This window comes from Bacteroides acidifaciens (genome assembly GCF_024623065.1).
Taxonomy (GTDB): domain Bacteria; phylum Bacteroidota; class Bacteroidia; order Bacteroidales; family Bacteroidaceae; genus Bacteroides; species Bacteroides acidifaciens.
In genome coordinates this window covers 1-81,535 of the sequence record NZ_JANJZR010000012.1, presented here as the reverse complement: position 1 = coordinate 81,535, position 81,535 = coordinate 1, and the positions used below count along the sequence as shown (strand labels likewise).

The 81,535-nt window shown below is 42.2% G+C and carries 57 protein-coding genes and 2 pseudogenes; 41 read left to right on the top strand and 18 right to left on the bottom strand.

The window, feature by feature from the left end; all coding sequences use genetic code 11:
- Positions 1-208 precede the first annotated feature (208 nt).
- The 9 genes from NSB03_RS05725 (at position 209) to NSB03_RS05685 (ending at position 17,368) form a co-directional block, all read left to right on the top strand.
- The gene (locus NSB03_RS05725) at positions 209-868 is read left to right on the top strand and encodes a FecR family protein (protein ID WP_257466274.1); all 660 of its coding nucleotides are present in this window, start codon (positions 209-211) and stop codon (positions 866-868) included.
- Positions 869-915: 47 nt separating this feature from the next.
- Positions 916-4,260: a SusC/RagA family TonB-linked outer membrane protein gene (locus NSB03_RS05720; protein ID WP_257466273.1), complete on the top strand. Its 3,345-nt coding sequence runs from the start codon at positions 916-918 to the stop codon at positions 4,258-4,260.
- Positions 4,261-4,283: 23 nt separating this feature from the next.
- The gene (locus NSB03_RS05715) at positions 4,284-6,203 is read left to right on the top strand and encodes a RagB/SusD family nutrient uptake outer membrane protein (protein ID WP_257466272.1); all 1,920 of its coding nucleotides are present in this window, start codon (positions 4,284-4,286) and stop codon (positions 6,201-6,203) included.
- Positions 6,204-6,223: 20 nt separating this feature from the next.
- On the top strand, positions 6,224-7,531 hold the full coding sequence (locus NSB03_RS05710) for a BT_3987 domain-containing protein (protein ID WP_024986521.1): 1,308 nt from the start codon (positions 6,224-6,226) through the stop codon (positions 7,529-7,531).
- An 89-nt stretch (positions 7,532-7,620) separates the two neighbouring features.
- Entirely contained in the window at positions 7,621-10,197 is a 2,577-nt protein-coding gene (locus tag NSB03_RS05705; protein ID WP_257466271.1) for a M60 family metallopeptidase, read from the top strand.
- Between the two features lie 226 nt (positions 10,198-10,423).
- Positions 10,424-11,830: a Gfo/Idh/MocA family protein gene (locus tag NSB03_RS05700; protein ID WP_024986522.1), complete on the top strand. Its 1,407-nt coding sequence runs from the start codon at positions 10,424-10,426 to the stop codon at positions 11,828-11,830.
- Positions 11,831-11,946: 116 nt separating this feature from the next.
- A complete protein-coding gene (locus tag NSB03_RS05695) occupies positions 11,947-12,837 on the top strand; it encodes a YitT family protein (RefSeq protein ID WP_022140453.1) in 891 nt (296 codons plus the stop codon).
- A 71-nt stretch (positions 12,838-12,908) separates the two neighbouring features.
- Positions 12,909-16,250: a glycoside hydrolase family 2 TIM barrel-domain containing protein gene (locus NSB03_RS05690; RefSeq protein WP_024986523.1), complete on the top strand. Its 3,342-nt coding sequence runs from the start codon at positions 12,909-12,911 to the stop codon at positions 16,248-16,250.
- A 29-nt stretch (positions 16,251-16,279) separates the two neighbouring features.
- A complete protein-coding gene (locus tag NSB03_RS05685; RefSeq protein WP_024986524.1) occupies positions 16,280-17,368 on the top strand; it encodes a phosphotransferase enzyme family protein in 1,089 nt (362 codons plus the stop codon).
- 27 nt (positions 17,369-17,395) lie between these two features.
- Here the strand turns inward: NSB03_RS05685 and NSB03_RS05680 are convergent, their stop codons facing one another.
- From NSB03_RS05680 to truA, 3 genes are read right to left on the bottom strand one after another with little or no spacing between them, the layout of a single operon-like run.
- Positions 17,396-18,052 carry a DUF3256 family protein gene (locus NSB03_RS05680; protein WP_024986525.1) on the bottom strand — a complete coding sequence of 219 codons (657 nt, stop codon included), beginning with the start codon at positions 18,050-18,052 and terminating at the stop codon, positions 17,396-17,398.
- Positions 18,053-18,059: 7 nt separating this feature from the next.
- Positions 18,060-18,959 carry a DMT family transporter gene (locus tag NSB03_RS05675; protein ID WP_121765757.1) on the bottom strand — a complete coding sequence of 300 codons (900 nt, stop codon included), beginning with the start codon at positions 18,957-18,959 and terminating at the stop codon, positions 18,060-18,062.
- Positions 18,960-18,985: 26 nt separating this feature from the next.
- Positions 18,986-19,744, bottom strand: a complete 759-nt coding sequence (truA, locus tag NSB03_RS05670) for a tRNA pseudouridine(38-40) synthase TruA (protein ID WP_024986526.1) — start codon at positions 19,742-19,744, stop codon at positions 18,986-18,988.
- 126 nt (positions 19,745-19,870) lie between these two features.
- Here truA and NSB03_RS05665 point away from each other — a divergent pair, with 126 nt between their 5' ends.
- From NSB03_RS05665 to NSB03_RS05655, 3 genes are all read left to right on the top strand, one after another.
- Positions 19,871-20,368 carry a hypothetical protein gene (locus NSB03_RS05665; RefSeq protein WP_024986527.1) on the top strand — a complete coding sequence of 166 codons (498 nt, stop codon included), beginning with the start codon at positions 19,871-19,873 and terminating at the stop codon, positions 20,366-20,368.
- Positions 20,369-20,388: 20 nt separating this feature from the next.
- A complete protein-coding gene (locus NSB03_RS05660; protein ID WP_024986528.1) occupies positions 20,389-22,035 on the top strand; it encodes a flotillin family protein in 1,647 nt (548 codons plus the stop codon).
- A 166-nt stretch (positions 22,036-22,201) separates the two neighbouring features.
- Positions 22,202-23,332, top strand: coding sequence for an AAA family ATPase (locus NSB03_RS05655; RefSeq protein WP_024986529.1), 1,131 nt, complete (start codon positions 22,202-22,204; stop codon positions 23,330-23,332).
- 415 nt (positions 23,333-23,747) lie between these two features.
- Here NSB03_RS05655 and NSB03_RS05650 read toward each other — a convergent pair whose 3' ends face one another.
- On the bottom strand, positions 23,748-24,185 hold the full coding sequence (locus tag NSB03_RS05650) for a DUF6078 family protein (RefSeq protein ID WP_024986530.1): 438 nt from the start codon (positions 24,183-24,185) through the stop codon (positions 23,748-23,750).
- A gap of 92 nt (positions 24,186-24,277) precedes the next feature.
- Between NSB03_RS05650 and NSB03_RS05645 the strand changes: the two genes are divergently transcribed.
- From NSB03_RS05645 to miaA, 18 genes are all read left to right on the top strand, one after another.
- Entirely contained in the window at positions 24,278-24,955 is a 678-nt protein-coding gene (locus NSB03_RS05645) for a DUF5715 family protein (RefSeq protein ID WP_024986531.1), read from the top strand.
- A gap of 116 nt (positions 24,956-25,071) precedes the next feature.
- Entirely contained in the window at positions 25,072-26,628 is a 1,557-nt protein-coding gene (locus NSB03_RS05640) for a PD-(D/E)XK nuclease domain-containing ATP-binding protein (RefSeq protein WP_257419916.1), read from the top strand.
- A 74-nt stretch (positions 26,629-26,702) separates the two neighbouring features.
- Positions 26,703-27,719 (top strand): PhoH family protein, encoded by a 1,017-nt coding sequence (locus tag NSB03_RS05635; protein WP_024986533.1) that lies wholly within the window; start codon positions 26,703-26,705, stop codon positions 27,717-27,719.
- A gap of 71 nt (positions 27,720-27,790) precedes the next feature.
- On the top strand, positions 27,791-28,735 hold the full coding sequence (locus NSB03_RS05630; RefSeq protein ID WP_024986534.1) for a phosphoribosylaminoimidazolesuccinocarboxamide synthase: 945 nt from the start codon (positions 27,791-27,793) through the stop codon (positions 28,733-28,735).
- A 2-nt stretch (positions 28,736-28,737) separates the two neighbouring features.
- Positions 28,738-29,475, top strand: coding sequence for a bifunctional demethylmenaquinone methyltransferase/2-methoxy-6-polyprenyl-1,4-benzoquinol methylase UbiE (gene ubiE, locus NSB03_RS05625; RefSeq protein ID WP_024986535.1), 738 nt, complete (start codon positions 28,738-28,740; stop codon positions 29,473-29,475).
- Between the two features lie 38 nt (positions 29,476-29,513).
- Entirely contained in the window at positions 29,514-30,260 is a 747-nt protein-coding gene (locus NSB03_RS05620) for a shikimate dehydrogenase family protein (protein WP_135034860.1), read from the top strand.
- A gap of 57 nt (positions 30,261-30,317) precedes the next feature.
- Positions 30,318-31,268, top strand: a complete 951-nt coding sequence (locus NSB03_RS05615; protein ID WP_024986536.1) for an alpha/beta hydrolase — start codon at positions 30,318-30,320, stop codon at positions 31,266-31,268.
- A gap of 7 nt (positions 31,269-31,275) precedes the next feature.
- Positions 31,276-32,172 carry a TPM domain-containing protein gene (locus NSB03_RS05610; RefSeq protein ID WP_024986537.1) on the top strand — a complete coding sequence of 299 codons (897 nt, stop codon included), beginning with the start codon at positions 31,276-31,278 and terminating at the stop codon, positions 32,170-32,172.
- A gap of 48 nt (positions 32,173-32,220) precedes the next feature.
- The gene (locus NSB03_RS05605; RefSeq protein ID WP_024986538.1) at positions 32,221-32,802 is read left to right on the top strand and encodes a LemA family protein; all 582 of its coding nucleotides are present in this window, start codon (positions 32,221-32,223) and stop codon (positions 32,800-32,802) included.
- Positions 32,803-32,962: 160 nt separating this feature from the next.
- Positions 32,963-34,129 (top strand): AIR synthase-related protein, encoded by a 1,167-nt coding sequence (locus NSB03_RS05600; RefSeq protein WP_024986539.1) that lies wholly within the window; start codon positions 32,963-32,965, stop codon positions 34,127-34,129.
- Positions 34,130-34,132: 3 nt separating this feature from the next.
- The gene (gene prfA, locus NSB03_RS05595) at positions 34,133-35,245 is read left to right on the top strand and encodes a peptide chain release factor 1 (protein ID WP_121765219.1); all 1,113 of its coding nucleotides are present in this window, start codon (positions 34,133-34,135) and stop codon (positions 35,243-35,245) included.
- Positions 35,246-35,260: 15 nt separating this feature from the next.
- Positions 35,261-36,091 carry an orotidine-5'-phosphate decarboxylase gene (gene pyrF / locus NSB03_RS05590; protein ID WP_024986540.1) on the top strand — a complete coding sequence of 277 codons (831 nt, stop codon included), beginning with the start codon at positions 35,261-35,263 and terminating at the stop codon, positions 36,089-36,091.
- A 57-nt stretch (positions 36,092-36,148) separates the two neighbouring features.
- On the top strand, positions 36,149-37,378 hold the full coding sequence (locus NSB03_RS05585) for an HD domain-containing protein (protein WP_135034864.1): 1,230 nt from the start codon (positions 36,149-36,151) through the stop codon (positions 37,376-37,378).
- Between the two features lie 82 nt (positions 37,379-37,460).
- The gene (gene lpxD / locus NSB03_RS05580; RefSeq protein ID WP_135034866.1) at positions 37,461-38,501 is read left to right on the top strand and encodes a UDP-3-O-(3-hydroxymyristoyl)glucosamine N-acyltransferase; all 1,041 of its coding nucleotides are present in this window, start codon (positions 37,461-37,463) and stop codon (positions 38,499-38,501) included.
- Between the two features lie 3 nt (positions 38,502-38,504).
- Positions 38,505-39,890, top strand: coding sequence for a bifunctional UDP-3-O-[3-hydroxymyristoyl] N-acetylglucosamine deacetylase/3-hydroxyacyl-ACP dehydratase (locus NSB03_RS05575; RefSeq protein ID WP_135034868.1), 1,386 nt, complete (start codon positions 38,505-38,507; stop codon positions 39,888-39,890).
- Positions 39,891-39,909: 19 nt separating this feature from the next.
- Positions 39,910-40,677, top strand: coding sequence for an acyl-ACP--UDP-N-acetylglucosamine O-acyltransferase (lpxA, locus tag NSB03_RS05570; protein WP_024986541.1), 768 nt, complete (start codon positions 39,910-39,912; stop codon positions 40,675-40,677).
- Positions 40,678-40,698: 21 nt separating this feature from the next.
- Positions 40,699-41,253 carry an IS1096 element passenger TnpR family protein gene (locus NSB03_RS05565; RefSeq protein WP_024986542.1) on the top strand — a complete coding sequence of 185 codons (555 nt, stop codon included), beginning with the start codon at positions 40,699-40,701 and terminating at the stop codon, positions 41,251-41,253.
- 116 nt (positions 41,254-41,369) lie between these two features.
- Entirely contained in the window at positions 41,370-42,269 is a 900-nt protein-coding gene (gene miaA, locus NSB03_RS05560; protein WP_135034870.1) for a tRNA (adenosine(37)-N6)-dimethylallyltransferase MiaA, read from the top strand.
- A gap of 12 nt (positions 42,270-42,281) precedes the next feature.
- Here miaA and NSB03_RS05555 read toward each other — a convergent pair whose 3' ends face one another.
- Positions 42,282-44,597, bottom strand: coding sequence for a M56 family metallopeptidase (locus NSB03_RS05555; RefSeq protein ID WP_024986543.1), 2,316 nt, complete (start codon positions 44,595-44,597; stop codon positions 42,282-42,284).
- 32 nt (positions 44,598-44,629) lie between these two features.
- Positions 44,630-44,998: a BlaI/MecI/CopY family transcriptional regulator gene (locus NSB03_RS05550; RefSeq protein ID WP_024986544.1), complete on the bottom strand. Its 369-nt coding sequence runs from the start codon at positions 44,996-44,998 to the stop codon at positions 44,630-44,632.
- A 706-nt stretch (positions 44,999-45,704) separates the two neighbouring features.
- On the opposite strand from NSB03_RS05550, the gene NSB03_RS05545 reads away from it, so the two are divergent.
- From NSB03_RS05545 to NSB03_RS05535, 3 genes are all read left to right on the top strand, one after another.
- Positions 45,705-47,915, top strand: a complete 2,211-nt coding sequence (locus NSB03_RS05545; protein WP_024986545.1) for a S9 family peptidase — start codon at positions 45,705-45,707, stop codon at positions 47,913-47,915.
- A complete protein-coding gene (gene lipA / locus NSB03_RS05540; RefSeq protein ID WP_024986546.1) occupies positions 47,915-48,763 on the top strand; it encodes a lipoyl synthase in 849 nt (282 codons plus the stop codon). The genes NSB03_RS05545 and lipA overlap by 1 nt, the downstream gene beginning before the upstream one ends.
- Before the next feature lie 62 nt (positions 48,764-48,825).
- On the top strand, positions 48,826-49,944 hold the full coding sequence (locus NSB03_RS05535) for a hypothetical protein (RefSeq protein ID WP_024986547.1): 1,119 nt from the start codon (positions 48,826-48,828) through the stop codon (positions 49,942-49,944).
- On the opposite strand, the gene NSB03_RS05530 is transcribed toward NSB03_RS05535, so the two are convergent.
- From NSB03_RS05530 to NSB03_RS05520, 3 genes are read right to left on the bottom strand one after another with little or no spacing between them, the layout of a single operon-like run.
- On the bottom strand, positions 49,910-50,614 hold the full coding sequence (locus NSB03_RS05530) for an SAM-dependent methyltransferase (RefSeq protein WP_024986548.1): 705 nt from the start codon (positions 50,612-50,614) through the stop codon (positions 49,910-49,912). The two genes, NSB03_RS05535 and NSB03_RS05530, sit on opposite strands and share 35 nt — an antisense overlap.
- Positions 50,615-50,661: 47 nt before the next feature.
- Positions 50,662-51,669 carry a gliding motility protein GldB-related protein gene (locus NSB03_RS05525; protein ID WP_024986549.1) on the bottom strand — a complete coding sequence of 336 codons (1,008 nt, stop codon included), beginning with the start codon at positions 51,667-51,669 and terminating at the stop codon, positions 50,662-50,664.
- A 6-nt stretch (positions 51,670-51,675) separates the two neighbouring features.
- A complete protein-coding gene (locus NSB03_RS05520; RefSeq protein ID WP_121765208.1) occupies positions 51,676-52,533 on the bottom strand; it encodes an enoyl-ACP reductase FabI in 858 nt (285 codons plus the stop codon).
- A 219-nt stretch (positions 52,534-52,752) separates the two neighbouring features.
- Here NSB03_RS05520 and NSB03_RS05515 point away from each other — a divergent pair, with 219 nt between their 5' ends.
- From NSB03_RS05515 to NSB03_RS05505, 3 genes are all read left to right on the top strand, one after another.
- The gene (locus NSB03_RS05515) at positions 52,753-54,372 is read left to right on the top strand and encodes a glycoside hydrolase family 28 protein (RefSeq protein ID WP_257466270.1); all 1,620 of its coding nucleotides are present in this window, start codon (positions 52,753-52,755) and stop codon (positions 54,370-54,372) included.
- 162 nt (positions 54,373-54,534) lie between these two features.
- Positions 54,535-55,776 carry a DUF4861 domain-containing protein gene (locus NSB03_RS05510; protein ID WP_024986550.1) on the top strand — a complete coding sequence of 414 codons (1,242 nt, stop codon included), beginning with the start codon at positions 54,535-54,537 and terminating at the stop codon, positions 55,774-55,776.
- A 202-nt stretch (positions 55,777-55,978) separates the two neighbouring features.
- Positions 55,979-57,655, top strand: coding sequence for a glycoside hydrolase family 43 protein (locus NSB03_RS05505; protein WP_257466269.1), 1,677 nt, complete (start codon positions 55,979-55,981; stop codon positions 57,653-57,655).
- An 81-nt stretch (positions 57,656-57,736) separates the two neighbouring features.
- Here the strand turns inward: NSB03_RS05505 and NSB03_RS05500 are convergent.
- Positions 57,737-58,071, bottom strand: a pseudogene (locus tag NSB03_RS05500) (DUF6575 domain-containing protein).
- A gap of 192 nt (positions 58,072-58,263) precedes the next feature.
- Between NSB03_RS05500 and NSB03_RS05495 the strand changes: the two are divergent.
- The gene (locus NSB03_RS05495; protein WP_024986551.1) at positions 58,264-58,914 is read left to right on the top strand and encodes an HAD family hydrolase; all 651 of its coding nucleotides are present in this window, start codon (positions 58,264-58,266) and stop codon (positions 58,912-58,914) included.
- A 23-nt stretch (positions 58,915-58,937) separates the two neighbouring features.
- Here the strand turns inward: NSB03_RS05495 and NSB03_RS05490 are convergent, their stop codons facing one another.
- The 3 genes and pseudogenes from NSB03_RS05490 to NSB03_RS05480 all read right to left on the bottom strand — a co-directional run.
- Positions 58,938-59,339 (bottom strand): HEPN domain-containing protein, encoded by a 402-nt coding sequence (locus NSB03_RS05490; protein WP_024986552.1) that lies wholly within the window; start codon positions 59,337-59,339, stop codon positions 58,938-58,940.
- On the bottom strand, positions 59,336-59,659 hold the full coding sequence (locus NSB03_RS05485) for a nucleotidyltransferase domain-containing protein (RefSeq protein ID WP_024986553.1): 324 nt from the start codon (positions 59,657-59,659) through the stop codon (positions 59,336-59,338). Before NSB03_RS05485 ends, NSB03_RS05490 begins: the two co-directional genes overlap by 4 nt.
- Before the next feature lie 1,251 nt (positions 59,660-60,910).
- Positions 60,911-61,396: pseudogene (locus tag NSB03_RS05480) on the bottom strand (rhamnogalacturonan lyase domain-containing protein); the annotation flags it as partial.
- A gap of 349 nt (positions 61,397-61,745) precedes the next feature.
- Here NSB03_RS05480 and NSB03_RS05475 point away from each other — a divergent pair.
- Positions 61,746-63,716 carry a rhamnogalacturonan lyase family protein gene (locus NSB03_RS05475; protein ID WP_257466268.1) on the top strand — a complete coding sequence of 657 codons (1,971 nt, stop codon included), beginning with the start codon at positions 61,746-61,748 and terminating at the stop codon, positions 63,714-63,716.
- A 96-nt stretch (positions 63,717-63,812) separates the two neighbouring features.
- On the opposite strand, the gene NSB03_RS05470 is transcribed toward NSB03_RS05475, so the two are convergent.
- The 5 genes from NSB03_RS05470 to NSB03_RS05450 are packed head-to-tail and all read right to left on the bottom strand — an operon-like array spanning position 63,813 to position 74,510.
- The gene (locus tag NSB03_RS05470) at positions 63,813-65,402 is read right to left on the bottom strand and encodes a fimbrillin family protein (RefSeq protein ID WP_024986555.1); all 1,590 of its coding nucleotides are present in this window, start codon (positions 65,400-65,402) and stop codon (positions 63,813-63,815) included.
- Between the two features lie 44 nt (positions 65,403-65,446).
- The gene (locus tag NSB03_RS05465) at positions 65,447-66,415 is read right to left on the bottom strand and encodes a fimbrillin family protein (RefSeq protein WP_257466267.1); all 969 of its coding nucleotides are present in this window, start codon (positions 66,413-66,415) and stop codon (positions 65,447-65,449) included.
- A gap of 42 nt (positions 66,416-66,457) precedes the next feature.
- Positions 66,458-69,700: a DUF4450 domain-containing protein gene (locus NSB03_RS05460; RefSeq protein WP_371826226.1), complete on the bottom strand. Its 3,243-nt coding sequence runs from the start codon at positions 69,698-69,700 to the stop codon at positions 66,458-66,460.
- A 38-nt stretch (positions 69,701-69,738) separates the two neighbouring features.
- Positions 69,739-71,358 (bottom strand): RagB/SusD family nutrient uptake outer membrane protein, encoded by a 1,620-nt coding sequence (locus NSB03_RS05455; protein ID WP_024986556.1) that lies wholly within the window; start codon positions 71,356-71,358, stop codon positions 69,739-69,741.
- Positions 71,359-71,369: 11 nt separating this feature from the next.
- Positions 71,370-74,510, bottom strand: a complete 3,141-nt coding sequence (locus NSB03_RS05450) for a SusC/RagA family TonB-linked outer membrane protein (protein ID WP_257466266.1) — start codon at positions 74,508-74,510, stop codon at positions 71,370-71,372.
- Positions 74,511-74,812: 302 nt separating this feature from the next.
- On the opposite strand from NSB03_RS05450, the gene NSB03_RS05445 reads away from it, so the two are divergent.
- The 3 genes from NSB03_RS05445 (at position 74,813) to NSB03_RS05435 (ending at position 81,366) form a co-directional block, all read left to right on the top strand.
- Complete coding sequence (locus tag NSB03_RS05445) at positions 74,813-79,171, top strand: hybrid sensor histidine kinase/response regulator (protein ID WP_257466265.1); 4,359 nt, start codon at positions 74,813-74,815, stop codon at positions 79,169-79,171.
- A gap of 124 nt (positions 79,172-79,295) precedes the next feature.
- On the top strand, positions 79,296-80,075 hold the full coding sequence (locus NSB03_RS05440) for a hypothetical protein (RefSeq protein WP_024986557.1): 780 nt from the start codon (positions 79,296-79,298) through the stop codon (positions 80,073-80,075).
- Positions 80,076-80,289: 214 nt separating this feature from the next.
- Complete coding sequence (locus NSB03_RS05435) at positions 80,290-81,366, top strand: glycoside hydrolase family protein (protein ID WP_024986558.1); 1,077 nt, start codon at positions 80,290-80,292, stop codon at positions 81,364-81,366.
- The last annotated feature ends 169 nt before the right edge of the window (positions 81,367-81,535 follow it).

Below are 81,535 nucleotides of genomic sequence, written 5' to 3'. Positions count from 1 at the left end.
ACGGAGACTATGTGACGAATAAAAACTGGTCGGTAAAGCCTATCTAACATAATCTCAGGAAAATTTAAACAGGCTCTCAATTAGTCCGAAACAGAATAACAATGAATTAAACCTGTTCACGGGAAATAGATAAAATGACATAGTTCCTGTAGAACTTAGGTGGATTTACGTTGCCGCCTCTCTTGCCCTATTATTAGGTATAGCCGGATTGTGGAAACACTCATTAAACTACAAATTTTCAGAAAATGAATTAGTCAAGGTTACAACACAGTACAACACATTACATATACTTCCAGATAGCAGTAAAGTATGGATGGAACCCGGAAGCTCTATTGAATATTACAAAGATTTCAATAAAGACAGAAAAGTATGGTTAAGCGGTAACTCTTTATTTGAAGTTTTCAAACGCAAAGAAAGCCCCTTTCAAGTACATATCAATGATGCTTTTATTGAGGTAAAAGGAACCTGTTTTCTTGTAAAGCAAGAAAACACCGATCTCTGCGAAGTAACCTTATTTAAAGGAAAGGTTGAGTTCAACATACAATCGACCCAACAAACAAAGGAAATGTTTCCCTCACAAAAACTCATTTATAATTCAGCCAACTCACAAACTCAAATAGAAAGCATTACAAATATCAACTGGGAAAATGGCAAATATACCTTTAAAGATATTCCATTAAACCAACTCATCGAATTCATAAACCAGAAATATGATAGTGACATCGTTTTAAAAGCAACACATATACAACAATCTTCATTCAGTGGAAATATCCGGCATGATGAAAAAATTGATGAAGTGCTTTACAAAATATGCTACAGTCTGAACCTGAACAAGAAAGAAGAAGGTAGTAAAATAATCGTTTATTAATGAGAATATTATATTATTATTTTTTTTTAATTTTAAATTTAAAAAGCATGAGAAACTTTACCATTTTCGGTTGCAAGCGATATGTCAAATATATCGCATTAGCATTGCTTTTTTGTCCATTATCATCCCTTGCTTCACAGGGAAACATTACTGTTAATGGACAATCTCTAACAATCAAACAAATTATTCAGATTATTGAGAAAAGCAGTGACTATTCCTTTTTTTATAATGGATTAGATTTGGAAAATGTCCCTAAAAAAGACATCAGTTGCAACGGTTCTATCGAAAAAGTTCTGCACGAAGTTTTCAGCAGTAGCGGAATAAGCTATGTTGTCAAAGGAAAAGAAGTCATCCTTAAAGTAGAAAAAACAACAACTACACAACAGACTAAAAAGCGTACCATCAGCGGTACAGTTACAGATGCATCCGACGGCACGCCAATCATTGGCGCAAACATCGTTGTAAAAGGTGAAAATACAGGTGTCATTAGCGACATGGATGGTAACTTCAGCATTTCCGTACCAACCAAAAAAGGAATTACACTTGAAATTACTTACATCGGCTACAAAAAGCGCGAAATTCCAGTAGAAGACTTAGGAGTTATTAATATCAAACTGGAATCTGACAACGAAGTATTGGACGAAGTGGTAATCGTCGGTTCGGGAACGCAGAAAAAAGTCAGTGTAACAGGTTCAATCACAAGTGTAAAAGGTTTGGAGTTGAAAGCTCCGAGTTCTTCACTCACCAATTCGTTTGCCGGTAAACTGGCAGGTGTCATCGCAACAACCTCCAGTGGTGAACCGGGAGCAGCATCCGAATTCTATATTCGTGGTATCGCCACATTCGGCGGACGTGCAACGCCGCTTATCATGTTGGACGATGTGGAAATCTCTACAACAGACTTAAATAACATCCCTGCAGAAACCATCGAAAGTTTCTCTATCTTGAAAGATGCTTCGGCCACAGCTATTTATGGTGCACGTGGTGCAAATGGTGTAATGTTGATTACCACCAAAAGAGGACAGGAAAACTCGAAAGCAAAAATCAACATCACTGTAGAAAACTCATTCAACAGTCCGATGAGATTCCCCAAATTCGCAGACGGTGCCACATGGATGGAAATGTACAACGAAGCTCAGTTAACCCGTACTCCGGGAATCACTCCCAAATACTCACAAGAACAAATCGACGGCACACGTAGCCACATCAATCCATACGTGTACCCTGATGTTGACTGGGGAAGTTTAATTTTCAGAAATATGGCAATCAATCAACGTGCCAACGTCAACTTGTCGGGTGGTGGTTCAAAAGTAACCTATTATATGAGTTTGAATGTCAACCACGATACAGGATTGTTAGATTCACCCAAACTTTATTCATGGAACAACAATATCAATAACCTGAGATATAATTTCCAGAACAACATTTCCTACAAGGTGACATCAAGTACTAAAATCGACTTGAACATGAATGCACAAATCGGCAATCTCAAAGGACCGAATTTCAGCACTTCCGATTTGTTTGCAATGACATTGGCTGCCAATCCTATCAACTTCCCGGCTTATTATCCGCAACAAGAAGGCGACAGCCACATGAGATTCGGTAACAGTTACATCAGTGGTAATAACTACCGTAGCAATCCGTATGCTTATATGTCAACTTCGTTCAAACAGTCGGACGAAAACACATTGAACACAACCTTGAAAATCAACCAGAAATTCGATTTCATCACAAAAGGTTTAAGTGCCAATGCATTGGTAAACTTCAAAAATTACTCGGTAACCGCATATACACGTAGCATAGAACCTTACTACTACAGAGTGGCAAGCGGAAGTTACGACCCCCTCAATCCCACAACTTACGACTTGGAACGATTAGGCACTTCCGGAACAGATTATATCTCACAAGGTGACATAGCCAAGAACAGCGACCGTACCATCACGCTCCAGTTCCAATTAAACTATCAGCGTCAATTCGGTTTGCATAACGTAGGCGGAATGTTGATGTATATGCAACGTGATTATAAAGAGACCTATTACAACAACCCGCTTCCCAAGCGCAACCAGGGCTTCTCCGGACGCTTCACCTATGACTACGGACAACGGTATCTGTTTGAATTCAATTTCGGATACAACGGAACAGAACGTCTGGCAAAAGGTAATCGCTTTGAATTCTTCCCTGCTGCTTCTTTAGGATGGGTTATCAGCAATGAACCATTTTTCGAACCCCTCAAGAATACAGTCGACAACATGAAGATAAGAGCTTCTTTGGGTCTTGTAGGTAGTGATGAAACAGGTCTGATTGCCAACTCTCCTCACTTCTTGTATATCGACTCATTCAGTTTGGGAAGCGTAGGCTTCACTACCGGAGAAGATTGGAATACAACTAAAAAAGGACCTTTCGTCAATCAATACGGTGTTGTCAACGGCGGATGGGAACGTTCACGGAAATTTGACATCGGTCTTGATTTGAATTTATTCAGAAACTGGAACATTACTGCCGACTATTTCCACGAACGCCGCTACAACATCTTAATTCACCGTGAAGCATGGCCCGAATCACTGGGATATTACACAGCCAAACCGTGGAAAAACATGGGAGAAGTGAGCAACTGGGGATTTGAATTCAGCAGCAATTACCACCAGCAAATCACAAAAGATTTGTCAATGGATGTACGCACAAACTTCACATATACTCAAAACAGATATGAAAATCTGGATGAACCGATTTATCCGTACAAATGGCAAACCAGTACAGGACACTCCCTCGCTGCTTCCTACGGATACATAGCAGAAGGATTGTTCCAAAGCCAGGAAGAAATTGACAACAGCCCTGCACAAAACCTCGGTAGTACTCCTCAACCCGGAGATATCAAATACCGCGATTTGAACGGCGACGGTGTTATCGACTCCTACGATAAAGCATTGATTTCCGAATATGGAAAAACTCCACGTATCCAATATGGTTTCGGTCTTAACCTCACTTATAAAAAATTCGACTTTGGCGTATTCTTCAACGGTTCTGCCATGCGTAAAATATTTGTATCCGGTATCCATCCTTTCGGTGAAACAGACCGCAATATTTTCCAATTCATCGCCGATGACTATTGGACGGAAGCCAATCCGAACCCGAATGCCAAATATCCCCGTTTAGGATTAACCAACAGTAGCGTAGCAAACAACCAGCAAACCAGCACATACTGGATGCGCAATGGAAATTTCCTACGGTTCAAGACTTTGGAATTAGGTTACCGTTTCAAACACGGTCGTGTTTATCTCACAGGCGACAACCTGGCAGTATTCTCACCATTCAAAGATTGGGACCCGGAATTGGAATGGTACAAATATCCGTTACAAAGAACGTTTAATATTGGATTACAACTGAATTTTTAACCTGAAAAACATTTATTAGAATTATGAGACTACTTAAAAACATAAAATTATGGAGCAGCGCATTTGCTATGGCAATGTGCGGAATAGTCAGTTCATGCGATTTTCTGGATGTAGTTCCTGTTGAGCAACCCGGACTTTCGGATGCGACTCAAGATGCCGAATCTACTCTCGGTTTCCTCTATTCATGCTATGCAGGAGTGAGAAGTCCGATGTCTTATACTGACTCGGAAGCCAGTACAGACGAATATGCTTTGCCCGAATTATGGGGACACGCGGCTCATAAAGTAGCATACAATCTAAATACACCACAGAACTTGATAGACCATCGTTGGGGATCGTTCTATCGGTTTGTCGGACAAACGCACCTGTTCTTGCAAGAATTAGAAAACGCACGAGGTATTTCAGAACAGCAACGCACCGAATGGAGCGCCGAAGCTAAATTCCTGCTTGCTTATTATCATTTTGAAGTGCTCCGTTTCTATGGCCCTTGCCCAATCACCGACTCCTACATACCGCAAGACACACCAAATGCAAGTTACAACGGCCGTTCACACTACGACTATGTAACAGAGTGGATTGTAAATATGTTGGAGGATGCTATCCGAAGCGGACTTCCCGATACCCGTACAAAAGATGTCAGCGAATGGGGACGTGCTACAACTGTCATAGCAAAAGCCCTGAAAGCACGTGTATTAATGTATGCAGCCTCCCCGCTATGGAACGGTAGTTTCCCTTACCCCGAATGGCAAAATAAAAATTTTGAGACTCCCGGTTATGGAAAAGAATTAGTCAGCAAAACCTATAGCAGAGAAAAATGGGTACGTGCCCAAAAAGCCTGTGAAGAGGCAATAGATGCTGCTCTAAGCAACGGAAACGACCTTTATAGGAATGAAGAAAAATATGCCGAACAGAATGTACCTCTACCTTACATTCCCGGTATTAATACATCCACACCGGAAGGGGAAGCATTTGCCAAAAAAGTACTTCTGATGCGATATGTCACCCAAATGAGACCCAGCGAAGGAAATAAAGAAACAATATGGGGATTGAACGCCACCGACGATAATTATATAGCTTCCATTCCGACACGTGTATTGAAGTTGAACGGTGGTAACTGGTATAGCGGATATAGTGGAATTTCACCTTTCCTCTATACAATAGAACATTTCTATACGAAGAACGGAAAACTTCCCGAAAAAGACGAAACATTCTACGCAAAAGAAGACTGGTTAAAAAGTGCAGGTATTTCCGACCGTGAAGATATCATAAATATTAATATAGCACGCGAACCACGCTATTATGCATGGATTGCATTCAACGGCGGTGATTTTTCGTCTACACTATGTGCCGGCCAACCTTTAAAATTAGAGTTAAGAAATGGAGAAAAGCAAGGATACAATCCTGAATTATTCAACAGAGACCATTGCGTAACAGGTTTCTTGTGCCAAAAGTATATCCAACCGAACCTGAATCTGTCGGCAAACAACAGTTGGAACCTGCAACATAAACCCAAACCACTCATCAGAATGGCTGAATTATACCTTAACCTGGCCGAATGCCAAGCTGCACTGGGTAATGATGATGCATTAGACAACCTGAATATCATACGCGAACGTGCAGGAGTACCCGCACTGACCAAAGAGGACATCAGCAAAGATATGACATTGATGGATTGGGTACGCAATGAACGCTTCATCGAATTATGGGGAGAAGGTCATCGTTACTTCGATATCCGTCGTTGGGTAGAGGGTCCTAAATATCTTGCTGCCGGAAAACGCGAAGGTCTGAATGCAGAAGCAAAGGTGAACCCCACTTTTGAGGAATATAACCAACGCGTGAAGGTTCCGCAACCGTATGCATGGGAAAACAGAATGTACATTGCTCCTGTATTCTACAATGAAGTGTACAAAAATCCTCAAATGGTACAGTCACCCGGTTATTAATTCATAAAACGTCTACAAACATGAAAAAAATATATTTATCATCCTTATTATTGGGATTATTAGCCATCAACACCGCTTGCGAAGATATTGATGAAAGTGCTATCTTCCAAGCTGATTTTCAGAAAATACTTATGCTGAAAACAAATGGAATAGTAGATTTAACCATTTACAAAACGGGCGAAAACTCTACTTACGAACTTTCAATTATGAAAAACGGTACTTCACCGGAAAAAACTGCGGAAGCTGTCATTTGTCCAATGAATAAAGAAGAACTGAAGGTTTACAATGAAACACGCGGTCTATCGCTTGAAGCATTACCGGAAAATTGCTATGAATTAGCCGGACAGGATATGTTTTTCAATGCTAACGAAAGATATAAAAAAGTCAATCTGACATTACATACAAACAACATTGATGAATTGGCTGATACAGAAAAAGATTATGTGATTCCGTTAATTCTAAAAAGTGAGACAGATTCGGTAAGCAGTGCACAGAATATACTGATTGTCAGACCTAATGTGATTATACCGTCTGTTACCTTTACAAAAAAAGGATTACAAGCTCAATATTGCGGTAAAGGTACGACCACTCTGACCATTCCGTTAGAACTGCAAATAGAGAATAAGTGGGATTTCACTTGTACAGTCGAAGTTGATGAGACTAAGGCTGGAAATCATCCTTTATTACAAAATGGATATACATTGGAAAACAATGGTGTAGTAACTTTCAGCAAAGGTAACAAAACCGCTAATCTGACCGTCACTGTCAACAGAACGGAGACTACTGAATTAGATATGAATACTTACGTACTTCCTTTGGTTTTGCAAAGCATCAGCCTTGAAACATTCCAAAAAGACAACGATGCTTACCTGTTAGGAGTAAATTCAAAATTCCCGTTGGAAGCAAGTATGCTATCTACCAATGCTCAAGAGCCCTCCGAAGGTCCATTGGCCAATGTATTAGATGGAAAGATAGGAACATTCTTCCATAGTGCATGGAGTGTTGCGGTAGAAGGAAAACATTATGTACAAGTCAACTTACCGAACACCATATCGTCATTTATGTTCTCTTATACCAACAGAGATTCTAATGGAAACGCCGCATTAGCATGGTTTGATGTCGAAACAAGCAATGACGGACAAACATTCACTCCACTTAAGTCATATGCCTGGGATGCCGATTCACTTCCCGGCGGAGGTGCGGAAGTGTTCAACTCTACCAAACTGGAAAGTACGTCTCCGTTTAAGAGCATACGTTTTATCTGCAAACAAAACTTTACAGGTGGTGCATTTTTCGTATGGAGTGAATTCAGTTTATACGCTCTGTAAGTTCTTTCTAATCTTTAAATAAACATATGCGAAATGAATAGTTATTCTATACAGGAAATACTATTCATTTCCTTTTAAAATGAAACGGAATGAAACTAATACACATTATATCCAAAACCATATTCTGCCTGTCACTTGTCATCCTGATAGCTTGCAAAGACGATAATAAAGCCAATGCAACAAATATCTTTGAAATAGCCAGTGAAACATTAAACAAAGAATTAGACAAATCAGCTACAAGTTTCAGCATACCAGTCACCACCACGCTTTCCGTCAAAGAATGGGAAGTGGTATATACAGATAAGTGGCTGACTGCATTTCCATCTGCTGACCACATAAATGTATCAATACAAGAAAATACCGGAGATAAAAGAACAGCAACCATCAATGTGATTTCTCCCATTCGTAAATATACAATTACTATTACCCAATATGGCTCTAACGACGTAGTTGTAGATGCAGATATTCAAATAAAACCTTATGGCGGAAAAGCAAGCGAATACCAACCGGGATACGGTATCGAAAAATCCTATGACGGAAAATTCACGATTGACGGAACAGAGTCACACTATCACAGTCTATGGAACAATACCCAACTTCCCGTAACATTGGAATACTATTTCAGAGGTGATACGGAAATAGACTATTTCATCTATTACACACGCTCTGGAAATGGAAATTTCGGAGAGGTAGAAGTTTATACTTCTACAGATGAAGGAAGAAAAAACTATACCCTGCAAGGTAGCTACGACTTCAAAATGCAAAATAATCCATCCAAAGTTTCTTTCAAAAACAGCATAAAAGCTACCGGAATCAAATTTGTTGTAAAAAGCGGATTGGGCAACTTTGTGAGTTGCGACGAAATGCAGTTCTTTAAAACAAACACCGATAAAACCCTCGAAAATAAGCTATTGACCGTATTTACAGACATAACCTGTACAGAATTGAAAAACGGAATAACCAATGAAGATATACAAGCATTGCCCAATAGTTATTTTATCCGCATTGCCGAAGCCTTAAAGAATAATACCTACGATGAATGGGAAAAGGAATTCCGCATACGCAACTACGAAGCATACAGCGATGTCAATATATGGGCAAACAAATTAATGACCAAGCATTACAGTTGCCTGGACAATCTGACAGGAATCTCCGTTGAACAAAACGATGAAATCATCGTTCTTGTAGGCGACACACACGGACAAGACGTATCTCTTCAATGCGTAGGAGAAGAAAGAACCAATTTCCTGGAAGATGCTCCCTATGTACAGACCGCCGCATCAGGTGATATCTACTACCTGAAACAAGGTGTCAACAAAATCACCATACGCAACCGTGGACAACTGTTCGTTATGTACAACTGCGACCTGACTTCCAAGCCTGCTCCCATAAAGATACACATTCCGTTGGGTAGTGGGAAAGTATCGGGTTTCTTCGACTTGAAAACGCACAAAACGGACGCCAAATATGCGGAACTACTGTCGAAAGCCACTGACAAATATTTCGGAGTAAAAGGAAATAACATCATCTTCTACTTCCACCGGACAAAAATGCTGGAACACGTGCGCAACAACATCCTTTCCGCCATCGAATTGTGGGACAACATCATCGGATGGGAACAAGAACTTATGGGTATCGACGACGTACGTCCGAGCCAGTTCAACAACCATCTCTTTGCCATCTCGCCGGAAGGTAGTTATATGTGGGCCTCCGATTACCGAATCGCATTCGTCTACACTTACTTAGGCAATATCCTGCTATACGACAACGTAATGGCCGCCGAAGACAATGCATGGGGCCCCGCCCACGAAATCGGACACATTCATCAAAAAGCCATCGACTGGGCAGGATGCACGGAATCGTCCAACAATTTGTTCTCAAACTTCATCATCTACAAATTAGGCAAATACAAATCACGCGGTAACGGACTGGTAGAGGTTGCCAACGCCAGATATCGCGACAAACAACTGTGGTATAACATGGGCGACGCCACCCACCAGGGCGAAGATACCGAAGTACATATGCGCATGAATTGGCAATTGTGGAATTATTACCACCGCTGCGGATATAAAACCGACTTCTGGCAAACACTCTTCAAACTTATGCGCGAAGAGGTGGGAGCAAGTTATGAGAACGACCCCGGACGCAAACAACTGGAATTCGCCAAGATGGCAAGTAAAGCTGCCAACGAAAATCTGACAGACTTCTTCGAGATGTGGGGATTTTTCGGTACGGTCAGCACCACCATCTCCCAATATGGAGATTTCCAGTACACCGTTACCCAAACTATGATTGACGAAGCAAAAAGATTCATGGCGCAATACCCACAGCCGAAACACGCTTTCCAATACATTGAGGACAGAAAGAAAAGTGAGTTCCCCACCAACGATTACCGTTACAACGAAGTCGGAGATGTAGGGTACTACACACAATTCCAAAACAATGTAAAAATCACGAAAGCAATAAGCGCCACCATCTCCGGCAATGCGGTCAGCATTCAAAACGGAGAAGAAGCTGTTGCGTTTGAAGTACGCGAAAGAAGCGAGAACGGAAAAATCCTCTATTTCTCCAACTCCTTCACATTCGATGTTCCGGCATCCATCTCCATGACAAATGCGAAAGTATTTGCCGTGCAGGCAGACGGAAAACGAGTGCCCCTCAACTAAGAAATATAAACTTAACACTGCAAATTACTTGTTGTTGCCCCCCATATGCAACAACAAGTAATTTTGCAAACCTTGTTATATATGGATATTCGGCCTGCAACACGAATAAAAGTAAAATTATTGTCTACAGATACACGTTATTGTCTAATTAATTACTATTTTTGACCCATCAAATGAGAAACGACAAATAACCCCCTATTTCAAAATTTTAATTTTAAAAAACATGATGAAAAAGTTATTCACAGTCGCAGCACTTGGCCTTTTATTAACTTGCCACATTAGCTGCACCTCACAGCAAAAAACTCAGGAAGCTTTTGCACCGATCAAAGTTGAAACCCCTGCCCGCCCAGCCGGTCAAGAGGATGTAATCCAACTTGTTGCTCCCAAAATTGATACCGTACGTGTCGGTTTCATCGGACTGGGAATGCGTGGTCCCGGTGCCGTAGCACGCTGGACACACATCCCGGGAACTAAAATCATAGCTTTATGCGATCTTGCTCCCGAGCGTGTAGAGAAATCACAGGAAATTCTGAAAAATGCCGGACTGCCCGAAGCTGCATCTTACAGCGGTTCGGAAGATGCATGGAAACAACTTTGCGAACGTGAAGACATCGACCTCGTATATATCGCAACAGACTGGAAACACCATGCGGAAATGGGCGTGTATGCTATGGAACACGGCAAGCACGTGGCTATCGAAGTGCCTGCTGCAATGACACTGGACGAAATCTGGCAATTAATCAATACGTCTGAAAAGACCCGTAAGCACTGTATGCAGTTGGAAAACTGTGTATATGACTTCTTCGAACTGACTTCTCTGAACATGGCACAACAAGGTGTATTCGGTGAAGTGCTCCATGTAGAAGGTGCTTATATCCACAACCTGGAAGACTTCTGGGGTACATACTGGAACAATTGGCGTATGGACTACAACCACAAATTCCGTGGCGACGTTTACGCTACTCACGGTATGGGTCCGGCTTGCCAATTACTTGACATCCACCGTGGCGACCGCATGAAGACTTTAGTGGCAATGGATACAAAAGCTGTTAACGGTCCGGCTTATATCAAGAAACAGACAGGCGAAGAGGTGACCGATTTCCAGAACGGTGACCAGACTTCAACTTTGATCCGCACCGAAAACGGCAAGACCATGTTGATTCAACACAACGTAATGACTCCCCGCCCCTACAGCCGTATGTATCAGATAGTAGGTGCAGACGGTTACGCAAGCAAATATCCGACTCAGGAATACTGTCTGAGACCGTCACAAGTGAAATCGGACGATGTGCCCAACCACGAAAACCTGAACGCACACGGTTCCGTACCTGCCGATGTAAGAAAAGCCCTAATGGATAAATACAAACACCCCATCCACGTAGAACTGGAAGAGACTGCCAAGAAAGTAGGTGGTCACGGTGGTATGGACTTTATCATGGATTATCGCCTGGCATACTGCCTGCAGAATGGTCTGCCGTTGGATATGGACGTTTATGACCTTGCAGAATGGTGCTGTATGGCCGAACTTACCCGCCTTTCTATCGAAAACAATTCAGCTCCGGTTGAAGTTCCCGATTTCACCCGCGGCGGATGGAACAAGGTAAAAGGCTACCGTCACGCTTTTGCAAAATAATAGAATAGAATTTTCCTTTTTTACACGAACACTACGAACCAATCCGGCTTTCCCCCAAAGCCGGATTATTCATAGGTTCGTGTTCGAACATTTTATAGAACATCATAATCGCATTTATGAAAACAGCTATTCCAAGGCCTTCCAAGCAAAGCATTATCCGCGAAGCTAAAGATTATGTAATGATTGCCATCGGCATGATTTTATACGGCATCGGCTGGACAGTTTTCCTGCTTCCTAATGATATCACTACCGGGGGAGTACCGGGCATTGCTTCTATCGTATATTGGGCTACCGGCTTCCCTGTTCAATATACGTATTTTACTATCAATTTCTTCCTGCTGCTACTGGCACTCAAACTGCTCGGTTTGAAATTCTGCATCAAAACTATTTTTGGAGTATTCACCCTGACCTTTTTCTTATCTGTCATACAGAAATTGGCAGCAGGTATCAGCCTTCTTCACGACCAGCCTTTTATGGCATGCGTTATCGGAGCATCCTTCTGTGGCGGTGGTATCGGGGTGGCCTTTTCGGCCAACGGAAGTACCGGCGGCACTGATATTATCGCGGCCATTATTAACAAATACCGGGATATCACATTAGGGAGAGTTGTATTAATTTGTGATATGATTATTATAGTATCCAGTTATTTTGTCTTAAAAGACTGGGAAAAAGTAGTGTATGGATTTGCAACTCTCTATATTTGCAGCTTTGTACTCGATCAGGTAGTGAATAGCGCCCGGCAGTCCGTACAGTTTTTCATTATATCCAATAAATATCAGGAAATAGGAAAACGAATCAATGAATATCCGCACCGGGGAGTTACAATTATCAATGCAACGGGGTTCTACACCGGACGAGAACAGAAAATGATGTTTGTATTGGCCAAGAAGCGGGAATCTACCATTATCTTCCGGCTGATAAAAGACATCGACCCGAAAGCCTTTGTTTCACAAAGTGCTGTCATCGGAGTTTACGGAGAAGGATTTGACCATATTAAAGTGAAATAAAAAAGAATGAGAAACCAATATTGAAAAACATGAAATTTCGATCGTACCCCCTCCTATTAACTAACATTTTTATGGGAATATTTTCCCTGGTGACAACCAATACCATAGCTGATAATGCCCAAAAGCCATATTGGCAAGACATGCAGGTGGTAGCAGTCAACAAAGAATATCCCCGTTCTTCGTTTATGACGTATGATAACCGGAACGATGCCATGAGCGGCAAATTTGAACGGAGCAAATACTACCGGTTACTAAACGGAACATGGAAGTTTTACTTTGCAGATTCTTACAAGGATCTTCCCGACAACATTACCGACCCGAATACCAGTACGGACTCATGGTATGATATTCAGGTACCCGGCAACTGGGAAGTACAGGGACATGGAGTAGCCATCTATACAAACCACGGCTACGAATTCAAGGCTCGTAACCCGCAGCCGCCCATCTTACCGGAAGCTAATCCCGTTGGTGTATATCGCCGCGACATCGACATTCCTGCCGATTGGGACGGACGGGATATTTATCTGCATCTGGCAGGAGCCAAATCAGGCGTATATGTATATATCAACGGCAAGGAAGTAGGATATAGCGAAGATTCAAAGAATCCTGCCGAGTTCTTAATCAATCCGTATGTAAAACCGGGCAAGAACGTGCTTACGTTGAAGATTTTCCGTTGGAGTACAGGTTCTTATCTCGAATGTCAGGACTTCTGGCGTATCAGCGGTATTGAACGTGACGTGTTTGTCTATTCACAACCCAAAGCTGCCCTTAAAGACTTCAGAGTAACATCAACCTTGGATGACAGTTACAAGAATGGTATTTTTGACTTGAACGTAGACTTGAGAAACCATAAAAAAGAAGCAGCCAATCTAACATTAGTTTATGAATTATTGGACGCTCAAGGCAAAGTCATCGCTACCGAAGAGAAAACAGCCTATATCCCTACTGATGAAGTACGTACACTCTCTTTCGATAAAAAACTGGCAGATGTAAATACATGGACATCCGAACATCCGAACCTGTATAAATTACTGATGACAGTAAAAGAGAATGGAAAAGTAAAAGAAATTATTCCTTTCAATGTCGGTTTCCGCCGTATTGAGATTAAACCGATCGAACAGAAAGCCGCCAACGGTAAACCATATGTCTGCCTGTTTATCAACGGACAGCCATTAAAACTGAAAGGCGTAAATATCCATGAGCATAATCCTGCGACAGGACACTATGTAACAGAAGAACTGACGCGCCGTGACTTTGAGTTAATGAAACAGCACAACTTAAACAGTGTACGTCTTTGCCACTATCCGCAAGATCGCCGTTTCTACGAACTCTGTGATGAATATGGACTGTATGTATATGATGAAGCGAACATCGAAAGCCATGGTATGTATTACGATCTCCGTAAAGGCGGCTCGTTGGGCAACAACCCGGAATGGCTGAAACTTCATATGGATCGTACCATCAATATGTTCGAACGCAATAAGAATTATCCCAGTGTCACATTCTGGTCGTTAGGTAACGAAGCCGGAAACGGATATAACTTCTATCAAACATATCTGTGGCTGAAAGAAGCGGATAAGAATATTATGGCTCGTCCTGTAAACTATGAGCGTGCCCAATGGGAATGGAACACTGATATGTACGTTCCCCAATATCCGGGTGCTGACTGGTTGGAGAATATAGGCAAGAACGGCAGCGACCGTCCTATAGCTCCTTCCGAATATGCGCACGCTATGGGTAACTCCACCGGAAACCTGTGGGGACAATGGCAGGCAATCTATAAATATCCGAATCTTCAGGGCGGATACATCTGGGACTGGGTAGATCAAGGTATCCTTCAGAAAGATAAGAACGGAAGAGAGTATTGGGCTTATGGTGGCGACTTTGGTGTAAATATGCCTAGTGATGGCAACTTCCTTTGCAACGGTCTTGTAAACCCCGACCGCGGTCCGCATCCGGCAATGGCCGAGGTGAAGTATGTACATCAGAATGTAGGGTTTGAAGCGACAGACGCCGCATCCGGCAAATTTAAGATTACCAACCGCTTCTACTTTACAAACCTGAAAAAGTACCAGATTCATTATAATGTCGTTGCTAATGGCAAGAATATAAGAGGTGGAAAAGTATCTTTGGATATTGCTCCGCAAGCATCCAAAGAGTTTGCAGTACCGGTAAATGGATTGAAAGCCCAACCGGGAACTGAATATTTTGTCAACTTCAGTGTGACAACGACAGAACCGGAACCTCTGATTCCTGTCGGATATGAAATTGCATACGACCAGTTCCAACTTCCTATCCATGCTGAGAAAGGAACGTATAAGGTGAGTGGCCCCGCATTGAATACATCTACACAAGGAGATGAATTGATAGCCTCATCCTCAAAAGTGAACTTTGTATTTAACAAGAAAAGCGGATTGGTTACTTCTTACAAAGTAGACGGAACAGAGTATTTCAAAGATGGATTTGGTATTCAACCTAACTTCTGGCGTGCTCCCAATGACAATGATTACGGAAACGGTGCTCCCAAACGTTTGCAGGTCTGGAAACAATCGAGCAAGAATTTCCATGTGACAGATGCCAGCATGACTACGGAAAATAAAGTCGTTTCATTGAAAGTGACTTATTTATTGGCTGCCGGCAATCTATATGTCGTGACTTATAAGATTTATCCGAGTGGAGCGGTGAATGTAAACGCTACGTTTACCTCTACGGATATGCAAGCTGCCGAAACAGAAGTGTCCGAAGCCACCCGCATGGCTACCTTCACCCCAGGAAGTGGTGCTGCCCGCAAAGCTGCTTCCAAACTGGAAGTTCCCCGTATCGGTGTGCGTTTCCGCTTGCCTGCCAAGATGAATAACGTACAGTACTTCGGCCGTGGCCCGGAAGAAAACTACATTGACCGCAATCATGGTACACTTGTCGGAGTCTACAAAACTACGGCTGACAAGATGTATTTCAACTACGTTCGCCCACAGGAAAACGGACATCATACGGATACTCGCTGGATTGCCTTGTCACCCGACAAAGGCAGCGGACTGGCTATTGTGGCCGACAGTCTTGTCGGATTCAATGCTTTGCGCAATTCTATTGAGGATTTCGACTCGGAAGAAGCACTGCCCCACCCTTACCAATGGAATAACTTCAGTCCGGAAGAGGTTGCCAACCATGATGAGCAAGCTGCCCGCAACGTATTGCGAAGAATGCACCACGTCAATGACATCACTCCAAGAGATTTTGTGGAAGTTTGCGTGGATATGAAACAACAAGGAGTCGGTGGTTATGACAGTTGGGGAGCACACCCGGAACCTTTCTATCAGATTCCTGCCAACCGCGAATACAACTGGGGATTCACCCTGGTTCCTGTTCGCTCGGCCGGTCAAGCTAATGAAGCTGCCAAATATGAGTATCAATAACCTTAGTATAAATTTTAAAGAAAAGACCCATGAAAGATTTATCTAGCATTGTAGCTAAATTCAAAGTCCAAGGCACAGTAGAAGAAATCAAGCCGTTAGGAGCAGGACTTATCAATGACACCTACAAAGTAAACACAAAAGAATCAGACGCTCCCGACTACGTTTTGCAACGCATCAACCATGCTATCTTCCAGAATGTAGAAATGCTTCAATCCAATATTGCTGCTGTCACAGGACATATCCGTAAGAAACTGACAGAAGCGGGAGAGTCGGATATCGACCGTAAAGTCTTGTCTTTCGTTGAAACAGAAGAAGGTAAGACTTATTGGTTTGACGGTGACAACTACTGGCGTGTTATGGTATTCATCCCACGTGCCAAGACTTATGAAACCGTAAATCCCGAATATTCAAACTATGCCGGAGAAGCTTTCGGTAACTTCCAGGCTATGCTGGCAGATATACCTGAGACTTTGGGTGAGACTATCCCCGACTTCCACAATATGGAATTCCGTCTGAAACAACTGCGTGACGCCGTTGCCGCCAATGCTGCCGGACGAGTGGCTGAAGTGCAATATTTCCTGGACGAAATAGAAAAACGTGCAGACGAAATGTGCAAAGCTGAACGCTTATACCGCGAAGGCAAACTGCCCAAACGAGTATGCCATTGTGACACAAAAGTGAATAATATGATGTTCGATGAAGATGGCAAGGTGCTTTGTGTCATCGACCTGGATACGGTTATGCCCAGCTTTATATTCTCAGATTACGGTGACTTCCTTCGTACGGGAGCCAACACCGGTGATGAAGATGACAAAGACCTTGACCGCGTAAACTTCAATATGGAAATATTCAAAGCATTTACGAAAGGCTATCTGAAAGGTGCCAAGTCATTCCTGACACCGATTGAGATAGAAAATCTTCCTTATGCTGCGGCTTTATTCCCATATATGCAATGCGTACGCTTCCTTGCCGATTATATCAACGGAGATACTTACTACAAGATTAAATATCCGGAACATAATCTGGTTCGCACCAAGGCACAATTCAAACTACTTCAAAGCGTAGAAGCACACACACCGGAGATGGTGGCATTCATCAATGAATGCTTAAAGAGCTAAGAATAAAAAACAGAGAGAGTGGAGAGTTTATTTAATAAAAGCTCCATGCTCCCAACGATAAACAATAGGACGGCAGAGAAACGTTTTCAGTTTTTCCGCCGTTTCTTTTGACATATAGTCGGGCGTAGTAAGTGTAACGGTCAGGTCTGTATTCTCCTTGTTGAAATCGGCTTTCATCAAGAGTATGTCTGCCGGACGGCGTGCTTCGTCAAAGGCATATATACTTGTACTTGTGGAATCCGGCGTGTTCAGGAAATCATTCATTGTGGGCAAAGTGATGAACTGAGACTCAGCAAGCGGTTTCCAGTCCGTCGTATAAAAACGGATACTGCTATCACAGGCAGGAGCACAAGCTGTAGATATTGTACAGATAATATTCGTTGTATCGTTCAACACAAGCACTTTCATCTGCCACGTAGTTTGCGGAGAGATTTGCATACGGATATAGTCCTTGCCAAGCTCCGTCATTTCGGATTTCTTTCCAAAACGATTTTCCACTAGTGCTTTCATTTTGCTTTCCAGAAAATCGACACAATCGGCACGATTCACTTTAGTCAGCAAGGGACTCAAAGAGTCTGGCATATTCACAAACAAAGTTTTGGCCTCTTGTGCGTGCAGGGAAGTCAGGGAAAATAACCCGACAACCGAAAAAAATATAGCAATACAAAGTTTATTTATTTTCATATCAATCTTATTTAGTCCCCAAATATAAGAATATCATTCCGATTAACACCAGTATAAGGTCAATCGCCTTGCTTTTTAAATTCTTTTCACGGAAGAAAAGAGCCCCGAAAATGAAAGAAACGATGACACTTCCGCGGCGAACCATCGAAACGATAGAAATCATAGAATCCTCATAACTCAGCGCATAAAAGTAGGCAAAGTCTGCTGACGAAAGGAAAACAGAAATCAGAATAATCGTCCAGTCCCAACGAAACGCAGTGGTGGACTTTCTCTTCGGCCACCAAAGCAGCAACAAAATAGGACACATGATAAAAACCTGATAAACATTATACCAGGACTGCACCAGCATCGGATTCAACGACTTCATCAGATACTTATCGTACAATCCGCTGATAGCCCCTGTTATCGCAGCCAATACAATAAAAAATATCCATCTGTTATGTTTAAAATCAATCCCCTCTTTCTTTCCCGAACGACTCAGCATGAAAAAGGAGACAATAGCCAGCATCACACCAATCCATTGATAAAGATTCAACCGTTCGCCAAACACAAGCATAGCTCCGACAAGTACCATTACCGGGCGGGTGGCATTAATCGGCCCTACGATGGTAATAGGCAAATGCTTCATCCCGAAATAACCGAATATCCATGAGGAAAGCACGATGAACGACTTGATAATAATATATTTATGCTGTTCCCATCCCGCAACCGGGACATTGAATACCGTTCCTTCCAATACGGCAGGTTGAAATACAGAAAGCAGAATAAACGGCAGAAAGATGAGACTGGAAAAGAAAGTGTTCAAAAACAGAACGGGCAGTACCGCATTGTCTTTCAGCGATTTTTTTTTGAATACATCATAAAATCCCAGCAAAGTAGCTGAGAGAAATGCTAATAATAACCACATAAGGATATTTACTATTTTAGGGTTTACTATTTATTACTTTCAAATATACTTTCGGGGTATTCCACATTTACCAGGAAAAGAGCATTTCCTAGTGCAGAAGTACCCGCTTTGCCACGATCCTGCTGTTCAATGACCTTACGGAACCCTTCGATAGAAAGTTTACCACGCCCCACTTCAAGAAGAGTGCCCACTATAGCACGTACCATATTCCGTAAAAAACGGTCGGCACGGATAGTAAATACCCAGGTGGCATCATCTTCCTGTGTCCATTCAGCATGAGTGATATGACAAATATTTGTTTTTACATCCGTATGCAATTTGCTGAAACTCGTAAAGTCGGTATATTCCAAAAGGGTACGTGCCGCCTCATTCATCCGCTCATAATCCAATTGATTGTAAACACGGCAACGGTATTGCCGGTTAAAAGGATATTTCGCCGTTGTCACATAATACTTATACGTTCTGGCAGTTGCGTCAAAACGCGCATGTGCATCCGGCCGGACCCGGCAAACCCGATAAACGGAAATATCCGGAGGGAGCAGACGATTCAACTTATCTGTGACGGAATCCGTATCCAGCAACTCTTCAAATTCAAAATGGGCGACCATCAAAGAAGCATGCACTCCCGCATCTGTCCGCCCAGCCCCTATCACCTCTATTTCATGACGCAGGAAAGTGGACAATGCTTTCATCAAACATTCCTGCACACTAATTCCGTTCGGTTGAATCTGCCAACCGTGATAGTTGGTTCCGTCATAAGCCAAATAAATAAAATACTTTTGCACGCTAATTCCTTTTTTTAGGTTTTTTGCGTGCAAAAGTAGTCATTTTATCCCATTTATCTTTGTATAATCCGCACAAACCTGTATATTTGGGGAACAATACATATAATTCACTAACAGTACAAAATTATGAGCAATACTACTTTTCTCATTATTGCCCTTGTCACAACAGGCATTTTTGTAATTCAATTTATTCTATCAATCTTTTTCGGAGACATGGATGCAGATGTGGACGTAGATGCCGACATCAGTAGCGTAGTTTCTTTTAAAGGGCTCACCCATTTTGGTATCGGCTTCGGCTGGTACATGTACTTGGCAGGCAACACGGAAATCCAAAGCTATATCATCGCCATCCTGATTGGACTCTTCTTTGTTTTCGCCGTGTGGTTCCTTTATAAAAAAGCTTATCAACTGCAACAAGTAAACCACACCGAGCAGACCGACCAGCTTGTGGGACGGGAATGTGTAATCTATTTCAAACAAAGTGACAGCAAATATACCGTACAGACCACCCGGGACGGAGCCATGCGCGAAGTAGACGTCATCTCCGAATCCGGAAAAGCATACCAGACTGGCGACAGAACAATGATCACCAGCTACAAAGACGGAACACTATTCATTCAATAACTATTCAAATACACAATTTTATGACACAAGAAATGTTAACCATGGCTGCTATATTAGTGGCAGTCATCCTACTTACTTTTATTGGTATCCTTTCGCGCTACCGCAAATGTAAGAGTGATGAAGTCCTCGTTGTATATGGTAAAACAGGAGGAGATAAAAAGTCGGCAAAGCTATATCATGGTGGCGCGGCTTTTGTATGGCCGATTATTCAGGGATACGAATTCCTGTCCATGAAACCGATGCAGATCGAATGTAAACTGACCGGTGCACTATCCGCTCAAAACATTCGTGTAGATGTGCCGACTACCATCACTGTAGCTATCAGCACCGATCCCGAAGTGATGCAAAACGCTGCTGAACGTATGCTGGGATTAACGATGGATGACAAGCAGAACTTAATTACCGATGTTGTATATGGTCAGATGCGTATGGTGATTGCCGATATGACTATCGAAGAATTGAATTCGGATCGAGACAAGTTCCTGGCTAAAGTGAAAGACAACATCGATACCGAACTTCGCAAATTCGGTTTGTATCTGATGAACATCAACATCAGTGACATTCGCGACGCTGCCAACTACATTGTCAACTTAGGTAAGGAAGCTGAAAGTAAAGCACTGAACGAAGCACAGGCTAACATTGAAGAACAGGAAAAGCTGGGTGCTATCAAAATTGCCAACCAGATAAAGGAACGCGAAACGAAAGTAGCGGAAACCCGCAAAGACCAGGATATTGCTATTGCGGAAACCAAAAAACTACAGGAAATCTCCGTTGCAAATGCAGATAAAGACAGAATCTCACAAGTAGCCATTGCCAATGCAGAAAAAGAATCACAAGTAGCAAAGGCTGAGGCTGAAAAGAGTATCCGTATCGAGCAGGCAAATACAGAAAAAGAAAGCCGCGTTGCCGAACTAAACTCGGATATGGAAATCAAACAGGCGGAAGCTGCCAAGAAAGCTGCCATCGGACGAAATGACGCACAGAAAGAGGTAGCACTTTCCAATGCAGAACTGGCGGTAACACAAGCCAATGCCGATAAGCAAGCAGGTGAAGCTGCCGCAAAATCGGAAGCTGCCGTACAAACTGCACGCGAAATTGCGCAAAAGGAAGTGGAAGAAGCTAAGGCACGGAAAGTGGAATCTTCATTGAAGGCTGAAAAGATTGTTCCTGCGGAAATCGCCAGACAGGAAGCTATCCTGCAAGCAAATGCCATCGCCGAAAAGATTACCCGCGAAGCGGAAGCACGCGCAAAGGCTACTTTAGCACAAGCCGAAGCGGAAGCAAAAGCTATCCAAATGAAACTGGAAGCAGAAGCGGAAGGTAAGAAACGGTCATTGCTTGCGGAAGCGGAAGGTTTCGAAGCAATGGTAAGAGCAGCCGAATCGAATCCGGCTATCGCTATCCAATATAAGATGGTAGACCAATGGAAGGAAATCGCCGGCGAACAGGTGAAGGCGTTCGAACACATGAACTTAGGAAATATCACCGTATTCGACGGAGGAAACGGCAGTACAAGTAATTTCCTGAATACATTAGTAAAAACAGTAGCTCCAAGCCTTGGCGTATTAGACAAGCTTCCTATCGGTGAAACAGTGAAAGGTATTATCAATCCGGAAAGCAAAACGGAGGAAAAGCCTGCAACCAAAGCTGACGGAGAAAAAAGATAAGAAATAGTTGTAATCCGACATAAATATACGCTGATGAGAAAAGAATGATCGCTTGTTCTCATCAGCGTTTGTTTTTTTATATAATTCAAATAAATCTTTGAATATTCCCAATTTATTACGTTCTTTGTGTTACATAAAATATGTAACGTAAAATATGTAATAAGTCATGAAGCCATACAATCCATTCCTTGTATACGGTTACAACAGCCCCGAATACTTTTGCGATCGGGAGAAAGAAACTGATAAAATGATTTCAGCTTTACTAAATGAACGTAACCTGACCTTAATATCCCCCCGACGCATGGGAAAGACGGGACTCATCAAAAATGTATTCTATCGAATGAAGCGGGAAAATAATCCGAATGCTGCCTATTTTTATATGGACATTTACTCTACACGTGATTTAAAAGCATTCATCCAGTTACTTGCTCAAAATGTACTTGGAGAATTAGATACTCTGTCCCAAAACATACTCCGGCAAATGACTGCTTTCTTCAAATCTTGCCGTCCTATTATCAGTGCTGACGAAAGAAGTGGTATGCCTACCATAACATTAGACTTTGCTCCCACCCACGCTGAACAAACATTGAAAGAAATACTCAATTATATGGTAGCCTCAAAGAAGCAATGTTATCTTGCCATTGATGAATTCCAACAAATTACAGAATATCCGGAAAAAGGTGTAGAAGCATTGCTCCGCTCTCATATCCAATTCATGCCCAATGTACACTTTATCTTTTCCGGAAGTAAAAAACATGTAATGGAGGAAATGTTTACTTCTGCAAAACGTCCTTTTTATCAAAGTACCCAAATCATTGTATTAACGGAAATCCCACTGGAGAATTATTATTCGTTCGCACACTCATTCTTTGCTAAGAAAAAAAGAGAATTGACACTAGAAACATTTTCCTATTTGTACCAACTTGAAAACGGACACACATGGTACGTCCAAAGTATACTCAACCGATTGTATGAAAAGAAAATCAGTCCCATTGATAACCGACTGGTAGATAGATGTATAAATGACATTTTAGATGAACAGGAAACCATATATCAAAGTAACCTGACTCTACTAACCAACAATCAAGTAGATTTATTGAAAGCTATTGCCACAGAAGGCTGTATAAAAAACATAAATGCCAATGACTTCATCAAAAAGCACCATCTAAAAACGCCCAGTAGCGTTAACGTAGCACTAAAATCCTTACTAAATAAAGAACTGATATATAATACACCAGATGGGTATATTGTCTATGACCGTTTTTTCGGAAAATGGCTGAAAGATGCAGTAATCTAATATGCACTAGAAAAGATTTTTCGAAATCATTTCTCATATTCTCATACTTTGCGGGATATTCATCTATAATTCAAAAGATTAACACTATGAGAAATACTTTCCAAAAAGGTATTTCTCATAGTATTTTGCCTGAAATGCCATAAAAAACAGGCATTTCTCATACCTTCATCATGCATTTCTCATACCGGGACTGCTATATAATACCTATCTAATCAATGTCAACCCAACCCGAAGCTAAGGGAAAAAGGCAGTCAACTATTATCAGGGGATTACAGAATCAGATAGTCCCACATATTGTGGGAAAAGATTCCCTAGCTAGTGGGAATTTATTCCCTCATTTTGTGGGAACAAATTCCCATAATATGAGGGAATACTTTCCCACAATATATGGGACTAATGGAACTAACGGATATACTTACCCAAGATCATAGTATTCTACATATTCGTCAAATTGAGGCATTTCGGTAATTCCCCGCCTGCGGAATAGTCCCTGTATGTATTCCTGCTCCTTCGGTTTAATCAGCCGTTCCTTGTTGCAACAACGGTAATAGATCGTTTTGCCGAAGTAGGCCATCATCTGTCGTTTGATAACGGTGGCATCAGCAAGCGGCACCTGGTCCAGCAAATGTTTCATCCCCCGTGCAAAGAGCACCGGCTTTTCATCAATAAAGTAAGTACAGTCCCCACCATCGGAAGCGATATGTTCGGGATTAATAACCATTACAGTAGCCCGCTCTTTCGGCATTCGGAGAGATACTTGTCGTCGCAGACATTTGTCCGCACGCAAACAATGTCCGTTCAAGCAATGAGCGAAGCTAACGGGCATAGAATTGTAATCGAAATCAGTTTTCATGTGCATTATGTTTAGTGAGAAAGTGACCTATTTTTATAAATCGCTACAAATGTATGAAAAAATAGCGTATATTTGCGAACAAAAAATATAAAATGACTATTTATAAGCTTCGCATATTACCGCTATCTTTACTAGTTATCGGGCTTACAACGCTTACTTCGGGTTGCAAAAAGAAAGACATGTCGCTAAAACTGAACGAGCCGCGCAATATTCGTGGCGTAGTCAGCTACAAACGTTCTTTCCCTGATTTGAACGATGCACATCTGGAAGCAGCCCAAAAGATAGGGATTCGTCCATTGGCAGACCGTGAGGCAGCAGAAGATATGAAAGAAAAGCTAACTCATATTACCGACAATGAGTTTTATGTAGTAGATTCACTGACACACTCTATCCCCTATCTCGTTCCTTGTGCCAGCGCGCTACTCGATACGATCGGTTCCAATTTCCTCGATTCATTGACTGCCAAAGGCTTGAATCCGAATCAGGTAATCGTTACTTCGGTGTTGCGTACCGAAAACGATGTGAAACGCCTCCGTCGTCGCAACCGAAATGCTTCGGCAAACTCGGCACATTGCTTCGGAGCCACTTTCGACGTCAGTTGGAAACGCTTCAAAAAGGTAGAAGACAAAGACGGACGTCCCTTACAGGACGTAAGCTCAGATACTCTGAAACTCGTTCTGTCTGAGGTATTAAGGGACTTGCGGAAAGCGGAAAAATGCTATATTAAATATGAATTAAAGCAAGGATGTTTCCATATCACCGCCCGATAAATAATACCTTTTTTCAAAATCTTTGACCAGCATATCATAAAACCTTCAAGGTAAATTTTGCGTTAAGATGAAAAACAGCTATCTTTGTATGAATCCAACGCTAAAAGAATCAGATTATGAGCAAGCTATATCCTATCGGCATACAGAATTTTGAAAGTCTCCGTAACGACGGTTATCTTTATATAGATAAAACCCGACTCATTTACCAATTAGTAAAAACCGGTCGTTACTATTTTCTTAGCCGCCCCCGCCGCTTTGGGAAAAGTCTGCTAATATCTACTCTTGAAGCATACTATCAAGGAAAGAAAGAACTATTCGAAGGATTGGCTATCGAACAACTGGAAAAAGACTGGATCAAACATCCGATATTACACCTTGATTTAAATATCGAGAAATATGATACTCCCGAAAGTCTGGACCAAATACTCAATGACAATCTGGAACATTGGGAAAGCCTATATGGCACACGCCCGTCGGAAGTTTCCTTTTCTTTACGCTTTGCGGGCATCATACAGCGGGCTTACGAACAGACCGGGCAACGTGTCGTTATCCTTGTAGACGAATATGACAAACCGATGCTGCAAGCCATCGGAAACGAAGAACTGCAAAAATATTACCGAAACACACTAAAGCCTTTCTATGGAGCATTAAAGAGTAAAGACGGATGCATCAAACTCGGATTCCTTACAGGTGTCACCAAATTCGGAAAAGTCAGTGTATTCAGCGACCTGAACAATCTGATTGATATTTCAATGGATGAACAGTACGTGGAACTCTGCGGTATCACAGAGAAAGAAATCCACGACAATATGGAAGAAGACTTGCATATCTTGGCTGATAAGCAAAAAATGACTTATGAAGAGGTATGCTCCGAACTGAAAGAATGTTATGATGGTTATCATTTCGTAGAAAATTCCATAGGAATATACAATCCATTCAGTTTGCTCAACACATTCTACAAGATGAAATTCGGTAGTTACTGGTTTGAGACCGGCACCCCGACTTATCTGGTAGAATTACTAAAGAAATCTAATTATAATCTCCAACGTATCACGCATGAAGAAACGGATGCAGATGTACTGAACAGCATTGATTCGACGTCCCGAAATCCTATTCCGGTTATCTATCAAAGCGGATATCTAACGATCAAAGGATTTGACAATCGCTTTGATATTTATCGACTAGGATTTCCCAATCGGGAAGTAGAAGAAGGTTTTGTAAAATACCTCCTTCCGTTCTATACCAATATAGACGTAATCGAATCTCCTTTCCAAATACGGCAGTTTGTCGATGAAGTGGAACAAGGTGATTATGATGCCTTTTTCCGCCGCCTGCAAAGCTTCTTTGCCGATACACCTTACGAATTGGTACGCGATTTGGAACTACATTATCAAAATGTACTCTTCATCGTATTTAAACTCATTGGATTCTATGTAAAAGCTGAATATCATACCTCACAAGGACGCATTGACCTCGTCCTGCAAACCGATCATTTCATCTATGTGATGGAATTCAAACTGGAAGGAACTGCCGAAGAGGCTCTGCAACAAATCAATGATAAACATTATGCACAAGCGTTTACTGCCGACAAGCGACAAATATTTAAAATAGGCATTAATTTCAGTAATGAAACAAGAAACATCGAAAAGTGGATAGTAGAAGATTTGCAATAAAATTCACCTCCAAACAATCAGAGAATCCAAAACGTTTGATTAAATTTGCAGAAATTTTTCTTTAATACAACTTAATGATAGAGAAAGCAATTGTTCTTGAGGATGTTGATCCTGTTATTTTTTACGGTGTAAACAACGCCAACATACAATTAATTAAAGCTTTACATCCAAAGCTGCGTATCGTTGCCCGTGGCAATGTCATCAAAGTGCTGGGCGACGAGGAGGAAATGTGCGCCTTCGAGGAAAATATCACCAAGATTGAAAAGTACTGCGCCGAATATAATTCACTGAAAGAAGAGGTTATCATCGACATTATAAAAGGAAATACCCCACAAGCGGAACAGAGCGGAAACGTAATCGTGTTCAGCGTCACGGGAAAGCCTATCATCCCCCGAAGTGAAAATCAGTTGAAACTGGTGGAAGGATTCGCAAAGAACGATATGGTGTTCGCCATCGGTCCGGCAGGTTCAGGAAAGACATATACCGCTATCGCCCTTGCCGTACGTGCGCTGAAAAACAAGGAAATCAAAAAGATTATCCTCAGCCGACCAGCCGTAGAAGCCGGAGAAAAACTCGGTTTCCTGCCCGGCGACATGAAAGATAAGATCGATCCGTATCTGCAACCTTTATACGACGCCCTGCAAGATATGATACCTGCCGCCAAGTTAAAGGAATACATGGAATTGAACATTATACAGATTGCCCCGTTGGCCTTTATGCGCGGACGTACGCTGAATGATGCGGTCGTGATTCTTGACGAAGCGCAGAATACTACCGCACAACAGATTAAGATGTTCCTCACCCGTATGGGTATGAATACCAAGATGATTGTGACGGGAGATATGACGCAGATTGACCTTCCCGCTTCGCAAACATCGGGATTGGTGCAAGCCCTCCGCATCTTGAAGGGAGTGAAAGGCATCAGTTTTGTCGAGTTGAACAAAAAAGATATTGTGCGCCATAAACTAGTGGAACGTATCGTGGATGCTTACGAGAAATTCGACAAAGAAGCGAAAGCCGAACGGGAGAAACAGAAAAACAAGCAACCGGTTCTCAACGGAGAACATCCGGCGAAACTGGCAAAAGAATAATCGCTTCAGGTTCGGAACACCTATTGCGACTTGTGATTTGAGACTTGTAATTTGTAATTATAGATAAAACAATGAAAGCATTAACAAAAACAGATTTCAACTTTCCGGGACAGAAAAGCGTGTACCACGGAAAAGTGCGCGATGTGTACAACATCAACGGCGAAAAACTCGTCATGGTAGCAACCGACCGTATTTCGGCTTTTGACGTGGTACTGCCTGAAGGTATTCCTTACAAAGGACAAATGCTGAACCAGATTGCAGCTAAATTCCTCGATGCCACTACTGACATCTGTCCGAACTGGAAACTGGCTACTCCGGACCCGATGGTTACTGTCGGTGTATTGTGCGAAGGCTTTCCGGTAGAAATGATTGTACGCGGTTACCTGTGCGGTAGTGCATGGCGTGCTTACAAAAGCGGTGTACGCGAGATTTGCGGTGTGAAGTTGCCGGACGGAATGCGTGAAAACGAGAAATTCCCCGAACCTATCGTAACTCCGACTACCAAAGCCGAAATGGGACTGCACGACGAGGACATCTCTAAAGAAGAAATCCTGAAACAAGGTCTGGCTACTCCCGAAGAGTATGAAGTACTTGAAAAATATACGCTGGCTCTCTTCAAACGTGGTACCGAAATCGCTGCGGAACGCGGGCTGATTCTTGTCGATACCAAATATGAATTCGGCAAGCACAACGGCACTATCTACTTGATGGACGAAATCCACACTCCGGACTCCAGCCGCTATTTCTATGCTGAAGGTTATCAGGAACGTTTCGAAAAAGGCGAACCGCAGAAGCAGCTTTCCAAGGAATTTGTCCGCGAATGGTTGATGGAAAACGGTTTCCAAGGCAAGGATGGTCAGAAAGTGCCGGAAATGACCCCGGCTATCGTACAGAGCATCAGTGACCGCTACATCGAGCTGTTCGAAAACATCACCGGCGAGAAATTTGTGAAAGAAGATACCAGCAACATCGCTGAGCGTATCGAAAAGAACGTAATAAATTTCTTGAATAAATAAGAATGGACTACCCACAACAACATATCAAGCCTTACGACAAGGAAGGGAAAAAGACTGAGCAGGTAGAACGCATGTTCGACAATATCGCGCATACCTACGACAAGCTGAATCACACCTTATCTTTAGGTATCGACCGCAGTTGGCGCCGCAAAGCCATTGCCTGGCTGCGTCCTTTCCAACCGCAACGCATGATGGACGTGGCTACCGGCACGGGGGATTTTGCCATCCTCGCCTGCCGCAAGTTGCACCCTGCCGAGTTAATCGGCACGGACATCTCTGAAGGTATGATGAATGTGGGACGTGAAAAAGTAAAGAAGGAAGGACTCTCGGACAAAATCTCTTTTGCCCGGGAGGACTGTACTTCACTCTCTTTTGCCGACAATGACTTTGACGCCATTACCGTAGCGTTCGGTATCCGCAACTTCGAAGACCTTGACAAAGGGCTCTCTGAAATGTGCCGTGTACTGAAACCAGGCGGTCATCTTGTAATTCTGGAGCTTACCACTCCCGACCGTTTTCCGATGAAACAACTGTTTTCCGTCTACTCTAAAGTCGTCATCCCATTGCTGGGCAAACTTCTCTCCAAAGACAACAGTGCCTATCGCTATCTACCGGACACCATCAAAGTATTTCCCCAAGGGGAAGTCATGAAAGGAGTCATCTCACGAGCCGGATTCAGCGAGGTTAATTTCAAGCGGCTAACCTTTGGCATCTGCACACTTTATACCGCGACAAAATAGTGAGTTTTTATGATTGATTAATTTAATCCTTTCGTATTATGGAAAAATATGGTTTAATCGGCTACCCCTTGAGACATTCATTTTCTATCGGATACTTTAACGAGAAGTTCAAATCCGAAGGCATCAATGCGGAATACGTGAATTTTGAGATTCCCAAGATCAACGATTTCATGGAAGTGATTGAAGAGAATCCAAATCTGCGCGGTCTTAACGTCACTATCCCTTACAAGGAGCAAGTGATTCCTTTCTTAAGCGAACTAGACCCTGATACTGCGAAAATCGGCGCAGTGAATGTAATCAAAATTATCCGTCAGCCAAAAGGTAAAGTGAAGCTGGTCGGCTATAATTCTGATATTATCGGATTTACCCAGTCCATACAACCATTATTGCAGCCTCATCACAAAAAGGCTTTGATTCTGGGCACCGGTGGAGCGTCCAAGGCTGTTTACCACGGTCTTAAAAACCTGGGCATTGAAAGCGTGTTCGTTTCACGCACTCACAGAGCGGACGGCATGCTGACCTATGAGGAGCTAAGCCCTGAAATCATGGCGGAATATACGGTAATTGTAAACTGCACTCCTGTCGGCATGTTTCCCAAGGTCGATTTCTGTCCTAATATTCCTTATGAGTTGGTTACTCCAAACCATTTGCTCTACGATTTGTTATATAATCCAAACGTTACCCTTTTTATGAAAAAGGGAGAAGCACAGGGTGCCGTTGTAAAAAACGGTCTTGAAATGTTGCTTCTTCAGGCATTTGCCGCCTGGGAAATCTGGCACAAATAAATTCTCTCCTACCCCTTTTTCAAGACGAGAGAGTAAAAAAAAGGTTAAAGGTATCATATGAAGAGGAAAGTGGTTTATAGCATTATTATCGTTATGCTGGTAATGACCGGTTGCGCTATCGGAGGAAGTTTCTATATGTTAAACTTCTCGCTGGCGCCAGATGCGAAAATATTGTCTAAAGATGCCGACTCTTATCCTTTTATGTACGGGAACTATCCATTTCTGCATCCGTGGGTGGATAGCTTGCGACAAGTTGATGCGCTGAAAGATACCTTCATCATCAATCCGCATGGCATACAACTTCATGCATACTATGTCGCTGCTCCCGAACCGACCAACAAAACAGCAGTTATTGTTCACGGATACACAGACAATGCCATTCGTATGTTTATGATTGGTTACTTGTACAACCGCGACTTAGGCTTTAACATTTTGCTTCCTGAGCTTCAGCACCAAGGAGAAAGTGAAGGCCGTGCCATTCAGATGGGTTGGAAAGACCGCTTGGATGTGTTGCAGTGGATGAATATTGCCAATGAAATTTTCGGAGACAGTACGCAAATGGTAGTGCATGGCATTTCGATGGGCGGTGCAACTACGATGATGGTATCCGGCGAGCAGCAGCAACCTTTTGTAAAATGCTTCGTGGAAGATTGCGGTTACACCAGTGTATGGGATGAGTTTTCCCACGAACTGAAGTCATCTTTCGGACTTCCGCCTTTCCCGCTAATGTACACCACAAGCTGGCTATGCGAAAAGAAATACGGTTGGAACTTCAAAGAAGCTTCTTCACTGAAACAGGTGGCGAAGTGCAAACTGCCAATGATGTTTATTCACGGAGATAAGGATACATACGTCCCGACATGGATGGTACACCCGCTTTATAAAGCGAAACCGGAACCAAAGGAACTTTGGATTGTGCCGGGTGCCACCCATGCCGTCTCATACCAAGAGAACCAGCAGGAATACACCGATAAAGTCCGTGAGTTCGTCGGGCGATACATTCATTAAAACTGTTATGAAACCAATATTTACATTTATACTCTTCACTTTTCTACTGATTCCCTTGCAGGCTCAAGAGAAAGTATATACGGTAGACAATCTTCCGAAAGTTCATCTCCAGAATAAGATGCAGTATGTTTGCAACCCTGCGGGGATACTTTCACAAGCGTCTTGCGACAGTATAGATGCCATGCTTTATGCTTTGGAACAGCAAACAGGCATTGAAACTGTAGTTGCCGTAGTCCCATCTATCGGAGAGGAGGATTGCTTCGATTTCAGCCACCGATTACTTAACAAATGGGGCGTAGGGAAGAAAGATAAAAATAACGGTCTGGTTATCTTGCTGGTTACCGACCAGCGTTGTATCCAGTTTTACACCGGCTATGGCCTGGAAGGCGTTCTTCCCGATGCTATCTGCAAGCGGATTCAAACCCAATATATGATTCCCTATTTGAAAAACGGGAATTGGGATGCAGGAATGGTAGCAGGTTTGAAAGCGACTTGCCAACGGCTTGACGGTTCTATGGAAAATGATTCCCTTTCCGATTCAAGTGACGGCAGTTCGTTTGATTTTATACTCGCTGTCTTCTTCTTTGTTCTGATTGGCGGAGGCATTGCTTTCTTTGCTGCACGCAAACAAAGCCGTTGTCCGAAATGCGGTAAGCATACATTACAAAGAAGTAGCAGCAGGGTGGTATCCCGGATTAACGGTGTGAAAACCGAAGACGTCACTTATACTTGTAGAAACTGCGGGCATACTCTCGTACGTCGCCAGCAAAGTTACGAGAATGACTATCATCATCGCAGTGGCGGCGGAGGACCATTCATTGGCGGCATAGGTGGCGGAAGTTTCGGCGGAGGCAGCTTCGGCGGCGGAATGGGCGGCGGAGGCGGTGCAGGTTCACGGTTCTAAAAATAAAACTCAAAAATCAGAATATCAATATCAATAAAAACAGTAAATATGAAAAAGTCAATTATCATCATTTTAGCCGTTGTAGCTATCCTTGTCTTTTGGGCAATCAGTGTATATAACGGTCTGGTTACTATGGAGGAGAACACAAACGGCCAGTGGGCAAATGTGGAAACGCAATACCAACGCCGTGCCGATTTGATTCCCAACCTGGTAAATACAGTGAAAGGGTACGCAACGCATGAAAAAGAGACATTGGAAGGAGTAATTGCCGCACGCAGCCAGGCAACCCAGATAAAAGTGGATGCCGCCGACCTGACACCGGAAAAACTTGCTCAGTATCAAAAAGCACAAGGGGCAGTAACTTCCGCATTAGGAAAATTATTAGCTATCACAGAAAATTATCCTGCCCTGAAAGCTAATCAGAACTTCCTTGAATTACAGGCACAATTGGAAGGGACTGAGAACCGCATCAATGTGGCACGCAAGAACTTCAATGACGCCGCCCAAGCCTACAATACCAATATCCGCCGTTTCCCCAAAAACATATTTGCAGGAATGTTCGGTTTCGATAAGAAAGCATATTTTGAAGCGGAAGAAGGCAGTAAAAAAGCACCTAAAGTAGAGTTCTAAGAAAAAAAGTGCTGAAAAGATTTTGCCGCTGACCAATAAAGTTTCCGTATCTCATTAGACACGAAAACTTTATTGGTCAGCGGCATTTCTATTAAGATAGTTGGCTGTACGAAAAAAAAGCAGTATTTTTGCAGCCGTATACAAAATAATTCTATAACTCATGAGTAATCAACGATACATGATGCGTGGAGTAAGCGCGTCGAAAGAAGATGTGCACAACGCCATCAAGAACATTGACAAAGGAATTTTCCCGAAAGCATTCTGCAAAATTATTCCCGATATATTGGGAGGTGACCCGGAATATTGCAACATCATGCATGCCGACGGTGCCGGAACCAAATCTTCCCTTGCTTATATGTACTGGAAAGAGACAGGCGACCTGTCTGTATGGAAAGGAATCGCCCAAGATGCCTTGATTATGAATATCGACGACCTGCTTTGTGTAGGAGCCGTAGACAACATCCTTGTCTCTTCAACTATCGGACGCAACAAGTTATTAATCCCGGGAGAAGTTATCTCCGCCATCATCAACGGAACAGACGAACTACTTGCCGAACTCCGTGAAATGGGCGTAGGCGTATATGCAACCGGTGGCGAGACTGCTGATGTCGGCGACTTGGTTCGCACTATCATCGTAGATTCTACCGTAACTTGCCGTATGAAACGTTCGGACGTTATCGATAATGCCAACATCCGTCCGGGCGACGTAATCGTCGGTCTTGCTTCTTACGGACAGGCTACTTATGAAAAAGAATATAACGGCGGTATGGGCAGCAACGGTCTGACAAGTGCACGCCATGATGTATTCGGCAAATACCTTGCCGAAAAATATCCGGAAAGCTATGACGCGGCAGTTCCCGAAGAACTTGTTTACTCAGGAAATCTGAAACTGACAGACAGTGTAGAAGGTTCTCCGATTGATGCAGGCAAGTTAGTGCTCTCTCCTACCCGTACCTATGCACCGGTAGTAAAGAAATTGCTGGATGCATTACGTCCCGAAATTCACGGTATGGTTCACTGCTCCGGTGGTGCACAGACCAAAGTGCTGCACTTTGTTGAAAACGTCCGTGTTGTAAAAGACAACCTTTTCCCTGTTCCCCCATTGTTCAAAACTATTCAGGAACAAAGCAGCACCGACTGGGCCGAAATGTACAAGGTATTCAATATGGGACACCGTCTTGAAGTTTACCTGTCACCGGAACATGCAGAAGAAGTTATCGCTATTTCCGAGTCATTCGGTATCCCGGCACAGATAGTAGGACGCGTTGAAGAATGTGACAATACAGAGTTAATCATAAAGAGCGAGTTCGGAGAATTCAGATATTAAGGAATGGCAGACAACAGTACCATATTAGAGAAACTGGACGGACTTGTAGCCCGTTTTGAAGAAATATCAACCCTTATCACCGACCCGGCAGTAATTGCCGATCAAAAGCGCTATGTCAAGCTGACTAAGGAATATAAGGAACTGGATGACTTGATGAAAGCCCGCAAGGAATATATCCAATTGCTAGGTAACATCGAGGAGGCCAAGAGTATACTTGCCAGTGAGTCGGATGCCGAAATGCGTGAAATGGCTAAAGAAGAAATGGATAACAGCCAGGAACGCCTTCCCGTATTGGAAGAAGAAATCAAACTGATGCTTGTTCCCGCCGACCCGCAGGACAGCAAAAATGCGATTCTTGAAATCCGTGGCGGTGCAGGTGGTGACGAGGCGGCCATCTTTGCCGGCGACCTCTTCCGTATGTATGCCAAATTCTGCGAAACAAAAGGTTGGAAGATGGAAGTCTCCAATGCGAACGAAGGAACAGCAGGCGGATTCAAGGAAATAGTTTGCAGCGTCACAGGTGACAATGTTTACGGAATCCTGAAATATGAATCGGGCGTACACCGCGTACAACGTGTTCCCGCCACAGAAACCCAGGGACGTGTACATACTTCGGCAGCTTCGGTAGCCGTACTTCCCGAAGCGGAAGAATTCGACGTAGTCATTAATGAAGGCGAAATCAAATGGGATACTTTCCGAAGCGGCGGTGCCGGCGGACAGAATGTCAATAAGGTAGAATCAGGAGTACGCCTGCGCTATATCTGGAAGAACCCGAATACAGGCATTGCCGAAGAAATCCTGATTGAATGTACCGAGACACGCGACCAGCCGAAAAATAAAGAACGAGCATTGGCACGTCTCCGTACTTTTATCTACGACAAAGAACATCAGAAATATATCGATGATATTGCTTCCAAACGCAAGACAATGGTATCGACCGGCGACCGTTCGGCAAAAATTCGGACTTACAATTATCCGCAGGGACGTATCACCGACCACCGCATCAACTACACGATTTACAATCTGGCCGCTTTCATGGACGGAGACATCCAAGACTGTATCGACCACTTGATTGTGGCTGAAAACGCGGAACGACTGAAAGAAAGCGAACTCTAAAACATTATTATAAAGATGGATAAGCAACAATTATTTGAAAACATAAAACGCAAAAAATCATTTCTTTGCGTAGGACTTGATACCGACATCAAGAAAATTCCGGAACATCTGTTGAAAGAAGAAGACCCAATCTTCGCGTTCAACAAAGCAATCATCGATGCGACAGCTGATTTGTGTATCGCCTATAAGCCCAATCTGGCTTTCTACGAGAGCATGGGGGTAAAAGGATGGATTGCATTTGAAAAGACGGTAAAATACATCAAGGATAATTATCCCGACCAATTCATCATTGCCGACGCAAAACGTGGAGATATCGGAAACACTTCCGCTATGTATGCCCGTACTTTCTTCGAAGAACTTGATATCGACTCTGTAACAGTAGCTCCGTACATGGGTGAAGACAGCGTTACTCCATTCCTTACTTACGAAGGTAAATGGGTGATCCTGTTGGCATTGACTTCCAACAAAGGCTCTCATGACTTCCAATTGACAGAAGATGTAAACGGCGAACGTCTGTTCGAGAAAGTACTGCGCAAATCACAAGAATGGGCAGGCGACGACCGCATGATGTATGTGGTAGGCGCAACTCAGGGACGTGCTTTCGAGGATATCCGCAAGATTGTCCCCAATCATTTCCTGCTTGTTCCCGGTATCGGCGCACAAGGCGGCTCACTGGAAGAAGTTTGCAAATATGGTATGAACAGTACCTGCGGATTGATTGTCAACTCATCCCGTGGTATCATCTATGTGGATAAAACCGAGAAATTTGCGGAAGCTGCCCGCATAGCCGCACAAGAAGTACAGGCACAAATGGCTGAACAGTTGAAAAAAGTGATTAACGATTAGCACTATGCAGCATATTGCGCACAGCCACTAATCACCAACCACTAAACCGTTAATAAAGTGCCTTACGAAAGAAAGATAATCAATGACCCGGTCTTCGGGTTCATCAATATACCGAAGGGGTTGCTGTACGATATAGTACGGCATCCCCTTTTGCAGCGTCTTACCCGCATCAAACAGGTAGGACTCTCATCCGTGGTATATCCCGGCGCTCAACACACGCGCTTCCAGCACTCTTTGGGAGCTTTCTATCTGATGAGCGAAGCCATCACGCAACTGGCATCGAAAGGAAACTTCATCTTTGACAGTGAAGCGGAGGCCGTACAAGCTGCCATCCTGCTACATGACATCGGTCACGGCCCTTTCTCCCATGTCCTGGAAGACACCATTGTAAAAGGAATCCCCCACGAAGAGATTTCCCTTATGCTGATGGAGCGGATGAACAAGGAGATGAACGGCCAACTCAACCTTGCCATTCAAATCTTCAAGGACGAGTATCCGAAACGCTTTCTGCACCAGCTTGTCAGCGGCCAGTTGGATATGGACAGGCTCGATTATCTTCGTCGTGACAGTTTCTATACGGGAGTTACGGAAGGAAACATCGGCTCGGCACGAATCATCAAGATGCTCGACGTGGCAGACGACCGTCTTGTCATCGAATCCAAAGGGATTTACTCTATCGAGAATTTCCTCACGGCACGTCGCTTGATGTATTGGCAGGTATATCTGCACAAGACTTCGGTAGCCTACGAAAAGATGCTTATCAGTGCCCTTTTGCGTGCCAAAGAACTGGCTTCGCAGGGAGTGAAACTGTTCGCATCGCCCGCATTGCGCTTTTTCCTTTACAAAGACATTACTCCTGAGGAGTTCCACAACAATCCCGACTGCCTGGAGAATTTCATCCAACTGGATGATAACGATATATGGACAGCCTTGAAAGTATGGAGCACCCATACAGATAAGGTTCTTTCTACTTTAAGCATGGGAATGATAAACCGAAATATCTTTAAAGTGGAAATCTCGTCGGAACCGATTGGTGAAGACAGAAAAAAAGAATTAACTTTGCAAATCAGCCAGCAACTAGGCATAACACTTTCCGAAGCGAACTATTTTGTTTCTACCCCCAGCATCGAAAAGAATATGTATGACCCGGCAGACGACAGTATTGACATTATCTACAAAGACGGCACTATCAAAAATATCGCCGAAGCATCGGACATGTTGAACATCTCGTTATTGTCCAAAAAGGTAAAGAAATACTATCTCTGCTACCAGAGATTACATAGGTAAGTATAAAATATTCATGCAATAACACGGAAATCTGAAAAAAAAGTCCGTTATTTGTGAACTAATTAAATTTTAAATTAAAGACATGGAGTTCTCGGCTAAGCAAATTGCAGCATTTATCCAAGGGGAAATCATTGGAGACGAAAACGCTACGGTACACACATTCGCTAAAATAGAAGAGGGAATGCCCGGAGCTATTTCTTTCCTGTCAAATCCCAAATATACACCTTATATCTATGAGACACAATCAAGCATTGTCCTGGTTAATAAAGACTTCACTCCTGAGCACGAAATCAAAACAACCCTTATCAAAGTAGACAATGCATACGAGAGTCTGGCGAAACTGCTCAATCTTTACGAGATGAGCAAACCCAAGAAACAAGGTATCGACTCATTAGCATTTGTTGCCCCCAGTGCCAAGATTGGTGAGAACGTATATATAGGTGCTTTTGCCTACATTGGCGAAAACGCTGTGATTGGAGATAATACTCAAATTTACCCACATACTTTCGTTGGAGACGGTGTGAAAATAGGCAACAATTGCCTGCTTTACTCGAATGTAAACGTTTATCATGATTGCCGTATAGGGAATGAATGTATCCTGCACTCGGGTGCGGTAATCGGAGCCGACGGATTCGGCTTTGCTCCTACCTCGGACGGATACGACAAGATTCCACAAATCGGAATCGTTATTCTGGAAGATAAAGTAGATATAGGCGCCAATACCTGTGTAGACCGTGCTACAATGGGAGCTACCATCATACATAGCGGTGTCAAAATAGATAATCTGGTGCAGATAGCCCATAATGACGAAGTGGGTTCCCATACCGTAATGGCTGCACAAGTGGGCATTGCCGGTTCTACAAAAATAGGAGAATGGTGTATGTTCGGCGGGCAAGTAGGTATAGCCGGACATTCAAAAATAGGCGATAAAGTAAGTTTGGGCGCACAATCCGGCGTACCCGGAGATATTAAATCGGGCAGCCAGCTTATCGGAACTCCTCCTATGGACCCTAAACAATATTTCAAGGCATCTGTTGTGCAGAGGAGCCTGCCGGATATGCAGAAAGAACTGCGTAACCTGCGCAAAGAAATCGAAGAATTAAAACAACTATTAAATAAGTAACCAATGCTGAAACAAAAAACGCTGAAAGATAGCTTTTCACTGAGCGGGAAAGGTCTTCACACTGGACTTGACCTCACTGTTACATTTAATCCTGCTCCGGACAATCATGGATATAAAATCCAGCGAATTGACGTAGAAGGACAACCAACTATCGATGCAGTAGCCGACAACGTGATAGAAACCACCCGTGGTACTGTGTTGTCGAAGAATGGAGTCAAAGTAAGCACCGTCGAACATGGTATGGCAGCCCTTTACGCATTGGGCATCGACAACTGCCTTATCCAGGTAAACGGCCCGGAGTTTCCGATTTTAGATGGTAGTGCACAATATTATGTACAAGAAATAGAACGTGTAGGAACAGTAGAACAAAATGCTGTCAAAGACTTTTATATCATCAAGTCAAAGATTGAATTCCGGGACGAATCAACCGGTTCTTCTATCATTGTATTACCAGACGAGAACTTTAGTCTGAATGTACTGGTTTCTTACGACTCAACCATTATCCCGAACCAGTTTGCTACACTTGAAGATATGCATAAATTCAAAGACGAAGTGGCTGCCAGCCGTACATTCGTCTTTGTCCGCGAAATAGAGCCGCTTCTCTCCGCGGGATTAATCAAGGGGGGGGACTTGGATAATGCAATCGTAATCTACGAACGCAAGATGTCGCAGGAAAACTTCGACCAGCTGGCAGACGTCATGGGAGTTCCCCACATGGATGCCAACGAATTAGGTTATATCAACCACAAGCCATTGGTCTGGCCGAACGAATGTGCCCGCCACAAACTTCTGGACGTTATCGGTGACCTTGCTTTAATCGGCAAACCGATTAAAGGACGCATCATCGCTACCCGCCCGGGACACACCATCAACAATAAATTCGCCCGCCAGATGCGGAAAGAAATCCGTCTGCACGAAATACAGGCTCCAAGCTATGACTGCAACCGTGCGCCGATAATGGATGTAAACCGTATCCGCGAACTGTTGCCGCACCGCTATCCCTTCCAACTGGTAGATAAAGTGATTGAAATCGGAGCCAACTATATTGTAGGTGTCAAGAATATCACTGCCAACGAGCCTTTCTTCCAGGGACACTTCCCGCAAGAGCCCGTTATGCCAGGTGTGCTTCAGATAGAAGCGATGGCGCAAGTCGGCGGTTTGCTTGTTCTCAACTCTGTTGACGAACCGGAACGTTACTCTACTTATTTCATGAAGATAGACGGTGTGAAGTTCCGCCAAAAGGTAGTGCCGGGAGATACGCTGATATTCCGCGTGGAATTATTAGCACCTATCCGTCGTGGTATCTCCACTATGAAAGGTTACGCATTCGTTGGAGAAAAAGTAGTTTGCGAAGCAGAATTCATGGCACAAATAGTAAAAAACAAGTAATCAACAATTGGAAATTCAAATGATAAGTCCTTTAGCGTATGTTCATCCTGAAGCTAAAATCGGGGAAAATGTAGAAATTGCGCCTTTTGTATTCATAGATAAAAACGTGGTTATCGGTGACAACAATAAAATTATGGCTAATGCCAATATTTTATATGGCTCACGTATTGGTAATGGAAATACGATTTTTCCGGGTGCCGTTATCGGTGCTATTCCGCAAGACCTGAAATTTCGCGGAGAAGAATCGACAGCCGAAATCGGGGATAACAACCTGATTCGCGAAAACGTGACTATTAACCGTGGCACGGCAGCTAAAGGGCGCACGATTGTGGGAAATAACAACTTATTGATGGAAGGTGTGCATGTGGCACATGACGCATTAGTCGGAAACGGATGTATTATAGGAAATTCTACCAAGATGGCAGGCGAAATCGTTATTGACGATAACGCAATAGTGAGTGCCAATGTCCTGATGCATCAGTTTTGCCATGTAGGAAGCCATGTGATGATTCAGGGCGGATGCCGTTTCAGCAAAGATATTCCTCCTTATATCATTGCAGGACGCGAACCAATCGCTTTCAGTGGAATCAACATTATCGGCTTGCGCCGTCGTGGTTTTGCCAATGAAGTAATTGAAAACATTCACAATGCCTATCGTATCATCTACCAAAGTGGATTAAACACGACAGAAGCATTAAAGAAAATTGAAGATGAATTCGAAAAGAGTCCTGAAATCGACTACATCATCGGCTTCATCCGTAACTCAGAACGTGGTATTATTAAATAAACAGTTCAAAATAGTCATATTATGATATACAGATTTACTATCATATCTGATGAAGTTGACGATTTTGTCAGAGAAATACAAATTGACCCGGAAGCAACTTTCTTAGACTTCCATGAGACAATACTGAAATCAGTCGGGTACGCAAACGACCAGATGACTTCATTCTTTATCTGCGATGATGATTGGGAAAAAGAAAAGGAAGTGACTTTGGAAGAAATGGACGACAACCCGGAAATGGACAGCTGGATAATGAAAGAAACTCCTATCAACGAGCTGGTAGAAGATGAAAAGCAAAAACTGCTGTATATATTCGATTACATGACAGAGCGTTGTTTCTTCATCGAGTTATCTGAAATCATTACCGGAAAGGAAATGAAAGGTGCCAAATGCACCAAGAAATCAGGGGAAGCTCCCAAACAAACGGTCGACTTTGAAGAAATGGCTGCTGCCGGCGGCTCTCTCGACTTAGACGAAAACTTCTATGGAGACCAAGATTTTGATATGGAAGACTTCGACCAGGAAGGATTCGATATTGGTGGCGACACAGGCGGGTCATTCGAAGAAGATAAATTTTAATTTAACGATTAGTGGTTAGTGATTAATGATTAACGCTGCACAGATATTCGTATTGCATTAATTACTAATCACTAATCATTAATCACTAATCATTAATCACTAATCACTTAAGTCCATTGCCTACTCTCATTGTTCTTATAGGGCCTACCGGCGTAGGGAAAACCGAATTGAGTCTACGGATAGCAGAGAATTTCCGGACAAGCATTGTATCTGCTGATTCGCGGCAACTTTATGCTGAATTAAAAATAGGTACGGCAGCGCCTACTCCCGAACAATTGGCACGTGTACCTCATCACCTGGTCGGTACGCTTCATCTTACAGATTATTACAGTGCCGCCCAATACGAAGCGGAAGCACTGGAAATCCTTGAAAAATTATTTATCCAACATGAAGTCGTGGTTCTTACCGGCGGCTCGATGATGTATGTTGATGCTATCTGCAAAGGTATTGACGACATTCCTACCGTTGATGCAGAAACCCGCCAACTCATGTTGCAGAAATATGAGGAAGAAGGACTCGAACAACTCTGCGCGGAACTCCGCTTATTGGACCCGGAATATTATCGTATTGTAGATTTAAAGAATCCCAAACGAGTGATTCATGCACTGGAAATCTGCTATATGACGGGACGCACATATACTTCTTTCCGCACGCAGCAAAAGAAAGAACGCCCTTTCCGCATCATCAAAATAGGACTGACCCGCGACCGGGAAGAACTGTACGACCGCATCAACCGACGCGTAGATATGATGATGGAAGAGGGACTGCTGGAAGAGGTACGTTCCGTACTCCCCTACCGCCACCTCAACTCCCTCAATACAGTAGGCTACAAGGAACTGTTCAAATACTTGGACGGAGAGTGGGAACTATCGTTTGCCATCGAAAAGATAAAACAGAACTCACGTATTTATTCACGCAAGCAGATGACTTGGTTCAAACGGGATGAAGAAATACGCTGGTTCCACCCGGAACAAGAAGCGGAGATATTTGCATACCTCCGCCAGTCTTTATCGTAGCCTTCGACTATCTTACTTTTTACTCACTAAACGAATAACAACCTTGCCATCAACATTTTCCGCAGATGCAGTTTTAATGCTCTCAGCTGACATAGTTTCTAATATGCCCGCATGTACTTCTTTCCCATCCAAAAGATATATAACTTCTCCCAACATATCTTTCGCTGCATGTTCCGCCAATTGCCATGCATTAGCATAGGAACCTTTCGGATTATTCTTTTTAGCCTGAAATTCCTCGTCCGTCAGCATTTCTATAATAATTACTCCATCCTTTCCTTTTTCCCCATAAACAGCCGTAGCCGATTTATCTTTCAGTATAGAGAGACTTTTGATATGATCGGGAGCAAGTTTGGACAGAGCATCCTTTTCCAACGCTTCCTTCCCGTCAATAATAATCAAAGGCTCTTCGCCATTTTTTATTCCATGAACACTGCTGCCACTGATAAGACCATTAGAGCCTGTACTTTTAATCCTCGTCAGCCGACTTGTAGTTTCCGGCAATAGTTTCACCACTTCCTGCTCCATCCGCACTGACATTGTAGCACTTACGGGAACTTTCACGGATTTGTATCCGGTAAACGAAAACAGCAGGCTACCACCCTTTATAGCTTTCAGACTGAAATGACCGCCTCTATACGTGATTGTGCCATAAGTCGTATTAGGCACAAGTATGCTCACACCTGCTTTCGGACGCCCCTGCTCGTCAACGACAGTCCCACTAACTTGAAAATCGGGTACCACGTTTTCCTGATTATCCACTTTAGGAGAATCACACTGTGTTGTCGTATCCGACTTCTTGGTAGTCACAAGAATCACTCCATTTTCGCCACGTTTGCCATATATTCTTACAGAAGCGCTATCTTTCAGTACAGACACACTCTCTATCTCTGACGGATTCATCTTTTTCATAGCATTCATGCTGATTTCCTTACCGTCAACAAGAATCAGCTGTTGTTTATCCCATCCAAACCTGATATTACCGAATCTTACAGGAACAGAATACTTCACAGAAACAGGCTTACCACGTTGCTTTCCCGGAATCCAGTCCGGCATTTCACTAACGATCCTTTCGGCTTCCTTGTTCAACGAAGGTTGGTCAGATTCAAGAACTTGCACATTGGTTACTTTTCCGGTTTCAGTGACTGTGAAACCGATCGTTACCACTCCACCTGCTTCACCTTTCACAGGAGAGCCTGCCACTCTCTCTTCCAAATACTTTTGCAGCGCTTCCATGCCGCCGGGATATTCCGGCATCTGTTCCACCGCCACAAAAACAGCCACTTCTTCTTTGGCGGACTCCGCATTTCCTCCAACGCATACAGCCTTCGTAGAAACCGCCTTTTTCGGCACACGCACGCTATCTTGCAACACCTTTTCTTGCACAATTTCCACCAAATCATTAACTTTGACTGCTGAAATCTCTTCCACTTTCTCCGAGATTTCAGGACGGGCAAAAGCAGTTACGGCAACAGCCGCCAACGGAAGTACATACAAATACTTCATCCGTGCCCACGGACTTGATTTTTCTTTTAACATCATAGTGATACGTTTTTTAAGTTTACTGTGATTAAAGCTGTTGGCCATAGAGTAGAGCCTTGTGCCAACGGCTTTTTTTATTAATAATAGTTGATAATCTTTGGCATTGACTCCTTCGTTGATGACAGTCTCGTCCGCTTCATATTCGTGAATATTCTGCAATTCCTGCTTCAACAGCCATGCACCGGGATTGAACCACTGGAAAAACACGCAGACATCGGCTATCAGCAAGTCGATAGAATGCCGGTGGCGGATATGCGCCGCTTCATGAATCAGGATTTCGCGTCCGTTCTCCTCCAAATCCTTCCGGCTGATAACGATATACTTCATCCAACTGAACGGAGCTATCGCCTGCCGATGGACCACAAGTATTGTCCCGTTTTCCCACTTTTCCTGCCTGCCGGAACGTATCAACCTGAAAAGACAGACCAACGAATATAAATGGCGACAAGTAAAAAAGACAATGCCGCCCCCATAGACAAACAGCAGGATTTCGACCCACGACAAAGAAACGGCTTCAGAAGTTATACCCGCCTCATCGGCAACAATGGATGATGTCGTCTCCGTCTTTTGCAATAAATGTTCCAAGGTAAGCATCGTTTGCTGCACTTCCATCTGACGACCGGTTGTCACTTCGACCCAAGGAAGCAACAAGGACAAGAACAAGATTCCCAACAAAGCGATACGATTAAAACGATGAAAAGTTTCCTTGCTAAGCAATATCCTGAAAAACAGGTAAAACATGGCAAGACAAACAGACGATTTCAAGACATAAACGAAAAATGTTCCCATAGTACAGCTCCCTGAATTATATATTTTCCCGATTAACTTTCCTTTCCGGCTTTCTCCACCTCCCGAATCAGTTGCCTGAGCTCGTCCAAAGAAATGTCTTCTTCCTTGACCAAGGATGAAACTGCACTCAAGTAGGAGTTATTGAAATACTTACTGATTACATTCCGAAGCGTACCTTTACGAAACTCCTCCTCACTTACAATAGGATAGTATTGATAGGTATTACCAAACACAGTATGAGCCAGAAAGCCTTTTTCTTCCAGCCCGCGTACAATGGTAGACAATGTATTGAAATGCGGCTTCGGTTCTTCATAGAAAGCCAACATTTCTTTTACGAACAAGGGACCTTTTTTCCAAAAGAATCCCATGATTTCTTCTTCTTTTGCTGTTAATCCTTTCATAGTTGCATCTTTATATGAATGCAAATAACGAGAAGTTTTAGTTTATAAACTAATTATTATAGTTAATATAAACTAAAAGCTATAGTTTACTTTGTTGCAACGAAACAGACCAACCCGTATCAACAGATTTACCTACATATAAAATAAAAAAATGAAAAATATCTGTCACCTGTCACAGTTTATGTCCTATCACACTGGTTATAACCAGTTTAAAGTGTGACAGCACAGTGTGACAGCATGGTGACAGCAAAGTATGCTGTCACAAAAAACAGAGTCAAAGTCTGTATGTCAAAATTGTCAGGATATAGTGACGACTGTCGTTTCTACTGCTTGGAACTTTGGTTTCAAGCAATAGAAACTTTAGTTTCAAGCAATAGAAACTTTAGTTTCAAGCAATAGAAACTTTAGTTTCAAGTAATAGAAACTTTAGTTTCAAGTAATAGAAACTTTAGTTTCAAGTAATAGAAACTTTGGTTTCAAGTAATGGAAACTTTGGTTTCAAGCAATCCTTTGGCAATACCCCGCTGAAGTTGTCCGTCCGCACATACAGCACCACTAACAAATTGCGGGCACGCAAAGAGCGTTTTTTCTACCGGAAGACACTTTTTTAACCAAACCCCGCTGCCAGATATTCAATTTATTCGTATTTTTGCAAGATACGAACCCTATATTTATTAAAAAAGCAACATATAAAAAACACACTGATATGAGAAAAATAAGTTTAGCACTGCTTGCCTGCCTTCTCTGCCTGACCGGAATGGCCCAAGGCTCAAAGGCACTTGATTTAAAAGACGTCACCTCCGGAAGCTTCCGACCGGAAAACATTCAGGGAGTCATCCCCACACCCGACGGTGAACACTACACACAGATGAACGCCGAAGGCACGCAAATCATCAAATACTCTTTCAAGACAGGTGAAAAGGTAGAGGTTATCTTCGACGTGAACACTGCACGCGAATGTGACTTCAAGAACTTCGACAGTTATCAGTTCTCACCCGACGGTCAGAAACTGCTGATTGCCACCAAGACGACTCCGATCTACCGGCATTCTTATACAGCTGTACATTATATCTACCCTTTGAAACGAAATGATAAGGGCGTTACGACAAACAACATTATTGAACGGCTGTCTGACGGCGGCCCCCAACAGGTCCCCGTCTTTTCTCCGGACGGAACAATGATTGCTTTTGTCCGTGACAACAATATTTTTCTTGTGAAGCTGCTTTATGGCAACAGTGAAAGCCAGGTAACGGAAGACGGCAAACAGAATTCTGTCATCAACGGTATCCCCGACTGGGTGTACGAAGAAGAATTCAGTTTCAACCGCGCTTTGGAATTCAGTGCTGACAATACGCAGATTGCCTTTATCCGTTTCGATGAATCGGCAGTTCCTTCTTACACGTTCCCAGTATTTGCCGGACAAGCCCCCCGTATCGATGCCCTCAAAGATTATCCGGGAGAATATACGTATAAATATCCGAAAGCCGGTTATCCGAACTCTAAAGTAGAAGTACGCACGTATGATATCAAATCACGCGTCACCCGTACGATGAAACTTCCGCTGGACGCGGACGGATATATTCCCCGCATCCGTTTTACCAAAGATGCCAGCAAGCTGGCTATCATGACACTGAACCGTCATCAGGATCGTTTCGACCTTTACTTTGCCGACCCTCGTTCTACACTCTGCAAACTGGTATTGCGTGACGAGTCTCCTTATTATATTAAAGAGAACACTTTCGATAACATCGAATTTTATCCCGAATACTTCAGCCTGCTCAGTGAACGTGACGGTTACAGCCACCTTTATTGGTACAGCATGGGGGGCAACCTCATTAAAAAGGTGACAAACGGAAAGTTTGAAGTAAAAGACTTCCTGGGATATGACGAGGAAGACGGTTCTTTCTATTACACCAGCAATGAAGAAAGCCCGTTGCGCAAAGCTGTCTACAAGACAGACAAGAAAGGCAAAAAGACCAAACTTTCCCAACAAGTAGGAACAAACACTCCGCTGTTCAGCAAATCAATGAAGTATTATATGAACAAGTTCACCAACCTGAACACTCCTATGGTGGTGACCTTGAACGATAATTCGGGTAAGACACTCAAGACATTGATTACAAATGAGCAGTTGAAACAGACCCTATCAGGATATGCAGTACCGCAAAAAGAATTCTTCACTTTCCAGACTACGGACGGCGTAACACTGAACGGATGGATGATGAAACCTGTAGATTTCTCCGCATCGAAGAAATATCCGGTACTGATGTATCAATACAGCGGCCCGGGCTCTCAACAAGTATTGGACACTTGGGGCATCAGTTGGGAAACATACATGGCAAGCCGCGGATTCATTGTTGTATGCGTGGACGGTCGCGGAACAGGCGGCCGCGGAGAGGCTTTTGAAAAGTGCACCTACTTGAAAATCGGAGTGAAAGAAGCCAGAGACCAGGTGGAAACAGCTCTTTACCTCGGCAAACAACCTTACGTGGACAAAGACCGCATCGGTATTTGGGGATGGAGCTACGGCGGATACATGACTCTGATGAGTATGAGCGAAGGAACTCCCGTATTCAAGGCAGGAGTGGCCGTTGCCGCACCGACCGACTGGCGCTTCTACGACACGGTTTATACGGAACGCTTCATGCGCACCCCGAAAGAAAATGCCGAAGGCTATAAAGCGTCCTCTGCTTTCACCCGTGCCGACAAACTGCATGGCAACCTATTGCTTGTACATGGTATGGCAGATGACAATGTACACTTCCAAAACTGTACCGAGTATGCAGAACACTTAGTCCAACTCGGAAAGCAATTCGATATGCAGGTATATACCAACCGTAATCATGGAATATACGGTGGCAATACCCGCCAACACTTGTACACACGCTTAACTAACTTCTTCTTGAACAATTTGTAATGGCGGATAGAGTACGTAAGCCCGAATGGCTGAAAATTAATATCGGTGCCAATGAACGGTACACCGAAACAAAACGGATAGTCGACTCCCACTGCCTGCATACCATATGCAGCAGCGGGCGTTGCCCTAATATGGGAGAATGCTGGGGGAAAGGCACTGCCACCTTCATGATTGGCGGTGACATCTGCACCCGCAGTTGTAAATTCTGTAATACGCAGACCGGACGCCCGCATCCGCTGGATACGAATGAGCCGACCCGTGTAGCAGAGTCCATCGCTTTAATGAGACTTGACCATGCAGTCATCACTTCCGTAGACCGGGACGACCTTCCCGATTTGGGAGCGGAACATTGGGCACGCACCATCCGTGAAATAAAACGCCTGAATCCTCAGACTACCATCGAAGTGCTGATACCCGATTTTCAAGGTAAAACGGAACTGGTAGACCTCGTGATAGACGCTTGTCCCGACATCATTTCACATAATATGGAAACTGTGCGCCGCATCAGTCCGCTGGTGCGCAGTGCAGCCAATTATGATACAAGCCTGCAAGTCATCGGACGTATCTCTTCCAAAGGAGTCAAATCCAAAAGCGGCATCATGGTCGGCCTGGGCGAAACTCCCGAAGAAGTGGAAATATTGATGGATGATTTATTAGTAGCCGGCTGCCAGATTCTTACTATAGGACAATATCTGCAACCCAGCCACCGCCATTATCCCGTTGCAGAATACGTGACTCCACAACAATTCGCAAAGTACAAGACCATCGGTTTAGAAAAAGGATTTAACATCATAGAGAGCGCTCCCCTTGTTCGTTCATCCTACCATGCAGAAAAACATATCCGTTAGCAAACAAAACACAGAGACTATTTGTTTTATTAGTAGAACCGACAAATAAACATAAAATAGAAATGGAGCATAAAGGAATACTTTCTTCCGCATTTAACATGTCACTGGGTTTTATCCCCGTTATTATTTCCATTTTATTGTGTGAATTTATAACGCAAGACACGGCTATTTACATCGGTACAGGAATAGGTAGCGTAGGTATATATCTTTCCCTGAAACAAAAGGGGATATTAATTCCTAACTTCATCCTATATATAGCGACCGGAATGCTGGCACTATTATCTTTAGCCGCACTTATCCCCGGTGATTATGTTCCGGCAGGCGCACTTCCCATCACATTGGAAGTCAGTATCCTCATTCCCATGCTGATACTTTATATGCATAAGAAAAGGTTTATCAGCCACTTCTTGAAACAGATAGGTTCCTGCAACAAACGCTTGTACGCACAAGGTGCGGAAGCTGCCATCGTTTCGGCACGCATCGCTTTAATCTTTGGCGCGCTGCACTTCATCATTATCAGCATCGTTGTTGTTTCCCAAGACCCACTGAGCAAGATGAGCGGGTTTATCCTCTATAAAATACTGCCCCCTACTGTCTTCATTCTAAGTATCGTTTTCAATCAAATAGCTATCCATTTCTTTAACCATCTGATGTCTCACACTGAGTATGTCCCTATCGTCAATACCAAAGGAGACGTGATTGGGAAAACCCCCGCCATTGAGGCAATCAATTATAAGAATGCCTATATCAATCCGGTGATAAGAATTGCCGTGTCTACCCATGGGATGCTATTTCTTTGCGACAGACCGTCAACAGCTATCCTGGACAAAAATAAAGTAGATATTCCGATGGAATGTTATCTCCGTTACGGAGAGTCTCTGACAGCAGGCGCTACCCGCTTGATGAACAATGCGCTTCCTCAGGTTAATGACATCAAACCCGAATTCAACATCGCCTATCACTTCGAAAATAAAGTGACCAACCGGCTGATTTACCTGTTCATCGTCGACCTGGACAACGACTCCGTCCTCTGCACTCCCCGCTTTAAGAACAGCAAGCTATGGAGTTTCAAGCAGATTGAAGAAAACTTAGGCAAAGGCTTTTTCAGCAGTTGCTTCGAAGACGAGTACGAACATCTGAAAAATGTTATTTGTATAAGAGAAAAATACAAGGAATCTTAGACAAATCGGGCACGTGACCTTTCCAGTCTTTCACTGTACGCGTCTGTATATATTCTCCTTCGCAAGTGATATTGGCAGCAATACACAACTTTGTCTGCGGACGGCAATTCTGTAGAATATCTTCCACCATTTTGTGATTCCGGTAAGGAGTCTCAATAAAAAGTTGCGTCTGGTTCTCGGCATAGACACGCTGTTCCAATGCTTTCAGTCTCTTTCCACGCTCTCCCGGTTCAATCGGCAGATAGCCGTGAAACGCAAAACTCTGACCGTTAAAGCCCGAACCCATCACGGAAAGAATGATAGAAGAAGGTCCTACCAACGGAACAACTTTCAACTTTTTGCGTTGAGCAATAGCCACCACGTCCGCACCCGGGTCAGCAACAGCCGGACAACCCGCCTCAGAGATGACTCCCATTGAAGCACCGTTCATCAAAGGTTTCAGATAACCGGAAATATCCTCGGGCGAAGTATGTTTGTTCAACGGATAAAACGTCAGTGCGTCAATATCAATCTCCCTGTCTACCTTTTTCAGGAAACGGCGGGCAGAACGAACATCTTCGACAATAAAATACCGGATACCGGAGATAATCTCCTTATTATAGGAAGGCAATACCTTTTCAATAGGTGTATCGCCTAAAGTCACGGGCAACAAATAAAGGGCAGTTTCCACTTATTAAATTGAGAATTAAAAATTGAGAAATAAGAAAGAGAAACGATTCAGGAAGCCAAGTAGTTGGATTCATTCAGCATTTCGTGATAGTCATTAAATTCCAAAAGGTCTTTCAACTTCATGTCTTTATGCGTTTTCATATATGCAGAAACGATTCTCGTACCTATCCATGTACCTATCAATGCAGGAGCCTGGACACCGTGCATTTCAACAGCCGGAGCAGGTTTCATATAATAACGAATCACCATCGGGTCACGCGCATGCAGGTGGTCATTGGAACAGATATACTCCCAAATGGCTTTTTCATTTTCCTTGCACCAGTCATTTTCCTCTTTTGAATACCCCATCGCCTCACCACCGTCATTGTATTCCAATAAGTGCTGTGTCACGTAATTGATTTTTCCGGAGTGCATCATCAAGTCAATCAAACAAGTCTCCTCGTGGTAATTCATGTCATAACGGCTTAAGAGATAGAACACGAAACAATCCGGTACAATCCGTTCGGGACGCATGGAACGACATTGGTAATCATAATAAAAACGTTTATAAAGCGGGTAATCTTCACCCATATATTTATCAAGGCTGATGCCAAGCAAAGAATCGACCAGAACAATGGATTCATTGAACGCAGATATTTGCGAATAGATAAACGGCACCTTTGTGTCGGGCACTTCCTTTTTCAGTTTCTTGAAGCCCTTAGTCAGCCCCTTTTCCACTTCATCCAAATTAGGGAACTTAGCTTCCACGTCCCCCATCAGACGGACCAGTGTCGTATCCGAATAGAATTTTTGCAGGCGTTGTGAGATGGTATCATCCTTCACCGTGCCGATAGCCAGCACATCTTCAATCAGAATCTTCGTTGGCTGACGGTAATCCATCGACAATTTCTGCATAGCAGAAAAGCTGTTGGAGCGAACGTATTCGCTCAACAGCTTATCATACCTCAGAACAGAAATCCCTTCTTCCTTCTGCTCCATACCTTTTCCTGTGCTTAACCCACAGGCGGCGAAAAGCATACTTATTAATATAATAAGAAGAGAAATCCGTAGTTTCATAATTTATTATCCGTAAATGATGTTACCATTTTCGTCCATGTACTCTTCAAGTCCTTTCTCGTAAGTAGCCATGGCACGAAGGCTCATACCCACACTGGAGAATCCGCCGTCGTGGAAGAGGTTCTGCATAGTCACCTTGCGGGTAAGGTCGGAGAACATTACGATACAATAGTCGGCACACTCTTCAGCAGTCGCATTTCCAAGCGGAGACATACGGTTGGCAAAATCGAACAGTTTGTCCATACCCTTCACACCCGAACCGGCTGTTGTAAACGTAGGCGACTGGGAGATTGTGTTCACACGCACGCTGTGTTCGCGTCCGTAGATATAACCGAAACTACGTGCGATAGATTCCAGCAATGCTTTCGCATCCGCCATATCGTTGTAGCCGTAGAAAGTACGCTGTGCAGCCACATAGCTCAGTGCAACGATTGAACCGTAATCGGCAATAGCATTCAGTTTCTTGGCAGCCTGAATCATTTTGTGGAATGACACGGCCGAAATATCCAATGTCTTATCCAACATTCCATAGTCAAGGTCATCGTAAGTACGTTTCTTGCGTACGTTGGGAGACATACCGATAGAATGGAGCACAAAATCAATTTGTCCGCCCAGTATATCCATTGAGGTCTTGAATACATTTGTCAACTCCTCTACGTTGGTAGCGTCTGCCGGCACAATCTGGCAGTTCAGTTTTTCAGCCAAAGCATTGACTTCTCCCATACGGATAGCCATCGGAGTATTTGATAATGTAATAGTTGCACCTTCTTCTACAGCACGTTCGGCCACTTTCCAAGCGATGGACTGGTCATTCAACGCACCGAAAATAATACCTCTTTTTCCTTTCAACAAGTTGTAACTCATATCTTTTAATAGTTAAATTTTGTGCAAAGATAGTATCTTTCCGCATAAAATCATGAGAAGTGTGCAAATAATAGACAGAAATGACAAAAAATACACGTATTCTATCAATTAGTCCACATCCCTTTGGGGGGTCGCTCCTATCTTTGCATTCGGTAATTTCCAACGAAAGACCATTGAAAACAATAGATGTATAACCCTAATATAAAATAAGATTACCAAATGAACACATTGACAAAAAGACTCTTTTGGATGGCTATATGCTGTTTGCCGTTTATCGCAGGATGTAAAACGCAAAGCGGGAATGCGACAAGTGAAAACGCAATAAGCGATGCCCTTTACCAGAATTTACCTTTTGAAATGCCAAAAGTACAACAGCCGACTTTTCCTGCTTATGAGGTAAGCATTGTGGATTTCGGAGCCAAAGGGGACGGTTTGTTCCTAAATACGAAAGCCATCAACGATGCTATCAAGAACGTGAACCAACACGGTGGTGGTAAAGTGATTATCCCGGAAGGCATCTGGTTGACCGGTCCTATCGAACTGCTGAGCAATGTAAATCTTCATACGGAACAAAATTCACTGGTGCTCTTCACCGGTGATTTCGAAGCATATCCTATCATCGCCACTTCTTTTGAAGGGCTCGAAACCCGTCGTTGCCAGTCACCTATTTCGGCACGCGACGCGGAGAATATCGCTATCACAGGATACGGCACATTCGACGGAAACGGTGATTGCTGGCGTCCGGTGAAAAAGGGCAAACTGACCGCTTCCCAATGGAAGAAGTTAGTAAATTCAGGCGGTGTTCTCGATGAGAAGCAAGAGATATGGTATCCCACAGCAGGTTCGCTGAAAGGAGCTATGGCTTGTAAAGACTTTAACGTGCCCGAAGGCATCAATACGGATGAAGAATGGGCTGAAATCCGTCCATGGCTGCGCCCGGTGCTGCTCAGTATCGTAAAAAGCAAGAAAGTATTGCTGGAAGGCGTAACTTTCAAAAACTCTCCGAGTTGGTGCCTGCACCCGTTGTCCTGCGAAGATTTCACTGTAAATAACATCATGGTTATCAATCCCTGGTATTCTCAGAATGGTGATGCTATTGACTTGGAATCTTGCAAGAACGCGCTGATTATCAACAGTGTGTTTGATGCAGGAGACGATGCTATCTGTATCAAATCGGGTAAGGACGAAGACGGTCGCCGTCGCGGCGAACCTTGCCAAAATGTAATTGTGAAAAATAATACGGTATTGCACGGACATGGCGGATTCGTTGTAGGCAGCGAAATGTCCGGCGGCGTGAAGAATATCTATGTGGAAGATTGCACATTCATGGGGACCGATGTAGGCTTGCGCTTCAAGAGTACTCGCGGACGTGGCGGTGTAGTGGAAAACATCTACATCAATAACATCAATATGATTAACATCCCGAACGAACCGTTATTGTTCGACCTGTTCTATGGTGGCAAAGGCGCGGGGGAAGAATCGGAAGAAGATTTGCTGAACCGTATGAAAACAGCCATCCCACCGGTAACGGAAGAGACTCCGGCGTTCCGCAATATACATATTTCAAATATTGTATGCAGAGGTTCGGGACGTGCGATGTTCTTCAATGGTCTGCCGGAAATGCCGATTAGCAATATCACCGTTAAAAACGTTGTGATAACGGAAGCTACGGATGGGGTTGTCATCAGCCAGGCGGACGGAGTCACTATGGAAAATATTCATGTAGAGTCTTCAAAAGGCAACAATATCCTGAATGTCAAGAATGCAAAGAACCTGACTGTAGATGGAAAGGTTTATGAAGAATTGGGCGCAAAAGGAGAAGTTTTAAGTCTCAAATAAAATTCACCGCAAGAAACGCAAGAAAAAGAAAACCACAATATCATTATATAGAGTAAAAAGCTCAAATAGCAGACTATTTTATCTTCAAAAGATAGACGGTCTGCTTTTTTTTCAGTTACTTTTGCAGAGAGAAATACGACGTATAATATCAGCCTTAGAATCATGAAAAAGAATTTTTTTATAATTGCTTTCCTTTTAGGAAGTTTCAGCCTGCCAGCCTGGGCTCAGAAGCAGGAAAAGACCATTACGGTCGAGATACATAACAATTGGAACCAGGCAAAAACGGACGCTCCGGTTGTCGTCAATCTGCACGAACTGCACGCAGGTTTCAAAATCAAGTCTGCCGTTGTCATGGAAGGGACGAATGAAATTCCTTCTCAACTTGATGATTTGAACAGGGACAGAAAGATGGATGAACTTGCCTTTGTAACCAATCTTCCCGCCCATGGCAAAAAGACTTTCCAAGTGACGCTTTCTTCGGAAAAGAGTACAAAGACTTATCCTAAACGGGTATATGCTGATATGTTTATAGCAGATTTCCGGAAAGGAAAACATCAACGTGTACAAGCGATTACCGTTCCCGGAACAAGTAATATATATAGCATGGTACGTCCTCACGGTCCGGTTTTGGAATCGGAACTGGTAGGTTATCGTCTCTACTTCAATGAGAAACAGACACCTGATATTTACGGTAAATTCAACAAAGGGCTGGAAATCAAAGAATCGCAGTTCTATCCTACGGATGCACAGTTGGCCAAAGGATTCGGTGACGATGTGCTTCGTGTGTTCGACAGTTGCGGCCCGGGTGCATTGAAAGGTTGGGATGGACAGAAAGCAACCCATATCACCCCGGTAGAAACCCGTACGGAACGTATCATCTCTTACGGGCCGGTGCGTGCGATTGCTGAAATTGAAGTAACCGGATGGCAGTATCAGGGTGCAGAACTCGATATGATGACACGCTACACGCTCTATGCCGGACATCGTGATCTTCACATCGAAACATTCTTCGACGATCCGCTCGATAAAGAGACTTTCTGCACAGGGGTACAGAATATTGTAGGTGCTTCCAGATCATTCTCCGACCATAAAGGCTTAGTAGGAAGCTGGGGTACGGACTGGCCTGTAAACGACACGGTGAAGTACGCAAAAGAAACCGTAGGGTTGGGAACTTGTATCCCGCAGCGTTATGTGAAATCTGAGGAGAAAGACAAGGCAAACTTCCTCTATACAATCAGCGCTCCGGGAAACAATTACTTCCAATATCATACGATTTTCACTTCCATGAAGGAAACCTTCGGATATAAGACACCGGAAGCATGGTTCGCCTATCTCCGCGAATGGAAAGAGGAACTGGCTCATCCTGTGACAGTAAAGGTGAAGGACAGCCACACCACCAAGTAATGAGAACCACATACTAAAAGAACCACATCCCACTAAATAAGGTAGAATACAAATACAACTAAACAAAAATTACGAGGTTTCTACCAATTTTTATACGACTCTGCACAATTATTACTCCTTGTGCAGAGTCTTTTTTTCTACCTTTGCCATCGTAAGACAAGCCAACGAATCATTTATATAAAACTATTAATCGACCTACATCATGAAACGATTGACACAGACTTTAGTTCTCTGTCTGCTGACTGCCTTCCCGGCATTGGCACAGAAAAACTATGTATCCGAAGTATGGGTTTCCGACCTCGGAAACGGCAAATACAAAAATCCGGTTCTCTATGCCGACTACTCCGACCCCGACGCTTGCCGCGTGGGTGATGATTTTTATATGACTTCATCCAGTTTTAACTGCTTGCCGGGATTACAGATACTACATTCCAAAGATTTAGTGAACTGGACGATTGTCGGTGCGGCAGTGCCCGACGCCCTCACTCCTATCGAAACTCCGGAACGTCCGGAACACGGTAACCGTGTATGGGCTCCCGCCATCCGCCATCACGACGGTGAATTCTATATCTTTTGGGGCGACCCCGACCAGGGAGCTTTCATGGCGAAAGCCAAAGACCCGAAAGGCCCGTGGAGTGCCCCCGTTTTGGTTAAACCCGGCAAAGGAATCATCGACACCTGCCCGTTTTGGGATGAAGACGGAAAAGTATATATGGTACATGCATACGCAGGAAGCCGTGCCGGACTGAAAAGTGTAATCGCTATCTGCGAACTGAATGCAGAGGCAAATGCAGCGATTACTCCTTCTCGTATTATCTTCGACGGTCATGAAGCACATCAAACTTGCGAAGGCCCCAAAATGTACAAGAGAAATGACTATTACTATATTTTCCATCCGGCAGGTGGCGTACCGACAGGCTGGCAGGTCGTACTGCGTTCCAAGAACATTTACGGCCCTTACGAATGGAAAACTGTACTCGCACAAGGCAACTCTCCCGTCAACGGTCCCCATCAGGGAGCATGGGTAGACACTCCTACGGGCGAAGACTGGTTTCTTCACTTTCAAGATGTAGGCGCTTACGGACGTATCATGCACTTGCAACCGATGAAATGGGTAAACGACTGGCCTGTTATCGGTATTGACAAAGACGGTGATGGCTGCGGCGAACCTGTATTGACTTACAAAAAGCCGAATGTAGGTCAGACATATCCTATCTGCACTCCGCAGGAAAGTGACGAATTTGACGGCTACACGCTGTCCCCACAGTGGCAATGGCACGCCAACATCAATGAAAAATGGGCGTATTATGCAGGAGACAAGAGTTATGTCAGACTGTATTCTTATCCGGTCGTAGAAGATTACAAGAACCTGTGGGATGTTGCCAACCTGCTCTTGCAGAAAACTCCTTCCGACAATTTCACCGCAACAATGAAACTTACGTTCCAACCCATTGAAAAGTATAAAGGTGAACGCACCGGACTGGTTGTTATGGGCAGGGATTATGCCGGAATCATTTTGGAGAATACAGATAAAGGATTAGTACTATCTCAAGTTGAATGTAAAAGAGCGGATAAAGGAAAACCGGAACAGGCAAATGCTTCTGTTGCTCTTTCTCAAAATACGGTTTACCTGAAAGTTCGTTTCAGTTGTGATGGCAAGAAAATCAAAGGTAGCGAAGGCGGACATGACCTCATTGTGATGTGCAACTTCAGCTACAGCCTCGATGGAAAGAAGTATCATCCACTAGGCAATCCTTTCCAGGCAAGAGAAGGACAATGGATTGGCGCTAAAATCGGCATGTTCTGCACGCGCCCTGCTATAAAAACGAATGATGGCGGTTGGGCAGACGTGGATTGGTTCCGTATTACGAAGAAATAGCCAAAATACATATAAGGATAAAAAAGATTGTCCCGCTACTTTCAAGCAGTAGCGGGACAATCTTTTTTATTTTCTTTCAACTTACATGCAAGCCCAACCAAATTTGCGAACAAGCTCTGCAAGCAGACTACGGTCTTTCATTGGCAAATTAATAACCACATTCTCGCGCTTCTCTCCAGATAAAACATATCCTTCAGCCGGCAATTTATCTTCCAACAATGCACTTTCCTTTAATAACGTTTTCTGGTATTCACCCGATTGAAACACAACATCGTAATATTCATGTTCATTTTCAGGCTGTAGATAGAGTAAACGCAAATCGGCTTTACCTGCTAAAAAAGATTCAAGTCTACGTGTAGAGGCACATCACAGAAATCCAGAATCTTGTCTATCCTTAACACATCTTCCATTCCCATAATCAGACTATTTTAGCTTGTAAAACATTACAAAGTTAAGCCAATCTTGTAGAATAACAAATATATTTCCGGCTCTGTTGTTCATTCGATATTCTCTAAACTATTGCCTCATTTTTCCCAATCTCATTTTTTTAGTATACCTTTGCAGAATAAGAAATTTAAATATAGAATTAACTATAAACATAAGCCTTAATGAAAAAACTAGCAATATTCGATTTGGACGGTACATTACTAAATACTATTGCAGACCTTGCCCATAGCACTAATTATGCTTTAAATAAATTAGGATACCCCACACATGATGTGGAAAAGTATCACTTCATGGTAGGAAATGGTATCAACAAACTCTTTGAACGTGCATTGCCCGAAGGAGAAAAGACAGAAGAGAATGTACTCCGAGTTAGAAAAGAGTTCGTTCCTTACTACGACATCCACAATGCAGATAACAGCCGCCCTTATCCGGGTATCTCAGAACTTTTATCCTATTTACAATCCGCAGGTATCCAACTTGCCGTAGCTTCCAACAAGTATCAAGCGGCTACCGAGAAACTGGTTGCCCATTATTTCCCCGAAATCCGTTTCACTGCCGTTTTCGGTCAACGGGAAGGGGTGAACGTAAAGCCTGACCCGACAGTAGTTTTTGACATTCTGAAATTGGCCAATGTAGAAAAAGAGGATGTACTCTATGTCGGTGATTCGGGAGTCGATATGCAAACGGCAGTCAATGCAGGCGTGATAGCTTGTGGGGTAACATGGGGCTTCCGTCCACAGGCAGAATTGGAAGAGTTTAGTCCGGCATATATAGTGGATATAGCCGAAGAGATAAAAGGATTGATTCTTTAATACAAATAGCTTTACAAGAATAGTTATGATTCGGCAAGCAGAACTTCAATAGTCTCAATAAGTTCTCTTGCCGGGGCTTTTATCGTACTGATTTCATCCTCTGATATTGAATAAATACAATTATAATCTCCTTTCTGTCGTAATTGTTCCATACGCGCCAAAAAGCTTCCTAAGCGTGCACTTATTTTACCTGTTTTTATAAAATTCAAGCCAAAGCAAGCTATCAGCCCATCATGGGTTTTACATGATAAACCATTTTGTATTAACAAAGCTTGAACCGCATGAAAACAGGCATAGTAATATCTATTGGAAGCAATATCCCAATACTTCATATCAAACATTTCATCTGCCTGTTTTAGAAATACTTTAGCTTTCTCCAATTGTAATACCACTAAAGAATTACGTTCTTCATCTGTCAATTTCATACTAATTTAATTCCCTCTTGTTCGACATTTTTATAAAATGGTGTAATACAACTTGCAGTCCATTCTTTCATGGTATACATAATCGGATTAATCCGCGCTCCCAAATCCCATCCCAACATAGTTAAAGGGAAGCTTACTTTATCATAATCTTCAGGCTCCAGTTTTTCTTTATCAAGAATAATCAAAATATCCCAATCAGAATCAATCCGTGCATCCCCACGAGCTTGAGAACCAAACAACAAAGCCTTTCCTCCTTTTGGCAAATGCTCCGTTAATGCCTGCTTAATAGATTCTAATACTTTATTTGCATGACTTTTCATATTCGTTTCTTCTTTACTCTTCTACAAATATACGATAAATATCAATTCGGCCAATATGACTTACGAAGAAATCGCTTTAGCAAATAACTCATACCTGGTTATTATCTATGATGAAACTGAATAAAGTGATATTTCCTTTCGACTTGTCGCTTATCAGGGTATTCATTTATTTTAGTATTGTATTGGTTTCCCGCAATATCAAAAAAGGCGCGGAAACTATTACGATATTATTTTGTGAAAGGCTCTGGTAAGCCTGCAATCCAATAATAAGTAATAGCTCCACGCCCATTGAGATATATAACAAAATTATATACAACATAGACGTGGAGACAGGTCACTTATTATCTGCGATTGCTAAAATTTACCAGATTCTTCACAACAGATAATAATGAAACACTATCTCTAGTAATTCAATAAAATGCATCTTCTTTTTCAAGACACACCACAAGTATAAGTATATTTTTTCATTATAGATATTACTTTCTTCTATTATTTAATCATGCAGATTACTTTTATTTTTCAACTCCATTCTAGAATAAAAAAACAAAATCATTTCTCATATTCTCATAGGAAAGCATATTCATCTGACTACTAACCTCATACATTATGAGAATAAAATTATTTACATGTATTTCTCATGGTTTTATCAAGAAAATGCGCTTAAAATAATGCATTTCTCATCCTATTACCGGCATTTCTCATGCATCAAAAATAGTATTCTCATAGTCTGAGCATCAATGCTTAATGAACTGTAGTAAAGCTACCGTTCACCTTCATTATAACTAGCTGACAGTCAAAGATTATACTACTGTAATCAATAGATTTTCAATAAGACATCTCTATCGTTGCACTCCAATGAACAGACTCGTGCACTAGAGTGCACAGGTCTATCTACTCGAGTACACCGATCTGTTCACTAGAGTGGAATAATACGGATGAAGGCAGGAAAACACAATAATATCAGTTGTAAGAGATATCTTATCTACCGACCTAACATACAAACTACGGCTATATTGCCTTCTACATATTAGTCTCTTGAAACAAAGACAAGCATAATATGCAGCATGAGAAATGCGAAACGAAGCATGAGAAATACCTTCTTTAAAGGCATTTTAGAGCTATAAACTATGAGAAATGCATGTAAATATTTTTATTCTCATAGTCTATACACTTAATTATCAATCGAATACCATTCTTTATGAGAACATGAGAAATGATTTTGTTTTTTCTTATAGGAGAAAGGGCAGGGAATGTATCTTCATTTCCTTTCCCTATGAAACAGCCGAGTCCGGCATTACTCAATTTACTATCCGACTTTAACCGCAGAAAATCTATCTCCGGAAGACTTCCATCCACTTTACGCGACAAAGTAAGTTGACCGGCATCCAAACTGATAAAATCATCATCTGTCACGGTCATTTCTATCGGAAGAAAAGAGTTATTGGCAATCTCACATTCCACCTGATTTACATCTATGATATGTTTCTCCGATGACCTCGGCTTATGAGACAAGTTGTTCTTTATGATATGTCCATATCCCGGCACGTCAACCGCTTCCGACGCAGTCTTCCTGTTCAGCATACAGAAATTAGAAGGATTCTGATAACCGGTATTATTATACCAGGCTATTCCACCCAAGTGATGGTTTGCATAGAAACCTTTATTCTTGTTCATATATGCCAGGCAGTATTGAACCACATGCATGGGAATCACAGCAGGCGCTTTCGGATTATCACTCTACAAAATAGTTTGTTGCCGGAAGACAAAGGTAGTATCCTATAAAAAGAAGAAAAAGAGTGATGCGTTTCATGATATATTATGTATTATGTGATTGCAAAGTTATAGCATTTTCTCCTATAAAAGATGTAAGATTGTACGCAAAGGATAGACAATTATCTTTTCGTCCTCAATTATTTGACAAATTCTTGTATCAATCACTTAATTTACAATAGGCAATATATTCCATGGTAAGTATAAAAATACATTCTTTGTACACATATTTACAGGTGAATTCCAAGCCAATCCTCTTCCTTTGTACAGAAACTAAAAAAACTCGCAAATATCTAATTTTTATAACAATGTAATTATGAAAAACTTATTTTATGCCTTTGTATTTCTTGGTGTTGCAATAGCCTGTAATGACGACTCAACCCGAAATCTGACACCCTCTCCCACACCTGAGGAAAATGATGATACTCACACACAGGTTGTGGAATTCTTAAAAGAACGTGCCATGACAGCAAGCTATAACACTATATTTTCCAATAAAGAAACGGAAAAACTAGAAAGGAAAGGAGTACTAGTCAGTTGGAGATGGCTCTCTTCCGACCCGGATGATATTGGTTTCGACATCTACCGCAAAGAAGGAAATAACGAATTCAGGAAACTAAACAGAACTCCCATTATAAATAGTTCCAATTACAAAGATCTGACGGCAAACACCGACAAAGTTCTCGAATACGAAGTCCGGCTGGCAAATACAAACAACACATTATGTACATGTAGCCTGACTCCGGAAATGGCACAGAATTTTTACCGGACAGTCCCATTAAATAACAATAATCTGCCGTATCCCAATTTAGTATATAAAGCTTCGGATGCAGCCATTGGCGATTTAGACGGCGACGGAGATTATGAATTGGTTCTGAAACGTGAAGTGTCACCTCTTGACAATGGTAGCACGGGAATTGGAATTACTCCCGGAAGTAACCTGTTAGAAGCATATAAGCTGACAACCGGAACATTTTTATGGCGTATCGATTTAGGCCCTAATATCCGTCAAGGTGCTCATTATACTCCCTTCATTGTATATGATCTGAATGGAGATGGCAAGGCGGAGATCGCAGTCCGAACCTCCGAAGGTACCGTTTTCGGGGACGGAACGAAAATAGGCGATATCAACCAAGATGGAATAACCGACTATGTAGACAGGGCTCCTCAAAGTGCCACTTATGGCAGAATTATCACAGGGCCGGAATTCTTATCTATCATTGAAGGCAGAACCGGAAAAGAAATAGCCCGAACCGCCTACATCTCCCGTGGTGAAAAAAATAAATGGGTGACATATTGGGGAGATAATTGGGCAAACAGGATGGATCGTTTTCTGATGGGAGTCGGACACTTCAGATCTCAGAAAGGAATTCCAAGCCTACTCATGTGCAGAGGATATTATAAGAACTACCAGATTGTAGCTTTAGATTTTACTGATAACAAAATAACAGAGCGATGGCATTTTGATACAGCTGACAACTATTTAGATTATATAGGGCAAGGTAATCATAATTTAGCAGTCGGAGATATAGACGATGACGGAAAAGACGAAGTCTTATATGGGGCATGTGTCATAGACCATAACGGTAAAGGGCTATATAGCACAAAATTAGGGCATGGTGATGCCATGCATTTGGGCAAATTTGATCCTACACTGGAAGGGTATCAAGTAGTAGTCTGCCATGAAGAACCCAAGGAGTATGGAAATGTTGGAACAGAATTCCGGGATGCCAAAACGGGCAGGATATTACATTATATTCCCGGAAACGGCAAGGACGTAGGACGTTGTATGGTTGCAGATGTTGACCCGGACAGTCCCGGATGTGAATATTGGTCGTCAGAACCAGACGGTGTCATGTATTCCTGCAAAGGAGATGAACTGACAGGTAAAAGGGCACCTATAGCCAAAGGTGGTGATACATCATACAATATGGCAATCTGGTGGAGTGGATCATTAAACAGGCAAATGCTCGATTACCTCGTTATTCACAGCTATACCGACGGACGTTTGTTCAATGGCAGCGATTGGGGTGTAAAAACAGCCAGCGGAACCAAAAACAATGCCTGTTTTTATGGCGATATTTGGGGAGACTGGCGGGAAGAAGTTATCTTCGTTGATGAAAATGATACAGAGCTAAGAATCTTTACTACTGATTTTGAAACCGACTATCGTTTCCATCCTCTAATGGACGACCATTTATATCGTTTAAGCGCTACACATCAGAACATAGGTTACAACCAGCCCACTCATCCGGGTTACTATATCGGTTCTGACTTGAACAAATAAAAAAGAAAGGCGTGTATGCTTTCCGCAAAGAACATACACGCTTTTTATAAAACTAACCCTATTCAAAACTCTATCATTTCCTTACCTCAATAAATATCAGAAAGCAAATACATATCGGGAGCTTACTCCAGGTCTGTCGTATTTCAATCCATCAACTTTGGTACTTCCACTGCTTGTCAACTGTACTCCAAATATACTTGTATTATTACGCTCTGTAGACGACCAATAATACATGTCATTTTTCAGTCCGTCACTACCTGTTATTTTTCCCAACTGCGTATTCATCGTTTCCCAATTAGTTACCATTGCCCTCAAATCACCGACAGAAGGAATAAACCAACCGGAAGAAATACTCGGAGCAACCAAATTATAGTTATTCAAGGAATTCACTAAAAGTGACTTATTCTTTGCTTCCGCATATTTTTTAATTACTTCCGTGTGATTATACCCTAATTGCTGATCCCTCGGCGTACCATTCAATGTCCCGGTAGACGCCGATCCATCCCATCCCATCGGACTTAAATCAATATAGGAATTTCTTTCGGCAAACTCTGTACGATACCAAACTCTTATTTCATCTTTCTCCCCAAAAACAATATTGATATTCTCTTTCAGCCCCAAAACCAATCCATGGGTACAGCCCGGATGATCACGCAATAATGCATCCTGACGTTCAGAATAAGTAAATTCATTATCTTCTGTAAAAGGATATAACACAGAAGGCATCGGATTACCAACAAAATAAACGACTCCTACACAATCATCGCTAACAGGAGCATTATCGTCAACAGAAGCCAACGCACCATTAGAATATATCAGATCACCCACTTTCAATTCATGATCCACAGTTTGCAGCCCTCCGTCTATCTCACAATAAATATACTCTCCGGCTTTCAACTTTGTCGCATCTATCGAGTATTTTTTAAGCCCGTTGTCTACAGAACTGATAAAACTTCCTCCTATTTGCGCTACTTTTTTTGTCGGATTCACCAAAACACGGTAAGTCGTTGTTTCCTTATCATAATAAGGAATGATCACCTGCTCACCAATAGAAAATTTCACCTCTCTCAAAGATACACTGTAAGATGGCAGTTCAGGAGAAACCTCATTAGTGAAATTATAAGTAACAGAAGGCAGTTCGGCTACCATCAAGGCCATCCGATGATTCATTACAAAAGTTATTGTACTTCCGTCTGCTGAAGCCTCCCCTGTCATTAAATCATTATTTGTATATCTGTCACCACTCAGATCTGTGTCAACAGTCCAGTTCCCCACAATCGTTTCAAACGGATCCTCCTTCGTCATATCTATAGTTATATTTTCCTTATAAGGATAATATGCATAAAAAGTCACGGTTTCCAAATCTTCCGTACACGAAAGACGTCCTCCGTCAATTCCCCATATTCCATCATTATACGTCGCAAGGACATTTTTAATGAAAACTTCCTTATCACTATTTACCGCAAAAATACCAATCGCATCCCCGTCCGAAAAAGTTGTCTTGTAAGTCACATCAGTGACAGCACGACTTACATTGCCATTTTGTTGAATACTGGAATCAACCACCTCAATCTTTAATATATTACTATTGACGGCCAGCTTGGCATCCTCATCCTGCGAGCATGCCACCATCAGAAAAGAACCGAGCAATACATAAACTGCAAAAATAAATTTATAATATCTCATAACGTTTCTTCTTTTAAATGTTTAATTATCATATAACTCCATACTTATTGACCTGCCCCCTGACTGACAATAGTTTGAGTATTTCCCCCATCCCATCGTACATCTCCTGGTTCAACTCCTGTAATAGTATTACCGTCACTTGTATCAATTTCCTGACGATCTCCTTCAACCCATCCCTGAACTTCTCCAGATTCGACAGTTACATAAATCGTTTCATCCCTCTCACTGATTATTACAGTGTACGGATGTATGCGTCCGGGAACCAGGTTCATCTCACCAATCTTCTTGATAAAAGATTTCCCGCCCATTTCTATCTCAAAAGTAACCTCTGAAACTTTTTGAGGAAATACAATCAATGAAGTCCGCATATTTTCACCGGCCATAACCTTCTGAGATAACGCCAAAGCCGGTGCATCTTCGACAACAGCGGTCGTGCCGTCTATTGTATTGAAAGTTCCTTTAAGTTTCAAGCCAATCAACGTATAAGTTATGTCATCCAACGTCAAACCGTCTTTTCCTTCAAAAGAAAAATCAATCCTGCTCATCTGATGCGAAAAAGCAAAGTTGACATCCGGATTGTTCCGTCCGGCTTCCGTAGTCGCATAAAGAAAATCAATGGACATTTGCTTTTCCTGTGTTTGTTTATCCGAAGTCGTTTCCACTGTTATACAATCAGCAACCATAACGGAAGTCTCCGTAAATGGATAATAGGCGGACAATACATGTTCCTGTTTTCCCAGGAAATAAATAGACTGATTCTCGTCAAATGCTGCAAACGAAGATAAATTTCCTGTATATTTATAGGAAATATTTACATCATCTTCACAAGTTACCCCTATACGATCACCATCAGTCCACGTAGTACCAACAGTCCGGGACTTCTCCACAACCTCCGTGATTGTTCCCGAAATTGCCGCTTTCACCCCGACGATATCATCGCCGGAGTAATCATAGCTGCTACATCCCCAACATAAGATAGACAATGCAGCAATAAATGGCATTTTTCTTTTCATAAGACTATAATTTAACAAGTTATATTTTCGGAATAAAGACTGTTATTGTAATGTTACGCTCATCAATCCAATCACTACATCATTAGCAACGGTTTCCAATGTCAGTTCTTTCAGAGTCTTATTCTTGTCCAACGGAATATCCAGCATGACACCGGCGCCACCTTCAAATCTGCGGTCGGCAGATCCGCGAAGTTTCAAAGCCTTTCCCAAATCACGACTCACGATCCCTGTTTTTAAATGAAACCGATACGGGCGAGGTCTGGGAGCATCAAAAGCAAAATCATCCAGATAAAAGTCCTGCTCAATCGGACACCAATTATCAGGGTTTACCAATTCCAGCACCTCTGAAGTCCCATCTGTATAATATACACGTACAATTCCGTTGGCTATCCGGCACTGCATATGATTGGTGCTCCCTGCAAGCAACAAATAAGCATGGGAAGCTTTTCCAGAGAGAGGAACCTTCACCATATCCGGATAATTATCCCATAATGAAGTGTAAGCGATATTGTTACCTTCTTTCATTACACGGAAAGGAATACCAAGTGAAGTTTTATACATATTATCCTTCACCAAGCTACGTAAGCCGGAATCATCAATTTCAGCAGTCAGCAATGGATGGCACCATTCTCCAATTCCCTGAGTCGGTAACTGCAAAGTTGTATAAGGAGAACGTGGCGACAAATACTCATTTTTAAAAATATCCGCTACAGAAGAATTAAACAGCTTATCCATGTTTACCACACGACATTTACCAGTTTCAATATTTTCAAATCCATTGTATACGACTTGAGGAACATTGACATAGACATTGACAGGTTGCCACCATTCCATATTCCCTTGACGAGTGTACACAAAGAAAGTATGATGTCCTTTCTTATCTTTATTCACTTTCGACGAAAGCTTGGTTGTGTTTACCTTCTTCGTTACCAGAACATTTTGCGGGTCATATACTTTAAGAAACGAAATACCCTGAGGAGCGTTCAAGTCTACCTGTCCTTCCAGTGTAGTAACAATTTCATCATTTGCAATCTGTTGTAAGACATTACCTTCCCATTGAATCTCGATTTCAGCTTTGGTGACAGCCGGTACAGAAACAACAATCAGAGGATACCCATTCGCAGCTTCTTCCGTCTTCCATTTCACAGCTTTTCCATTCACCTTTACCAAACGGATCTTATCCTTCACAGCATTCACTTGCAACGTCAAGGCCAATGGTTCTTTAAAACGTTGTGTCACATTATAAATATCCACATCACCCTTACGTAAAAATTCATAGGCTAAATCAGCCATTGACATAGACGCCTTATCCCACGCCATAGGAAATCCCGGCCGGATCACCAGTTTTCCATTCAGAGCATCTGGCGAAACGCCATACAAGCCCTGTATTAAAGTGCGGGATGTTATACCTATTTGGTCTGCAAAATCACGATAAGTTTCCCGCCGAACAGCATCATACAAACTTATCTGTCCGAAATTGCCCGGACTTTTCCCAAGGTACATCCCATCCAGAACAGAACCTTTCAACAAATTAAAACCATCATCTCCACGCCCTGCCTGAAAAAAAGCAAGCGCAGTATGCATCACCTCGGCAAATGCTACATTATTCACACTCCACACATAAGGCATCCAGTTCGTAGTGGATAATGTTTCATAATCACGATCCAGCCCATCTGCAAATACCGGAATATGCGGAATAGAGGTATCAACATACCGGGTTGCCTGATAAGCCTGGAAAGGATCGGCTGTTTCACTATCTATCGCGTGATAGATAGTCCACAAACCAGCGCTTTCATGTAAACGCTTATGCCCCATGAAATCTTGATACTCGGCCCAATACCCTTTATCTTTTATCCAAAGCCTTTCATTCATTGCTTTCAATATCTTATCCGCCTCTTTTTCATAGGGAGTAGCATCTTCCCCTATCTTTTCAGCCAGCATAGCGGCCAATTTATTAGCACGATAGTTATACGCTGACGAATGAGTTACAGCTCCACTGTTATAATAAAGTGCATCACTGGCCCAAATACAGCAATAAGCATCATACAGCCCGTCATTATCAGGGTCATAATTCAATTTTTCCCATGCCAGATGACTAGTCAATACAGGCCACATTTTACGTACATAGTCCAAATCGCCGGTCCAGTTAAAATGCCAGAGCAACTCATCAATGTAGCAAAGATTCATATCATAGTGATGCATTTGATCCTTGCGGTAAGGAGTACGGCAAATATACCCGTTACTGTAATGCGGGGTACCCCATTTTTTTACCGAACGTGCCAAATGTAAAGCAGTATCCTGTGTAGGATGAGGTATTGTCGCAGGGACATCCGTAACCTGACTTGCCGCATACGAATCGAAATGCGTACGAGCCCTATCATGCCAGCCAATAAAATCACCGATATAAGCAGCACGCCAGCCATTTAATTGCGAACGCCAGCCAATAGCTCCGTGAAGCCATATTTTGCCATCCCATATTCCATCAGCGGCAGCCGCCAAAGCCCCTCCCAATGGATTAAAATAGGGATCCGGAGTAGAAATCTGAAGAGAAGACTCTATCTCCGAACGCCATTTTTCAGACTTATCGTATAGGGAAGTTCCTTCAACAAGAGTCGGTAAACGTAACTCCTGATCTTCCACAACAATATAAGCAGTCGTTTCATCCAAACTCAATTTATAATGCTTCTGTTCTTTCGGAAGTTGGGGAGCATCAAAACTATCAGCACGATCAGCACCCATATCACCATTGCGGCTTAAATTCTTCGCTCTAATCTCTGAAATATAGCAATGTAAAAGAGCACCCTCCGGCATATCCTTCATTGTAAACCGCCATATTCCTCCTTCTGTGTCAGGAAATGCCAGTACGGAGATATTTAATTCACCTTTGCCCAACAAAGGATCTATCAGACGATAAGTACGCCTTCCCGCCCTATATCTGGCCTCACAAAATTTTAAAGAATCAAGGGCTATACTTTGATTACCACATTGCAAGCGAAAACAGATATGCTTACTATCCTTCGGCTTATAAGCAGCAAACACAGGCCGGTCACTCGTTTCAATCCTAAAGTCTGTAATACCTCCGTACAATGCACGAGTATAGCGATTCTTGCCGTTCACACAAACAAAATCATTACCATCCGGACGATATTGTATAGTACGTTTTATCCCTTTTTTACGTTCATTTTGGGAAATTGTCTTTGTTATATACGCCCCATCTGTCGCCGCTTGTACTACAAGTGAGAACGCAGAGCACATCAGAAAACCAATCAAACAACTTTTATTCATATTTTTCTATCCTATATTTATTACATTTACTTCAATTTTTAACGATACGCTTCATTTTGTACATACAGCCCCTCTTTCACTTTCATCTGCGAATCGGGAATAGGATAGAGATAAGTTCCATCCTTTATTTGCCTGATATACAATAACAAAGTCGGACGTATGACATTACCATTGGCATCCACTGCATATTCCTGAAATTTATCACGAACAGCTTGAAGATTATTATGACGTACCAAATCATGCCAACGGATTCCTTCACAAGCCAACTCTCTCCGTCTCTCCTTGTCAACACATTCCTGGAATGCAGCCGGTTCCTTTTCGGCATTTGTTAATACCGGTATTCCTGCACGCCGCCGTATCCTGTCGACCATATCAACCCCTTTTGAAGTTGGACCTACAATCTCGGCATACATCAACATCACATCTTCCAAACGAATCAACGGGAAATTCAGAGGAAAATAAGTACGATCCACTATCTGCGCATTAATATCATCATACCCCAATGCTTCTCTTTTCATTTTATGTTCCAGGAATTTGATAAAGAAATCCTCACCTGCATATTTCGTCACACTATTAGGATTGTCATCATTCACAAACTTGGTCGTATCAATAGTAGCCAGACACCGTACATCAAGAAAATGTCCTTCTTCATCTTGTTCCTCTTTCAATAAATTATCAAGCCCCTTCGCACAAGCAATACTATTACCGGACATTTCAAGAGTAACATATTTCGAAGGTAAACGAGGCACGGAGTGAAATACCATCGGATTACCATAATCTTTAGCGACTATATATTGAATTTCAAAGATGTGATATTTATTATCATTCTCATTTATCCACATTCTTTGCCATTCACTTGCATTTTTAGCCCAAAATTTACCAGTTGCATCCGCATAATCAATTACTTCTTCAAGAAGCTCCCTAGCGAGTTCCTTTTTAGTTTCATCATACAGAGGAAATCCCGCCATTGTCAGATAAACTCTTCCTAACAATGCCTTTGCCGCAGTCAATGTTGCACGGCCACTGGCGGATTTCCTTCCTAGATAATCCTTCGGTTCCTCCGTCAGGCTTCCGACAGCATATTCCAAATCAGGAATAATAACCTTCTCATAAATTTCTACAGCCTCCGACTGCGGAGTCGACATTGCTTCTGAAATAGTCTGAGGAACAAGCGTCAAAGGAACACGCCCGTAATAACGAACCAAATCAAAATAAGCTAATGCTCTCAAAAAACGCGCTTCTCCTATTTGTTGTTCCTTTATTCCTTCAATAGTATAATTCACCCCATCTACCTTGGACAAAAACAAATTGGCATGCGAAACAATCTCAAACAAGTCATTCCATGCATCCCGAACTGTTGCAATGGTCGATATATTAGGGTTAAAAGAACTGATGTCCATATAGTCACGCTGTGCCGTACTCAGTTCTCCGCACCATGTATTATCTGAACGAACCTCTGACATAAGTAAAGCGTAAGTCGACAACGGAAGCAGTCCGTTATATACTCCTATCAACGCTTGCTCCATTTGCGACGGGGTCGTATAAAAGTTTTCAGTAGTACGGGTATCTACCGGAGTGACATCTAGCCAGTCACTACAAGAAGAGAATAACAATCCCATACTCATAGCTCCACTTAGTATATATTGATATAGTTTCATAGTTTCTTTTATTAGAATGTTACATTTACCCCTAAAGTAATAGTTCTAGACTGCGGATATGAACCATAATCATAGTCACTATTCTTTCCGTCATTATTTACTTCCGGAGAATAACCACCGTCATATTTATCCCACATCAGAAGATTTTCTCCCGAAATATAAACACGGGCATAATTAATTATCTTCTTATTTTTGATGGGAATACGATAGCCCAGCGTTACGTTTTTAATTTTAATAAAATCGGTACTATACAACCAGCGGGTATCGTACAGTGAACCTGTATTAGAGTTATTAATACCGGGAGTTTTCCCATCACCCGGCTGTTCCTCGGAAACCCACATATTTTTCCAACGTGACAATACATTGATAGATGCTCCCATACCCGGACGATCCATGCCACGACCGAGCAGACTATATATCATTCCCCCTGTCTGTCCAGTCAGTAATACAGACAGGTCGAAATCTTTATATTTAAAGGTATTTGTCATACCAAAAGTATAATCGGGATCCGGTTTACCAACCAACGTACGATCCTGGTCATTAATCTTACCGTCATCATTCACATCACGGTATCTCACATCACCCTGAATAGAATTGGACATTGTAGGATATTTCCTCAAATCTTCCTTATACTGATACACTCCTACAGCATCATACATATAATATGCCCTCAAAGGTTGTCCAACCATCAATACCTGTGTATTCGATTTATCCCATCCAATGAAAACCGTACTATTATCTTCTCCCAAACTCAACACCTTATTCTTATTATAAGCTATATTCAAAGAAGTAGTCCACTTGAACCTTCCTGTCAAGTTTTGGGTAGTCAGTTCAATCTCAAACCCTTTATTTTTTATACTACCGATATTCCCCCATGCTTGTGTGAATCCCATTGTACCAGGAACAGAAACCTGATATAATAAATCTTTAGTCGTTTTATCATAATAATCGGCAGCAAGAGTTATCCTGTTATCAAAAAATCCCAAATCCAAACCAACATTCCAACTGTGTGTCTTTTCCCATCCAAGTTCTTTATTATCAATTGAACTGGGAGCAAAACCATTGGTCAGGCTTCCACCAATTGAATAGTTGGAACTACCCATCAGCCCGATAGCAGCGTTAGTAGAAATAGAATTATTTCCATTCATACCCCAGCTACCACGTATTTTCATTTGATTGACCACAAACTTTTCCGGCCAAAACTTCTCGTTAGAGATTCGATAGGCAGCAGAAACAGCAGGAAACATCCCCCAACGATTATTCTTTCCGAAACGTGAAGAACCGTCGCGACGAATACTTGCTGTCAACAGGTAACGGTTATCATATTCATACTGGGCACGCCCGAAATAGGATAATAAGCGATTGGGAGTTGACAAGGTAGCTAACGCAACTTTTATAGCCTCATCACTTTGGTTGAAAACTTCAAGTGAATTATCCGGGAACTGTTGCGCAGACAAGTTTGTAGTGGCTCCCGAAGAACTTTCCATTGAATAACCTGCCATAGCGGCAATATTATGCTTGCCTAATTTCTTATCATAATTTAATACAGCCTGCAACAGATATTTGGATGACCGTATATCTATACGGTTGGCAGAACTATGATACCCTTCACCATCCGTCCAGTTCTTAATTACCGAACTCGGAGTAAAAGTGCGAGTCTGACGGCTTGTAAAATCATACGCACCTTTCACTTCCGCCCTCAATCCGTCAATAATATTGACTCTGATAAAAGCTGAAGAATTCAACCGAGCCGTTTCGATATGATTGGTGACCTGCTCCATATAAGCAATAGGGCTGATTTTTGTACTAGACCATAAATAAGAGGCATAAGGTTCCGCACCGGAATATATCCCAGCATCTGGCTCTGCAACTGGACACATTGTCAAAACCTGATTTGCCTGCTGATCTTTGCCATCCACACGCCCACCATCTTTCCAGTCCATTGACGGAGCCATATTAACGCCTAAAGTGATGCGATCATACAATTTTGTCTCCACATTAGCCCGCAGATTCAAACGTTTGTAAGCACTCTCTATAGCAATACCTTGCTGGTCTATATATCCCAGAGAAAGCCGGTATTGAGTATTCCCTCTACCATTTGAAACAGAAAGCTGATAATTCTGCATCGGAGCCAAACGATAAAATTCATCTTGCCAGTCAATTAGTTTTAATCCACCGTAACCGGGCTGTGTCCATCGCGGGTCATTCATATACTCATAGTTTACCCGATTACCATTCAAGGCATAACGGGTATCCCAATCATCATCTGCCGTAGCTCCTTTTCCTCCTAAAGCAGCAAGGTATCTACTATTGTTATAGGCAGTCCGGAAAGTGATCCACTCTTCCGGGCTTAGTACATCTATTTTCTTTTCCAATTGTTGGATACTGAATGCAGCAGAAAACTGTACCCGGACTTTATCATCCTTATTAGCCATTTTAGTTGTAATCAAAACAACACCATTAGCACCACGAGAACCGTAAATAGCAGAAGATGAAGCGTCTTTCAAAACTTCAATCGACTGAATATCATTTGGGTTGATACTTCCCAAATCATCTATCGGAATTCCATCCACTACATATAAAGGAGTGGCATCCGCATTAATGGAAGCAGATCCGCGCACACGAATCTGTAATTCTGATCCCGGTGCACCATTAGTTGACCGTACTTCTACTCCCGCCAACTGCCCCTGCAATGAAGAGGCAAGATTGGGTGCCGGACGGTCTTCAAGTTTCGCTGCATCAACTTTGGCAATGGCCCCGGTCACATTCCCCCTTTTGGCTGTACCATAACCGATTACAACCACTTCGTCCATTTGCACGTCATTTTCGCTCATCCTGATGGCAAAAACACTCTTTCCTTTAATAGAAATAGTCTGTGAAGCATATCCCAAATAAGACACCTCAATTATCTTAGCTTTATCAGGAACTGCAAGAGTAAATTTGCCATCCACATTGGTAATCGTCATTCCAGACTTCCCTTCTGCTACAATAGTTGCCCCGATCAACGGTTCATTTCGTTCATCAACCACCGTACCGGATATGGTACGTTTTTGTGCAAATACTGTGACCGAATGGAGAGCCGAAATCATCATCAAGAAGAAAAATATATATTTTCTTCTCCAACAACTAATCTCACAAACAGTGCTTTTCATACATTCTAGTTTTCATTTAATAATATTAGTTTTATACAATCTCATAAACCATGGTAATACAAAATTCAGTTATCAATTCAACAGCAAATATAGCGGCATACCTGAAGCTGCTCATGCATTTTTCTCCATATACCATGCACATTTGTCCACCTGAACATTTTTATATAGTCCCTCTTTCTTTTTTTCAGGTTATTCAAGAAATTCAATGCAAAAGTCTGAATTTAAACTTTAAAATTACGTGCTATTTATCTATCTTTACCGCAGATCTAAAAAAACACAATCATTATTATCACTATACAAGTATGAGATTCTTCATTAAAGCTACAATTTTCTTTTTTATATGTACATGTATTATATATCCGGCAAACGCCTCCATAGAAATACATGCTAGGAATCTGACTGCCACTGACGGATTAGCCAATAATTCTATCAGGCATATCTATCAAGACAGCAAAGGATTCATTTGGTTTTCTACTTTAAATGGCCTGAGCCGTTATGATGGAAATTCATTTGTTACTTTCCGTCCCCAGAGCGGTGAAGAACTGTCATTAGCGGATCATCGTATCAGAAGTGTACAGGAAGACTCCGACGGATTCCTATGGATTACAACTTCCGCGGAACAAATCAGTTGTTATGATTTGAAAAAAGACTGTTTTGTAGATTTCACCGGCAAAGGAGAAATGAAAGACCGTTATAATGAAGTCACAATCCTCCCCAATAAGGATGTATGGCTTTGGGGAAGGGTGCAAGGCTGCCGGAAAATTACTTATAAAAACAACAAATTCAGTTCGGAAACATATTCTACCGACAACCATAAACTAAAATCCGACAATATACGTTTTCTTAGTGTATTTGATTCAAATTCCATTTGGATTGGTACAGGAAAAGGGCTGTATTTACTTAAAGATAACACGCTCGAATGTATAGATTCGACTCACTACTTCCTTCAAAGCGCAGTCATTGATAATACTATTTATTTCATAACATCAGAGGGATTTATTTGGAAATACAACCAGCAGCACCTCACGAAAGTTGCCAATACTGCCACATCAACTGATTTTTTGCTAACAGGCAATATTGTATTACGTAACGAATGGCTGTTATTTACCAAACAAGGCGGAATCTTATTCAATCCCAAGACCAATACAACCAGAATTGCTCCGGAAGAGCTCAATATCCGTAATGGATTGGTAGTGAAAGATAACCGCAACAACTACTGGGTTCATAATCAGACTGGATACATTAACTATATTCAAAAAGAATCCGGTAGTGTCAAAAAGATTGATGTAAGATCGTCAAAGCTCCCATATTTCATTGATTACGAACGCTATCATGTCTATCATGACTCCAGAGACATTATATGGATAACGACTTATGGGAACGGACTTTTTGCCTATAATCCTACTACTAAAGAACTGGAACATTTTACCGCAACCGCCAATCATACAAATCCCATCGCCTCAAACTATCTTCAATATATAATAGAAGATCACTCGGGCAATTTATGGACAAGTAGCGAATATTCCGGTATATCCCAAATTGAAATCATAAATAAAGGGGCTGCAAAAGTATATCCCGAAGGTGAATTAAATATCGACAGGGCAAATGCCATCCGCTTCATATCCCACATGCAAGATGACGAAGTATGGATAACAACGCGTGCAGGCGGATTATATATCTACGATAATAAACTAACAAAACAGAAAAGCAAAAAGTATTATGATATAAATATCTATTCTGCATGTGAGGATAGTAAAGGTAATATATGGTTGGGAACACGCGGGAAAGGGCTCCAAGTCGGAGACGACCAACACTATATACATCAGGCAACCGATACAAATTCCTTAGCTGCCGATCCAGTATTCTGCATTTTGCAAGACCGCAAACAACGTATGTGGATAGGAACGTTCGGCGGCGGACTTGATCTCGCTGTTCCTAAAAAAGACAAATACATATTCCGGCATTTTTTCAATAAGACTTATGGCCAAAAGGAAATCCGCACTATCTGCGAAGACCGTAACGGATGGATATGGGTAGGAACCAGTGAAGGTGTTTTTGTATTCGATCCTGACCGTATTATAAAAGACCCGAACGATTTTTACCAATACAATCTGGATAACCATGCCCTGAAAAGCAATGAAATAAAATCGATTATACAAGATAAGAAAGGCAGGATATGGATTGCCGAATCAGGTATCGGATTTTGCGTAGCCAATATAAAGAATGATTATAAAGATATATCCTTTACTCACTATACGGTCAATGATGGACTTGTCCACAGTGTAGTACAAGCTTTCATTGAAGATGATGAAGGAAATATCTGGGTATCCACCGAATATGGGATTTCTTGTTTTAACCCGGAAAACAAAATATTCAACAATTACTTCTTTTCTAATGATATATTGGGGAATGTATATACAGAAGGATGTGCCAAATTAAAAGATGGTCGTTTGGCTTTCGGCACCAACCACGGACTTATAATACTCAATACTAAGCAAATTAAAAACAAAGAGAAAATTCCGTCCGTTACATTTACAGACTTAAAGTTAAACGGAATATCAGTCCGTCCTGCCGATATGGACTCTCCATTGACAGCCGCTCTGGCATATACAGATGCCATCAGTCTGAAATATTACCAAAGTTCCTTTGTCATAGACTTCTCCACTTTTGACTATCCCATTTCGACTAATACAAGGTTCAGCTACAAACTTGAAGGATATGACGATGACTGGAGTATTCCTTCTACATTAAACTTTACAGCTTATAAAAACTTACCGGCAGGTACCTACTATCTACATGTCAAAGCCTGCAGCGTATCAGGTATATGGAGTGATAACGAGGCGACACTTGAAATCAAAGTAACTCCCCCTTTTTGGGCAACCGGATGGGCTTTCCTTGTTTACATACTCATTGCAGGCATTATCATGTATTTTGTATATCGTACTATCAGGAATATTAACAACTTGCGGAATAAAATTAAAGTAGAAAAGCAATTAACAGAATACAAGTTAGTATTTTTCACTAATATCTCACATGAATTCAGAACTCCGCTTACACTAATACAAGGGGCTTTGGACAGAATCCACCGTACCCACAATATCCCCAAGGAGATACGTTACTCTATCAAACTAATGGACAAAAGTACCCAGCGTATGCTGCGTCTGATCAACCAATTACTTGAGTTCCGGAAAATGCAGAACAACAAACTCGCCCTTTCGCTTGAAGAAACTGACGTTATCGCTTTCTTATATGAAATCTACCTAAGCTTTCAGGATACAGCCGAATCCAAGAATATGGATTTCAAATTTATACCATCCGTCAATTCATACAAAATGTATATTGATAAAGGTAATGTCGACAAAGTCGCCTACAATCTTTTATCAAATGCTTTTAAATATACTCCTTCCGGTGGAAAGATAGAATTCAGCATTTATATTGATAAACAAAAACAGCTATTAATTATGAAAGTAACGGATACAGGCGTAGGCATACCCAAAGAAAAACGTAATGAGCTGTTTAAACGTTTCATGCAAAGCAGTTTTTCTAGCGACAGTATAGGAGTAGGTTTACATCTTACCCATGAACTGGTTCATGTTCACAAAGGGAACATCTGCTATGAAGAAAATCCGTCAGGTGGTTCTATTTTCATTGTAACTTTACCTATTGATTCTTCCATTTATCAATCTAACGACTTCCTTATTCCTGAAAATGCCATATTAAAAGAAGAAGCACAAAACCATCCTTCGCTTTCTGCTCTTAATGAGGAAAATGCTCACTCTGAATCAGAAGAAGAAATAGATAAAGAAGTAGAAAATATAGAGAAAGAACTAAAAACAGAACTGAACGCATCTGATCAAGAGGGTCCTCTAAACAAACGGAAAATACTTATTATCGAGGATGACAATGACGTACGGGAATTCTTGAAAGAAGAACTGACCCCATATTTCGAGGTTGCTGCCGAAGCGGATGGAAAAAATGGTCTGGAGTATGCCCATAATAATGATATAGACCTCATTATCAGCGATGTCATGATGCCTGGATATAATGGCTTCGAGATAACCCGTAAACTAAAAAGTGACTTTAGTACCAGTCATATTCCTATAATCCTACTTACAGCCCTGAATGTAGCGGAAAGCCATCTGGAAGGAGTGAAAAGCGGTGCAGACTCTTACATAACAAAACCTTTCAGTACCAAACTGTTACTGGCAAGCATATTCAAACTGATAGAACAGCGTGACAAACTAAAGGAGAAGTTTTCCAATGACTTGTCAGCCAAACGTCCTGTGATGTGTACATCGGATAAAGACAAGGAGTTTGTCGAAAATCTGACCAAGATAGTGGAAGAACAACTGACTAACCCTGAATTTACTGCCGATGATTTTGCTTCTATGATGTCACTGGGTCGCACCATCTTTTACCGTAAAGTGCGTGGAGTGACCGGACATACTCCCAAAGAATATCTTCGTATCATGCGAATGAAGAAAGCTGCCGAATTGTTGTCAACCAAGAAATATACCGTATCTGAAGTAACTTATATGGTCGGCATCAATGACCCGTTCTATTTCAGCAGATGTTTTAAGGCTCAATTTGGCATCTCTCCTTCCAGTTATCTGAAAAGATACCAAGAGGGCATAAGAGAAACAGAAATAAACGAAGATTAATAAATATATTTATGTGTTTGTGAACATATGTACATGTTTAATGGATTTTTTTCACTAGTCGGAATAAAAAGTTCAGACTAATTTTGTCTCAGAAAAAATTATCAACACATTTAATTATAGCATTATGAAAAGATCGGTATTAATTTTAAGCCTGGCAGCCTTTGTATTATCAGGCAACGCACAAGTATTAAAAAGCAATCTGCTAAATGGATATAAACAAGGTGATAAATTGGAAAAAGCTACATATAATAAAACTGATGCTCCAATAAAAATAGATACCTGGTGTGAAGCATTCTCTTCCCAAACTGACAAGAATGCCGGTAGTCCCATTACCGGACAAGAGCTCAGTTATGAGGGATATACGGAAAAAGGAGTATCTATCAAAATAGGAGAACTCTCGGAAAATGTGAAAGGTTCAAGATTTAGCGTATATTCCATTTCTGAAAAGAATGACTATTGCAGGGGAACTTTATACCTTTCATTTTTGGCAAACTTTTCCTCCGTCGCTTCCAGTCGCTTAGGCGATTTCATTGCTCTTTCCCCTGTTCATACTGGCGGTAATCTGCGTGCCAGAGTATATGTCGGTAAAGTAGACGATGAACATATCCGATTCGGGACTAATCTGTTAAGAGTTAATGCAGAATCCTTCAAAAGCCATGCGCTTAATAAGACACATCTATTGGTTCTCAAACTGGATTATAAAAAGAACGAGGTTTCATTATTTGTAGACCCAGCCTTAACAGCAGAAGAACCTCAACCCGATGTGGTAGCGAAGGGGGACGAAGATAATAACAAATTAAAAGGGGGAATTCGTTCTATTTCATTTAGGAACCGCGATGATTTGACCGGAAATGTCGGTAACTTCCGCTTCTCTTCCAGTTGGGCAGGTGTGATAGCTCAATAAAAATCTATTTTTATTATTGCATTATGATGTAATATGGAGCATTGTACACAATTCAATGCTCCATTGTTTTTTACAATCTTGTCATCATTATTCACTTTCATCATTTTGTACTACAAAAGTGATGTAAATATAATATCGCTATTTGTAAAATCAATCATCTTTAACCATACAAGTCTAAAAGAATTATCAATCATATAGAAATATCACAGAAATTATGAAACACATCCTTTTTTATGCATTATTCTTTATTTTAAAAATTGCGTCAGCACAAGCCCAAAATCTTGACCTGTCGAAGAACTATCCAGCAGAGGCTATTTCTTCTTTTGCTGAACGTCTGGAACCTATGGGACGCATCTTGGAAGACGATAATTATTATGTGTGGTGTTGTGCACCAATTATAGATGAAAAGAATAAAGTACATGTATTTTATTCACGTTGGGAAAAAAAGTATGAAATGAAAGGGTGGTTGGGACATTGTGAAATCGCACACGCCGTAGCCGACCAACCGGAAGGACCGTACAAATACGTATCAACGGTACTGACACCCCGTCCGGGATATTTTGATGGCAGTACATGTCACAATCCAAGTATTTATAAAATAGATGGTCGTTACTGGCTATTCTACATGGGAGCAACTAATGGCAAATTTGGAACAAAACGTATCGGATACGCTGTAGCAAACTCTATTTGGGGACCGTGGGAAAGATGCGAAAAGCCATTATTAATGCCTGGAAATTCAGGTGAATGGGATGATTATATTACCACTAATCCAGCTTTCTTAAAACACCCGAACGGGAAATACTGGCTTTATTATAAATCTTGTAATGAGAATGAATATGTGAACCAACATATCAATGGCATTTCAGGTAACCGAAAATACGGGATAGCTTTTGCAGACGAAATTACAGGGCCTTATCGACGATATGAAAAAAATCCGATTGTCGATTTTTCCGGTTTCGGAGAAAACAGGCAAGTAGAAGATGCGTATATCTGGTATGAAAACGGTATATTTAAAATGTTAATGAGAGATATGGGATTCTACGACCATACAGTGGGGCTCTATTTCGAATCCAAAGACGGGTTAAACTGGCAGAATCCTCAAATTGGCTGGTTTGGAGCAGAGCATTATATCGAACAACCGCCCGCTCCTAAACACCTCAAACGTTATGGACGCTTCGAACGCCCACAAATACTAATGAAAAATGGAAAACCAGCTTACCTTTTCACAGCTTCCCAAGGGGGAAAAGCAGAAACTTCTTCAGGTTTCGTCTTTAAAATCAATCCCGAATAAATGAATATAGAAATTAAAGTACACTTATAAAAAATTGTTATGAAAAAAATTATAAGTAACTAATCAAAATTAAGCAGCATAATGGCTAAAGGTAATATTCAGTCGTGTTCCTATCGCCGCCAAAGCCCTGTTGGTGGCATAAAACAGCGATTCGGTAGTGACATAATCC

Excerpts from the sequence above, each read along its gene's own strand:
- NSB03_RS05720 (WP_257466273.1), top strand. The coding sequence starts at position 916 with ATGAGAAACTTTACCATTTTCGGTTGCAAGCGATATGTCAAATATATC.
- NSB03_RS05715 (WP_257466272.1), top strand. The coding sequence starts at position 4,284 with ATGAGACTACTTAAAAACATAAAATTATGGAGCAGCGCATTTGCTATG.
- NSB03_RS05710 (WP_024986521.1), top strand. The coding sequence starts at position 6,224 with ATGAAAAAAATATATTTATCATCCTTATTATTGGGATTATTAGCCATC.
- NSB03_RS05705 (WP_257466271.1), top strand. The coding sequence starts at position 7,621 with ATGAAACTAATACACATTATATCCAAAACCATATTCTGCCTGTCACTT.
- NSB03_RS05700 (WP_024986522.1), top strand. The coding sequence starts at position 10,424 with ATGAAAAAGTTATTCACAGTCGCAGCACTTGGCCTTTTATTAACTTGC.
- NSB03_RS05695 (WP_022140453.1), top strand. The coding sequence starts at position 11,947 with ATGAAAACAGCTATTCCAAGGCCTTCCAAGCAAAGCATTATCCGCGAA.
- NSB03_RS05690 (WP_024986523.1), top strand. The coding sequence starts at position 12,909 with ATGGGAATATTTTCCCTGGTGACAACCAATACCATAGCTGATAATGCC.
- NSB03_RS05685 (WP_024986524.1), top strand. The coding sequence starts at position 16,280 with ATGAAAGATTTATCTAGCATTGTAGCTAAATTCAAAGTCCAAGGCACA.
- NSB03_RS05680 (WP_024986525.1), bottom strand. The coding sequence starts at position 18,052 with ATGAAAATAAATAAACTTTGTATTGCTATATTTTTTTCGGTTGTCGGG.
- NSB03_RS05675 (WP_121765757.1), bottom strand. The coding sequence starts at position 18,959 with ATGTGGTTATTATTAGCATTTCTCTCAGCTACTTTGCTGGGATTTTAT.
- NSB03_RS05665 (WP_024986527.1), top strand. The coding sequence starts at position 19,871 with ATGAGCAATACTACTTTTCTCATTATTGCCCTTGTCACAACAGGCATT.
- NSB03_RS05660 (WP_024986528.1), top strand. The coding sequence starts at position 20,389 with ATGACACAAGAAATGTTAACCATGGCTGCTATATTAGTGGCAGTCATC.
- NSB03_RS05655 (WP_024986529.1), top strand. The coding sequence starts at position 22,202 with ATGAAGCCATACAATCCATTCCTTGTATACGGTTACAACAGCCCCGAA.
- NSB03_RS05650 (WP_024986530.1), bottom strand. The coding sequence starts at position 24,185 with ATGAAAACTGATTTCGATTACAATTCTATGCCCGTTAGCTTCGCTCAT.
- NSB03_RS05645 (WP_024986531.1), top strand. The coding sequence starts at position 24,278 with ATGACTATTTATAAGCTTCGCATATTACCGCTATCTTTACTAGTTATC.
- NSB03_RS05640 (WP_257419916.1), top strand. The coding sequence starts at position 25,072 with ATGAGCAAGCTATATCCTATCGGCATACAGAATTTTGAAAGTCTCCGT.
- NSB03_RS05635 (WP_024986533.1), top strand. The coding sequence starts at position 26,703 with ATGATAGAGAAAGCAATTGTTCTTGAGGATGTTGATCCTGTTATTTTT.
- NSB03_RS05630 (WP_024986534.1), top strand. The coding sequence starts at position 27,791 with ATGAAAGCATTAACAAAAACAGATTTCAACTTTCCGGGACAGAAAAGC.
- ubiE (WP_024986535.1), top strand. The coding sequence starts at position 28,738 with ATGGACTACCCACAACAACATATCAAGCCTTACGACAAGGAAGGGAAA.
- NSB03_RS05620 (WP_135034860.1), top strand. The coding sequence starts at position 29,514 with ATGGAAAAATATGGTTTAATCGGCTACCCCTTGAGACATTCATTTTCT.
- NSB03_RS05615 (WP_024986536.1), top strand. The coding sequence starts at position 30,318 with ATGAAGAGGAAAGTGGTTTATAGCATTATTATCGTTATGCTGGTAATG.
- NSB03_RS05610 (WP_024986537.1), top strand. The coding sequence starts at position 31,276 with ATGAAACCAATATTTACATTTATACTCTTCACTTTTCTACTGATTCCC.
- NSB03_RS05605 (WP_024986538.1), top strand. The coding sequence starts at position 32,221 with ATGAAAAAGTCAATTATCATCATTTTAGCCGTTGTAGCTATCCTTGTC.
- NSB03_RS05600 (WP_024986539.1), top strand. The coding sequence starts at position 32,963 with ATGAGTAATCAACGATACATGATGCGTGGAGTAAGCGCGTCGAAAGAA.
- prfA (WP_121765219.1), top strand. The coding sequence starts at position 34,133 with ATGGCAGACAACAGTACCATATTAGAGAAACTGGACGGACTTGTAGCC.
- pyrF (WP_024986540.1), top strand. The coding sequence starts at position 35,261 with ATGGATAAGCAACAATTATTTGAAAACATAAAACGCAAAAAATCATTT.
- lpxD (WP_135034866.1), top strand. The coding sequence starts at position 37,461 with ATGGAGTTCTCGGCTAAGCAAATTGCAGCATTTATCCAAGGGGAAATC.
- NSB03_RS05575 (WP_135034868.1), top strand. The coding sequence starts at position 38,505 with ATGCTGAAACAAAAAACGCTGAAAGATAGCTTTTCACTGAGCGGGAAA.
- lpxA (WP_024986541.1), top strand. The coding sequence starts at position 39,910 with ATGATAAGTCCTTTAGCGTATGTTCATCCTGAAGCTAAAATCGGGGAA.
- NSB03_RS05565 (WP_024986542.1), top strand. The coding sequence starts at position 40,699 with ATGATATACAGATTTACTATCATATCTGATGAAGTTGACGATTTTGTC.
- NSB03_RS05555 (WP_024986543.1), bottom strand. The coding sequence starts at position 44,597 with ATGGGAACATTTTTCGTTTATGTCTTGAAATCGTCTGTTTGTCTTGCC.
- NSB03_RS05550 (WP_024986544.1), bottom strand. The coding sequence starts at position 44,998 with ATGAAAGGATTAACAGCAAAAGAAGAAGAAATCATGGGATTCTTTTGG.
- NSB03_RS05545 (WP_024986545.1), top strand. The coding sequence starts at position 45,705 with ATGAGAAAAATAAGTTTAGCACTGCTTGCCTGCCTTCTCTGCCTGACC.
- lipA (WP_024986546.1), top strand. The coding sequence starts at position 47,915 with ATGGCGGATAGAGTACGTAAGCCCGAATGGCTGAAAATTAATATCGGT.
- NSB03_RS05535 (WP_024986547.1), top strand. The coding sequence starts at position 48,826 with ATGGAGCATAAAGGAATACTTTCTTCCGCATTTAACATGTCACTGGGT.
- NSB03_RS05525 (WP_024986549.1), bottom strand. The coding sequence starts at position 51,669 with ATGAAACTACGGATTTCTCTTCTTATTATATTAATAAGTATGCTTTTC.
- NSB03_RS05520 (WP_121765208.1), bottom strand. The coding sequence starts at position 52,533 with ATGAGTTACAACTTGTTGAAAGGAAAAAGAGGTATTATTTTCGGTGCG.
- NSB03_RS05515 (WP_257466270.1), top strand. The coding sequence starts at position 52,753 with ATGAACACATTGACAAAAAGACTCTTTTGGATGGCTATATGCTGTTTG.
- NSB03_RS05510 (WP_024986550.1), top strand. The coding sequence starts at position 54,535 with ATGAAAAAGAATTTTTTTATAATTGCTTTCCTTTTAGGAAGTTTCAGC.
- NSB03_RS05505 (WP_257466269.1), top strand. The coding sequence starts at position 55,979 with ATGAAACGATTGACACAGACTTTAGTTCTCTGTCTGCTGACTGCCTTC.
- NSB03_RS05495 (WP_024986551.1), top strand. The coding sequence starts at position 58,264 with ATGAAAAAACTAGCAATATTCGATTTGGACGGTACATTACTAAATACT.
- NSB03_RS05490 (WP_024986552.1), bottom strand. The coding sequence starts at position 59,339 with ATGAAATTGACAGATGAAGAACGTAATTCTTTAGTGGTATTACAATTG.
- NSB03_RS05485 (WP_024986553.1), bottom strand. The coding sequence starts at position 59,659 with ATGAAAAGTCATGCAAATAAAGTATTAGAATCTATTAAGCAGGCATTA.
- NSB03_RS05475 (WP_257466268.1), top strand. The coding sequence starts at position 61,746 with ATGAAAAACTTATTTTATGCCTTTGTATTTCTTGGTGTTGCAATAGCC.
- NSB03_RS05470 (WP_024986555.1), bottom strand. The coding sequence starts at position 65,402 with ATGAGATATTATAAATTTATTTTTGCAGTTTATGTATTGCTCGGTTCT.
- NSB03_RS05465 (WP_257466267.1), bottom strand. The coding sequence starts at position 66,415 with ATGAAAAGAAAAATGCCATTTATTGCTGCATTGTCTATCTTATGTTGG.
- NSB03_RS05460 (WP_371826226.1), bottom strand. The coding sequence starts at position 69,700 with ATGAATAAAAGTTGTTTGATTGGTTTTCTGATGTGCTCTGCGTTCTCA.
- NSB03_RS05455 (WP_024986556.1), bottom strand. The coding sequence starts at position 71,358 with ATGAAACTATATCAATATATACTAAGTGGAGCTATGAGTATGGGATTG.
- NSB03_RS05450 (WP_257466266.1), bottom strand. The coding sequence starts at position 74,510 with ATGAAAAGCACTGTTTGTGAGATTAGTTGTTGGAGAAGAAAATATATA.
- NSB03_RS05445 (WP_257466265.1), top strand. The coding sequence starts at position 74,813 with ATGAGATTCTTCATTAAAGCTACAATTTTCTTTTTTATATGTACATGT.
- NSB03_RS05440 (WP_024986557.1), top strand. The coding sequence starts at position 79,296 with ATGAAAAGATCGGTATTAATTTTAAGCCTGGCAGCCTTTGTATTATCA.
- NSB03_RS05435 (WP_024986558.1), top strand. The coding sequence starts at position 80,290 with ATGAAACACATCCTTTTTTATGCATTATTCTTTATTTTAAAAATTGCG.